We start from the raw sequence: 93350 nt of genomic DNA on the forward strand, positions 1-93350 counted from the left end.
CTCTTGCAAGCAATAAATTAAATCAAGCTTATTGCCCTTCATACCCTCTGCCCCAAAGCCAAGTTTTACAAATTCTTCCCTCACTTCCTCTCCCACTTCATAGCAACATGAACGAATAGAAGCCCCTATATAAAGCAGGCAATCTTTAGCTTGTGTGCCATAAAGCATGTGCATTTTTTCAAACACTTTTGCCACTATGCCATTAAATACCCCCCTGCGCCCGGCATGTATAAGTGCCATGGCAGCATTTTTAGAATCATAAAGCAAGATAGGATTACAATCTGCCACGACAACAAGGCAGATTCTATAGGGAAGATGAGTGATAATCACATCACCTTTACCCAAATATCCCGGATTTTGCGGCAGATTTGGCAGTTTGTGCTGAGATTCCAAAACCTCATCAAGAAGGAGACTTTGCGTGCTATGGGTTTGATGAAGATAATAAAGTGGTGTGTGCAATGCTTGTGTTATACCAAATGTATTATAGAATCTCTGCCTTACTTGCTTGTGATTATGCTCTACAGACTTTTTATCATCACCTATATGAAAGCTAAGATTCAATGTAGCAAACGCCTCTTGACTTACCCCACCAAAACGATGAGTAAGCCCAAAGCATATTTTATGCCCCCTAAATAGCGGACTTTCACAACTTGTATGTAAAAACATAATTTTCCTTTTTATAAGTATTTTTGATAGAAGTTAAATCATTTTCATAGTGATAATAGTAACATTCTAGGGAGTGTTTTTAGGAATTTCACTCGCCAAACACAAATGAAGGAGGGCTTATTGAGAAAGGGTATCAAGCAAAAGTCATTCTCTCTCATATCAAGCATTTTTCTCATTCTTCTACTGGTTATCATCATTCTAGCATGTTATACATTCTACAATGCAAAGGGGGTATCCTACCTCAGTAATAACCCAGAAGCATGTAATAATTGCCATATTATGAATGAGGTTTTTAATGACTACCTTAGTGCTCCGCACTCGCATAAAACCGCAGGAGAGCCAAGAGCTACTTGTAATGACTGCCATTTACCGCATGATTTTGTCTCTAAATGGATTGCCAAAGCCCAAACAGGCGTAGGACATGCCTATGCCTTTACTTTTAAGCTTGATAGCTTGCCTGTAAATCTCAGCGCGAATGAAACAAGCAAAAAATGGGTACAAAACAATTGTGTGCGTTGCCATGCTGAATATGCTCAAAATGCTATCAATCCCACAACCACACCCGGTCATAACAATGCTTTAAGCTGTGTCTCATGCCATGAAAGCGTAGGACATAAAAGAGGATTTTAATTACCAATTACTTTAAGGAGGAAAAGAAATGCAGAAAAAAAGAGGAATGCTGCCTATATTAATCGTTGTGGCTATTGTGGTAATTATTGGGCTTTTGTGGCTTAATAAAGATATTTCAGACAAACAAGCAGGCAATACAGGAGTGATTTCAAAACAACTTGTAGAGCTCACTGATGAAAATCCAACTTTTGACTTTTGGGGTAAAAACTTCCCAGAATACCTTGATATGTATCTTAAGGTAGAAACAGAGACACCAAGATATACAAATTTTGGGGGGAATCTCGCCTACTCAAAGCTTATCCGCTACCCGCAACTCACCATTCTCTGGGCTGGCTATCCATTTAGCCTTGATGCAAATGAAGAGAGGGGGCATTTTTGGATACAAGTAGATCAAATGGAAACCGCGCGCAATAACAAGGACTTCCTTAATGCACATGGATTTGCTAAATTTGGCGGGCAGCCCGCAGCGTGTATGAATTGCCATAGTGGCTGGACGCCTTGGCTTATCAAAAATGTAGCAAATGGGGATTTTGCAGTATTTAATAGCACAAAATATTGGACTATGATTAAAAATGTCCCCACACGCAATGGCATACAAGAAGGTTCAGAAGAACATGGCGGACCTCATGGGGGCAAAAGAATGGGCGTAACCTGTGCGGACTGCCATAATCCAGATGATATGAGTCTTAGAATAGTCCGTCCCGCACTTATTAATGCTCTTGTAGATAGAGGCTATCAAAAAGATGCAACACAAGGCATTAAAGCCGATAGAAAAGAAATGCGAACTCTTGTGTGCGCACAATGCCATGTGGAATACTACTTCAAGCCCACAGGGGAGAAAGTGAAAGTCATGGGGGAATCAATTGCCACTGATACAAGCAAAAAATGGTGGAATGGCACACAAAAAACTTATGATGAATATGAGCATTGGAGAGATGGCAATAAGGCTACTGAAATTGAAGTTGATGGCATTAATCTCACATTCCCATGGAGTGCGTGGGGAAAAGATGAGCCATTTAGAATTGAAATGTTTGATGCTCACTATGACGCAGTGCGCCCGATATTCAAAGAAGACTGGACTCATAAAGAAACCAAAGCCCCTATGATTAAGATTCAACACCCTGAATATGAAATGTTTAGCGGGGGCGTGCATGCAGCAAATGGTGTAAGCTGTGCGGACTGCCATATGCCTTATATCAAAGGCGCAGGTGGGAAGAAAATTACACAACACAATATCACTTCACCGCTTTTTGATATAAATGCGGCGTGTAAAACATGCCATACGCAATCAGAAGAATATCTCAAAAACCAAATTGCAGATATTCAAAAATCCGTAGCATTTGATTTAAGAAGTGCAGAATATGCGACTGTTAGCCTTATTTTTGACATTAAAAAGCTAAGAGAAGAGCTTGGCAAACTCCCAAAATATCAAAGCAATGGCAAGCCAGATGATGCAAAAATCTCACTTGCCCTAGAAGAGCCCTTAGAGCTTCATCGCCGCGGGCAAATGAGAGGGGATTTCGTAGGGGCGGAGAATTCAACAGGATTCCATAATCCACGCGAAGCAAGCCGTATGCTCCTACAAGCTGTAGAAATGGCAAGAATGGGGCAAACAAAGCTTGTAGAAATGGCAAGAATGGGGCAAACAAAGCTTGTAGAAATTGCCAATGCAAATGGCATAAAAAACTTTAAAACCTCTAATCTTGGATTTGAAGAAATTCAAAAGTTCAATCCGGGTGAAATTGTGTATAAAATTGATCTCAATGGACATACCGCTGGTGAGCGCTACTACAAAGATAGAAATGTAAATGGCGAAGCACCAAAAGAGCTTTTAGAGCTTGATAAACACACTAAACCTTATAATTTCAATGTCATTGATAAGGTTTCCACAAAGGCTACAAGTATAAAATAGCCCTCCACCCCTTTAAGGGGTGCCTCTTTACGATACTATGCTATAATCTCCCGCTTTTATCATATTTCAAAGGAACACTATGGGTAAAAAACTAGTCAGCATTATATTAGGGGTTGGGGCAATTATTGCTATAGCTTTAGCGATTATGTATGCTATTAAAATCTCAAAGGTCAAAATGCAAATGGAGCAAACGCTCAATCAAAAAATGGAACAATTTGCCAAAGATTTTACTTTTATCCAATCATTTGAGCCATTTACATGTAGCGGTTTAATGAGTGTAGGATGCTATAGCAAGAGTATGCTTATAGGCGATGAGCTAACGCAATTTAACTTGCATGATGTGGGCATAGATATTAACTCCATCACTCAACACTCACTTAAAATAGCCCTTAATGTTCATAAAATAGAGCCAGAGGTGAATGAGCAAACACAAGAAGAATTGGATAAAGTTACCCTCTCATTTCTCCCTAGCAAAGTTCAATGCAAAGTCGCACTCCACACGCAAGGAGAAAAGCTTGATGAAAACATCGCATGCAATATCCTAGCCCATAATGCCAAATATGAAATAAGTGGCGGGAGTGCTTTCTTGCATGAAAAGTTCAAAGAGCAAAATATTAAAGAAATTTTAGAAGATTTCTATCTCAAAATGCTTTTAGATGATGAGCTAGATAATGGCTATTTGGGCTACAAAGATGTGAAATATTCACTCAAGGACTTTAAGCTTACCACGCAAGATAAAGGCTTTAGCAAGGATATATATACATATTATAAATTACAAAACTACCCTGATGATATACCCGCTGCGACCATCAAAGAGGGCTTTGAACAATTTGCTACCAATACAAAGCAATTATTCCTTATCGGTGCGCAACTCACACTAGGAGATGTGTATAAAGATGAGCTTATGCAATTTGGGAATGCTTTAGAATCTTTTCTCTTAGGTAAAACTCATAATTTGGGCTTAAATATAAAACGCAAAAATGATAAAGAAATATTCATAGTCCTTGATGATTTTTTAACTAACCCCGAGCTTAAGACTTTTGCCCAAAATTATGACCTTGAAGTGCTCTCCCACTAAGACATACACTAGGAGATACTATGCAAAATAACAGAGCCTCACAACCAGAACGTAATGACAAAAAGGGTAAAAAAGGTTTTAAAAGGGTCTATAATGCGTTTTTCTTCTCTCTAAGTGGCATTAAGGCAGCATGGCAAGAGGAGGAAGCATTTAGGCAGATTCTGATTATTGGCACTCTGCTTAGTTTTCTTGCATTCTTTATCGCGCAAAGTTGGCAGGAGCTTGTCTTGCTTATTTTGCCTTGCGTGATATGCACTCTTGCAGAGCTTATTAACTCCGCGATTGAAAATGCCATTGATTTTACTAGCCTTGAAATCCACCCGCTTGCTAAAAAAGCAAAAGATATGGGAAGTGCAGTGCAGCTTATATCTTGTATTTTTGCAGTTTTTGTATGGGGAAGTTATCTTATTACACGTTTTGTTTTGAATGCTTAATGAAACTGCCATATATTTTTAGCATAGCAGATAATCTCTGGGCGGTATTCAAAGTGCATCGTATCATAATGCCACCACCGCCCACCCCATATAAAGCCCTCTTCTTCAAAAGCATGGACAATCTCTAGGGGGATTTGATTCTCATACTGATATTGGCTATGCTCCTTTTTATCCCATAACCAATATTTTGAAAATTGCGTATTAATATCAAGGGCTATGCCAAAGCTATGAGGGCTAAGATTTGGTGAATCTGCGATATTACGCCAATAAAAGGCATCTTGATTACTCAAAAATTGCGAATATAGCTCAGCAGAGGCAGAGAGCTTTTGCATAACGCGCTCAAATGCTTTATCTGCATTATTTGCACTTGTTACTACAATAAAACTCTCATCAAAAAATTGTTTAAACCATGGAATCTTCACCAAATGCTCTTTTACTGCATTTTCATCACTTCCATAAATTGCCTTATAAAACCCCAAATGTCGTATCCGTGATGTATCTTCATCGCGATTAAGGACTTTCCCACTTAAAGGATAAGGGTAGCTAAAGGCATCTTTCATATCTGGGTGAAGTAACATCTCATCATAATCTTTATTTAAACCATCATCCCAAATAAAACTATGCCCATCTTGGAGTATAACCTGATTATCAACTATTTTTTCCACTTGTGGATAGTAACGCTTGAGGCATTCTTGGGCTAGGGTGTCAAAAATCTCATGAGAGTAAAGATATATACACAGCACATATAAACATATTAATACTTTTTTCATTTCTCTGCCTCAAAGTTGTTTTGGGCAGCATTATAACGCGTTTTAATATATGTTTAATCACTCTTGTATTATCAAAATTTATCCCCAGCCTTAGGCTTATAGAACTTCTGCAACCAGTCATCAAGAGGGGAAAGCAAGCGATAAATAGCAGGCACGATCAAAAGACTTAAAAACATTGAAAAAAGCAATCCGCCAATAATACAAATCCCCATAGGAGACTTCATACCTGCTCCAGAGCCCACAGATATAGCCAAAGGTATCATTCCAAACACCATAGCAATAGTAGTCATAAGGATAGGTCGCAAACGCGATTCTCCAGCAAGTATTAATGCCTGCTCAATGCTATACCCCTCTTTACGTTTTTCATTTGCCACATCAATAAGCAAAGTAGCATTTTTCCCCACTAAGCCCATAAGTATCATAAGCCCCATGAGTGAAAACATACTAAAAGGCTGCTGGGCAATAAATAGAGCAATAAAAGCCCCAGAGAAGCTAAAAGGCAAGGTCATCATAATCACTATAGGTTGCAAAAAGCTCTCATAAAGCGCGGCTAAAATGAGATAAATTAACACAATGGCAGTAAGCACCGCCACAAGAAAAGCCATTTGCATCTCTTGGGCATACTCTGCCTCACCCTGCAAGCGATAGCTTGTGCCGGGCTCTAGCCATTTATCCTTTTCTTGTGCAGTTACAGCCATCATATCTCCTAATGAAATACCCGAATCTTTGAGTGGATACGCATAAATCGTAACACTTCTTTGCCTATCAAAGCGCGAGATAATCGAAGGGGCAGTAGTAGTTTCTATCTCCACAAGCCCTTCTACAAACATCAATTCCCCCTTGGCATTCTTCACTTGGAGTTTTTTAATATCATTAAGCGAGATTCTATCACTATCTGGGGCACGAATCGTAATATCATACTCTTTCCCCCTATCTTTAAAATACCCCACAATCGCCTCACCTGAAAATGCCCCACGAACGACATTCCCAATATCTTGCGCACTCACACCATATTTATCCGCATTGCGGCGGATAATCTTTAGTCGGTATTCTGGTAAATCATCAGAGGTATTGAGATGAATATTAGTAACCTTACCGGCTAAAAGCGGGTGGGTATTAAGCAAATTAATGAGATTATCCTTTGTCTTATGGAGTACTTCTGAATTAGGCGCGAGGATTGCTACCTGATAGGGCGAGTCATCTCCCCCTCCAAAATCTGAAACTTCAGAAGTAGAAATCACAAATTCCCTCCCTACTTCACTCTTTTTCAGCACTTCTCCCACATCTGCCATAATTTTAAATTGTGAATCCCCGCTTGTGCGGCTATTAATGGGCTTTAGCTTCACATAAATAGCAGCCTTAAAAATCGTTTTTTGCGCATCATAGCCAATCTGCAATGTCGTAAATTCCACATCTTTATGTGCTGCTACCATATCTTGGAGTTTATTTGTCTTCTCTTTCATCGCCTGCATACTTGTGCCCGGCGCAGTCTCCATAAATACCTGAAACTCGCTCTTATCATCGGGTATAATAAACTCCATACCGAGCTTAGCAATGAGTGTAATAGAGCCAAAAAATATCGCTACAATGGCAATAACAACCTTAAACTTATGGCGCAATACAACCGCCAAAGTCTTCACATAAGCCAAATCAAGCATTTTAAAAAATGGCTCACTCCAATAGTAAAAGCGCGAATGTTTAGGATTAACCACAATAGATGAAATCATAGGAATAATGCTTATCACAACAATATAAGAAATCCCAATAGCAGCTGCCACCGTAATACCAAAACTTTGAAAAAACCTCCCCACAATCCCGCTCATACTCCCCACAGGGATAAATACAGATAACAACATAGCAGAAATAGCAATAAGGGCAAAGCCAATTTCACGCACGCCCTCATAAGCCGCCTCTCTTTTAGCCATACCCGCTTCAAGCTTTTTGTGGATATTTTCAATCACCACAATAGCATCATCAATGATAATCCCAATAGCCAAAGCCACAGCAAGGAGTGTGAGCATATTAAGAGAAAAGCCAAAAAAGTTCATTAAAGCAAAAGTACCAAAAATAGAGATAGGGATACTCATAGCAGAGACAAGTGTAATCGTAAAACTACGCAAAAATACAAATACAACAAATACAGCTAAAAATACGCCTAAAAGCACATCAAACTCCACTGAAGCAATAGCAGAGCGGACATTTTGTGTCGTATCCTTAAAGGGGATAATCTCATAATCTTGGCTAATGGCTTGAATTTGTGGCAGCACTTTATTTACAGAATCTACGATAGAAATCTCATTTGCTCCCGCAATTTTCAATACTTCAAAAATCACGCCCGGGGTTTTATCAAAAGAAGCAAAAGTCTTATCCTCTTCAATTCCATCTTCGATGGTAGCAATGTCACTTAGCTTAATACCCTTAGCAATGCGAATATCTCCTATATCGCTTGCTTTGAGGCTTTGAGCGTCTGCGGTAAGCGCCCATTCTTTTAAAGAGCCAATTAACTTACCCCCGTCTATTTCAAGATTCTCTAATCCTATTTTGCTAGAAATATCTGCATAAGTGATACCATATTTATTTAATAAAGATGGCGGAGCGTAGATTCTAATTTGTCGCTCTCTATGCCCCCGCAATTCCACCCCACCAACACCTGAAATTTTTTGCAAAAGGGGTTTAACCTCATCTTTTGCATGCCTCATCATCTCACTGGGACTAACCTTATCACTTGTAAGAAAAAGTGAGATAATAGGTGATGAAGAGCTATCAAACTTATATACAGAAGGATTCTTCACACCAGAATCAAGCTGCACTGTGCCTACTTTATCGCGCACATCATTGACTGCCTCATTGAGTGGCTTCTCTAGCTCAAACTGCACAATCACAACGCTTGAATTACGTGCCGAACTTGAAGTAACCTTTTTTAGCCCATCAATGCCCATTACTACTTCTTCTATCTTGTCTGTTACCTTTGTCTCTACAATCTCCGCACTTGCACCCGGATAGCTTGTAATAACTGCAACTATAGGAAAGTCAATATCGGGGAAAAGCGAAGTAGGCATTTTCTTCACACCCAAAAAGCCAAAAAACAAAATGGCACAAGCAAACATAAGGGTAGTAACAGGGCGAGTGATGGCAAATTTATACATTATTTTGTCCTTATATAGCCATCACCAAAGGTGCCCACAATAACATTATCTACCATTGCCTCAGCTTTCATCTTACGTGTATTGGTATCAGCTGTGGGATAAATTTTGCTAATAGTGGTGCGAAATGTCTCCTTACGTCCGTCGATAGAAAACTCAAAGCTATCGCCTACATTGACTTTAAGGGCATGCTTAAAGTCAAACTCAAGTACTAATTTAACATCTTTGCTAATGATTCTAAAAAGGCTTGTGCTATTAGCACTCACACCATCGCCAAGCTCTATGTCCTTAGAAGCGATAATGCCATCAAAGGGGGCTTTGAGCTCTGTTTTATTAAGAATAGCTCTCTGGTAGGCATAATCTGCCTCAAGCTTTTTATATTCTGATAAATACCGATCAAGCGTATTTTTATCTACTGCCCCAGCCGATTTTAAATAACGTTCATATTGCTTTTTGGCAAATATATATTGCTGCTCGATAGAAGCCACTTGGGATTGTAAATCTTTATTATAGAGGGTAAGCAATAAATCACCCTTTTTCACCACAGAATCTACATCAACAAAAATATCTTGCACAATGCCACTTGCTGCGAGCTTAAGATTCGCATCTTTAATCGCTTCTGCATTAAAAATGGCATAGACATCTTCCCCATAAAGATTCATACACAACATCAACATACTAGAGATGAAAAACTTCTTCATAATGCCCTCCTCTTTATGGGTTTAGATTATTGGATATGCTCTTGCAAATCCTGCCCACTATAATAGATATAATATGCCTTTTGTATTTCATAATTATTTAAGGCTTGGTTATAGGTTGCTTCTGCTTCAAACTTTTTGGCAAGAGATTGCAAATAATCTGTGAAGTTGAGAATCTGCGCGTCATACTTCTTAGCTACATTTTCAAAGGCGATATTTGCTGAGCGCAAAGCTGCTTCAGAAGCCTTGATTTTCACTACAGCAATCTCCAAAGCTTTGCGATAAAGCTTTTCATCTTTTTTTTGCTCTTCTTTTTTATAAGCAAGCTCTTTTAGAGATTTTAAATACCCCAAACGCGCCGCCTCATATTGCCTATAGGTGCTAAGCGCATCAAGGTGAATAGTGGCATTTAGCATTACTTGATTTTGATGTGCTGGATATTGGCGGGAGATAATACTTTGATATTGCGCTGCATCAACCCCCATAAGTCCCTTAAAATTAAAATCAACCCCGCTATTTTTCACATATGTATCACTCACGCTTATTGTAGGGAGATATGTAAATTGCCTTGCCTGATATTTTGCACTATTTGCTTGAAAGCTCAGCATATTAAGATCATGACGATTTTCCTCAAGCTTAAAAAGTGGCGGCTTAATGCTTTTGCGCTCCAAACCATCTACTTCAGTATTTGCTAGAAGTGAAAGCATAAGTTTATTTCGCTCAATCTCCATTTTAATATTGGCAATCTCATGCTCTGTGGCAAGCACTTCTGCACGTAAAGATTCTACATCATCAATAGTCGTTAATCCCGCACCAAAAAGTCGCTCTATACGTTTGATATTAGACTGCAGCTGCAAACGCTTTTGATCTAAGCTTAAAAGCTGGGCTTGGTTGGTAAAATACCCATAATACTGCTCTATCACGCTTAAGAAAAGCTGGTCTTTTGTAGATTCTTTATCTTCAATACTTGCACGATACAGAGAGCTCTTTTCACGCACTTTGTTATAGGTCTTAAATCCGCTAAAGACTTCCCAATTCCCCTTCACACTCCCTGTGTGTGCCTGCAAACGCATATACGGACTATCTGTATCTTGATATTGATATGCCCCATCAATGGTAGGTAAAAACTCTCCAATTGCTGCCCTATTTGTGGCTTTAGCTTGTAAAATGGCTAAATCTTTCGCCTCAAGGTTATAATTTCGTTTTGCCCCCTCAAGCAATTCCGCTAGAGAAAATACCCTCCCGCTAGATTGAACGCCATCACCGCCATTTTGTTGGCTTTGAGCATAATCTGCTATTAATTCCTCTTGTGCTATGAGTAAAGAGCAAAGTCCTAGTAAAAGAATGATACCTCTCATACCTAACTCCTTATCACTATAAAAATCATTAAAAAGTTCGTTATTGTAACTTAGTTTTGTAAATAGTTGCCTATGCAACTATTTAATGGATAATACGAGCTGGATGTGTATAAATATTAAATGTATCTCCCCGTGCAAAGCCCACAAGGGTAATGCCCAAAAGCTGTGCGGATTGGATTCCCAAATGTGTTGTAGCAGAGCGAGAAATCACTATGGGTATATCACTCATAGCCGCTTTAATGACCATTTCCATAGAAAGTCGCCCACTTACAAGCAAAATCGCTTCGCTTAAATTCATAGCCTTAAGCCTTGCTTGCCCTATGACTTTATCAATCGCATTATGTCGCCCCACATCTTCACTGATAAAAATCTCATCGCACACAAGCATTGCTTTATGCACGCAACCTGTTTGCCTAAAAAGCTCACTTGGGGCTTCAAATGCACTCAAAAGAGTGAAAATATGACTAGAGCTAACGCGTATAGATGAAGTAATAAACTTTTGAGTAATCTCGCCATCAAAATTAGCACTTACCCCTACACAGCAGCCAGTTGTGAGGGTTTTTTCTTTATGGAGATTGGCAAGTTTATCTTCTTGTATATGAGCGTGCATATATACACTTAAGCCATCAGGTGCAACTTCAAGTGAGATAATATCATCAACTGAATTTAGCACCCCCTCATTCATCAAAAACCCAACCAAATGTGCATCTTGGGCATAAGGGAGGCTCATTACAGATAGGAGTTTTGCACCATTGAGATAGAAAGCTATGCGCTGCTCTTCGATGATATTATCTTGAAGTGATTCTAATGCACCATTTTTATGCACCTTTACCATGCGCATTTGATGAACAAAATCGCTCAAAAACCACTCCTTGTATAAAACGAATAAAACTAATGATGTTTTAAACGCATAGAATCTAACTTCCCTTGAGCTTTCAAATCTTTATAATACAAGCTATGCAGCATAGAAAGCTCTTCTTCTCCCATTTTGCCATTAAGGATTGATTCTAAAGCCCCCTCAATAGCAAAAACAGCCATATAAATATGCGTAATCAAAAGGGCGATGACTGCAAAGCCCATGACATTATGCACAATAGCCATAAGACGCAGGGTATTAATATCTGTATTTTGAAAATACATCACCCCACCAGTAAAAACCATTACACCACCTCCAAGTGTAGCGACCCAAAACCACATTTTTTGCCCGGCATTAAATTTATGTGCGGGTATCTCACGATTGATTTTATCAAGGTAGCCACCAAGGATTATCATCCACTTAATATCATAAGCCTTAAAAAGACAATCCTTTACCCACATGCAAAACATCAAAACACCAAAAATAGCAAAAAATATCGTAGCAAAGCCATGCACATCACGTACAAAACGGACAAGCCAGCCACCTCCAAGCTTATCACCAAAAACCATCATAAGCCCTGTAAGGCATAAAATCACAAAGGGCACTGCCGCACACCAATGCACGATAATGTTATATTTACTAAAAACAAGCAAAAAGCTATTGTGTGCATAATGCCGTTGCCCCACGATTTTATAATGCCCATAAAATGCCATAGGGACAAAGATAATAATCAGCAAAAAAATAAGGGCAAAATACTTTTCTTGTAAAATCGTAAAAAGCTCTCCTAAGCCATTCCAGCCCCTTATACCACTAATCTCCTCTCCATATGTGAGGGGATTAATACTTCCGCCCTTACCCATAAGCACACTTCCCTCTATAACGCCCGCACTCTTTGTCCCCATCCCCCAATTTTTAATGGCTTCAATTTGGGCTGTGCCATAAATATTGCTATTTGTCTTAAACTCGATTGCTCCTTTTGGCTCCTCTATGCCATAAAGAGACGCAAGACTTAAGAAAAGAAACAGAAATAACTTTTTCATACTTGCCCCTTTTTAGCTGCCATATGCTTTTTGCCATGTTCTAGGAATAGCTGGGCTTATGCCTTTAGTTAATGCCCTTTGGCGGATAATCGCACTCACATCATCACTGCCACCAGCTAGAAGTGCCTTTGTAGAGCACATCGCAGCACATGCGGGGACTTTCCCCTCCGCGATACGATTTTGCCCATAGAGGCGGTATTCCTCATCGCTATGTGTCTCTTCTGGTCCTCCCGCACAAAAGGTGCATTTATCCATAGAGCCCCTTGAGCCAAATACATCAGATTTAGGGAATTGTGGCGCACCAAAAGGACAAGCATAGAGACAATACCCACAACCTATGCAAGTTTTTTTATCATGGAGTACGATTCCATCTGCGCGGATATAGAAGCAATCCACAGGACACACCTTTGCACAAGGAGCATCAACACAATGCATACAGGCAATAGAGATAGACTTTTCAGCCCCCTCTATGCCCTCATTAAGCGTTACTACCCTCCTGCGATTTATCCCTACTGGGAGATGATGAGCCTCTTTGCATGCCACGTCACAACCATGACAATCAATACAGCGATTATCATCGCAATAAAACTTAATTCTCACATGCCCGGGGTCATTAAGCCCGGTTTTTAATATACTCTCACTCATTTCGTACTCCCTTATGCTTTTTCAATACGACATAAGCCACATTTTGTCTCCGGACAAGCGGTGTTGTAATCAAATCCATAGCTACTAATCATATTGGCTGATTCCCCTATAGCATATGCGGCTGTTCCTTCTGGGTATTTACTCAAAAGATTCTCCCCTTGGTCTAAGCCTGAGAAATTTTGAGGCACCCATACACTATTAACATCAACACGATAAGAAAGTTTGGCTTTAATCAATGCGCGTGTATCCATTGTCCCATATACCCATACCATATCACCATCTTTAATGCCTAGTTCAAAAGCCTTATCAGGGTGAATTTCCACAAACATCTCACTATGTACTTCAGCTAAGTATTTTGCACTGCGCGTTTCTGTGCCCGTCCCCATATGAGAAACTAAGCGTCCGCTAAGCATATTAATAGGAAAGTCTTTGACCCAATCTTTCTCTATTTGCCGCGAGCGGTATTTAATATTCGCCCGATAGTGATTAGGCTTATCTGGGAATTGAGGGTATTTATGAATCAAATCTTGTCGTATAGAATGGATAGGCTCTCTATGTAAGGGAATCTTGTCATACCAATTCCACACAAGCGCACGTGCCTTACCATTACCATATGGGCAAAGCCCCGCTTCAAGGGCTTTTTCAACCAAAATATTATTACCAAAGCCAAGAGCGTATGTACTGCCATCAACTATTTTCTTCTCCTCTTGAGTAAGCTTTAATCCCAAACTTTGAGCATTAGCAGCACTAATAGGCGGGTGCCCTTTAATTTGAGAATTGGGCAATTGGCGCAAGGAGAGCATACTTTGCCCATCAGGTGAAGTCTCTCCCCAATTCACTCTAAAGCCCATGCCTCCACGCATAACAGGAATGCTATCATTATAAAACACTGGCGTGCCCGGGTGCTTATCGCTCCAGCAGGGCCAAGGCAAGCCATAATATTCTCCCTTAAATGGACCCTTTCCTTCTAAAGTAACCTTATCAAACATATGCCAATTTTCTTGATGAGCCTTCAAACGTTTGGGGCTCATACCTTGCAAGCCTATGCTACGAATACTTTGCGTAAGCTCTGTGGTCGCATCTTCTGGCCATATAAATTCAGCTCTCCCATCTTTTTTAGCAATCTCATACAAACTTCTTTGATACTCTTCTAAGAATCCAAAACGTTTGGCAAAATCAAAAAGTATATCTTGGTCTTCACGACATTCAAAGAGAGGTTCCATAACTTTAGAGCGCCATTGATAGCTACGATTTGTAGCAGCCACTGAGCCAGAACTCTCCATTTGACTCGCAGCAGGAAGCAAGAAGAGATTATCTTCTCTGTTGCTATAAATGGCTAAATCATTCACATAAGGGTCGATAAACACTACAAGCTCTAGCTTATCCATAGCCTTTTTTTGCAAATCAAGCAACGATACAGAAGTCATACCTGTGCCAATCACAACCAACGCACGAAGCATTGTCCCACCATTGTTTGCAGCATTTTCCTCATCAAGCACGCCAAATTTCCAAGTAGAATGCGCATAGCCACTAGATTCCATCATTTTTTTGTCTTTAAAACGCGAGAGAAGCCAATCATACTCTACATACCAATGCTTTGCAAAATGCTTCCAAGAGGCTTCATTGAGGGGATAATACCCGGGGAGGACATCAGGATTAGCTGCCATATCTGAACTCCCTTGCACATTATCATGCCCTCTTAAGATATTCACACCACCGCCATTTTTACCCATATTGCCTAAAAACATTTGCAAAATGGGCATGATTCGGGTATTACTTGTGCCCACGGTGTGCTGCGTTAAGCCTTGATTCCATATAAGGCTAGCGGGTTTTGCTGCTGCCATTTCTTCAGCGATATGGATAATATCCTTTGCCGGTATGCCGGTAATATCACTTGCCTCTTCTGGCGTATATTTCATCGCCTCTTTAATGACTTCCTCATAGCCATATACACGCTCTTTGAGGAATTGTTTATCATATAAGTTATTTTTAATAATATGATGAAGCATACCATATACAAGGGCTATATCTGTCCCACTGCGGATTCTATGATATTCATCTGCTTTAGCTGCTGTTTTACTAAAATGCGGATCAACCACGACAATTTTTGCCCCCGCTTCCTTAGCGCGTAAAATATGCACCATAGATACAGGGTGATTTACCGCAGGGTTTGCGCCAATAATGAAAATGTATTTTGAAAACATCATATCAGCAATGTGATTTGACATTCCACCAAATCCAAATGTATTTGCCACACCGGCAACTGTTGGGGAGTGTCAAACGCGATTACAATGGTCTAAGTTATTTGTGCCAAAAAATGCAGAAAACTTGCGTAAATAATACGCCTGCTCATTTGATAACTTCGCACTTCCTATCCACATAACCGCATCTGGTCCGCTCTCTTCTCTAATTTTACTTAACTTTGAAGTAATTTTCTCCATAGCATCATCCCAGCTTGTGCGCTGCCATGAGCCATTCTTTTTTTCTAAGGGATAGCGCAAACGCGTTTCGCTTCTCGCCCTATCTATCAAGTCCGCTCCCTTGCAGCAATGCCCGCCTAATGAAATAGGATGATCTTGTGCTACTTCTTGACGCACCCATACGCCATCTTGCACTTCAGCGATAATCCCACAGCCCACAGAGCAATGCGTGCAAATGGTTTTAATACGTTTTGCGTGAGGGTAGCGCTCTTTTAGCTCCGCTTCACTTGCCTTTTTGATAATACGTTCTCCTTCATTCCCAAAAGCATTACCCACACCAGCCAAAGAAGCCAATGCAGAAAGCTTAAGGAATGACCGGCGAGCATTACGTCTAGTTTCAACTTCGCTCATTTTCACTCCTTTTTATTTACTTCGCAACCGAAAAATAAGTTTGCCAATATTGTGTATCACTGCGATATAAGACCTCTTGCTTTTTGCTCTTACCTTTAATGACTTCTTTTTGTGTGTGTTCTCCAGAACAGCTATTCAAACTAAGGGAGCCTATTGCAACCACAGCACCGCCAACCCCCGCCGTCTTTAAAAACTTGCGTCTAGATGGATTGTTTTCTTGCGTTTTTGACATGCAATCTCCTTTATGTGATTTGGGATAAACCCATTTCAACCCTAGCATAAGGGCTCAAATGGGCTTACTTCAAACTCTGCTCTAGATTCAAAAAATGTTGCAACAAGCTTGCTATATGTCCATAGCAAGGCAAATCCTCTCTTTGCATAAGGGCTTTTATAACAAAATCTCCAAGAGGCAAGACAAGCTCATGGGCAACTTCCACACTTAAGGCTCTATCACTTGCCTCTTCTGATAGCAACAAATAGCGCATAAGAAGCAGTAAAAAACCTAAATGCTCTTCGCTCTCTTTAAATTCTTTGGTATTTAGTCTAAAGGTACTTTGTTTTGTCAAAGTCCTTGCTTTTAACAAAGCCTTGCCATTCAGCCCTCCCTCAATATAATGCGAGAGATAAAGCATAATTTGCACACCTTTTTCACTCCTCCGCCCTTTCTTTTTAGGCAATGGGGCATTGCTTTTAGGGACATTAAATGGCAGGATAAACGCATGTGTGTATTCAGCTAATATCCCATCCACACCCCTCTCTTTTAGCTCATTTTCTAAATATTCAAAATGCAATATATCATCTTCGCACAGGGGATTTGACTTCAATATTTCTACTTGCTTTAACAATACACTCAAACGTTGCTTAAGTAATTCATATAAAAATAATCCAGCGAAAAAATCATAATACAATGCCCTTGCATTTGCTACACTTGTGAGATTCTCTCTCATGAGTATGCTCCCTCAAACATTACTTTTACCTTGCAATTTGCACAGCACTCTAGGGTTTTTAGCTTTAAATTATCATCTTTAAAAGCAGGGGATAGAATCGTTTTAATCTTTGCAATACTCTTAGAAGTAGCAAAAATTTCACCACATTCTATACATTTAAATGGCTCATCACTTGCCATTGGAGTATATTCAAAACTTTGTGGCTTAAGGTCTAAAGCATGTGAGTGCAAGCTTATGCAAGACTCTGGGCAGCTTGCAACACAATATCCACAATCTGTGCATAATGAGGGCTTATAGAGAAGCTCAAAACGAGCTTGATTATTCATAAGGGCTTTTGTATTACAGGCTTCTACGCATGAGAGGCATAAAGTGCATTGCTCTGGCTTGATATTTAAGATTCCAAAATGCTTGATTGAAAGCCTACCATAATCCTCTTGTTTGACCCAAAAGCGCATACGTTCAGCAAAAATATCTTTAGCACATTCAGAATCTTTTGGCGTGTAAATATAATGCGTATGAGGGAGCGACGCAAGCTGGCTAAGCTCTGTATAATGCAAGATAGCCTTTTTACCAAAAATACGCCTATAGGTTTCATTCAAAGATTCTATATCCGCTAAGATATGCTCCCCCAATGGTGTATAAAGCACCACCTGCGCGCCTGATTCTTGCAAAAGTGTAAGCAAATATGTAGCATTTAGCATATCAGGCACTTCTAAAATAAATGGCAAAAGAGCTGGATTTTGAGCCTTAAGCGATTTAAACATATCTTCCAATTCTTGCACTTGCCCTCTTGCCACGATAAGCGGGATATAGCCCTTATAAAGTCTCGCCCTATAAGTAAAAGATTCTAACCCATCGCCCTCTCGCTGCACACTTCCAGTAGGGCATACACTCACGCATTTACCACAAGCAATACAATCTATGCTTGATAGCTCTAAAAGCATTACACTATCATCTTTTGTAATACCTATAGTTGGGCATATATCAGCACAAGCATGGCATATCCCGCTTCCATTAGCTAATGGACGCCTGCCTTGATATTGACAATGCGTAGGGTCAAAAACAATATTACGCACACATTCAATCTCGCCACAAAAGGAAAGTATGCGACCAAGCATTTCATCTGCGCTGCAATACATATCTGCCCTATGCACACCCTTGCAAGTAGGGAGATTTTCAAGCGGGGCAAATGAGATAACTTGTGATACAACAATGCTTTGAATGCTTTTATCCCCATTGAGAAAAGAAAGTCTAAAATTCCCAAGACTCCCCTTAAGGCTTACAAAATCTTGCGGCAGAAGATGTGAGACCTGCAGCTTTTGCCCATGCTCTGTATGGATAAGCAAATTTAAAAATTCATCACATAATTGCCCATAACCTATCACTACGCAATCTGGAGCGACTGATAAGACAGAATCTCTACCAAAAGAAGTAAAATCAAGTGTGATTTCATCACACTCCAATAGAATATCTTTTTCCTGCTGGTTTAAAGAACTCCATGTGTCTATATTCATCTTGTTTTTGCCTTGAATGATTTGTTGTTATATATTGATTTTGAGAAAATCATACAACATATCACCAAAAATAAAAGGATTTTTTAACTATATGCACCATTATATAAATTTAAACATATCCTTTTTGGTAACACCACTTGAGGGCAGATTTGTCTAGTTCTTAAGGTTTAAAATCAAGTAAAACTGCGATTAGTGATTCCTTTAGAGATTCTTCACCCCCTTGCAGAGGGTTCAGAATAATAAACTAACGGAGTTGTTGGTAAATCGGGTAGAGATTCTTCAGTAGCTCTTCACGCTCACCCACACGAGGAAGCCAATTCCCATAAAAATAGAAATTCTAAAAATCCCAAACCCCTACTTGTTATCTCTTAGGCTTTGCAAAAGCCCAAATTTCTTTATTGAAATCACAAAGCAAGGAAGTTTTGCATAATTTTTTTACCTTGCTCTTGGAGGATTGATTCTGGGTGAAACTGCACGCCATAGGTATCATAACCCTTTGCCTTTAATACCATAAGCACACCCAAATCACTATAGCCTAATGCCTCGCACTCACCTAGCTTACTCACATGTAAGGAATGATACAAAGCCACTTGTATCCCCTGCCTTACACCTTTAAATAAAGGATTTGCCCGAAAGTGTAAAGCCGCACTTTTAGCATGGCAGGGTTGCTTAAGGGGCACAACCTCTCCTCCAAAAGCTTGGGCTATACATTGATGACCTAAGCATATACCTAAAATCTTCTTTGTGCGCACAAAATATCTAATCGCCTCTAAACACACGCCAGATTCTAAAGGGTGGCTAGGACCCGGAGAGATGATAAGATGAGAGAAGTAAAGAGTGCTTATATGAGCTAATGGTGTGTCATTTGGTATGATTGTGGGCTTTATATTTAATGCTTCAAGCAAATACACGATGTTGTAAGTAAAAGAATCATAATTATCGATAATTAATACTTTTTGGCTTTTCATCGATTCTCCCATTATTCTTTTTGTTAATACTCTTTGGGCTTATCTAGGGAGTAATGCACTTGCACAATCCCGCGCACAGAATTTATGCAAAAGATTCTTTGAGACGTTTGTAAATCTTTGATTCCTAAATGCTTTTCTTTAATAATTCCATTATGCAAAAGCCATGCACGCAATGTCCCATTCAGCAGCGCACTTTTGAGCTTAGGTGTATAGAATCGCCCATCTATCTCACAAATGATATTGCTTCTAGAGCCCTCTGTTATATGACCCTTTTGATTATAATAAATCACATCAAAGACTTCATTATGCCTAATCAATCTCTGCGCATGGGCAAAGTGAGAACGTTGCGATGTTTTATGATAAGCTAGGGGATTATGGCGGGGGAGTGGCTTGGGTGAGAGAATCACTAAAGATGATTGCTGAGGCTTGAAATCTACAATACTTAGCCTTAAATCACCACTATGTGATAAGCTAAGCTTGATAATGCAAGTCTCTAATGGCTTAGGGATTTGAGAGAGCATAAATATATCATCAGCACGTTGCCATAGTGGATCACCCTCTTTAAAGGCAAGGGAACTATAGTGCATTAATGCCTCTTCAAAGTGACTAATATGAGTATCCATAACGTGAGTGCAAGTATGATATTGCTCAAGCCAACCTTTAGCAAAGCCCAAATCACAGGCACTTTTATACATACGTTCTAAATGCTGGGCAAGAAGAAATATATGCCCTTTATCATAAAGCATAGTTTCAAAAATCTCATAATCCCTAGCTTTGGCATGCAAAAATTGCGTTTTTAACTCTAACTCTTTAAATTCATCTTCACACACAGAATCCCACACTACGCCACTCCCTACTCCATAGCGATAAAAGGGTTCATTGGCATATCTAAAAAGTGTTCGTATAGGCACACACAAAGAAATATGACTGCTAGAAATGACCCCCAATGCCCCGCAATATACGCCTCTTAAGCGAGATTCTAAAGTGTAAATAAGCTCCATTGTTTTAAGCTTAGGTGCCCCAGTGATAGAACCACAAGGGAAGAGGGCTTGCAAAATTTCTTTTAAGGCGATATGTTTTAACTTGCCTTGTATGGTGGAGATCATTTGATGTAAGGTAGGGTAAGAGTGTATCGCGCAAAGCTCTTTTATCCGCAGGGATTTGGCTTTGATAATCTTGCTTAAATCATTACGCAAAAGATCTACTATCATAATATTTTCACTTCTATTTTTAGAATCATTTTGCAGCATTAATTTGAGTTTTTTATCGCTCTTTGTATTGGGTGTTTTGGCTCTTTTGATAGTGCCTTTCATGGGTTGGACTCTAATGCTGCGGTGCTTTAGCTCAAAAAATAGCTCGGGAGAAAAACACATAATCTCCATAAAAGGATTTTTCATATAAGCACGATAGCTTGTATTCTGCCTTGAGGAGAGATATTTAAAAAAGGCTTTTGGTTTTGGCGGTATAAGAAGCTGCATTTCTTGCGTGAAATTAATCTGATAACTCTCGCCATGAGCGATATAATGCTTTATGGCTTGGAATCCTTTTTGGTAGCTTTGAAAGTCTAAACCCTTAAGTATGTATGAATGAAACTCATCTTTAGGCTTTTTTAGTGTGTCTTTTATTTTGTAGCGTTTGGTGAAGAGTGTAAAATAAGCAAGTGGAGTGTGAGAATTGCTAGAAGCGGTAGCTAGGGCTTTATGTAAATCTTTATAGGCATTTAGCTTATAAGTGCTAAGCAGAACCCCCGCCTCATAAGTCATATAGCCGACAAAATAACCCCTACTTTTAGAGGAACGAAAGTTATCAATCTCTTCTAATAAACTTAAAAGCCCTTTTATATCAAAGGCTATGAGCTTTCTTAATGGATTTTTATATATAAATGAACCATAAATAACCATGCAGGCAAAAGAGGAAAGCTCCTCTTGCTATACAAATTCAATAATAGCCATTTGCGAGGCATCACCTCTTCGAAGACGTGTACGCTGAATCCTTGTATATCCGCCATTACGACCATTATATCTTAAAGCTATTTCTGTTACCAATTTCTTTGTCGCTGCTTTATCCTGCAAGTACATAAACACATAACGATGTGCATTTAAATCAGCATTACGTGCAGTGCTAACAAGCTTTTCAATATAGCTTTGGAGTTCTTTTGCCTTAAATACACTTGTTTCAATCTTATTATGCTCAATGAGGGCAATAGCTAAGTTTTTAAGCAATGCCTTACGATGAGCTGAGGTGCGCCCCAATTTTCTATAACCATGTCTGTGTCTCATTTCACTCTCTCCGTCTAATTATTTTTAATCTTGCTTAGCTTGCGATTAAGAAGTTGCTTAATATCATCTGCAAGCTCTTCGCCTACAGGGTAACCGAGTTCTTCTAATTTTTCTGCAATCTCATCATAAGATTTTTTACCCATATTTTTGATATTTTTGAGATCATTTTCGGTCATTAACGCAAGCTCACCTACATATTTCAAACCTGACCTATCAAGGCAATTAAAACAACGCGCACTAAGATTCAAAGTGTCAATTTTAATCATTAATGTTTTGAGCTCTCCAGAATCTTCTGCGATATTCTTGGCACCATTAGTATCCATACTCAAATCAACGCCAAAAATACTCATTTGTTTATGCATAATCGCAATAGCCTCATTAAATGCCACGAGAGGCTCAACCTGCCCATCTGTCTCTATGTCAAACACAATCTTCTCATAATTTGGATTATCTTCAACAAGCACATTTTCAATCTCATACACAACCCTCTTTACAGGTGTGAAATACGCATCAAGCGGAATATAATCTTCTGCAATTTTCCCACGAATACTCTCACTTGGCACATATCCTATCCCTTTTTGTACGATAAGTGAAAAGCTTATAGAAGCATTCTCATTAATCGTAGCTAAATACGCATCGGGATTAACAACATCTACCATATCATTAATAAGCTCACTGGCATTTAACACCATAGGACCCTTAAAATCATAATGCAACTGCACATTATCACAAGCCTTATCCTTGATAAAAAAACGAATATTTTTGAGGTTACCAATAAAGTGCGATACATCTTCTACAATGCCCCGAATGGAATCAAACTCGTGCGAAACACCTTGAATTTTCAACGCAGTAGGCGCATAACCTACAGAGCTTGAAAGCAATAGACGACGAATGGGATGAGCTAATGTGATAGCATAACCATTCTCAAATGGATATGCACTAATTTTAATTCTATGAGTTGAAATTTCTTCGACTTTTATATCTGTAGGAATATAAGGTTCAATTTTAATCATATTCATTTGCAACCATCCTTGTCTTACTTAGAGTAAAGCTCAACTATGAGTCTTTCCTCAACAGGTATAACCACCTCTTCTCTTTCTGGGAAACGTGTAAAAATACCAAATTTCTTATCTTTATCTACATCTACCCAAGGAACAATACCTGTCTGTGCTGTTAAATCAATAGCACGTAACACTTGAGGATTATTTTTGCTCTTTTCTTTGATTTCAATTTTTTGACCAGGTTTGACTACATATGAGGGAATATCTACACGTTTGCCATTTACAAGAATATGTCCATGTGTAACAAGCTGTCTAGCAAATCTCCTCGTTGTCGCAAACCCCATACGATATACCACATTATCTAAACGTTGCTCAATAATACGCACAAGATTTTCACCTGTATTCCCTTCTTGGCGACTTGCTTCTTTAAAAAGTGCGCGAAATTGCTTTTCGCTCACACCATACATAATTTTAGCTTTTTGTTTCTCACGGAGCTGCAATCCATACTCGGAAATCTTACCGCGCTTTTGCCCATGCTGCCCCGGTCCATATGGTCGCTTATCAAGCGCACTTTTACCCGCTAGTCTTCTCTCTCCCTTCAGCGCAAGAGATACGCCAAATCGTCTTTCTAACTTTTCAACTGGTCCTCTATATCGTGCCATACATCAACTCCCTTACACTCTTCTTCTTTTTGGTGGTCTACATCCATTATGTGGCAATGGTGTAATATCCTTTAACCATAAAACTTTAATACCATCAATAGCACCTACACTTTTTACGGCTGTTTCTCGACCACTGCCAGGTCCTTGCACTTTAATACCAACCTCTTTTATGCCATGTTCTTTAGCTTTTTCCATTGCAGATTCTACAGCTTGTTGTGCTGCATAAGGAGTGGATTTTTTACTTCCTTTAAAGCCTAATCCACCAGCAGTAGCCCAGCAAAGCACATTGCCCATTTCATCAGTAACAGTTACATTTGTATTGTTAAATGATGCAGAAATGCATACTATGCCTCGTGCTATATTTTTTTTAATATTTTTCTTTTTAGCGACGCTTTTTTTTGCCATTGCTCACTCCTTATTTGCTACCAACGGTTTTTTTCTTGCCCTTACGTGTGCGAGCATTATTTTTCGTGGTCTGTCCTCTAACGGGCAGTCCTTTTCTATGTCGCAAGCCTCGATAACTCCCCAAATCCATTAACGCCTTAATATCCATTGTTACTTTTTTTCGAAGATCACCTTCGACCATATAGCTTTCTTGAATCTTTTTTGCAATAGATGAGACTTCATCTTCGCTGAGATCAAAAACTCGCTTATCAAAAGAAATATTTACAGCTTTAAGAATATCTCTTGAGCTTTTAAGCCCTATACCATAGATGTAAGTTAGAGCATATTCTACTCTTTTCTTTTTTGGCAAATCTACACCAGCAATTCTAGCCATCTTTTATCCTTGTCTTTGTTTATGTTTAGGAGTTGAGCAAATCACCCGAACTACACCCTTACGCTTAATAACCTTGCATTTGTCGCACATTTTTTTGACCGAAGGTCGAACTTTCATACTTAACTCCTTTGAATTGTCTAACTTCTACAAGTTAAAACCGCTAATTATACAAGAAAAAAATTAAAAACTACTTACAGAGTAAGGTTTCTTACCATATACTCACTTATTTGTGTCTATATGTAATCCTTCCTTTATCAAGGCTATAAGGTGTAAGTTCAATCTTTACCATATCACCCGGTAGTATTTTAATATAATGCATACGCATTTTGCCCGCAATATGGCAAAGCACTATATGCCCATTTTCAAGTTGTACGCGAAAAGTTGCATTTGGCAAAGCCTCTATGACCTTACCATCAACTTCAATCACATCATCTTTTGCCATTGTTATACCTCCGTTAAAATCTCTGCCTTGCCATTAACAATAGCAATTGTGTGCTCATAATGACTGCCATTTAAAGAATCTTGAGCAACAACCGACCACTTATCACTCAATATAACAGGCTCTCCATTATTTTGAGCAATCATTGGCTCCAAACAAAAAACCATACCCTCTTTAATTTTTGGTCCTTGCTTGGGATTTGAAGTTTCTAAGTAATTGGGAATCTCTGGCTCTTCATGTGGTGCCCTCCCTATCCCATGACCACAAAATCCACGTAATGGGACAAATCCACGTCTCAAAATTGCATTTTCTAAAATCGAGCTTAATTCCTTAAAACGCATACCAACTGATATTTGAGAAATTGCCTCATACAAAGTACTTTTAGCACAATCAATCAAATCTTCATCTTTTTTATCTATTTGCCCAATACCAATTGTAACTGCGGCATCGCCGTACCAACCACCATACTCAACACCAATATCAATACCCAAAATATCACCATTTTTAAGGGTGTATTCTGTTGGAATACCATGTATGATAACCTCATTGACGGAAGTACAAATAGATTTTGGAAAGCCATAAAGCTGATAAAAAGCTGCTCTTCCACCTTGTGAAACAATAAAATCTTTAGCTATTTTATCAAGCTCAAGGAGAGAAACCCCCTCTTTTGCGTGTGAAGACAAAAGCTGCAGAGTTTGGGCAACTATTTTATTGGGTATGCGCAGAGATTCTATATCCTTTTTGCTTTTAATGCTAATGCCCATTAAAGACCTACTGCACTCAAAGTTTGGTATTTACCCATATAAATTTGGGCTTCAATGCGCCTCATGGTATCAATAGCCACCTGCACCACAATCAACACTGCTGTTCCACCAAAATAAAAAGGCACACCTGTAAATTTTACAAGCACCCATGGTAATGTAGAAACAAGCGCCAAATAAAGCGCACCCCAAAATGTCAAATTACTCGCAACATTATTAAGAAAATTTGACGTGCCTTCTCCGGGGCGCAAGCCGGGTATAAAACCACCCTGCCTTTTGAGATTATCAGCAATATCTTTAGCATTAAAAACAATAGAGGCATAAAAATAAGCAAAAAAGACCACCAAAACAAACATAAGAGCATTATAGGTATAACCATCAGGTCTTAAAATGTCGGCAACAGCTTGAATGATACTATTAGATGAAGCCTGCAAAATAGTTGATGGAAATACAAGAAGTGCAGAAGCAAAAATAGGCGGAATTACACCACTTAAATTAAGTTTTACGGGAATATAGTTCATTATACGTTTATTCTGATTTTGCATAACAACTTTTCTTGCATAAGATACGGGTATGCGCCTTTCAGCAAGCTCAACATATATAATAACCCCAACGGTTAGAATAATCACCGCAAGGAGGATAAGAAGCATAAATACATTAATCTGCCCTGTATTAACAAGATTGAATGTTTTGCCTATGCTTGATGGAATGCCTGAAACAATACCTGCAAAAATAATAAGACTAATGCCATTGCCTACACCACGTTGTGTAATTTGCTCACCAATCCACATAAGCAACATTGTGCCCGTAAGCATTGAAAACACCGATACCGCAATAAAAAGATTCAAGTCTATCTTAATAGCTCCTGTGCTCATTGTATTAAGTCCAATGCTGACACTTACAGCTTGAATAATAGTAATCGCAATGGTGGCGTAACGTACAATCTGCATATATTTTTGCATACCATCGCGCTCTTTTTTCATTTTAGCCAAAGTAGGAAAAGTGGCTGCAAGAAGTTCCATAATAATGGACGCTGTGATATATGGCATAATACCTAATGAAATAATGCTGAAACGCTCAACGGCATTGCCACTAAACATATTAAATAACCCCAAAGCATTATTTGCATTATCGTCAATAAATGTTTTAATCAAGCTTACATCCACACCCGGAACAGGCACATACGCCAAAATCCTATATGCGAATAAAAAAGCAAGAGTAATAAGAATCTTATTGATGATACTTCTAGTCATTCTTTGCTTCCACTTGTTGTAACGCGATCATCTTTAATCTTAGATCTCAATCCTTTTGCACCACTCCCAATGAGTTTCACCTGATTTGCATTCTTAGGAATACTAAAATGAACACGCAATATATCCATATTGATTTCAGTAAATGTTTCAAAAATTTTTGCTTTATCTACATTGATTACAATAGGCTTAAGAACGCGTGAAGTAAAACCTACTTTAGGCAAACGTCTTTGAAGTGGTTGCTGCCCACCTTCAAAACCTCTTTTTGCCTTGTAGCCACTACGAGCAGTTTGCCCTTTACCACCGCGAGTAGAAGTTTTACCCATACCACTACCTTGCCCTCTTCCTACACGTTTAATATCTTTTATGCTCCCATTTGCTGGCTTGATTTTTTCTAGCATAAATTCTCCTTAAGCTTTAATTCGTGCAAGAGCATTAATCGTTGCACGTACGACATTATATGGATTATTGGAACCGAGTGATTTTGTCAAAATATCCTTAATACCTGCTAATTCTATAACAGGGCGGGTAGAACCGCCGGCAATTACACCTGTCCCCTCACTTGCAGGTTTAAGTAAGATTCTACTTGCATTATATTTATGCTCAATATCATGGGCAATCGTTGTGCCCTTAATATTCACCTCAATGATATTTTTAAATGCATCATCAATGGCTTTTTTAATCGCATCTGGAACTTCTTTTGCCTTGCCCAATCCAAAGCCAACAAGTCCATTTTTATTCCCCACAACCACAAGTGCATTAAAACGAAATCTACGCCCGCCTTTAACGACCTTTGTAACTCTACCAATATTGACAACCACTTCACTAAATTCTTCTCGATTAATTTCCATACCAATGTCCTTTAATTATAACTTTATGCCATTTTCACGCAAGGTATCAACAAACGCTGCCACAACACCATGATAGAGGTATCCATTTCTGTCAAAAACAACCTCTACAAGATTGGCTTTCTTTAATACTGCAGCAAACTCCTGGGCAATCTTTTTTGCATCTTCTTTATTATTGCCCAAACCAAGCTTTTTACCATCAATGCTTGCAAGCGTTACGCCTAATTCATCATTAATAGCCTGTGCATAAAAATATTTATTAGACTTAAACACACTAATACGAGGCTTATTTGCCACACCATGAATTCTACCTCTTGAGATTTTACCTCTTGTGCGCAACTTTCTTTTATTTCTAAGAAGTTGCTTACGCTTTAATACTTTCTCTGTCATAGTTTGCACCTCATGTTATTTTTTAGAAGTCTTACCTGCTTTACGCACAATCACTTCATCAGCATATTTAATGCCCTTACCCTTATAAGGTTCTGGGGGTCTAAATTCGCGAATCTCAGCTGCAATCTGCCCAACTTGTTGTTTATCCGTACCCTTAATGGTAATAGTATTTTTATCCACACTCATTTCAATACCAGCAGGAATGGGATATATCACTGGGTGAGAAAAGCCCAATGCCATTTCAAGATTCTTACCACTAATACTCGCTTTATAACCAACGCCATTAATCTCTAATGTTTTACTAAATCCTTGAGACAAGCCTATCACTATATTATTTGCTAATGCACGATAAGTCCCCCAATACGCACGAGACTGAGCTTGGGAATCTATGCACGCAAAACTCAAAACACTATCTTTTAGCTCAATTTGGACACGTCCATGAGTTTCAAGCTCTTTTTGCTCTTTTGCACCTTTGAAGAGAATCTTGCTCCCTTGCACAGATACTTCCACACCCTTTGGAACACTAATAGGTTTTTTACCAACTCTTGACATATTCTTCTCCTACCATATACTACAAAGTGCTTCGCCACCGACATTTGCTCGATAAGCCTCATCATTGGCAATAACACCCTTGCTTGTGCTTACCACTATTGTGCCATACCCATTTTTAAAACGTTTGAGCTCATTGCGTGCTTTATATACACGTCTTCCAGGCTTGCTAATACGTTTAATTTCATTAATGACACTCTTGCCACGTTCATCATATGCAAGCTGAACCATAATAGACTGCTTGCCATCTTTGTCATTGATCTTATAATCTTTAATAAAGCCCTTCATCTTAAAGACTTCCAAAACTGATACAACAATTTTTGCATAATACAAAGTAGTAACCTCTAATCTTCTCATAGAAGCATTACGAATTCTTGTCAAAGAATCTGCAATAATATCATTCACCATTTTCTCTCCTTACCAACTTGCCTTGCGAAGTCCGGGTATCAATCCCTCATTACCCATTTTCCGTAAGCACACTCTACACAAACCAAAATCACGATACACAGAATGAGGTCTGCCACAAACCTGACATCTCGTATATGCCCGTGAAGTAAATTTCGCTTTTCTTTTTGACTTTGCAATAATTGATTTTTTTGCCATTTTATCGTCCTTTCGCAAAAGGTATGCCAAGAAGCTCAAGTAGTCTAAACGCCTCTTTATCGCTATTGGTAGAAGTTACAAGTGTAATATTCATACCATGAGTTACCATAATATCATCATATACAACCTCAGGGAACATAAGCTGTTCATTCAAGCCAAAGCTGTAATTTCCTCTGCCATCAAAGCCATTACGTTTTACACCTCTAAAATCTTTCACACGAGGTAATGCAATAACAATAAGTTTTTCCAAAAAGTTATACATCATCTTGCCGCGAAGAGTAACTTTTACGCCCATAGGCATACCTTCACGCATCTTAAAGCCTGCAACAGACTTTTTAGCTAAAGTTATCACCGCTTTTTGCCCGGCAATTAAGGAAATAGTATCTGCGATATTTTGCATAATCTTAGAATCTTTTGCATAATCTCCCGCACCAACGCTAATAACAATTTTTTCTAATTTAGGTAGCAACATGGGATTTTTGATACCTAAGTCATTTTTGAGTTGAGGAATAATTTCACTTTTATACTTTTCTCTTAAAGCAAACATCAGTTATCTCCTTCAACTTTTTTTACATTTGAAATATCTATTGGCATTTCCTTAGATAAAAATCCTCCTTTTGGATTCTTATCACTCACCTTAATTGCTTTCTTCACAAGCTTACAACCTTCGACAATAACCTGTTGCTTTTTGGGCAATACTTGCAATATTTTGGCTTTTTTACCTTTATCATCACCTGCAATCACTTGCACCAAATCACCTTTTTTAATTTTAAACTTTGCCACTATAACACCTCCGGAGCTAACGATACTATTTTCATAAAATTTGCATATCGCACTTCTCTACTTACTGGTCCAAAAATTCTCGTGCCGATGGGTTCTCTTTTAGCATCAAGAATAACTGCTGCATTATCATCAAAACGTACCAAAGAACCATTCTCGCGATGAATTTCTTTCTTTGTTCTCACGACTACTGCCTTGACAACCTGCCCTTTTTTAACCTTTCCATTAGGAATGGCTTTCTTTACTGATGCGACAATCACATCACCTACATGTGCGTATCTCCTATGACTACCGCCTAAAATTTTGATACACATAATTTCTTTAGCACCACTATTATCTGCAACATTTAGTCTTGTAAAACTCTGTATCATAGCTCTACTCCTGCGGTAATAATTTCTTTAAGCGTGAAAGCCTTTGTTTTAGAAATTGGTCTGCATTCAATTGCGCTCACCACATCACCAATCTTAGCACTATGATTTTCATCATGAATGGTGTATTTTTTAAAACGTTTAACAATCTTGCGATACTTTGCATGAACGACTTTACGTTCTACTAATATCACCACACTTTTATCGCCTGCTTTACTGACGACCTTACCCTGAATTACTCTCTTATGTGCTTGTTTCTCACTCATTCTCTAATCCTTCTTTGCACTTAAGGCTGTGTTAATTCGTGCAATATCCTTACGAATACTTTTAATTTCACTTGGATTGGTAAGTTGCATCGTTTTGAGTTGCAGCTTTTTTTCAAATAGCAACGACTTTTTTTCCTTCAACATTTTTTGCAATTCTGCAATATCCTTATCTTTTAATTCAATAAATTTCATTTTCACTCTCACTGGTTATGATTTTAGTCTTAAAAGGAAGCTTGCTTTGAGCTAAAGCCAACGCTTCTCTTGCTAAAGCTTCATCAATGCCTGCCATTTCATAAATCATACGACCGGGTTTAATGTTCATCACCCATTTTTCTACGCCTCCCTTACCTTTACCCATTCTAGTTTCAAGAGGTTTTGCAGTTAATGGCTTATCAGGGAATACGCGAATCCACACTTTCCCTGCTCTTTTAATATGTCTTGTCATGGCAATACGAGCAGATTCTATTTGACGAGAATCAATTCGACCATGTTCAACTGCCTTGATTCCAATCTCCCCGAAAGCCAAAGCCGCACCACGAAAAGATTTTCCCCTATTGCGACCTTTCATTTGCTTTCTATATTTTGTTCTTTTTGGCATCAACATAATTATTGCCTCCCTCTTCTTAGTTTTGAACGCTCTTTATCATTGGCTTTACCCTCTTCTTTTTTCTCAGGTAAAATACCTTTATGTAATACCTCACCTCTAAAAATCCAAACTTTGACACCGATGATTCCATATGTGGTCATTGCTTCTGCAAAACCATAATCGATTTTCGCACGAAGTGTATGAAGCGGTACACGACCTTCCATATACCATTCTGTCCTTGCCATTTCAGCACCAGCCAAACGACCAGAAACCTTTACCTTAATGCCTTTTGCTCCAGCTTTCATTGCCCCTTGCATAATTTTCTTCATCGCACGTCTAAAGGCTACACGTTTTTCAAGCTGAGTTGCAACATTTTCTGCCGCAAGCTGTGCATTCGCTTGAGGACGTTTGGCTTCTTTAATGTTAATAAAGACCTCTTTATGAAGTATTTTTCTTAAAGCATCTTTATGTTTATCAATATCCACACCTTTTTTGCCAATGATAAGACCTGGGCGAGATGCAACAACGGTTACACGAATCTTATTAGCTGCACGTTCGATGATAATTTCACTCACTCCAGCATAATACATCTCATGCTTTAAAAATTTACGAATCTTATGATCTTCTAAAATATTTGAGGGAGTCGCTTGTGATACTGAAAACCATCGAGAAGACCAATTGCGATTAATGCCTAATCTCAAACCTATTGGATTAACTTTTTGACCCATTGTTATTTTTCCTCACCTTCAGTTTTTTTCTTTGATTGTGCTTGCTTTGCAGGAGCAGCCTTAGTTGTTTTTGTCGTTTTTGGCTTGCTTGGCTTCTCTGTAGGAGTAGCTACACTTTTAGCAGTTTGAGCAGCTGTTTGTTTCTTTTGAGTATTTTTGTTTTGTTCATTAAGCTCTTTACTACTCTCTTTGTCTTTAGATACTTTTTTCACTTTCTTTTGCGTATCTACCTCTACCAAAATATGTGCTGTTGGCTTACGAATAGGAGTAGCTCTTCCTTTAGCGCGAGGCATAAAACGTCTCAAAACAGGTCCAGCATCAACACGACATGAAGTAATGAACACATTTTGTGCATCATAACCGCCATTTGCGACCGCTGAAGCAATGACTTTTGAAATGATACGTGCAGCCTTATTGGGGGTAAATTCCAAGCTTGCTATGGCGATTTCTGCATTCATACCCTGCACTTCCCTAGCAATAAGCCTCGCTTTAGTTGGAGATAATCGAATATATTTTAATAATGCTTTACTCATTGCCCTACCCCTTACTTACCAATTTTCTTTTGGACACTTCCCTTATGTCCTTTAAAGGTACGTGTAGGAGCAAACTCACCAAGTTTATACCCCACATGATTTTCAGTGATATAAACAGGAATAAAAGCCCTACCATTATGTACATTAAACGTAAGTCCTATCATATCTGGTAAAACCGTGCTTCGTCTAGACCATGTTTTAATGGGCTTATTATCTTTACCCTCCCTTGCTTTTTCAACTTTTTTGATAAGATATTTATCAACAAATGGACCCTTTTTAATTGACCTTGCCATAGTTCCCTACCTTATTTTTTCTTTCTTGAAATAATTAATCTATCACTCGATTTTTTCTTACGAGTTTTAAAACCTTTTGCCGGTGTTCCCCATGGAGAAACAGGATGTCCGCTTGAACCTGTTTTACCTTCACCACCACCATGTGGGTGATCAACAGGATTCATTGCACTTCCTCGTGTTTGCGGACGTATGCCACGATGACGATTGCGTCCTGCTTTACCAATAGAGATATTGATAAAATCTTCATTGCCCACAACACCAATGGTCGCCATACACTCCTCAAGAATATATCTCATTTCTCCACTTGGCATTCTAAGAATAATATACTTACCTTCGCGTCCCATAATTTGGGCACTCGCTCCTGCACTTCTAGCGAGCTGCCCACCAGCACCTGGATGCATTTCGATATTATGCACAATTGTCCCAATGGGGATACTTTTAAGCTTCATAGCAAAACCTATCTTTATATCTAGTCCAGATTCTGCTGCAAATATACTATCGCCTACTTTTAAGCCACTGGGCTGAATGATATAACGTTTTTCGCCATCAACATAGTGGATTAAAGCGATACGACAATTTCTGTATGGGTCATATTCTATTGCCGCTACTTTACCCTGCACATTAAATTTATTACGTTTGAAGTCAATAATTCTATAAAGTCTCTTAGCACCACCTTCTTTATGACGGCTTGTAATACGACCATTATTGTTCCGCCCTGCACTTACAGGTAGCTTCATAAGCAAGCTTCTCACACTCGCCTTGCCCGTAATGTCATTTGAGCTTAAATTGCTCATAAATCTACGGCTTGGGGTATAAGGTTTATAAGTCTTGATTGCCATATTCACTCCTTACACTGATAGCGCATCAAGCTTTGCGCCCTCTGGTATCTTTACATAAAATTTTTTAAATGATGCCCTTTGACCAATCTTCCCCCTAAAACGTTTTACCTTTCCTTCTTGACGTAAAGAATTTACTTTCAAGGGTGTAATGCCAAAATACTCTTTGAAAATCTCTTTAAGCTGATTTTTGCTCACATGTGTCGCTGTTTGCACAACCAATACACCACTTTCTTGAAGTGAAAGAGACTTTTCAGTGTAGAGAATTGACTTAATATCTGTAATATCTGCCATTTTACTCCCCTTTCTTCTCAGCTATGATTTCATCAAATACAGCTTTTTCAATCACAACAGAACGAAACGTTGCTACAAGATAAGCATTAAGTTCATTTGCATCAGCCAAATAGCAATGCTGTAAATTTCTAAAAGCTAAGAAAGTTTGCTCATCACTCAATTGTGTAACAAACAAAGTATTACGCTGTTTTAGGGCATTAAACATCGCATAGGCATCTTTTGTCTTACCACTAGGAATAGCTAGAGAATCTACCACAAAGAGAGCTTTCTCTTGTGCCTTTTGATACAAAGCACACTCTAGGGCTAAACGTTTTTGTTTCTTATTTACCTTAAGCTGATAGTTCCTATTATTGCTTGGTCCATGAGAGATACCCCCACCTACAAACACAGGCGATGTGATACTTCCTGCACGCGCACGACCGCCACCTTTTTGATTCCATGGCTTTTTACCACCACCGCTTACTTCGCCTCGCTTTTTTACCTTAGCATTATTTGCCCTTAGTGATGCGTGATAAGACTTCACATATAAATATAAATTATGCTCTTTTATTTGCGAATATCTATCAGGCAATGTAAGCTCACCGCTCTGTGCAAACTTCTCATTTAATACAATTGCTTTACTCATGCCACCTTACCTTACTTTATAATTTGTATTCTGCCAAATGCACCATTATGCCCAGCGACTGAACCCTTAAGCACTAAAATAGCACTTTCTTTATCAAAAGATAGGACATCATTTTTCACGCTAACCATTTCATGTCCATAATGTCCAGCCATTTTCTTACCGGGTTGGACACGTCCAGGCCATTCACGATTTCCAATAGAACCCACCCGTCTATGGAATCTACTTCCATGAGCGGCAGGACCACCTTGAAAGTTCCAACGTTTCATTACCCCACTAAAACCACGTCCCTTTGTTTTTAGCCTTACTTGCACACGTTTGACATCATTTAAGATAGCCATATCAATATCACCCGCTTCTTTATTACCTACCTTGAGAGTAGCAAAGCGATTAAATTCTTTACTTAAATTGTATTTTTTTTGCTGTCCGGCAATGGCTTTATTGAATGTTTTTCCCTGTGGGTAAGCTACTAAGGCTTTGCCATTAGCATATACTTCGCACACTTTCATTCCAAGAATGCGAAGAAGTGTTACTGCCTCACTCTTGGTGCCTATTGTGCGGCTCATACCAATTTTTTCAACTATAAATTCCATATCCCAAATCCTCAATCTCTAAATATTTCCTACTTGCTCATAGACATTACTTCAACATCTACTTCTGGTGCTAAGTCAAGCTTCATGAGGCTATCTACAGTATCCGGAGTAGCAGATATAATGTCAATAATACGATGATGCACTCTGATTTCAAATTGCTCCCGAGAATCCTTATTTATATGAGGGGAACGAAGAACAGTGTATCGCTTTTTCTTTGTAGGAAGCGGCACTGGACCCCTTATCTCTGAACCTGTCCTTTTTACTGCCTCTATGATAGACGCAACTGACCTATCAAGAACTCTGTGGTCATAAGCTTTAAGCCTAAGTCGTATTCTTTCCATAATTTTTCCTTACTTTAAAGAACTCACCATTTGATGTTTTTGGTGCAAGATTATAATCATTTTTCACAAAATAAGTCAAGCTATTTGCCTATTTTTGGACATTTTTTACTATTTTACTTTCCTTTATATAAGGATAAATATGAGCTTAAAGTCATTCATAATACTTCTTGCATTTTCTCTCACAAATATAAAACCTTAAATGCAATATCATTCTTTTTTATCACTCTCTTACACAAACCCATTCAAACACAATAGCATATACCCTTTGCCATTCCATTACAAATATGCTTTAGGGCAAATATAAAAAGAAGCAAAAGTAAAATAAAAAGAAGAAGTAGAAACACCGCTTACAAACAAACTGACCTATTATAAAACTTTGTATAAATCTTGCATAAATCTTAAAATATGTTGAAATAATTTTACGTCCCACATTGCATTCATTGCATTTATGTGTCAGAAAGAGAGGGCAGGAGCTGAAATTTCTATAATGTATGATGCGAAGCTCTTCTCTATCTCTCGCTTAGAATCTTCATTTTGCCATTTTCTAACACAACATACATATCTTTCCTACCCACAGAGCTAAAGCTAGGTTTGCCATTGAGTGTAGCCTTATAATCTTGAGTAAAGCTTATGCGATACATATTGCGGTGTGCCTCATTAGGATATATAGATACATTGATATTTGAAACCCGTATATTTTTACTCTCATTTTTGGCAAAAACACTTTTTTTATGTGCTTTGAATGATTCAAAACTCATACCATCTGGACGATAGAAATCTTTCTCATCATAAAAACTCAAATAACTTGCTAAATCACTCTTTTGCCATACATGCTTCCATTGATAAAAGCTAGAGAGAATAAGTGCTAGCTCATCTACGCTTGCCGGCTTAAATACCCCCTCATAAGTAATGAGCATAGTTTTTTTCCAGTCAATCAAACTATCATACTTTTTAAGCAAATCATTATCAATGGCAATACAACCGCGCGTATTAAGCTCTTCTCTATTCCCATTAAGGGGCAGTCCATGTATCCAAATACCTCCGCCTGTTTTTTTCAAAGACCTATCATACACATTAGGATAGCTTGTTGAAAATGCAAGTGGTCCATAATACTGATCTAAACCCGTTAATCGCGCATTTAAATCATAACTCCCTATAGGCGTTGTAAGATCACCCTCCTTATATTTATTACCCTTACCCTTTGCGACAAGCGCACTTGATGTGCCAAGCTCTTTAAGCGAAGAGCCTACCAGCTCATAAAGCGTGAGAGTGGGAGCAGATTTATCTGAAACAAACAAAAATTGTAAATCTTCAAAATAGCCATATTCTGTAGCATTATCCTTTAAATACTCAATCCAATATTCTTTATCTAGCAAATAACCTTCAAGTTTAGTCTCTATGGCTCCTATACCATTTTTCTTATATTCACTTACAAGATTCATAAGCTGCACATCAAAGGCGTAAAGATGCCCCATAAATCCTGTAATCACCACATATATAAGGTATTTTTTGAGGCGATTGCTCATCTTTGCTCCTTTTGTAATCTTTTAGACAAAATCATATCCTATTTTTTTCAACATATCTTTTTGCTTACTCCAGCCTCTATGCACTTCAACATCAAGTCTTAAAAAAACCTGCTTTGTGCTAAAAAGAGCTATTTTTTGCCGTGCGAGTTTGCCTATACGTTTAATGCTACTCCCTCCCTTGCCGACCACCATAGCTTTCTGACTTTCTTTCTCCACAATCACACGTGCATAGATTCTATCCATTTTGACATCTTCTTTGCATGTATCCACAATCACATCTGCCTCGTATGGAATCTCATCGCTAAGATTCTCAAACAAACTCTCACGTATCATTTCTTTATAGATTTCTTTTAGCGCCGTTGGTGAGAGTATATTATCCTCATAAAAAAATGGAGCATAAGGCAAATGCGTAGCAATATTTTTAAGTATCAATTCTCTATCAAATCCCTTTTTCACACTTATGGGCAAAAGTGCTAAAAAATCTTTAGCATACGCTTGATATTGTGCTATCTTTGCCAAAAGCTGCTCTTTGGAGCAAGTATCAATTTTGCTTAAAACTAAAAGATGAGGCAAACCCCCGCTTAAAGATAAAAAATGCTCATAATAGCTTAGCTCATCACTAATAGGTGCGAGATAAAGTGCTAAATCACAATCACTTATAGCCTTAAGCGATTGAGCAAGCATATATTGATTAAGCAACCTTTCTTTATGGTGAATGCCCGGCGTATCCACAAACACAATTTGAGCCTTCATAGGAGCATAAGGCACAATCACTTGCAATTGTTTGCGCGTGGCATTTGCCTTATGTGAGACTAAAGCTATCCTTTCACCCAAGAGATGATTAAGCAAGGTAGATTTACCTGCATTTGGTCTGCCAAGTATAGCTACAAAGCCTGAGCGAGTGCTAAGGGCATTATCTTGTGTTGTATTATCCATACAGAGGCTTTAGAGAATATAACGTGCTAAATCAACATTTTCTACCAAATCCACCAACGCCTCTCTCACCATTTCTGCGGTTATTTCAACCACTTTACCCTTATAAGTATCTACATCAAAGCTAATATCCTCTAGCACATGCTCAATAGTCGTATGCAAACGTCTTGCTCCAATATCTTCGGTGCGCAAATTGGCATTGTGAGAGAGTCGCGCTAATTCCCTAATAGCCTCATCGCTAAACTCAAGCCTAATATCCTCTGTATCAAGCAAGAGCTGGTATTGCCTTAAAAGAGAACTTTTAGTTTGAGTGAGAATCTGGTACAAACTCTCCTCATTGAGATTATTTAACTCTACACGTAAAGGGAATCTCCCCTGTAATTCAGGGATCAAATCGCTTGGTTTGCTCACATGAAATGCCCCCGCAGCTATAAATAAAATATAATCTGTTTTAATCTGCCCATATTTTGTATTGACCACACTCCCCTCTACAATGGGTAACAAATCCCTTTGCACACCCTCCTTGCTTGGATCTTGCCTTGAGCTATCTTTACCCCCTATGGCTACTTTATCAATCTCATCAATAAAAATCACCCCATTTTGTTCTGCCCTTCTTAAGCCCTCTGCTTTAATGCTCTCTGTATCAAGCACAGATTCTGTCGCTTCACTCATTAGCACTTCTTTGGCTTCTTTTACACTAATTTCCTTTTTTACTTTATCTTGCGTTACATTTAATACCTTGAAAAGCGATTCTTGCATTTTTACCATATCGGGCGGGAGATTCTCATCGCTAAGTTGGACTTTTTTACTGATTTCTACCTCAATCATCAAATCATCAACTTCCCCCTTTATCACACGTTGCTTCATTTTAGCAAAGCTCATCTCATATTCACTCTTTTTTGCCTCACTCGCACCGCCCGGCAATGGCGGGAGCAACTTTTTAGTGATTTTTTCAATAATATAATCATTAATTTGGGCTTGAGCCTTTTGTCTATGCTCATGCTCGACTAAATTCACACTTGCTAGCACCAAATCTCTTACCATAGATTCTACATCTCTCCCCACAAAGCCCACTTCAGTATATTTGCTTGCCTCAACTTTCACAAAAGGTAAGCCCATCATTTTTGCCATACGTCTTGCGATTTCTGTTTTCCCCACACCTGTTGAGCCAATCATTAAGATATTTTTAGGGGTAATTTCCTCTTGCACCTCTTTATCAAGCTTCATGCGTCTGTAACGATTCCTTAAAGCAATGGCAACTGCCTTTTTCGCTTCATGCTGCCCAATGATATAACCATCAAGATATTGCACAATTTCCTTGGGTGTCATATTTTCTTTCATCTTTGCTCCATTTATAGTTCTAGAATCTTTATCTGCGTATTGGTATAAATGCACAATTCTCCAGCAATATGTAAGGAATGCTCCACAATGTCCCTAGGTGATAAAGCACTATATGCTGCAAGCGCACGCGCCGCACTCAAAGCATAATTACCCCCGCTCCCAATAGCAGCTATTTTGCCATCTTCTGGCTCTACTACATCACCACTCCCGCTTAAAATATAAATATGGCTAGCATTTAAGACAATCATCATCGCCTCTAACTTGCGCAAATATTTATCCTTTCTCCATTCTTTGCTAAACTCAAGCACACTGCGTACTAAATCACCCTTTCGCCCCTCTAAAATGCGCTCAAAAATATCAAAAAGACTAAAGGCATCAGCTGTACTCCCAGCAAATCCACTTAGAATCTGCCCATTATAGAGTGTGCGAATTTTTGTCGCATTGCTCTTTAGCACACAATTACCAAAGGTAACCTGCCCATCTCCACCAATAATCGCACACTGCTTTCCATTATATTCGCCACGATAGCCAAGTATAGTTGTTGCCTCAAACATCATTCACCCTTTAGGGCTTCTACAATAATTTTAAAATTCGCATTTATGCCATGCCCTAATTTTGCCAATATATCAAACTCTCCTGTGTGTTTAATAGCTTGAGGGATTTCAATATGCTTTTTGTCAATATGTATCTTATGCTCATCTAATGCAAGCACAATCTCATCTTTGGTAATAGAGCCAAAAAGCGTATTATTTGCCCCTACTTTTTTATGAAGTGTCAGTTTAAGTCCCTCTAAAGTTTGCTTTATCTGCTGCATTTGTGCTATCTCTAAAGCTTCTAATTCTTGCTGTTTTCTAAGCTGGGCTTTGTATTTGTTTATCACTTCATTTGTGGCGTGCTGGGCTTTGCCTTTAGCGATAAGAAAATTTTGTCCATATCCGTCTTTGACTTCAACAACCTCACCCTTTTTGCCAAGCCCCTGTATGTTTTCTAAAAGTAGAACTTTCATCTTGTCTCCATTTTTAGGTTATAATTGCGAAAAATTATAGCTAAAAGTGGCAATTTTATGTTAAAAGCAATGCAAAATCTTTACCCCCACGCTTCTAAGATATATATTGAGCGTAAAAGGATTACTTACCCACGTATTGTAATTAAGGCTGATACATCACTTTTCATACGCGTTCCCCTGCATTTCTCAAACTCGCAAATACAGGACTTTATCACCCAATATCACACATGGATAGAATCCACCCTGCAAAAATCTAGTGCATCTTATATGGCATTGCAAGCTACACTCAATGCCCACCCTAATGAAATCCTCCTTTTTGGTTCTTGGCAGGATATAAGCCATTTCTCAAACCCACTTAAACCCCAACTCCTCTCCATGCTTCAAGACTATATTTATCCGCGTGTGAATGAGTATGCCACACTCATGGGGCTTACATACCAATCAATCAAAATCACCAATGCCCTCTCACGCTTTGGAAGCTGCACCCATGACAATCGCCTCTTCTTTTCTTTTATGCTAATTTTTGCAAAAAAGCATTTCATAGACTATGTGATTATCCATGAGCTTGCTCATATTTGCTATAAAAATCACTCGCACGAGTTTTGGAATCTTGTCATCAAATATTGCCCAAATGCAAAGGCTTTACGTCTTGCCTTAAGGCAAGAAGCAAGGCTTTACCCCGCACTTTTGCAAAGAATCAACCAATGCAAGGAATAGTATGAAAACAACTTTAGGTATTATATGCTTATGTGTAAGCCTATGGGCTGGAGAGTGGGTTATGTTCTCTGATGGCAAAGATACTTATATTTATTCCACCCAAACAGGTGAAATTTATATCCGCCACCACTTAGGGAAGAAAAATTATGAAGATATTTTTGTCAAAATGCCTCGTGGTATGCAGCCAAAAGAATTACAAAATACATCACAAGCTCAATCCTTTGCACCGCTAAGCCCCAATAATGAGCAGCTCAAAAAAATGCAGCTTGATGCACTCAAAAAATCACAAGAAATACTTAATGCTACCCTTGATTGAGTATCTCTTTTAGCTTATCATAAAGGGCTAGGATAAACTCCTTTTTTTCATAAAAGCTATTTCTATTGGCGATAAGATAAGCACTTGATTCCATAATGACTTCATCAATTTTAAGATTATTTTGCGCCATAGTATTGCCCGTCTCTACAATATCTACAATCCCATCGCTTAAGCCCACAAGCGGGGCTAGCTCAATAGAACCATAAAGCTTTAGAGATTCAATAGAGACGGCTTTATTGGCAAAATATTTGCGTGTAATATGTGGCATTTTTGTGGCTATTTTGAGTTGGGGCTTTTGATAATCAAGAATCTTGCCCTTAGGAGAGCCTACTACTACCTTGCACTTGCCAATGCCAAGATTCAAAAGTCGCACCACATTTACCTGCTGCTCTTCTATCACATCTAACCCCACAATCCCCACATCTGCAGCCTGATGCACCACATAAGTGGGCACATCTTGGCTACGTACAAGCATAAAAGTAAAGTCCTTATGCTCTAAAATTAATTTCCTATCATCAAAGACAAAATTCCCCTCATAAAGTCGCTCAAATAACGCTAGGCTTTCTTGGGCTATGCGCCCCTTGGGTAAAGCTATCTTAATCATCATATCTCCTTATAACAACCTCACAAATGCCCTATATATGCTTTTGTAAGGCTTTTTGCATACCCTTAAATACAAGCGTATTGTCATAAATGGCATTTTCAAAAAAACGTGCAAAAAACTTGCCATCGCCCCCTGTGAAGTAAAGCTTTTTTGTCTGGGAGGTATGTTTAATCATCAATATAATGCTTTTTATCGCTCCAAAGCTCAACGCATCAGTGGTATTATGCGGGAGGGCAGATAAATTTACCCCCGTTTCTATGTTTTTATCAAGTGTGGGGGAAATCTCTGCACACATTTTCTTATAGGCATTTAAGCCGGGCATAATATACCCGCCTAAATGAATCCCCTCTTGCATAACATCTATAGTAATGGCACTTCCTGCATCAATAATCACCCCCTCATCAATGGCATTACACGCCGCCTTCCTATCTACACCCAAGCCCTTATACTCGCTCTTAATTTCAATATATTCACCCACATTTACACAATATGTATGAGAGGCTAGCAAACAACGTTCGCTCCTCTCATTCACGCTAATATAATATATGGGCACATTTTCCTTTTTCTTACTCAAAATCGATGGCTTTTCTTTCCATATTTTTCCATCATGATAAAAATGCAAAAAGGTATTACCCACATCACACAAAAGCATTACTCAAACCTTTTATAAACCTTGTCGTAAAAAAATGTATCACGATTATAAAAAAGACTTTTCTTCTTGCTGAGATGATTTTTATACACCATGGGAGCAAACTCCCCTAAATCAAGCGCAATCAAATATCCGCCCTTCTCAAGTGTATAGAGTGTGTTATTGGCAATCACCATCCCGCTTAAGACCGCAAAGGGCAATCTCACTTTACGTAAAAGCTTCAAGGTATGATCAAGCTCTAAAATCTCCCCCTCAATGCTTAGCACATACACTTTATTATTAAAAAAGAGCACATCACGCAAATCTACATCATATTTAAAACTTTTATCATCAATAATCGCACTTATACGTTTTGCAGTCGCCGCAAGCAAGTAATGCTCTTGTGAATACATATAAATCACATTATTAAAAAATTTATCACTGCTAATGAGTATGTCTTTAATGATTTTATTTTGTGCTATATCATAGATGAGTATCTTCCCCTCAAGGTCTGGGAAAATAATATATTTATCAGTGATATGCGGTGAGGCAAGATAAGCATTAATCGCTAATGCCGCAGGATATTTCTGTGAAAAAATCTCTGCTCTAGCCTTTAGGTCATAATACACAAGCGTATTATCATTTAATATCATCGCTAGCTTGCTATCTTTAGCACTTGCAGAGAGAATGCAAGTATCAAAGGGGATAGTTTGCAATGTATCAGATTTCATAATCACAATATCCTTACATGCTTTTTGAAAAATATACTTTGCTTTATCTTGTGTTAAAAACTTGTATTGAGATTCTAAAACAATAGGTGTGCGCCCTTGCTCAAAGGTAAGAAGTGTATTATCTTTAAGCACAGCGCCTAAGCGATTAGCGTTCTTTATGGGTGATGGGAGCTTGTTTTCAAACGTCACTTCCCCATTGATGACTTTTGGTTCAAAATGCTTTTTAGAGCTACAACCTACTAAAGCACATACACAAATGCAAAAAACAACTCTATGTATCATTTATGATTTATCCTTTTTTGGTGTTTGAAGCTCTAAACCAAAATGCCTAAGATTCAGTGCTGCCTCATAAAATACACTATTTTCAGGGATAAGCATAAGCTTTTGATATGCCTCATCATTCTTCTTTGCCTTAAAAAGCAAATATGCCTCTTGCAAAAGGGCAAATTCCTTCAAACTCCCCGCCCTTGTGCGCTCCAAAAATGCAAGACTCTCATCTAAAGATAAGCCACTATCTTGTAAGGATTCACTTGCACGTATGGAGGCAATCTCATATTGGGCTAAAGATCGCACAAGGGCATTTTTAGAATCTGCCAACCCCTCATAGAGATGAATATCCCCATCATGGGCATTAAAATACACATACATATCATAAAGCTCCGGACTTGCCTTTTGTAATGCTTGCAGGGCTTGTGTATCTGTAGCATTTTCAAAGAGTTTTGCATACGCTGTGCTTGCCTCTTTGGCACGTTGAGAGTGAATATAGGCATTCACAGACCACCAAACCCCCACTATCGCAACGCACACAATCCCCGCAATAATATATTTGCGATAACGTTTGTATAAAATCTCTAATGTGAAGGCACTCTCTAAAATCTTTTTATCACTATCAAATGAAGCTTTCACGTCATGTAAATTAGATTGCAAACTCATAAAACCTCCTATCTCAAAATTGCATATTTTATGGTGCTACACCAGAAGAGCCAAAGCCCTTTTCACCACGCACACTCTCTTGGAGCTCCTCTACCTCACTAAATTGTGCATGAGTGATTTCATTCACTACTGCTTGGGCGATTCTATCCCCTTTATGGATATGAAAATCAAGTGAAGAATGATTGATTAAAAGCACTTTAATCTCCCCACGATAATCGCTATCAATAGTCCCCGGGGTATTGAGCACGCTAATGCCATGTTTAAGTGCTAAGCCACTTCTTGGTCTTATTTGAATCTCAAAATGAGATTCTATCTCAAAGGCTAAGCCTGTGCCTATGAGAGCACTTTTGTGTGCCTCTAATACATAATCACTAATAGCATGCAAGTCAAAGCCTGCTGCCTGCGGAGTTTGATACATAGGTATAATGGCACTGGGATCTAGCTTTTTTACCCGAATTTGAATATGCTTCACACTCACTCCTCAAAGACAATTGCTTTATAAAACACATCAAGGATTTCAAATTCATTCTCTCCGCTAGGGAGTGTAATACTCACCTCATCGCCCTTTTTCTTACCTAAAAGTGCCTTAGCAATAGGCGAAGACACAGAAATAAGCCCCTTAGAGGGATTACTCTCCATAGAGCCAACAAATGTATAGACAAATTCCTTGTCAGTATCAAGGTTGAGTATCTTCACACTCGAGCCAAAGCTTACTTTATCATGCGGCAAACTCGCAGGGTCAATGATTTGCGCAGCACTTAGCATAAGCCCTAACTCATTAATGCGTGCCTCTATAAAGGCTTGTTTCTCCCTTGCGGCATGATATTCTGCATTCTCTTTCAAATCCCCATGTGAGCGTGCTATATCAATTTCCACCACAATAGCAGGACGTTGTACTTCTTTGAGATTCTTTAATTCCGCACAAAGTTTTTCATAACCATAATTTGTCATCGGTTCTACTGCCATTTCTCTCCCCATAATTTTTAGATATTGAATAAATCTATAATGATAGCCAAAGTAAAACAAACAAGCTTAAATGCTATGCTTTTGGGCGATATAATCCACCGCTTGCAATATATTATCACACAATGGAATCTCTACATGCACATCATGCAAGCCAAATCCACACAGCACTCCCACAGAGCAAATCCCTGCATTTTGTGCTGCCTCTATATCAAGCATAGTATCACCTATCATATAAATATGCTTTTTGCCTATAGCCTTTTGACTTGCCCTTAATAGCTCTAAAGCCTTTAGAATAGGCTCTGCATGCGGCTTTGGATAAGTAGTAGATTCTATCCCTACAATGCAGTCAAAATACCCACCCACACCAAGCCTCTCCAATAAAATCTTTGAGAAATCCCCTCGTTTCGTGGTTACCACACCCAAATATGCAAATGCACTTGCCCTATGCAAGGCTTCTTTCACATAAGGTAGCAAATGTGTGCCCTCTTCCATAAGATAATGATATGCCTCTCTATAATGCCCCACATATATGGGCGCTTCCTTAGGGGGAATCCCTTGAGTAATAAACATATCCTCCAAAGTGTAGCCAATAGTGCGCTTGATTTCATCAAATAATGGAGGAGTGCGCCCCATAAGCCTATATGCTTGGCAAAAACTCGCATAAATAGCTTGTGTAGAATCTATCAAAGTGCCATCTAAATCAAAAAGCACAATATATTTTTTACCCATATTACTCCTCCCTTATTGCTTGTTATTGTCTCTTTGCCCCGATAAACTAAGAGGCATTATGCCCAAGATATGCAAAACGTATAAAGACTACCCCCATACACTAAGCAAAGTAAATATTTAGCATACACAAAGCGATAGATATTTTTATATACAAAGACAAATTAACAAAAAATAATTTTTTCTTAACCATAATTGATTTTTATCAATGTTTAAAAATGAGAATCATAGATAGAATCCGCTTTCAGTATTTGGTATCAAATGCGAAGTGAGATTGACAAAGGAGGTTTTATGACACAACAAATACAAGAAAATAAACCCAAGCTTTCACGAAGAAATTTTTTAAAAAGCGCAGCGGCAGCTTCAGCAGCGGCAAGCGTGGGTTTAAGCGTCCCAAGTATTATGCAAGCAGAATCAGATAATGCCCAAAAGCTTTGGAAATGGGATAAATCTGTATGTAGATTCTGCGGGACAGGCTGTGGCATTATGGTAGCTACGCAACAAGATAGTAATGGGGAGCGCAAAATCGTAGCTATCAAAGGCGACCCCCAAGCCCCTGTAAATCGAGGATTAAACTGCATTAAGGGGTATTTTTGCGCCAAAATTATGTACGGAGCAGATAGACTTACAAAGCCACTTTTGCGTATGAATGAAAAGGGAGAATTTGACAAAAAGGGCAAATTTGCCCCCATCAGTTGGGAGAGGGCTTTTGATGAAATGGCAAAACATTTCAAAAAAGCTTATAATGAATTAGGACCTACAGGTATAGCCGTATTTGGCTCTGGGCAATATACCATTCAAGAGGGCTATGCAGCAGTAAAATTAGTCAAAGGTGGTTTTAGAAGTAATAATATTGACCCCAATGCGCGGCATTGTATGGCAAGTGCTGTCGTGGGATTTATCGAAACTTTTGGCATTGATGAGCCTGCTGGCTGCTATGATGATATTGAACTTACAGATACGATTGTTACTTGGGGAGCGAATATGGCAGAAATGCACCCTGTGCTTTGGAGCCGCGTAACAGATAGAAAGCTAAGTAATGATAATGTCAAGGTGATTAATCTCTCAACATACACAAACCGCACTTCAGATTTAGCAGATATTGAAATTATTTTTAAACCCCATACAGATTTAGCAATTTGGAACTTCCTTGCAAGGGAGATTCTCAATCGTAATGCTATGGATAAAACTTTTGTCCAAGAAAACTGCGTCTTTAGCACAGGTTTTGTCAATATCGGTTATGGTATGAGAAATAACCCCAATCACCCAAAATTCTCCGATAAAGAAAAAGACATTGTGGCTAAAGAAGTCTCAAAAGTCGTAAGCGAAGATGAGGGCGTTACTTTGCAATATCTTGGCATTAAAGCAGGAGATGTTATGCAAATGGACAAAGCAGGCGCTGCTGGGAATCATTGGGGGATTAGCTTTGAAGATTTCAAAAAGGGCTTAGAGCCCTATAATTTAGATTTTGTAGCCCAGCTTGCTAAAGGCAATCCCGATGAAAGCATAGAATCTTTCAAGCAAAAACTTCAAGCCTTAGCGGATTATTACATAGATAAAAATCGTAAAGTCGTTAGCTTTTGGACTATGGGAATGAATCAACATCAAAGAGGCACATGGGTAAATGAGCAAAGCTACATGGTGCATATGCTTCTTGGCAAACAAGCTAAACCCGGTAGCGGGGCATTCTCACTCACAGGGCAGCCAAGTGCTTGCGGCACTGCTCGCGAGGTAGGGACATTCTCTCATAGATTACCCGCAGATATGCTCGTAGCTAACCCCAAACATCGCGAAATGACAGAAAAAATATGGAATCTCCCCGCAGGCACACTCAATGGCAAAATCGGTGCTCCATATCTTAAAATTATGCGTGATTTAGAAGATGGGCTGATTAAATGGGCGTGGGTGCAGGTTAATAATCCTTGGCAAAATACCGCCAATGCAAACCACTGGATCGCCGCAGCAAGAGAGCAGGATAATTTCATCGTAGTGAGTGAATGCTACCCCGGAGTGAGTGCCAAAGTCGCAGATTTAATCTTACCTACAGCAATGATTTATGAAAAATGGGGCGCTTATGGTAATGCAGAGCGCCGCACTCAACACTGGAAACAACAAGTAATAGCCCCCGGGGAAGCGATGAGTGATATTTGGCAAATGGCAGAATTTGCTAAACGTTTCACAATCAATGAAGTATGGGGCAAAGCTTATGATAAGCTTGACTTAAAGCCCGTGCTAGAATCTGCTCTTGCTATGGGATATAAGGAAAGTGATACACTTTTTGATGTACTCTATGCAAACAAAAATGCAAAAGCCTTTAGCACGCAAGATTCTATGCTTAAAGATGAGCTTAATAGCGAAGTCTTTGGGGATTCTCGTGAGGTAAAAGATGGACAGAATCAAATATTTAAAGGCTATGGATTCTTTATCCAAAAATACCTTTGGGAAGAGTATCGCCAATTTGGCTTAGGGCATGCACATGATTTAGCAGACTTTGATACTTATCATCGTGTGAGGGGCTTGCGCTGGCCCGTTGTGAATGGGAAAGAAACACAATGGCGCTTTAATGCAAAATATGACTTTTATGCCCAAAAGTTTGGTAATGGCAAAGCCTTTGCATTCTATGGACATCAGGGCAAAAGCTTGCAAACAGGCTCATTGCACGCACCAAATGATGGGCAAATGAGTATTGATAATAAAGCAAAAATTTTCCTCCGCCCCTATATGGACCCATGTGAGATGCCCGATAAACAATACCCCATGTGGCTTTGCACAGGACGTGTATTAGAGCATTGGCATAGTGGGACTATGACTATGCGTGTGCCTGAACTCTATCGTGCCGTGCCTGAAGCACTCTGCTATATGCACCCCGAAGATGCACAAGCGCAAAACTTAGCACAAAATGAAGTGGTATGGGTAGAATCACGAAGAGGCAAGGTAAAAGCAAGGCTTGATTTACGCGGTAGAAATCGCCCGCCAAAAGGGCTTGTGTATGTGCCTTGGTTTGATGAAAATGTTTTTATTAACAAAGTCTGCCTTGATGCGACCTGCCCCATTTCAAAGCAAACAGACTTTAAAAAATGTGCTGTTAAAGTCTATAAGGCATAAGGATAAAAAGTGAAAATACAAAAGCCACCAAATCCACAGAGACGGCAAGCCTTGCTAAAAATAGGGCAAAATACAGGCTTTGCTCTCTTTGGCGCGCTTCTTTGGGGAGCATATATTAATGTAGCTAAAGCCGGAAGTACTCATATCTTGCGTCCGCCCGGGGCAAGTGAGGAAGATTCTAAATTTATTGCAAGCTGCATTAAATGCGGGCTTTGTGTAGAATCTTGCCCATTTTACACACTCAAACTTGCTACACCAAATGACAACACAACACTTGGCACGCCATTTTTTGAGCCACGCAAAGTCCCTTGCTATATGTGCGAGGATATTCCATGTGCTAGTGCATGCCCTACTGATGCCCTTGATTTAAAGCGACTTTATCAACCTAAAAAAATGGAAGAAAATGCACAATACACACAGCCAAGCATTAATAATGCAACTATGGGCGTAGCGGTGGTGGATGCTAAACATTGTGTTGCATATGCGGGGATTCAATGCGATGCGTGCTATCGCGCATGTCCCTTGATTGATAAGGCAATAGTCTTAGAATACAAGCGTAATGAACGCACAGGCAAGCATGGCTTTTTGCTGCCCGTTGTTGATAGTGATTATTGCACAGGTTGTGGAATGTGTGAGAGGGCATGTGTAACCGAACTCCCCACGATTATTGTATTTCCTCGTAATGTCGCATTGGGCAAAATGGGCACAAACTACATTAAAGGTTGGGATAAACTCGATGAAAACCGCCTTTTTGAACAAAAAGAACCAAAGCCTAAGGCACAAAAGCCCGATAAAAAACTCGATGAGAGTTTAGAATATCTCAATAATTCACTAGGAGAGCTATGATGAAGACTTCAAAAGTGCGATTCTTGCTTCTTAGGCGATGCGTTCAATTGCTTATTATTGTGTGTTTTGTATTGGGTAATTGCTCTATAGCTACGTTTAAAAATATTCAAAACAAAGAGGAAAAGCTTATCTTAGGTGGTGATATTTCATCGCTTATGGGAGATTCTAGCTCGGTTATTGCCAAGCAAAATAGCGGCTTTAGCTTCATCGCACAGGGGAATTTAAGCTATGCAGAATGGTTTGGCGGGGCGATTAAACTCGCCGACCCTTTAAGTGCTTTGCAAATCTTCCTTGCTGGTGGGGGCTTAGCCCTTGATGTTTGGCTTGGCGTTATGCTTGTGGTGGTGCTTTATGGTGTATTTTTAGGGAGAGCCTTTTGTAGCTTTGTATGCCCTATCAATCTCATTACTGATTTTGCAAGCTTTTTACGTACGAAGCTAAAGCTAAATAACTCTCCATATAAGCTTACCCTCCCGCGTTCAACGCGCTTTGTGATACTCTCTCTCACACTTGTACTCAGCGCACTTTTTGGCGTAGCAGCTTTTGAGCTTATTAGCCCCATTGCGATGTTTCATCGTGGCATTGTCTTTGGGATGGGCTTTGGAGTGTTTGCCATTATGGCTGTATTTTTATTTGACCTTTTTATCTTAAAACATGGCTTTTGCGGACATATTTGCCCACTTGGGGCACTTTATAGTCTCATTGGGAGATTCTCACTTTTGCGCGTATCACATAAAGTGGCACATTGCACAAAATGTATGCAATGTGTGCGGATCTGCCCCGAGCCGGAAGTCCTTAAGGGCATTGGTAAAGAAGATGGTGCATTCAAAACAATGACTTGCTTGCGTTGTGGAAGATGTATCGAGGCGTGCGATGATAATGCACTCACATTTAGTCTTATAAACTTCACACATAAGGAAAGAAAATGAAAAAATACATACTACTCATTGGATTACTTGGCTTTTTTGGCTGTAATGATAATACACAAAGTCAAGCCCTCAAGGATACTGACATTGGTATTAGGAAAGTAGATTTACAAGATGAAAAAGATGTAAAACTCCTTGAATATACATATTCTGATGCCATAGCAGGGGAAAGCACAAGGATTGAGCGATCCTTTGAAAATGCCCCGCCTATGATTCCACATAGCACTGAAGATATGCTCCCTATCACGCAAGATAATAACCAATGTCTTGCGTGCCACGACCCCGCCATTGCTGCAGACCTAGGAGCGATACCTATCCCCGCTTCGCACACTTATGACTTACGTGCCAATAAAGAATTAGGCGAAGTGGCTCATGCACGATTTAACTGCGTGCTTTGCCATACACCACAAGCAAATATAACCCCAAGTATCGCCAACACCTTTACTCCCACTTTCCGCACACAAGAAGCAAAAAGCCAATCAAATCTGCTTGAAGTGCTAAATGAGGGCGTGAAATAACTGCCAATGAATGCGTTTTTTAAGCTTATATGCGCCCTTTGTGCCACGTGCTCTCTTGTGATTGCAAAAGATGGCATTCTCTTAGAGAGTAAAAATGCTCAAAATATACAAGTAGAGGGCATTATTACGCATATTAGCACTTTTGCTAACCAAATCTTTGTGGGCAATGCTGGTGGGGGAATTGATATTTTCACCATCGATACAAACAAGATGGCACATAAAACCTCTAGCCTCACTCTAGCCCCCATTGAAGATTACTTTGGCAATACCTTTGCCCCTCGCGTATTTGATATAACCACCTTTGATGGCAAAACATTATTTGTCTTAAGCGAAGCCTCTCACGGGGGCAAGCAGATTCTCAAACTCTCACCCAAGCAAAAGCCCGAAGTGATTTTTCACACCCCTAGCTCGCCTAAACGTATTATCGCTTTGAATGAGGATAAGCTTGTCGTTGGATTTTTGAGCAATGAAGTAGGCATTTTTGACATCACACATGGAAAGTTTGAGTTTATCACACACCCAAGCCAAGCTGGATTCTCTGATTTATGCTTAAATGCTCCTTTTATATTTAGCACTGATGAATCAGGCATTGTACATGTCATTAGTCTAGCAAATGGGGAGATTCTAAAGAGACTTGATAAAATCAACAAAGACAATAACTACCAAATTGTCTCTCAAAAGAGCACGATTCTTACCGCAAGTGTAGATAGGCAAATGGGCATTTACACCTTTGAAGTAAGCCAAGATTCTAACTTTGAGCTTAAAAGTGCTACAAGCATTAAAAGTGAGTTTCTTATCTATGCGGTAGGTATATCCCCCCAAACCAAACTCGCCGCATTTAGCAAAAATGAGCAAAATGATATAAGTATTATCGATCTGCAGACATTACAAGAAAAATACACACTTCAAGGCTCAACATCACTCATTAATAGTATTATTTTCTATGATGAAACAACGCTTATTTCAGGAAGCGATGATAAAAATTTCATTATCTGGCAACTTAAGGAGTAAATATGAATATCTCAAGCATTGTCGTAAAAACCACACAAGAAGACTACCTATCTGTAAGAGCGCAGATCGAGCAAATAGAGGGCTGTGAAATCTATATTGAAGATAACCAAAGCCAACAAATCATCGTAGTGCTTGAAGCCCCTAGCACACAAGAAGAGATAGCTATTAATAAACATTTGGAATCCCTTAAAGGAGTAGTAAGTGCGAATATGCACTACACCTACCAAGAAGATGAGCTCAATGCAGAGCTTAAAACAAATGAGCAAGGTATATGTGAGTTTCTTAATGATACCTCTATCCCCGCAGAGCAAATGAACTATGCTGGCTCTGTGGCATATCTTATGGGGAAAAAGCGGGCAAAATAGGCAATATGTGGCTCTTTAAATAAGGGGTGGTGTATGTTTATAGCAGCGAGAGTATGCTTCACTACGACTAGATAGGGAATTATTGTGTGGAGTTAGTAATTTTGTCATACCTTTACCCCTAAAGGGAGTGGAGAATTGCTTTTAGATTCACTAAAGAATCCTTACCTTATCATGTCTTGTGGGAGCACGAGGTACGACCAAAGAATCTCTTTTGTCGTCTAGTGATTCCTTTAGCGATTCTTCAGTCGTTTCACTCCTAAAGACATGACAAATTAACGGAGTTGTTAGCAAATCTAATAGAGATTCTTCGCTCAAGCTCTGTCCGTCCACAAGAGGCTGCAAAGAGACAGGGTCGCTAGTGATTCTAAGAAAGCTTCTTTAGACTTGCAAGCCACCCCCAACATATAACAAACATCAAATCTAAGCACTACTCTTCATTCATAAAATGCTCCAACCCCAACATCATTGCCAAAGGCAAGGAACTGCCATGTGTTTGGTTTGCAAACTCTTTAAATATCACATTTGGACTTTTGGCATTAAAAAATGTAACAAGCTCTTCGAGTTTAGGATATTCCCTATTTTGCTTACTTTGTAAGAGACTTTTAGAGAGATGATTTTGCTGCCCTTGGACCTCTAAATCTCCACGCGTGAAGATAATATGAGCCTTGCTCAAATCTTCCTTTAAGGCTTGCTGCTTATACGCCTCTACAAAACTGCCAAACCCCCACCATAGTGATGGCGAAGCACACACATAATGGCTAAAGCTCCCTCCACTATAACTCAAAGCATAGAGCACAAAAAGCCCGCCAAAAGAATGCCCAAAAAGCATTTCTCGCTTAGGGCTACCAAATCGCTCTTTTATCAAAGGCTTTAACGTAGTGAGAATAAAGTCTAAAAATTCACTCTGCCCTCCTCCACCGCCAAACTCATCTTGCAAATCTTTAGCCAATAAAGGCGTATAGTCATACGTCCTTAATGCCCTATCAAAGGCTAAAGGACTATCATGCCCTATCCCCACAATTATGGGCAATCTATCCACGTGAGTATTCGCAATCTCATTAAGCAAAATAGGAAAAAAGGCATTACCATCGAGCAAATAAAAGATACTTTTCTCATCTTTAGTATCTTTTGGCAAGGCAATATGAATCTTATAGGATTTCCCCTGCTTGTTTTGCAAAGAGAGGAATTCTATATCAAATAAGGCTTTTGCAGCCTCTGTGATAGGGGCTATCTCTTGTGTAGGTGCACCAACAACATAAGCCCAAAAACTTAAAATAATGACAATAGCCCTATACATACGCTTCCTCCATAGGATATTGGGAATAAATCGCTTCATTATAATATAAAATCCCACTCTTGGCTTTAATGGTGCTTCGTGCGATTGATTTTTATCCTAGACGAAGCGTGACTCACAGGTGGGAGACATTTAGGACTTTTTGTCATGTCTAGAGCAAAGCCGAAGAATCTCTCTTAGACACTACTAAAGAATCGCTAGAGACTCCAGCAGCAATTCTTCACCCTAAAGGGTAAAAAGGCAAATTTAGTGCCCCCAGCACAGGCACTTTAAGCGGACAACTTAAGCCCTTAGAAAACGACTTGATAGAGCCCAAAGTGCGCTTACTAGTCAAACTTTAACCAACCACCCAAAAGGGTAAAAAAGTCAAAACTAGCGCCCCCCCCCCCGCAGGGCTTTAGGCGGTTTGTGTAATTTACTTACACAAACCAAGATTTTAAATCAATGATACAAGTCTGATTCAATGCACCATACCACTTTCATATATAATATATTGGAATCTTTGGGCTATCATCTGGGCACGGGATAAAATATGTGTAATATCCTCTTCTCTCACATACACCGCCCTTAAACTCTCCTCAAAAAGTGCTAGCCACACATTAAAAAGCTCTCGTGGAAATGGAGGCAAGTCTAAATGTGCCTTTAATGGCTGCCCGTGATAATCCCCAACTCCTAGCAACATACCCTGCCAAAAGCTGCCAATCTTTGCTTTATGCGCTTGCCACTGCTCATCACTTGTGCCAATTTTGGCATTAAAAATCTTGCCTAAACCATTGCCATCAACGCGAATCTTCCCATAAAATATATCCATAAGCTTCATAATGGAATCTGCATTTATTGCTTCATATTTCATTTTTACTCCTTTTATATGATAAACGCCACTTTTGCAAGGACTACAATCATAAAGCCAAGTATTAACACAATGGGGTGTATCACATTGGCAAGAGGGTTTTTAAAACCTAAAAACTTACAACTAAGCGAGATAACCACCATAAGCAAGATACATAGAGCCAAACACATTTTCACTATAAGTAATATTTGCAAAGGTGTATCAAAATAGCCATGTCCGCCTCCGATATAACGGCTTATCATCGCCCCACCGCTTAAGATAAGCAAAAGTAAGCAAAAAGGCATTATCTTCACACCCCTTTGGGTGATTATTGAAAACACGCGATTAGCTATTTCATTCCCTAGTATCTTTCTTAGTGGGCTTAAAAGCACGACATCGGTAAAAATATAGCCTAAAAATATAATTGCACAGCATATATGCACGATAAGCAAATACGGATAAAGCGCTTCCATATATTCTCCTTTTTGAAATAAAAGGGAATGCTATAGCAAAACTCATAGAAAAAAATTAATTTGTGTTAAGATTTCTCAAATTTTACCCTTAAGGAGAAGCGATGGAAGAACTTATCCGAGCGCTACGTAGCATTAGTCGCACTCATCAATATACAAAAGACGAGATTATATTTTTTGAAGGGCAAAAGGCAGAGCATTTACTCTTACTCATAAGCGGCAAGGTGCGGCTCTATAAGGCAAGCTCCAATATAAACCACACTTTAGAGCATACATTGCACACTTTATGCGCCCCACAATTTATCGCTGAAATGCCCTTTTTTATGAATCTTGCCTATCCTGCCAATGCCGAGTGTGTGGAGGATTGTGAGATTATGAGCATAAGTGCTAGAGCATTTTATAAAGACTGCTTAGCAGATAAGCAGATATGCCTTTTGTTTATCACTTCACTTTGCCAAAAAGTGCAGATTCTAGAAACTCATATTGCTACATATAATCAAAGCATACAAGAGCGCCTTCTCTCCTACCTCAAGGCACATCATAACCAACTCCCCTCCTTAAGTCAAAAGCATATCGCCCAAAGTCTCAATATCAGCCCTCAATCTCTCTCACGCACATTAAAAATACTCAAAAAGCAAGGGATTCTCAACACCTCTAAGGGCAAAATTACCCTTTTATAAAAACCCTATCCCTTATGGGCAAGCACGCCATAGCGCCACTCCCACACTACCACACCCAATGCGACAAAGCTAGAGCATATCATAGCAAGGGGATAAGAAAGCCACACACCAAAAACTCCATAATAATGAGAGAGGACAAATAATAAAAGCAGCACAAAAATGAGATTATAAGAGAGCGTGATAATAAAAGAACTTTTAGGAGCTCTAATAGCTTGAAAGAAAATCGCGCTTACGATATTAAAGCCCAAAAAGATATAAGCCACAAAATACACCCGCGCAGCTATGAGGGTAGATTCTAAAATATTCTCTTGCTTGAGAAATAAACCTACCATAAAAGTATCTATAAACAAGAATAGCCCATACATCGCTATGCCTAGCAAAGTAGCAAAAAGCGCACCAAAGATATAAATACCCCTTACGCGTTGCATATTCCCTGCACCATAGTTATAGCTCGCTATGGGCTGCACACCTTGCGCACAGGAGAGGAGTATCGTCCAATACACCACCCCTATATACATCACAATGCTATAAATAGCCAGATATTCCACTCTCGTAGATTCTGTATCTGCTAGAGATTTAAGCGTGTGATTAAACATAATCATCACAAATGCCACGCTAAGCTCGGCGATACTTTGAGGGATACCATTTTTTGCTGAAGCAAGCACGGCGTTAAAGGAAAATCGTTTGATAAAATAGATTTTGCCCCTTTTGCTTATAAAATGGCTTAAAAGTATGCCTAGCCCTAAGGCATGCCCTAATATCGTAGCCAAAGCAGAGCCAAATATACCCCACTCTAAAATAAAAAGGAAAAGATAGTTAAGCACAATATTTGAGGCGGAGCCTATAATCATCGCCACCATAGCCAAAATGGGACGTTTGTCATTAATAGCAAATACATCAAGCAAAGGCTGTAGTACAATAATCACAGACCCTAGAAAAATCACCCTTAAATATTCTACCACATAGCCTAGCACACTCTGGCTTGCACCTAAGGCAAGAGCAATCTCTTCCACATATACAAAAAGCAGCACACTTAAAAACGTTGAGGAAAAAAACGCAAAATAAAACACAGAGCTAAACATTAATCTCGCACGCTCTTCTTCTCCCTTGCCTAAAAAATAAGAGGCAATAGAAGCCGCCCCCAAACCAAAAAGCAGCTCAAAAGCGATGATTACAGGAAACACGGGCCAGCAGAGCCCAATAGCGGCTAATGCCTCCTCGCCTAATTTCTTACCCACAAAAATGCCATCAAAAGTCGAGTATGTAGAGAGAGCGAGCATAGCGCATAAATTGGGGATAAAAAAGTAAAAAAAGAGGCGAGGGAGTGAATCTGTATGTAAATTCACTTTCTCATTATCTGCAGCTACACTCATTGCAAGCGCTCTAAGGCTAGCTGATAATCTTCTTTGGTATCAATACCCATACTTTGAGTTTGCACAATCTCTAAAGCTATAGACTTCCCATAATAAAGTGCCCTTAGCTGCTCTAGCTTCTCTATATCTTCAAGCGGGCTTTGAGGCAGGGCACAAAATGCCCTAAGATGCTTTGCATAATATCCATAAACCCCCAAATGCCCTAAATATGGGGTAGATTCTAAAGACTTACAGGCTTTATCACGGCAAAAGGGAATAGGAGCGCGTGAAAAATAAAGTGCCTCATTCTTAGCATTAAGCACCACTTTCACAAGATTAGAATCTATAATATCTGCTTGAGAAATCACTTTTGCTAAAGTCCCCATAAATGGGGCTTTCTCTCTCATAAGATTCCCTAAAGTTTGTATCACTTCATGCTCTAAAAATGGCTCATCAGCTTGGATATTTAGCACAATCTCATCATCGCCTAAGCCCAAAATTTCGCTTGCTTGAGCACATCTATCTGTGCCGCTATTATGGCTTGTATCTGTCATCACGCAATCAATCTTATATGCCTTGCAGACAGATTCTATCCTTATATCATCACAAGCCACCACGACATCATCGACTTCTTTTGCATTAAGAGCCGTACGCACAACCATAGGCATACCGCCCAAATCGCAAAGTACTTTCTGTGGAAATCGTGTAGAAGCCAAGCGCGCAGGGATAATAATCATATTTCACTCCTTTAGATATATTTCTCTTTTATGACCTAAAAGCATAATATCTGCTCATCACAAACCCAATGCACACATACACCGCTCCACCAACAATCTGCGCGATATAGGCGTTTAAGCCAAAGATTCTATATGAGCAGCTCATAGTGATAAATTGCGCGATATATGCCACACCCATAGCAAGCAAAAATCGAGGCAAATCGCGTTTATGTGATGAAGGAGAGGCAAAAGTGAAAGTTTTGTTTAATATATAAGAGATGATAAAACCCACGCCATAGCCTATGATATTTGCCACTTCAGGCATAAAACCACACCATAAAGCGAGGAAAATCACGCCATAGCCTACGCATGTATTAATAATACCAATGCCAAGATACATAAGCCCTGATTTTGCCACTGAATGCTTGCTCATACACGCTCCAAGCTATGATTTAAGCTATTGTACTATAAAGGACTTAACTCCAAAATAATGGGCATAAGAGGTATTGGGCCACTCATTGGGGTTAGCTCCCGGATTCCCCCAGTCGCCATATTGATGATAAAATGACTTAAAAGTAGAGGCTTTCACTATCACTTCTTGCTTGCCTGCAAGCTTTTGCTCCTCAATACTATCAAGCATTGCATTCCATTTTATTCGCCCATGTATATAGCTACTTAGCACAAAGATTCCATAAGCTATGCAAAGAGCAAGGATAATATTTTGAACCCTTCTTGCTTTTTGCCCCCCTAGCATAACACACCATTGCCTATATACAAATATCACCATCACAGCACCAATTAATACATACACAAGCCTTGCACGTGAGGGGATACCCACTTGTATTGTGCTGCCCACAAAGAGGCAAAAAAGCAAAAATGCTATTAAAAGTTTTGCAAAGAGTTTAGCTAAATCTTCCCTTTTTTGCCTATGATAAAAGCGCATCATAAAAGCAAAAAATCCAATAGCTAAGACAAAATGCAAAAGAGGCACTACATACACGAGATAAGAGTGAATCTTCCCACAATGACGGACAAAAACAAACCACAACACCAATGCGATAATACAAGGAAAGAGATATATTGGTTTCATACCTGCTTTTATGCGCTCATAACACACAAATAAAATAGGAATAACAATCATAAAAGCACTTAAAGGGACAAATTTTTGATATACAATATTTAAATGCTTGATTTGCGCTAAAAGGCTCATATGCCAAATATCTGAAAGCAAATAAAAAGATTCCCTCCCCATAAGCTCCCACCATACAGCCGCTCTCTCCATATGACCGGGGCTAAAATACAAGGCAAGCCAACCAAGCAATAAACCAACAATGCCACTATAATACCACAGAGGCAGCCTTAGATGAGCCCTAAGGGCATATATCAAAAAGCCTATATGCACAAGAAGTGCGACAATCCCTATCATCTCGCTACTCATACCACCAATAAAGCATAGCACAAATAAACCTATCGCCTGAAGCAATGCTAAGCCTATGCTACAAGATGCTACAAGGCTTTGTGAGTGGCTGCTTTTATCAAACACCCTCCCCCAATATAAGCGATAAGGGATAAAGCAATAAATTAAAGCACAATACGCCCATAGATAATTTAAGCTTCCCGCTGCCCAAAGGAAAATCGCTCCAAAAGCAGAGCGAAACATAATAATTAGCATTAAAATGCTTAGAATCATCATATCATCAAAGCCCCGTGGCAAGCGACCAAAGATAAACACAAAAAAGCCTAAAATAAAGGCAAGGGCTATAAGGGTATTAAGCAGGGCAAAATAAATACTTGGGGCAATGCTTGCTACATAGGCAACCCGTAGCATTTCAAAGATTCTGCCATTCCAGTGCATATAACTTCTCCATGCGCCCTTTAATCCCTCAGCACTAGCACCCAAATCATCACTCTGTGTGGGAAGAAGACAATTTAAAAGCAATAAAAATACTCCTAAGACACAAAAAAAGTAAATTATACTTTTACTATTGCCCCCCCCCCCGCTAACATACTTTTCATAACACTCCTTTATGCCAATGTAAATGCGTATTGTAAAGCAAAATTCCTTAATAGGTTTATTTAAGATTTTAAAACAATGCTTTTTAAAGTGGCAATACTATAGAGATGTCTTTGCTGATAGATTTGCAAAGGGCAGGGGTTTTCATCGCTAATATATTCTATTTCTCCATATAAAGCCACAAGCGCGCTTAAATCCTTACAATCATTGATAAAGATTACTTTATTTTGAGGGGGAAGATAGGGCAGTATGAGTGAGGCATAATATACATAATCTTGGACAAAAACAACCGATGGCAAAGACATAGCTTGATATGTTGGGCTAATAAGAAAATTGCTATTGTTGATTGAGGCGATATTATGCTTTTGCGTGGGTATAACGCTCCATGTGCAGCATAAAGCGATGATACAAGCCCCTACTTTAAGGAATCTTGCATAAGTTCTTCCATAAAGGGATATAAGCACCAATACACTCTCAAAAGTACCAGCACACATAAGCATTATAAGCCCAAAGGCTGACATCACATAACGTAAATCTTTAAAAGGAGCAATGTAAATAACCATATAAGCCCAGAGTAATGCACAGATTCCCAAAATAAATGCCACAATAGGCAAGGGAAAAAATGAAAAATCTCTAAAATATGCCTTTAGGGTAGAAAAATGCCTTATGCTATATATCACACAAAGGCATATACCACAAATACTTACAATAATCACACTCCAAGAAGTAGCATTTAATACTATATCAAAAAAAGACCTTGTATTTTCCCCAAAATGTGAAAGGAGGTATTCTATGCTTAGCTTATCGCCTGCTTCTTGTGCTCTATAGCCACTAAAGGCAAAGAGATATTTAGGATATAAAAGCGTGCATAAAAGCAAGGAATACACAAGGCTTGTTAGGAAAAACAATCGATTGTGCGGGAGTTTCCACCTCCATAAAGTCGCTAAAGCAAACACTCCTATAACAAAAATAGCAGCAAAATAGCCACTTAAAAGCAATATAGAGCTAGAGAGAGCTAAAAGGGCTACTTGAGTTGAGATTAAAGGTATGCAAAGTATCAACACACAGCCCAATACATAGCATATAGCAAGCAGCACAAAGAAGGAGGGTTGCACATAAATCTTATAGGGCATAACCCCAAGGCTTTCACCTTGAGAAAGCATCTGCCTAGTATGTATCTCCAAATAACGAGCCCTCTCTTTTGTAGAAAAGCTCATAGGGGCAAACGTTTTAGCAAATATCATCGAATCTACCAAAGGTTCTAAAGTAATATAAGGCTTATGCTCCCTAAAAATAGGATTTGTAAAAATCATCTTCCCCTCATAGCCTTCTTGTGTAACTTCGCTCACTACGACTTCAGCATACCTCACTTCATGGCTTAAATGCACAAATATCGCACACACCCCTAGAAATAAAGCAAAACCCACACTCCATAACTTGATATATCTTTTTGATTTATTTACACATTTCAAATACCTATCCAAGGCAGCTTGCGTTGGATTCTTTAAATATGCTAGGTACTTAAATAGCACAAAGCAAAAGCCAAAAAACGCAGCCTCTTGCAAGGCGTATGGTCGCAAGAATAAAGTATTGCTGATACCTGCGGGATTCAAAAAGCCTAAAGCCAAAAAGCAGAGCACAACATACCCATGCCTAAAAAGTTGCAGAGCAAGCATAAAGGCAAAGCTAAAAGCGCAGAGCAAAAACACAAAATTCAAACCCAAGGCTCGGTAAAAGATATGCTTTAAATGCGTATCACTAAAGCCAATATGCCATAAACGCAATAGAGAATAATATAAATTGGTATGCGGACTATCGCGATTATCAAGCCATAAACGTCCTACATCAGCCAATGCCCCACTCAATGTAGAATCATTCCATAATATCGCCTCTTGCATTTGCCCAGCCTCATAGAGCTTATTGCCCTCAAATGGCTTTATCCAACCATATTCATTATATTCAGCAAGGGTGATGGAGAGAATCTCATCCATATGGAAGACGTCTTTAAACTGCGCATAATGCAATCTCAACACACACGCAAAAGCCAAAATCAACAATGCGGCATAGAGGATAATTTTTGATTGGCTACTTTGACGAGTTAGGTTCATTTTGCTTTTTCTCTATATAGAGAGGTCTATGCTTTACTTGCTCATAAATCCTTGCTATATACTCCCCAATAACTCCTAGTATAATCAACTGCACACCGCCCAAAAAGGCTATCCACGCCACGAGCGAAGTCCAACCCATAACAGCATTATTAAAAATAAGTGTGCTGATAATGGCATAGCAACCATAGCCAACACTTAGCACGCTCATCATAAGCCCCAGCACAAATGCCACACGCAAAGGCAAAATGCTAAAGCTAATAAATCCCTCTATGGCATATTTAAAGAGTTTCCAAAAACTCCAGCCACTCGTGCCTTGCACACGAGGAATATACTCATACTCTAAACCTAATCTTTTAAATCCCACCCATTCAAACATCGCTTTTGAAAAACGATGATATTCACTCATACTTAAAAGTGCATCAACTACTTGCCTATCCATAAGGCGGAAGTCTCTCACGCCTGATTCTAAATGCACTTGAGAGATGAGATTACTTAAGAGATAAAAACCTTGAGAAAGCTTGGCTCTGAAAAAACTCTCTCCTTTGCGAGAAATACGTTTAGCATAAATAACATCTGCAGCTTTAGCCTGCCATTTAGCAAACATCTCAAGGAGCATTGATGGCGGGTCTTGCAAATCTGCGTCAATAATAGCAACGCAATCTCCGGTGCTTGCTTGCAAGCCGGCATACATCGCACTTTCTTTTCCAAAATTACGAGAAAAGTCAATAACCTTTATTTGGCTTTTAGCTGGGGGGGGGGATAGATTAAATGAAGATGGGGTAGATTGCATGTTTTTTAAAGAATGAAGCATTTGTAATGTGCAATCACTGCTTCCGTCATTGACAAAAATTAATTCAAACTCACTATTTGGATATGCTTTAGCAATATCCTCAAGCACTCCAAAAGTTGTTTTTGTAAAAATAGACAAATTGGCTGATTCATTATAGCAAGGAACCACAAGAGAAAGTTTAGCCATAAGTTTCCTTTATGCCCATAGTGTTCAATTTCTACAAAGAATCAATATAGCTTGCTAATGCCTCAATATCCTCATCACTTAAATTTTTAGTCTGCATATACATAATCACAGAATTACCGCCCTTGCTTAGCGTTCTGGCACGAAAACCTTTGAGAGATTCTATAACTTGGGCTTTATGAAGTGAAGCGAGAAGCACATTACCCACACTACCGGGAGCAACGCTTTTGCCATCTTTGCCATGGCAAGGTGCGCATTTAGCATAAAGGGCTAAAGCATCAGACTTAGTCTTTTTAGCCTGAGGCTGCGTAGAAGTAGATTGCGATGTGCTAGATTCTGTAGAAATGGTGCTAGGAGATGAAGTTTGTGGGTTTTTCTCTATTGATTGGCTATTGTCTTTACTCTCTAAGGGGTCAGTAGCACGGGGAGTATCGATTTTATTTGTATTTTGCTTTACATTTGACTTCTCTATGCCTTGCTGGCTTTGGCTCTCCTTTTCATCTGTAGAACAAGCAACAATAAACAACGCCAACACACAAGGCAAAAGATATTTCCACATAATAACCCCTTATTCTAAGCTCAACCTTTGCGTTTTTCTACAATTTCTTTCGCTACATTACTTGGGACTTCACCATAATGGTCAAATTCCATTGTATATGTCCCTCGCCCTTGCGTAGCAGAACGTAAATCAGTGGAATATCCAAACATTTCAGCCAAAGGCACAAAGGCATTAACAATTTTTAAGCCCATACGATCATCCATAGCATTGATTTGCCCTCTCCGTCTATTCAAATCTCCTATCACATCGCCCATATACTCTTCTGGCACTTCTACTTCAACTTTCATCAAAGGCTCTAGTAATACCGCATTTGCCTTACGACAAGCATCTTTAAACGCCATAGAACCAGCAATTTTAAACGCCATTTCAGAAGAATCCACGTCATGATAGCTTCCATCATAAAGCGTTACCTTAAAATCAACAACAGGATAGCCAGCAAGCACACCATTTTGCATTGCTTCTTGGATACCTTTATCAACTGCGGGGATATATTCTTTTGGAATCACCCCACCGCTAATATTATTTACAAACTCATATCCCTCACCGGGCTCTTTTGGCTCAAGTCTAATATGTACATGACCATATTGACCGCGCCCGCCTGATTGCTTGGCATACTTGCACTCCTGCTCTACAGCCATGCGGATAGTCTCTCTAAAGGCAACTTGTGGCTCACCTACTTCAGCTTCAACCTTAAATTCGCGCTTCAATCTATCAACGATAATCTCTAAGTGTAGCTCACCCATACCACCAATAAGTGTCTGCCCTGTCTCTTCATGTGTGCTTACTCTAAAGCTTGGATCTTCTTCAGCAAGCTTGCCAAGAGCTATAGACATTTTCTCTTGGTCTGCCTTTGTCTTTGGCTCTACAGCGATTTGTATCACAGGCTCTGGGAAATCCATACGTTCTAAAATAACAGGTTGCTTCTCATCACAAAGTGTATCACCCGTAACAGTGTCCTTCAAGCCCACAAATGCACAAATTTCTCCCGCATAAATTTCTTTAATATCCTCACGTTTATTGGAGTGCATTTTTAAGAGGCGCCCTACACGTTCCTTTTTCCCTTTAGTGGAGTTTAAAACATAGCTACCAGATTCTAATCTACCACGATAAGCACGGACGAAAGTTAATTGCCCAACAAATGGGTCTGTCATAATTTTAAATGCTAATCCAGCAAATGCTCCATTATCACTTGACTCTACGCTAAGCTCACTCTCATCTTTTGGGTCAATACCTTTAATCTCAGCCACTTCTGTAGGAGCAGGGAGAAAATCTACTACCGCATCTAAGAGTGTTTGCACACCTTTATTTTTAAAGCTTGAGCCACAAAGCATAGGGATAAGGCTCATATTTAAACAGCCAATTTTCACACCCTTTTTAATATCTTCAATACTTAAATCTTCGCCACCAAGATATTTTTCCATTAATGCTTCATCTTGCTCTGCAGCAGCCTCTACAAGCTTTTCACGATATTCATTTGCTTTATCCACAAGCTCTGCGGGAATATCCTCAATATCATACTTTGCGCCCATAGACTCATCATTCCACACTATGGCTTTCATTTGCACAAGGTCAATCACACCCTTAAAGCCTTCTTCTGCGCCAATGGGGATATTAATAGGCACAGGATTAGCCTTAAGACGTTGCTTGATTTGGCTCTCTACATTGTAGAAATTCGCCCCTATTCTATCCATTTTATTAACAAACACCATACGAGGAACGCCATATTTATTGGCTTGTCTCCAAACCGTTTCACTTTGTGGTTGCACACCACCTACAGAGCAAAACACAGCCACAGCACCATCAAGCACACGCATTGAACGTTCAACCTCAATGGTAAAATCAACGTGTCCGGGCGTATCAATAAGATTAATTTGATAGTCTTTCCAAAAGCAAGTTGTTGTCGCAGAAGTAATGGTGATACCCCTTTCCTTTTCTTGCTCCATCCAGTCCATAGTCGCAGCACCATCATGGACTTCACCAATCTTATGACTTACACCTGTGTAGAATAAAATTCGCTCTGAAGTGGTAGTCTTACCCGCATCAATATGTGCAGCAATTCCAATATTTCTAATTCTTGCTAAAGGGGTTTTTCTTGCCATTACCAATCCTTCTTTTACCAACGATAATGTGCAAAAGCTTTATTTGCTTCAGCCATTTTATGAACATCTTCTTTTTTCTTAAAAGCCGCTCCCCTATCATTAGCCGCATCAACAAGCTCACTTGCCAAACGTTCCACCATTGTGCGTTCATTTCTCTTACGCGTTGCCTCAAGTAACCAACGAATAGAAAGAGATTGCTGGCGAGCTGGTCGTACTTCCACAGGCACTTGATAAGTAGCCCCACCTACGCGACGACTTCTTACTTCCACAAGAGGTTTTACACGTTCAAGGGCTTTTTCAAACACTTCTATACCCTTTTCACCACTTTTTTCTTCAATCCTATCAAATGCCGCATAAATAATTTTTTCACTCACACTTTTTTTACCATCAAACATCATTTTATTAATAAATTTTGTAACTACCTTGCTTCCATAGATTGGGTCTCCTAGAATCTCTCGCACGGGAGCTTTTCGTCTTCTCATTCTCTCCTCCTTATTTATTTTTTATCGCCGCTGGCTTTTGCCTTTTTGGCACCATACTTACTACGTGATACACTTCGTTTAGCTACACCAGCAGTATCTAGCGCACCGCGTATAATATGATACTTCACACCGGGCAAGTCTTTCACACGACCACCGCGGACAAGCACAATGGAGTGCTCTTGAAGATTATGACCTTCTCCGGGGATATAGCTAATCACCTCTACTTTTGAAGTTAATTTCACTTTCGCTACTTTTCTCAAAGCCGAGTTTGGTTTTTTTGGTGTTGTGGTATAAACACGTGTGCAAACGCCCCTTCTTTGTGGGCATTCCAATAACGCAGGAGACTTTGTTTTGCGGATAACCTTTTTTCGTTCTTTCCTAATTAACTGATTTATGGTTGGCACTGATGTTTCCTTTATGTGAAATTACAATAAAAAATGCAGGATTTTACCTGATAAAAACTTTTATTTCTCTTAGAAAAATAGGCACTTGCCTATTTTTCCTCCTCGTCTGTGGAGCATTTCTGCTTGCCATATTTATAAGCAAATTTCTTATTCTTATATAAACCTGTCCCAACAGGTATCATACGTCCAAGCACGACATTTTCTTTCAAGTCATCAAGCGTATCTCTCTTAGCTGCAATGCTAGCCTCTGTAAGTACTTTTGTGGTTTCTTGGAATGAAGCTGCAGAGATAATAGAATCACTCCCAATGGCTGCACGAGTAATACCAAGTAACACAGGTTCAGCTATGGCTGGCTCGCCTCCAATTTTGAGTATCCTCTCATTCTCTTCCTTGAAATGTCGCTTACTTACTAAATCACCCTCAATAAACTTTGTATTCCCACTATCAACGATTTTCACTTGTCGAAGCATTTGTGAGACAATAATCTCAATATGCTTATCGGCGATACTCACGCCTTGTCGTCGATATACCTGCTGCACTTCACTCACAATATACTTATGGAGCTCTTTTTCTCCGCTAATGCGTAAAATATCATGGCTTGATACCACTCCATCTGTCATTGCTTCACCAGCGTGGATAAACTCCTGCTCATGGACAAGAATCTTCTTATTTTTATCTACAGCATATTCTGCCACTCTTCCATCTGCTGATGTAATAATAATACGTTCTTTACCGCGTATGGGCTTCCCAAAGCTCACCGTCCCATCAAGCTCAGAGAGTATAGCTGTATCTTTTGGCTTTCTTGCTTCAAAAAGCTCTGTTACACGTGGAAGACCACCTGTAATATCCTTTGATTTTGCTAATGCCTTAGGAATCTTAGCGATAATATCAGCCACTTCTACCTTATCTCCGTCATTTACGGCAATGGAAGTGCGAGATTCTAAACGATATGCTATTTCTTTGCCATCTTTTGTAGTAAGCACAATCATAGGCTTATAGCCCGCAGGCACATACTCATTGATGACAAAATTCTTTTGATGTGTATTTTCATCTTCTTGCTCACTCACTGTTAGCCCTGCTATCACATCTCTAAATGACACTACCCCAGCTTGGTCTGCAATAATTGGCTCACTATACGCATCCCATTCTGCAACCACAATTTGCTCATTTGATGTAGGTTCAGAAATAATAGTGTTCATATCTACTTCGCTATTATCATCAACAAGAATCTTAGAAGTGCGCGCAATATAATGACGAATAGCCTCTCTGTCATTTTTATCAGCGATTACGGCAAACATACCTTTCTCATTAACAATCATTCCAGCCTTAACATCATGATTACGTTCTAAAGTATCCGAACGAAGGGTATAAAACTTCACTACACCTTTTTCTTTAGCGATGATTCTTTGAGAAATAGGTGCATTATCTTCCACCTTTAATTCACTTCCGTATGGAATCCGTGCAGGCACATTCCAGCTATCCATAATCGTATCCACAACGCTACCGCCAGCTTTTACCTTATATCCGCTCTCATGAGGCACAAGTAATTTACCCTCAATCTTCCCAGATACACCAGCAAGCTCATTTTGCTTGGCTACATCATCTTTTCTTAAGCGATATGTTGCAGAACGTCTCTTATCCCCTATGATAGTAATATGCACCTCATCATGGACATTCTCTACGCGAATCTCTCCATCAAACTCCGCTTTAATACGTGGCTCAACAACCAAAATCGCTGCATTCCTACGATTAGCCACAATCTTTTGCCCTTTGCTATTATTGTAGGTGCGAATATTGTGATAGCGTATAAAGCCCTCTTTCTTAGCCACAATCTGCTTCTCTTCTGTGCTTCTACTCGCAGTTCCACCTACGTGGAATGTTCTCAATGTAAGCTGAGTGCCCGGCTCTCCAATACTTTGCGCAGCAAGTACCCCAACAGCCTCTCCGGGTTTGACCATTTTAGATTCACCAAGATTGAGACCATAGCATTTTGAGCAAACACCCTTACTTGCCTTACAGGTTACAGGAGTGCGTATCATTACAGACTTCACATTTGCTTCTTTAATACGTTTTGCCATCGCGCTATCAACCAACACTCCCTCGCTTAAGAGAATCTCATTTGCAATAGGATCGATAATATCACGTGCCAACACACGTCCAACAACGCGCTCTTCAAGTGGCTCAATCATATCACTTCCAATGGTAATATCAGTAATCTCAACCCCTTCATGCGTGCCACAATCCTCTATTGTGACTTTCATATTCTGGCTTACATCAATAAGTTTTCTTGTAAGATACCCGGCATTAGCGGTTTTAAGGGCAGTATCTGCCAAGCCCTTTCTCGCACCATGCGTAGAGTTAAAATACTCTAATACATTTAAGCCCTCTTTAAAGTTTGATGTAATAGGTGTCTCAATAATCGTGCCATCGGGCTTTGCCATAAGCCCTCTCATAGCTGAAAGCTGACGTATTTGCGCCTCACTTCCTCTCGCACCAGAATCTGCCATCATATAGATAGAATTAAAGCCTTCTTTGTCATTTTTGACTTTTTCCATCATGAGTTTGCCCATTCTTTCACTTGTTTCTGTCCAAATGTCAATACTCTTATTATATCGCTCTTGGGCGGTAAGTAGCCCTTGCTCAAACTCACCCTGGATTCTCTTAATTTCCTTTTTTGCCTCATCAATCATTTTCACTTTATCATGAGGGATAATAATATCTGCCGCAGAAATAGAAATACCTGCTTTTGTAGCATATTTGAAGCCAAGATTTTTGAGATTATCCAAGAAAGTTGCTGTAATGCCTAAACCACCCTCCTTATAAACATAATCAATCAATGTCCCTATATCTTTTTTCTTCATCGTTTGATTCCACAAATTCATAGGAACAAAGTTAGGCAAAATTGAGCTTAAAATCATACGTCCTGCGGTTGTATCTATAACGCGATTGGCATATACCGTTTTAATGCGCGCATTAATATCGAGTTCGCCCATTTCAACTGCCATTACAATCTCATCAATACTTGCAAAAATTTTATGCTCTCCTTTAACTCCCTTTTTCTCAAGTGAAAGATAATACAAGCCTAAAACCATATCTTGGCTTGGCACAGCTACTGCCTTTCCACTTGCGGGAAGTAATATATTCATAGAGCTAAGCATAAGCACTTTACATTCTGCAATCGCTTCTTGTGAAAGCGGCACATGAACTGCCATTTGGTCGCCATCAAAATCCGCATTAAATGCAGAACATACAAGCGGGTGCAATTGAATCGCCTTGCCATCAATGAGTTTGGGGTGGAATGCCTGAATAGACTGCTTATGCAAGGTTGGCGCACGATTGAGTAAAACAGGATAACCATCAACAATTTCCTGCAAGCATTCCCATACTTCATTGGTTTTTTGACTTACCATTTTCACAGCTTGTTTTAATGTAGTCGCATAACCCTTTTCTTCAAGCTTGGCAAACAAATGCGGTTTGAATAATTCGAGTGCCATATTTTTGGGCAATCCACATTGATCCATTTTAAGATTCGGACCAACAACGATCACACTTCGTCCAGAGAAATCCACACGTTTGCCAAGCAAGTTTTGTCTAAAGCGTCCCTGCTTGCCCTTAATAATTTCAGAAAGAGATTTGAGTGGACGTTTGTTTGCGCCTTTAACGGCATTAGCATTTCTCCCATTATCAAAAAGCGCATCAACCGCCTCTTGGAGCATTCGCTTTTCATTACGTACAATGATCTCTGGAGAATCAAGCTCAATAAGGCGCTTTAAGCGTTGATTACGATTAATCACTCGTCTATACAAGTCATTCACATCACTTACAGCAAACTTCCCGCCATCAAGTGCTACCAAAGGACGCAGGTCTGGTGGAAGCACGGGCAAGATAGTAAGCATCATCCATTCTGGGCGATTCCCTGAATTAATAAAGCTTTCAACCACCTTAAGACGTTTTACAATAGTCTTTTTCTTCGCTTCAGAATTGGTTAGCCCAATTTCTTCACGCAATGTGTTTAAAAGCACCATTAAATCAAGCTCTTCAAGGAGCTCCTTAATGGCTTCCCCACCCATTTGCGCTATAAACCCGGTGTGTTCAAAACGTTGATTAATGCTCTGAAACTGCTCTTCGTTTAAAACATCATATTTCAAAATAGGCTTTGTGCCCTCATTGTCATAAAATGCCTCACCCGGTGATTTTACAATATATGCCTCATAATAAAGCACGCGCTCTAAATCTTTCATTTTCACGCCAAGTAACGTACCAATACGGCTTGGCAATGAGCTTACATACCAAATATGCGCCACAGGTGCGACAAGCTCAATATGCCCCATTCTTGAGCGGCGCACTTTGGCTTTGGTAACTTCCACACCGCATTTTTCACACACAATGCCCTTATAGCGCATTTTTTTATACTTACCGCATAAACATTCATAATCGCGCACAGGACCAAAGATTTTGGTACAAAATAAGCCATCTCTTTCAGGCTTTAATGTGCGGTAATTGATTGTTTCTGGTTTTTTAACTTCGCCATGACTCCAAGAGAGAATCTTCTCCGGACTTGCTAACACAAGCTGGAATGAACTAAAATCTTTAGGACGTTCATCTTCTTTAATCACAATAGGCACATTGGCGTCATTTTCATCTTTTTCTTCACCATAGATATTCACATCAAGGGCAAGGGATTGCAGCTCTTTTGTTAAAACATAAAATGTCTCTGGGATTTCAGATTCACCAACATATTCGCCTTTGGTAATAGCTTTATACGCTCCTCTTCTGCCCTCTGTATCATCAGATTTAATGGTAAGCATTTCTTTAAGCGTATGTGCTGCACCATAAGCCTCTAACGCCCATACTTCCATTTCTCCAAATCGTTGCCCCCCAAAGAGTGCTTTCCCACCAACAGGCTGCTGTGTAACCAAAGAATAAGGTCCGGTACTTCTGGCATGCACTTTTTCATCAACTAAATGATGAAGTTTAAGCATATACATATAGCCTACATTCACACGTTCGCGCATTTTTTCACCTGTTTTGCCATCATAAAGCTCTGTTTTGCCATCGGTATCAATTTTAGCTAACGCAAAAAGTTTATCAAACTGCTTTTGTTCGATGCCCTCAAATACAGGAATGGCAAATTTCACACCCTTACTCCAATCTCGCGCATAGGTAATCAACGCCTCATCACTCATGGATTCTAAAAATTTAATCATTGATTTATCATCAGCATTAACCACTTGAGCGATTTCAATCATTTTAGCTCGCAAGTTGCTTAGCCATTGCTTTGTTTGTGAGGCAAATATATCTCCAATTTGTGCCCCAAGATTCTTGCCTACAAGCCCTAAATGCACTTCTAGAATCTGCCCAATATTCATACGACTTGGCACACCAAGAGGATTAAGCACAATATCTACTGGCTCTCCATCGGCAGTATAGGGCATATCCACAATGGGGACGATATTGGAGACAATACCTTTATTTCCATGTCTTCCTGCCATTTTATCGCCCACTTTAAGTTTGCGCTTAGTAGCGATATAAATCTTCACGAGTTTCACAACTCCACTTGGCAAAATATCATCTTTTTCTAAGATAGAAAGCTTTTCTTCATGCTCTTCACCTAAGGTTTTCTTCTGCTCCAAGAAGTTTGTTTTAATCTGCTCATAGCATGCCTGCACTTCTTTAGAGTAGCTTTTAAGCAAAATGCTTAAGGTAAAGGGATTAAAAGTACCAAGCTCTTCTTTAGAAATCTGGGTGCCTTTTTTGAAAACCTTATCAGCCACTTTCGCATCACTTGCAAGTTTCTCTTTGGAGAGCATAAGTGAAATACGCAATGCCTCTTCTTGCTGAATCATCGTTAGTCTATCATGGTGTTCAATATCAAGCACACGTTTTTCTTCATCATGGGCACTCATTGCACGTGCGTCTTTTTCATAACCTTTTTTTGTAAAGATTTTCACATCTACCACAGTTCCCTCAAGAGAAGGTGGGCAGTAAAGTGATTTATTGACCACATGCCCCGCTTTTTCCCCAAAAATAGCGCGCAAGAGACGTTCTTCAGGCGTTGGCTTCACTTCACCTTTTGGAGAAACTTTCCCCACTAAAATCATACCCGCACTTACATATGTACCAATGCGGACAATCCCGCTCTCATCAAGATGTGCGGTTTCTGCTTCTTTTGTGCCCGGAATATCTGCTGTAATCTCTTCAAGTCCATGCTTCAACTCACGTGCTTCAATTTCTTTCTCATAAATATGAATAGATGTAAAAGCATCTTCTTTAATAAGCTTCTCGCTTACAACAATCGCATCTTCAAAGTTATAACCATTCCATGGCATAAAGGCTACGCGGACATTTTTACCTAATGCCAATTCTCCATTATCCATACTTGGACCATCAGCAATAATCTGCCCTTGCTCTACTTTATCACCTACACGTACAATGGGTTGTTGAGAAAAGCATGTATTTTGATTGGTGCGGAGATTCTTGCAAAGATGGTAGTGGTCAATATATGCCCCATTATCATCTTCACCAAGTATATAAATATTTTTAGAATCCACCCTTTCCACAATACCACCACGATTTGCTTTGATAGCCTCCCACGAATCACGAGCAATAATTTGCTCTATGCCCGTCCCCACAACTGGAGCATCAGGCTTTAATAAAGGCACGGCTTGACGTTGCATATTTGAACCCATAAGCGCGCGATTGGCATCATCATGTTCAAGGAAAGGGATCAGTGAGGCTGCCACACCTACAAGCATACGAGGGCTTAAATCTATAAGCTGAACACGCGATCTTTCACTTAAGATAATTTCACCATCCTTGCGCGTTTCGATTAAATCTTCAACAATATGCCCATTTTTATCTACTATTGTACTCGCTGGGGCTATTACTATGCCCTCTTCTTGGGCAGCAGTGAGATAAATAATTTCATCAGATACAACGCCATTTTCTACCTTTTTATATGGAGCTTCAATAAAGCCTAAGTCATTCACGCGTGTGTATGTAGAGAGCGTATTAATAAGCCCGATATTTTGACCTTCTGGCGTTTCAATAGGACAAATTCTCCCATAATGTGTAGGATGCACATCTCTTGCCTCAAAGCCTACTCTATCTTTCACAAGTCCGCCTTCACCAAGGGCAGAGAGCCTACGTTTATGCGTTACTTCTGAGAGGGGATTAGTTTGATCCATAAATTGAGAGAGTTGCCCACCGGTAAAAAACTCCATAATCGTACTTGTAATCATCTTGCCATTGACTAAATCATGCGGCATAATAGTATCAAATGCCCCGCTTAATGAAGTAAGCTTATCTCGAATGGCTTTTTGCATTTTCACAAGCCCTGCGTGCAATTCATTGGCAAGCAATTCTCCAATAGAGCGGATTCTACGATTACCCAAGTGATCTCTATCGTCGATTTTTCCTAAACCATTTTTCACTTTTAAAAGATATTGAATCGTCTTAATAATATCCTCATGTGTAAGCACGGTTACATAATCAGGGACATTAATTTGGAGTTTATGATTCATCTTCATACGACCCACACGTGTTAAATCATAACGTTCTGAATCAAAGAAAAGTTGTCTTACAAAACTCTTAGCCACTTCTTTTGTTACAGGCTCACCCGGTCGCATAACCTTATAGATTCTAATAGCAGCAAGCTCATTTTCATCATCAATTTTTTCGCTTTGTCGAAGCATTTTGAGCGATTCTGCATCAGCAAGAAATGAATTAATAATAGAGCTATCTACACCCATAGCACTATCATTGGCTATCACAAACTCATTAATTTTAAGCTCAAGGAGTTTTTTGAGTTTGCCCTCATCAAGTTGTGTAAGCGTATCAAATAACAATTCGCCTTGTGCATTATAAATAGGCTGGACAAGAAATTTATTCACAAGCCCCTCAATTGGGTATTCAATCAAATCAATCTTTGCCTCTTTAAGTTCTTTGATTTTTTTGGTAGAGAGACGCTTGCCTGAAGCAACTAAAAGGTTACCCTTTGAATCTTTAATATCAAAATCAGCTCGATTACCAATACTATCAATATCAAAAGGAATCAGATATTTGCCTTTTTGGTATTTCACCTTTTGTAATGGGTAAAAAATCTTAAGAATATCTTGCTTGCTATATCCCATAGCGCGCAAGATAATCGTTACTGGCACCTTGCGTCGCTTATTAATACGCGCATACAACACATCTTTAGAATCGTATTCAAAATATAGCCAAGAACCCCTATCAGGAATAATTTGTCCTGTATAAATAAGTTTATTTGATGAAGTGCTAGACTCCTCTTCCTTAAAAATAACGCCGGGACTGCGATGAAGCTGATTAACCACAACGCGTTCAACACCATTGATAATAAAGCTTGTCCTATCTGTCATAAGAGGAATATCACGGATAAAAATATTTTGCTCCTTGACATCTTTTACGCCTAGTCGCTCACCTGTTTTTTCATCTTTCTCCCAAAGCACAAGACGAATTTTAATCTGCAATGATATTGCATAAGTTACGCCACGCACCATCGCTTCATTAATTGTATATTTAGGCTTACCAAATTTACACCCTGCATATTCAAGTGTAATGCGATTTTGGTTATCTTGAATAGGAAAAACAGACTTAAATACGCGCTCAATACCAGATTCCTTATCGCCCTCAACACAAAGAAAATCATTATAGCTATTTCTTTGAAGGAGTAAAAGATTAGGAACATCGATACTTTGAGGATTTTTAGTAAAATCAGCACGGAGTCTATTTTTAAGTTTTTTGAAGTTTGTCATGTGCGTATCCTTACTTTTCATAAATTAAAAAGAGTGAAATACTCTAAAAAAACCTAAATTTCAGTTTTAAAGTATTTTTACAATATTTTATAAGTGCAAAAAGCCAAATCTTAAAAAGCTAAGATTTGGCGGTAAAAGAATTGAGAAAGAATGTCAAAAATTACTTGATTTCAACTTTTGCCCCTGCTTCTTCTAATTTCTTCTTAAAGTTTTGAGCATCTTCTTTATTAACGCCCTCTTTAAGGGTGCTTGGTGTTTGCTCTGTGGCATCTTTAGCTTCTTTCAAGCCTAAGCCTGTAATTTCACGCACAGCCTTAATAACATTAATCTTATTTGCACCTGCATCAACAAGAATGATGTCAAACTCTGTTTTTTCTTCTGCTGCCGCCCCTGCCGCTGCACCAGCTGCTGCACCAGCAACAACCGTTGGAGCAGCACTTACTCCAAATTTTTCTTCAAAAGCCTTCACAAGCTCTGAAAGCTCCAAAACAGAAAGATTACCTATATACTCTAATACTTCTTCTTTAGAAATTGCCATTTTACACTCCTTGATTTTAGTTTTCTTCTTTTTGTTTTCTTAAATTATCAAGCCCCGTAACAAAGTAACGAGTAGGCGCTGTCCATACGGATAGCAACATACCAATCAACTCTTCTTTGCTTGGTAGCTTCGATACAGATATGATATGCTTAGCATCAACTACCTGACCATCAAATACACCAACTTTAAGACTAAAATGTTCGCTATGAGCATCTGCGAATTTGCAGATAATTTTAGACAAAACAATTTGGTCATCTGCCCAAAGAAAAATATTTGTATCTTTAAGCTCTAAGGCTGGATATTCTGCATTTTTAACCGCAATGCTTGCTAAAGTATTTTTAATTACGTGAACTTTAACATTTGCTGCTTTTGCGGCACGTCTTAGCTCTTCAAGGTAACTTACTTTCAAGCCTTTATAATCACATACAACAAACGCAGAAGCTTCCTTAAACTCAGAGCTCAAATATTCCACAACTTGCTTCTTTTCTTGTCTAGTCATTTTAACCTCCTTCCAGCCCAAAACCTCACATAGGGTATTTTAAGCCTTAAGCCCCTATGCTCTTTGGTCTAAGATAAATATAATATGCTTATTTTACATCCATAAGCTCTTGTGAATCAAGCCTAATAGCGGGGCTCATAGTCAATGACAATGTACTACTACGAATGTATTTGCCTTTTGCCGAAACGGGTTTTAGCTTATTAATAGCACGAATAAGTTCAAGCATATTGTCGCGTATTTTATCTTCATGGAACGAAACTTTGCCAATAGGGGCGTGAATAATACCCTTTTTATCCACTCTAAAATTTACTTGCCCACTTTTAGCATTAGAAACAGCTTTTGCAACATCCATTGTTACCGTGCCTGTTTTGGGATTAGGCATTAAACCCTTTGGACCAAGAATACGACCTACCTTACCTACAAGAGCCATCATATCTGGAGTAGCTATCACAATATCAAAATTAATATTGCCATTTTTAATCTCATCTGCTAAATCATCAGCACCAACAATATCAGCACCTGCACTTTTTGCTTCATCTGCCTTTATGCCTTTTGCAAAAACAGCCACACGTACTTTCTTGCCTGTACCATGAGGTAAGACAACAGCCCCACGTATCATTTGATCAGCATGTCTAGGATCCACACCCAAACGTAATGCTACTTCAACGGTTTCATCAAATTTTGCTGACGCTAGTGTTTTCAGCACACTTACACCACTTTGGACATCATAGACCTTTTGTGTGTCTATTTTTGCTTGCAATACTTGCAATCTCTTTGCTATTTTTTTACCCATCACAAACTCCATTTATATCTAATCTTGAATTTCAACGCCCATACTTCTTGCGCTTCCTGCTACAATCAACTTTGCAGCTTCAATATCTGAAGCATTAAGGTCTTCCATTTTGGTTTGGGCTATTTCTTCAAGTTGTTTGCTTGTTAATTTCCCAACTTTATTTTTGAGGGGATTATCTGAACCTTTTGTGATTTTAGCAGCCTTCTTAATAAGATCTGTCACTGGAGGCTTTTTGGTAATAAAGGTAAAACTTTTATCCTGATAAATAGTAATCACTACAGGAATATTAAAATCACCCATATCCTTTGTTTTTTCATTAAATGCCTTACAAAACTCCATAATATTCACACCTCTTTGCCCCAATGCTGGACCTACAGGAGGAGATGGATTAGCCTTCCCTGCTGGAATCTGCAATTTTAATTCACCAACAACTTTTTTACCCATTTTGTATATTCCTTCCTTTTAGCAAATTTAAATGATTTTCTCTACCTGTGAATACAGAATCTCAACAGGTGTATTGCGCCCAAAAATAGAAACATTTAACTTGAGTTTCTTATGTTCTAAATCATACTCTTCTACCGTCCCTGTAAAATTGACAAAAGGACCATCAACAATCCGCACAACTTCACCATGTTCAAAAGAAATTTTCGGTTTAGGAGCACTAGGATTTCTCACTTTTTCTAAAATCTTAACAATATCAGATTCGCTCAAAGGAGTAGGCTTTTTGCTCTCGCCTATAAAACGCCCAACCTTAGGCAAGGATTGAATCATATGCCAAAGCTTTGTATCTAAATCCACTTGGATAAATACATAGCCGGGATATAAACTTCTATCTACGATTTTCTTCTTTGTTTCAATGATAGATTCTGTAGGAACCACAACTTCACCGAATCTATCTTGCATCTGATTCTGAATGATAAGATTGCGGATTGCTTCGCCCACAGATTTTTCACTGCCAGAATACGTCTGTATTGCATACCACTCCACACTTCACCTCTTTAGCAATGTTTTACATTATTACAAAATACTTGATATAGAATGAAATAAAATCCAATCAACTAATGCCAAAAACAAAGTAATTACACTTACCACGATAAGCACAGATACAGAAGCATTACGAATCTGCTCTTTTGTAGGAAATATAACCTTCAAGCGCTCTTCATTTGCGTTTCGAAAATAGGCTTTTACTCTTCTAATCATATTTATTATCTCTTTATACTTTTCATTTCAATTTGCACTATAGCAACTTCATGGCAGGTCAGGAGGGACTCGAACCCCCAACACTCGGTTTTGGAGACCGACGCTCTACCATTGGAGCTACTGACCTATAAGCTAGGCAACGCCTAGCTTTTGAGTTTTACTTCCTTATGAATAGTATGTTTATTCAAACGAGGAGAAAACTTTCTGAGCTCCAGTTTTTCTGTTTTCGTCTTAGTATTTTTAGTAGTGCTATAGTTAATATCACCACATTCTGAACATTTAAGTCCTATTTTAATGGTGCTACCCTTTGCCATATCAAACCTTTTATTCAATAATCTTTGTCACAACACCTGAACCAACAGTTCTACCACCCTCACGAATAGCAAAACGGGTACCTTCTTCAAGTGCTACAGGTGCGATAAGCTCAACTGTAATCTTTACATTGTCTCCGGGCATAACCATTTCTACACCATCTGGAAGTTCAATAGAACCTGTAACGTCTGTTGTTCGCACATAAAATTGAGGTCTATACCCTTTAAAGAATGGAGTATGTCGCCCACCTTCTTCTTTTGATAGCACATAAATTTCGCCTTCAAATTTCTTATGTGGTGTGATTGAACCGGGCTTACAAAGCACCATTCCTCTCTCTACTTCTTCTTTTTTTGTTCCTCTTAGGAGAATACCTACATTGTCTCCGGCTTCACCTTTGTCAAGCTCTTTTCTAAACATTTCAACACCAGTAACTGTTGTCTTTTGTGTATCACGGAGACCAACTATTTCCACTTCATCTCCCACTGATACCACGCCTCTTTCTACACGTCCTGTTACAACGGTTCCACGACCAGCAATTGAAAACACATCTTCAACGGGCATAAGGAATGTTTTTTCTGTATCACGTTGTGGAGTCGGAATATATCTATCAACTTCTTCCATTAGCTTCAATACTTTTTCTCCCCATTCACCTACATTTCCAGCCTTTGCTTCTTCAAGAGCCTTAAGAGCAGAACCAGCAACAATAGGTGTATCATCACCCGGGAAATCATATTGATTAAGCAATTCACGCACTTCCATTTCCACAAGTTCAAGCAACTCTGCATCATCTACCATATCTTGTTTATTCAAAAACACAACAATGTAGTGAACGCCCACTTGGCGAGAAAGAAGAATGTGCTCACGAGTTTGAGGCATAGGTCCATCTGCAGCAGAAACAACAAGAATCGCACCATCCATTTGAGCTGCACCTGTAATCATATTTTTAACATAGTCAGCATGCCCGGGGCAATCCACGTGCGCATAATGGCGATTTTCTGTTTCATACTCAATATGAGAGGTAGCGATCGTAATCCCTCTTTCTTTTTCTTCTGGAGCATTATCGATATTATCATAATCCCTCAACTCTGCAAGACCTTTGGTTGCCAACACAGCAGAAATAGCTGCACTCAAAGTTGTTTTACCATGATCCACGTGCCCGATTGTTCCCACATTTACATGGGGTTTGTTTTTCACAAACTTTTCTTTTGCCATTTTATTCTCCTAACTCAAAATAAATTTTAATTTTCAGAATCCTATTCAACAATGAAGATTCCATGCCTAGAAAACTGGAGCCCATAAGCGGGATTGAACCGCCGACCTCTTCCTTACCAAGGAAGTGCTCTGCCACTGAGCTATATGGGCATTACAAAGTATGGTATAAAAATTGCGGAGAAATCTTAACTCAAGATATTGTAAGTGAAGATTCAGCTCCCAGATGGAGCGGGAAACGGGGCTCGAACCCGCGACCCTCAGCTTGGAAGGCTGATGCTCTAGCCAACTGAGCTATTCCCGCAAACTTAAATAAAATTATTCGCCTACCACCTAGAAAATCCTTTAAGTACCAAACAAGGAAAGGTGGTGGTGAGTCGTGGATTCGAACCACGGAAGTCATAGACAGCAGATTTACAGTCTGCCCTCGTTGGCCACTTGAGTAACTCACCAAAATAAAACAAAACTGGTCAAACACTGAAAGCAACATGCTAGAGTGCAAATGGAGCTGGTTAAGGGACTTGAACCCCCGACCCTCTGCTTACAAGGCAGATGCTCTACCAACTGAGCTAAACCAGCAAATCTCTATGAATACTAAAACTTATAGGGGCAAAATTCTATAAAAATCCTTTTTGAATGTCAAGGGCAACTCTTATGGCTAAGCACTTTCATACATTTCATACAATAGGATTACCAAACGCGTCTTAATGAACGAGAACCATAAAGCAACATTAATCAAAAACAATATTTCTTTATAGCATTTCTTCAAAAGATTTAGCACAAATACCCAAAATAATCAAAAGTGGCCGGGAGAGAGGGATTCGAACCCCCGGAGGTGTTACCCTCAACGGTTTTCAAGACCGCCGCTTTCAACCACTCAGCCATCTCCCGATACACAACAATCCTACTTTGGTAAATTTAAGCTCTTATCACGATTTGGAGGCGACACCCAGATTCGAACTGGGGAATCAAGGCTTTGCAGGCCCATGCCTTACCACTTGGCTATGTCGCCCTATCCATAAAGCAGCTATATACTTAAAAGTGGTGCCCGAGACCGGACTTGAACCGGTACAGACGCAATGTCCGAGGGATTTTAAGTCCCTTGTGTCTACCAATTTCACCACCCGGGCTAATCAAATAACATATAACTCAAAATACGTAAAAATACTTAAGGTATCGCAAAATATCCACAAAATATCCATGTATATTTATGGCTTTATGTTTATGGCTAGATTGCTTAAACTGATTAAAGTTTGAGAGATGAAAATACCTAAGTATGGAGCGGGAGACGGGGATCGAACCCGCGGCCCCAACCTTGGCAAGGTTGTGCTCTACCACTGAGCTACTCCCGCACTATTTTTAAGGGTGTCATTGTATCAATGCTTCATAAAAAAATCAAGGGTAAAATGTGAAATGTAACAAAAAATTATCATTTTATTATATAATCCCTTGAATCAGCCAAAAAGCATAAACATAAAAATTTAAGAGCATAACTAAAAGAATATTTTAAGGGGCGTTCATTCAGAGTTTCGCTCTCTAGTGTCGCACTCTAGACGTTTCTAGATGCTAAACTCTAAACGCTGGAATTATTACTCTAAATTTATCTGTAACTTTAATCACCTATTCGGAGTGAATCACATTGCTATGTAATAGCTCCTTAAACCGTATAAATCACTTGAGAGGAGTTTTTGTGCTACATCAATTTCAAAGCTATCCTTTTGAAAAACTTAAAACACTCATTGCAGACATTACACCCCCACAAAATACTGAAATCTTCACACTCACCATTGGCGAGCCACAATTTCCCACACCGCAAAACATCATAGAATCTTGGCAAAATAGTGCTTCTTTGCTTAACAAATACCCCAAATCAAGCGGTGAAGATAAACTCAAAAATGCACAATTACATTTCATTAAAAATCGTTATGGCTTGCAGCTTACTCATCAGCAAATCATTCCTACCTTTGGGACGCGAGAGGTTTTGTTTAACTTCCCGCAATTCTATCTTTTTGGCAAGAGGAGCCCTACCATTGCTTATCCTAATCCTTTCTATCAAATTTATGAAGGTGCAGCTATCGCCTCAAAGGCAAATATAATCCTTATGAATCTTAGCAATGAAAATCATTTCACTCCCTCACTCACTCCAACACAACTTGAAAAAGTAGATTTAGTTATTCTCAATTCGCCAAATAATCCAACCGGCAGGGCATTAGATTTAGAATCCTTAACTCAATGGGTTTATATGGCACTCGAGTATGACTTTGTTCTTATGAATGATGAATGCTATAGTGAAATATATGAGCGTACTCCTCCGCCAAGTATCCTCGAAGCCTCAATTAAGGCAAATAATCCAAATTTTAAAAATATTCTTATGCTTAATTCTATCTCTAAACGTTCTTCTGCACCCGGCTTGCGGAGTGGATTTATCGCTGGTGATGAGAGCATTTTAAAGGCTTATAGTCTTTATCGCACCTATTTAGGCTGTGCGCTACCATTACCCCTGCAATATGCAGCCACAACCGCATGGAATGATATGCAAACACCAGAATCTATTCGCCATATTTATGCTAAAAATCTTGCTTTAGCACGGGAGATTCTAAATCTCCAAGATATTGCCCCCTATACATTCTATGTATGGCTTCAAGTCGATGATGATGAGGCATTTTGCAAATTTGCGTATGAAAAAATGGGTGTGCTTACTCTGCCGGGAAGTTATTTGGGGCGAGAAGGTCAGGGCAAAGGCTATGTGAGAATAGCCCTTGTGCATGATAATCAAACAACCACAAAGGCTCTCTATGCCCTGAAAGAAGCTATTGAACGCTATAAAGAGGAGCATATATGAAGATACATTTTATAGGCATAGGTGGTATTGGCATTTCAGGTTTGGCAAAATACCTCCATGCACAAGGTGCAAGCATTAGCGGCTCTGACATAGCCCAAGGGAATGCGACAAAGTATCTTCAAGCACAAGGCGTACCCATTAACATTCCCCACAGCCCCACAGCCATTACCGATCAAGACTTAGTGATACATTCTGCCATTATTAAGCCAGATAATGTCGAGATTCAAGAAGCTTTAAAAAAGGGTATAAAAGTCTTATCGCGCAAGAGCGCTATTGAGTTCATACTTAAAGACAAATATGTGCTTAGTGTATGCGGTGCGCATGGTAAATCCACAACAAGTGCTATGCTAAGCAGTATCTTCCCTCATTTTGGTGCTATTATTGGCGCAGATTCTAAAGAATTTCACTCAAATGTAAGGGAGAGCAAAAGTGAATATATTGTTTTTGAAGCAGATGAATCTGATAAAAGCTTTTTAAACTCCAACCCATATTATGCCATTATCCCCAATGCAGAGCCAGAACATATGGAAAGCTATAACCACGATCTTAAGGAATTTTATGGGGCATATACAGATTTCATACACAAGGCACAAAAATGCGTCCTAAACCTAAGCGATCCATTTCTTAAAAGCCTAACACATCTTAATGCCATTAGCCTAGACCCACAAAAAGATATTAAGAATGTGGAGTTTAAGCTTTGCGATGATGAGCCTCAAACAACCTTTGAGCTGAAAAATTATGGGACATTTTGTGTATGGGGATTTGGCTATCATACAGCACAAAATGCTGCTTTAGCCATTTTATGCGCTATTGATATGCAGGGCATGGGAGCATTAGAGGACATAAGGGCGAATCTTGCGCATTTTAGGGGCATTAAGAAACGTTTTGATATTATCACTAAAGGGAGTACGACTATTATTGATGACTACGCACATCACCCCACAGAAATCCAAGCCACACTTAAAAGTACAGCTATTTATAATGCGCTTAAACCCCATAGTAAAATCATAGCTATTTGGCAACCACATAAATATTCGCGCGTACTTGATAATTTAGAGGCTTTTGTTGAATGCTTTAAGGGGGCTTGTGATGAATTAGTCATACTCCCGGTGTGGAGAGCTGGAGAAGAGCATATTGATATTGATTTTGCCTCACTTTTTGCCCACTATCAGCCTACTTTTGCCACACATCTTAAGCGCAAAGGCGATAGCCTCATACTCTTTAATGACCAAACCCCTATCAAAACCCTTGAAAATGCACTTATCATCGGGCTTGGTGCGGGAGATATTACTTATCAACTACGAGGAGAAAAATAGTGGCTTATCTGATTTTTATATTGACGCTTCTACTTTTGGTTGCCCTCATTTTGCTTTTTAGCAAATATAAACAGTATCTCTCAACCAAAAATAAAACCATTTTAGGCATTTCTTTCTTACTCCTTGCTGGACTTATAGGATTGTACAACATTCTGCAAGAGCAAGAAAGCGAATATCTCAATGCCCTAAAAAGCGCTTTTATGCGAGATGAAAGTATTGAATGCACATATCAAGGAAAGTCCATTACTATAAATCAGCAAAATTTTAATTTCAGTAATGGGACAATGAGCTTTCAAGGTAAAAGTAACGCCTCTCATATTATTATCCCGCTGCAAGATTGCACTATTGCAGATAAAAATAGCTCACAATAATGCCTGCACACCAGCACTCTCAAAATCGCTATGACGCACTTATTAAACAGCTTGATTTATCTGATTTTTTAAAAACATTTAGCACATATTTTGCAAGAGAAAAAGACTTTATTTTTGAAGGTGATAGAGCATTTTATGTGCAGATTCTAAAAGAGCTTGATAACTCCCAATTCTCCCCTCCTCCCAATCTCGCACCACTTGGTAACTCACTTTTGCATTTACAAAAATATGGGGTGTTGAATCTAGAAAATATCTTTTTGTTTATGCAAATTATGCGCTATTTTCTCTACCTTAAGTCATACATTACAGAATCCACCCCCCACACCAAAGCATGGCTTGATAAGATTCTCTTCCCTCAAGCCATCATAGAGTTAGAAAAGACTTTTGATAGTAAAGGGGATTTAAAAGAGGGCATATACCCTGATATTGATATGCTTAAATCCCATATCACACAGAACAAAACGCATATACAAACCCAACTTAAAAATATTTTACACTCATCTGCCATTGCGCCCTATCTTGTGGATAAGAGCATACATTATATCAATGAGCATGAATGCCTTTTGCTTAAAGCAGGATATACTCAAGTGATTAAAGGTATGGTGCTTGAGCGCTCTCATAATGGCTTTTTCTACCTTTTACCAGAGAGTATAATCACACTCAAAGAGCGACAAAATGCACTGCAAGAAAGCTTGCAAGCAAGCATTCATAAACTCTGCATTGCATTTTGTGAAATCCTGCAGAAACACCTCCCATTTTTAACCTTTCTTAATCACGCATTTGATAAATTTGACCATATTCATGCAAGACTTTGCTTTGCAAGACACCACAATCTCTCTTTTATCTATCAAATGTCTAAGCAAAAACACATCATCTTGCATGAATTCTCCCACCCTACACTACATGACCCAAAGCCCCTAAGTATCGCATTTAATGGTGAAATACTCATCATCACAGGTGTGAATGCTGGGGGTAAAACAATCCTTTTAAAATCACTCCTTAGTGCCTGCTTTTTGGCAAAATACCTTATACCGATGAAAATTAATCCCTACCACTCGGAGATTCCGCATTTTAAGCATATCGTAGCCATTATCTCCGACCCACAAAATAGCAAAAATGATATTTCTACATTTGCAGGAAGAATGCTTGAGTTTAAAAAGATTCTTAATACTCCCAATCTCCTGCTTGGCATAGATGAAATTGAGCTAGGTACAGATGCAGATGAAGCAGCAAGCCTTTATAAAGTCCTGTTAGAACATTTACTCCATAATCATGCAAAGGTCGTTCTTACCACACATCACAAGCATTTAAGCGCCCTTATGGCAAACAACCCTAGAGTGCAATTATGCGCAGCAATGTATAATGTAGAAGCTCAAAGACCACTTTTTAGTTTCCTTGATGGGAGCATTGGTAAAAGCTATGCTTTTGAGAGTGCTCAAAGATATGGAATCCCTCCTAGCATTATCAAGCAAGCTAAAGCCGTCTATGGCACAGATAAAGAACGTTTAAATGAGCTTATTGAACGCTCAAGCGAGTTAGAAATCACACTGAAGCAAAAACAATTACAGCTCCAATCTCAAATCGCAGAATATGAGGCTAAAATACGCTCTCTCAAAGCCCAAGAAGAAGAACAAAAAGAGGCATTTGCCAAACTCAAATATGATTTAGAATCTACCTATCAACAAGCCACCCAAACACTCAAAGCAGCCCTCAAATCTAAAGAAAGTAAAGACATACATAAAGCATTTAATCAATCTCACAAGATTCTCAAACAAAGCAACCCTGAAGCACCATCAAACCCAAATACCCATACATTTAAAGTCGGTGATTATGTAAAATACAAAAATACAAGAGGGAAAATCCTTAATATCAAAGATTCAATATGTGTTGTAGAGCTTGAAAGTGGATTCAAACTTAAAGAATCTATAGCAAATCTCAAGCCCTCATATAGCACATATCAGCCGCCTAAACCCAAACATAACTTTCAACATAGCAAAAGCATGAATGTCAATCTTGATTTGCATGGTATGCGAGGCGATGAGGCATTAGAGAGGCTTGATGAGTTTTTATCTGATGCACTCATTGCCGGCTATGATGAAGTGTTCATATACCATGGCATTGGCGGTGGGATTCTAAGCAAACTTGTATATGACTATCTCAAGCAACACCCCAAAGTCCTCTCCTTTGAAGATGCCCCCGCACAAATGGGAGGCTATGGTGCCAAAATAGTGAAGTTGTGAGCATTGCTCTCTTTGTGTTATAATCTACTCCACCTCCATAGCAAAGGATTTTTATGACGTTTTTTGAAGTAAATATCCCCCCTATCCCTAATGATGTACATATCCACCATATAGCACACACTCCCATACTCAAGCGTGCCAAAATACTCATTATTGTTGTTTGTTTATTAAACTTCTCCCTTGTTGGCTTAAGTGTGCTTGAAGAGCTTCATCAAAGCCATAATCTCAGCCATAATCTCTCATGGCTGCTTTCATACGCAGATATTATTACCTCTCTCTCATTTATCGCCCTAGCTATCGCTTGCTTTTATCTCTCAAAATTAAGCCTAAGAAAGCGCTTATTTCATCTATGTATCATATCTTTTATACTGATTGTGCTTACTTATTGTATGCTTTGGCTATTTGGAGAGCAAAATACCCTCATTATAAGCATTGGCTCGCTGATTTATTCGCTTTTCAATCTCTATATTTCATGGCAGGGTGCAAAAGAATTAAGCTTTATTACACATGATCATTTCTTCTTTAAAGGTGCAAAAATTTCTATCGCTTCTCTTATTCCTTTATTTGTCGCATTATTTACCATTTTACTTGGATTAAATGTCGAAAACTCAGCCATTGCCGTATTAGGTGCTATCATAGGCGTAGTTGGCATAGTTTGTATGTTTGCAGGCGTTATAATGCTTATTATCGCTATTTGTCGTATGCGGCAGATTATTGCCTATGGTGAGGGCATATCTAACCCTCTTTAAGAAAGATTAAGGATATATTTATGGAACAGCTAAGTGTTGATATTTATTTTAAAGCCACACTTAAAGATGCGATTGTAGATATGCTTTTAGAAGATGGCTATAATGACTTTTTTTATATTCGATGTGCGAAATATGCCTCTATCTCACTTCTCAAAAGTGCTACAGAGCAAGTGAGTGGTCGGCAAGAGTATGGGCTTTTTAGATTGTTTTTAGATGAGCAGGATACGCAATTTGTGGTAAATAAGCTCCTCCAAGCTTTTGGCAAAACAGATTTAAGAATCTTCACCCATTATGTGAAACCCATATCCTAAGATTTCCCCATAATGAAACAATTACCAGAAATAAGACCAGAATTTGTTAAAAACAATCCCCCTAGCTATTTCATAACTTTAGGTAACGTAATGCCCCTTTGCCCTTGATATTTACCCCGCTTGTCTTTATAACTTACCGCACATGTCTCATCTCCCTCTAAAAACAGCACCTGCGCGATACCCTCATTAGCATATATCTTTGCAGGTAGGGGAGTGGTATTTGAAATCTCAATAGTAATATGTCCCTCAAACTCTGGCTCAAAAGGTGTAACATTAACGATGATTCCACATCTTGCATACGTACTTTTACCCAAGCAAATTGCCAACACATTACGTGGGATTCTAAAATATTCCACCGTGCGCGCAAGGGCAAAGGAATTGGGAGGCACAAGGCAAAAGCCCTCTTCTTGCGCATTAACCTCCACCACATTCCGTTCATCAAAAGATTTAGGATCAACAAGTGTCGCCCCGATATTAGTAAAAATCATAAATTCACTTCCCACACGAATATCATAGCCATAGCTTGAAAGCCCATAACTGACAATATTTTTACCTATTTGCTTTTCACAAAATGGCTCAATCATACCCTTTTGGCTCATCTCCTTAATCCATAAATCTGACTTCAAGCCCATAGCTGACCTCACTTTTATTAAGATTTTTGTTATTTCTTTAGAAAATCGTGTTATTATAACAGATTAAATCTACCCAATAAAGGAAAGGCGCGAAATGAATCTACAAGAAATTAAAAAGATTATGGAGCTATTTGATAATAGCGACATCGCAAAGTTTGAGCTCAAACAAGAAGGTTTTGAGCTTAAACTCCAAAAAACTGGATGTAATATTACCCAGCCCATACCCCAGCAACCCGCACCACAAACGCTCACCGCTCCAGCCCCAGCTGCACTTGAGGCACCCATTCCAACACCCCAAGCAAATAATGACACAAGCGGGCATTTTATCACCTCTCCAATGGTAGGAACATTCTATCGTTCCCCTAGCCCGGGTGCGGCACCTTATATAAATGTAGGAGACACCATTAAAAAGGGGCAAACCGTGGCTATTATTGAAGCGATGAAAATTATGAATGAAATTGAGGCAGAATTTGACTGCAAAGTTATATCTATCGAAGTAAATGATGGACAACCCGTAGAATTTAACACTAATCTCATCAAAGTCCAAAAACTTTAAGGCTAACTCAATGGATATAAAACAACGAAACATACAGAAGATTCTCATTGCAAATCGCGGTGAAATTGCTCTCCGTGCCATTAGAACCATTCAAGAAATGGGAAAAGAAGCTATCGCTATTTATTCTACCGCTGATAAAGACACATATTATCTTGATGTCGCAGATTCAAAAATTTGTGTAGGTGGAGACAAATCAAGTGAAAGCTATCTCAATATCCCAGCCATTATGAGTGCAGCTGAGCTTTTAAAGGTTGATGCCATTTTTCCGGGGTATGGGTTTTTAAGTGAGAATCAAAACTTTGTTGAAATTTGCTCTCATCATGGCATAGAATTTATTGGTCCAACCGCTGATGTAATGGTGCTTATGAGCGATAAATCAAAAGCCAAAGATGTAATGAAAGAAGCGGGTGTACCCGTGATACTGGGAAGCGATGGGGCACTTAAAGATTATAAAGAAGCACAAAAAATAGCCCAAGAAATTGGTTATCCCGTGATTTTAAAAGCTGCAGCCGGTGGAGGTGGCAGAGGTATGCGCGTGGTTGAAAAGCCAGAAATGCTTAAAAACCTCTATCTCGCAGCAGAATCTGAGGCTGTAAGTGCCTTTGGTGATGGCACCATTTATATGGAAAAGTTCATACGTAACCCCAAACATATTGAAGTGCAAATCCTTGCAGACAAACATGGCAATGTAGTACATATTGGCGAACGCGATTGCTCCGCACAAAGACGGCAGCAAAAACTTATTGAGGAATCTCCAGCTGTAGTGCTTAAACCTGAAGTGCGCCAAAAGCTTCTCCAAACCGCTGTAAGGGCGGCTCAATACATTAAGTATGTAGGGGCAGGAACATTTGAATTCTTGCTTGATGCGAATTATGAAGACTTCTATTTTATGGAAATGAATACGCGTTTGCAAGTAGAGCATACCGTGAGTGAAATGGTCAGCGGACTTGATTTAATTGAATGGATGATTCGTATCGCAGAAGGCGAAAAGCTACCCCCACAAGAAAGCATTACATTTAATGGGCACTCTATTGAATGTCGTATCACAGCTGAAGACCCAGAAAAATTCTATCCATGTCCGGGCAAAATTACAAAATGGGTATCGCCCGGAGGTGCAAATGTGCGTCTTGATACCCATGCTTATGGTGGATACATCGTGCCTATGCACTATGATTCTATGATTGGCAAGCTTATTGTCTGGGGTGAAAATAGACAAGAAGCCATTAATCGTATGCACAGGGCATTAAAGGAATTTTGCATTCAGGGAATTAAAACAACGATTCCTTTCCATATAAAGATGATGAAAAATCAAGATTTTCTTGCATCAAATATTCATACCAAATATTTGGAACAAAATATGCTTGATTCTGAGCAATAAAGGCAAGGAGTGCGCATGAAGATTACCAACCATACACAGCAAGTCGCTCAAGAGGAATTTAAAAACAAAGCCCTCAACGGGGCAAGTTTGCAGAAAACAAAAGATACTTCAAATGCAAAAATCAAACATAATGCAATGGATACAAATGATATACACAATAATCCATCGGCACAACAAATTAAACAAATCAATCTTGATATTGGCAAATTACAAGTAACACAAAAATCACTTAAAACTATGGAATCAGATGCGAAAAAATATGCCCAACTCTCAGAAGAATATAAAGAAAATTCTGACAAAACAGAGCAAATGAGTATGAAAAAAGAAATGTCCATACTGAAAAAGAATATTGAATCTATCTATAAAAAAGCAACCTTTGAAGGACAAAACGTCTTTAGTAAAAATATCAAAGATAGCAATGAGCAAGTAATCTTCCATGCGCAAAAACTCAATATGAATTTGCTTAATGCCAACCCAGATGAATTTTATGGCACATTAAAAGAGCAGCAAACGCAAATTAAAGACGCACTCCAAACGCTCCAAACACAAGCACAAAACAGCACTGCCAAACTTACCTTAGATAACACAAACAATAAAGATGTGCAACATACCGATAGCTCATTTTTGAAAAAATTTAGCTCGCTTTTCCGTGTCTCACACGATACGCAAAAACTTAATAGCCATCGCGTACAAGAGCTTTTGATATAAACCATTAATGATACCCTATAGCACTCAATTTATCGAGCAAGATGATATAGATGCTATATGCGCTGCCCTCCATTCCACTCACCTTACACAAGGTGAGCTTACACAAAGATTTGAATCTGCCCTATCTCATACTTTTAACGCCCAGTATGCCATAAGTTTTAACTCCGCGACTTCAGCCCTTTATGCCCTCTATGGAGCATTTATACACAAGTATTTTCCCCAAAGCCTTACTCAAAAGCAAGATATATATTTTATTACAAGCCCTATTAGTTTTGTAGCCACGACAAATATGATGCTACAATGGGGGATTAAACCTATCTTTTGTGATGTCAAAGATGATGGCAATATCGATGAGCAAGCCCTTGCCACACTCCTTGCCACACACCCCAAGCAACCTCAAATCAAAGCCATAGTAAGTGTAGATTATGGAGGTAAGAGTGTAGAGATTGAAGCATTGCGCACTCTAGCCACAAAGTATAATCTCTTGCTTTTTTCAGATAGCTCTCACTCACTTGGTGGAAGTTACAATGCCCAACCCATCGGCTCACTTGCTGATGCAACTATTTTTAGCTTCCATGCGCTTAAACCCATCACCACAGCAGAGGGCGGGGCACTCCTTACTAATGATGAGCAATTAGCCCACTATGCACGGCTTTTATGCTCACATGGTGTAGAAAAAAAGTCCTTATGGAATTATGATTGCACCTTAGTGGGTATGAATTTACGTTTAAGCGAATTAGGTGCAGCCCTTGGTCTTAGCCAGCTTAAAAAACTAAACGCCTTTATCGCTCATCGCCATAAAATTGCTTTATTATATGATGAGGCATTCAAAAACAACCATAACTTTAGCACTATCCCTATAGAATCGCATATTCTAAGCTCTCATCATCTCTATCCTATTCTCCTCTATCCACATCTATGGTGTCAAAAGGAAAGTATTTTTCAAACCCTGCAGGCTCAAGGCTTAGGCGTACAAGTGCATTACAAACCTATCCATCAATTTAGCCTCTACAAAAAGCTTTTAGGTGAGATAGACCTCCCTTGTGCGCAAAGATTCTATCTCTCTACGCTCTCCATACCTTGCCATCAAGCTCTAAGTATGCAACAAGCCCAAAATATTATTGAAATAATCCGCCAATACGTAAAATAAGAACTCTTTTTATTAACTTTCTTTAGATAGATACCTAATCAATAATTTTTCTTAATCAGGGGATAATAATGTTTAAAAATCTTTCACTCAAAAATAAAATCATACTGCTTGTTCTAGGCGCAACCTTAAGTTTTGCCGTGCTCATGGTGCTTGTCTTTATTGATGAAAAAAGATTAGCCAAAGCAAGTGCCACACTTGTGCATGAGATTATTCAAACAGAAATAGAGCAAAAGCTAAAACTCTCTACAGATTCTCTAGCCCAAGCCCTTGGCACATTAGTAGAAGGAAAGGCAGAGGTAGAACAAATCGCTATCATTGCCCAAACCATCGAAGACTTTCGCTTTGAAAGTGATAAATCAGGATATTTCTTTGCTTATAAAGAATATACCCCTGTAGCTCACCCCACGCGCAAAGATCTCATAGGTACATCTCTTGCCCAAACAAAAGATGCAAATGGTGTATTTTATGTCAAAGAGCTCTATCAAAGTGCCCAAAACCAAACACCAGAAGGAAAGTTTGTGCATTTTCACTTTTCAAAACCCAAGCCCGATGGCTCTTTAAGCAATGCTCCTAAAATTGCATATGCCACACTCATACCCCATACTGAAAATATCTGGCTCTCTACAGGCGTGTATGTCGATACCCTAGAGAATTATGCCAGTGAGCATTCACTCTCTTTTATCGGGCTAGTAAATAGCACATTAAGCGAAGCGCTTATCGGTGGTTTGGCTGTGTTTATCATTATTTTTCTCCCTTTAAGTGTGCTTTTTTACCGCCATTTAATCCAAAGCGTCAAAGTCCTTAGTCGCAACATGTATGTGTTTTTCCAATACCTTAACCATAAGATAGAGCATATAGAGCTTATACCCCTAGCGGGCAAAGATGAGCTAGCCCAAATTGCAAATGATATACAAGAAAATGTAGCACAAATTGCAAAAGGACTAGAAAAAGACAAAGAGCTTGTGGCACATTCCCTTGGGGTAATTGGGCGGGCAAAAGAAGGCTATGCTGATAGGCTTATTGAACTTAAAGCAAACAACCCACAGCTAAATGATTTACGAAATATTGTAAATGAGCTCTTAAATCTTCTTATGTCTGGTGTGGGCAAAGATTTGCATGAGATTAATAGAGTCTTTGACTCCTACACTAAGCTTGACTTCACTACAGAAGTAAAAGATGCCAATGGTAGAGTAGAAGTTGTTACTAACACTCTAGGACAAGAAATACGTAAAATGCTCCAAACCAATTCTGACTTTGCCCATACACTCTCACATGAATCTCAAAGCCTCCAAGAAGCCGTAAAT

At 39.1% G+C, this 93350-nt stretch carries 103 protein-coding genes and 9 tRNA genes (1 of these 112 only partly in view); 24 read left to right on the plus strand and 88 right to left on the minus strand.

Translation table 11 applies throughout. From position 1 onward, the window contains the following. Positions 1-666 carry the 5' portion of a purine nucleoside phosphorylase YfiH/LACC1 family protein gene (locus tag CQA63_RS02650; protein WP_104699378.1) on the minus strand. 129 nt of this gene lie to the left of the window's left edge, so only the first 666 of its 795 coding nucleotides appear in the window; it begins with the start codon at positions 664-666; its stop codon lies off the left edge, out of view. Positions 667-771: 105 nt separating this feature from the next. Between CQA63_RS02650 and nrfH the strand changes: the two genes are divergently transcribed. The 4 genes from nrfH (at position 772) to CQA63_RS02670 (ending at position 4720) form a co-directional block, all read left to right on the plus strand. Further along, positions 772-1296, plus strand: a complete 525-nt coding sequence (gene nrfH, locus CQA63_RS02655; RefSeq protein ID WP_199770677.1) for a cytochrome c nitrite reductase small subunit — start codon at positions 772-774, stop codon at positions 1294-1296. A gap of 28 nt (positions 1297-1324) precedes the next feature. Next, complete coding sequence (locus tag CQA63_RS02660; protein ID WP_104699376.1) at positions 1325-3208, plus strand: ammonia-forming cytochrome c nitrite reductase subunit c552; 1884 nt, start codon at positions 1325-1327, stop codon at positions 3206-3208. A 79-nt stretch (positions 3209-3287) separates the two neighbouring features. Continuing rightward, positions 3288-4286, plus strand: coding sequence for a hypothetical protein (locus tag CQA63_RS02665; RefSeq protein ID WP_104699375.1), 999 nt, complete (start codon positions 3288-3290; stop codon positions 4284-4286). A gap of 20 nt (positions 4287-4306) precedes the next feature. Then, positions 4307-4720 (plus strand): diacylglycerol kinase, encoded by a 414-nt coding sequence (locus CQA63_RS02670; protein ID WP_104699374.1) that lies wholly within the window; start codon positions 4307-4309, stop codon positions 4718-4720. Here the strand turns inward: CQA63_RS02670 and CQA63_RS02675 are convergent. From CQA63_RS02675 to rplI, 47 genes are all read right to left on the minus strand, one after another. After that, complete coding sequence (locus CQA63_RS02675; protein WP_199770676.1) at positions 4717-5490, minus strand: M15 family metallopeptidase; 774 nt, start codon at positions 5488-5490, stop codon at positions 4717-4719. The genes CQA63_RS02670 and CQA63_RS02675 overlap by 4 nt on opposite strands. Before the next feature lie 71 nt (positions 5491-5561). Beyond that, positions 5562-8636, minus strand: coding sequence for an efflux RND transporter permease subunit (locus tag CQA63_RS02680; RefSeq protein ID WP_104699373.1), 3075 nt, complete (start codon positions 8634-8636; stop codon positions 5562-5564). After that, entirely contained in the window at positions 8636-9337 is a 702-nt protein-coding gene (locus CQA63_RS02685; protein ID WP_411710114.1) for an efflux RND transporter periplasmic adaptor subunit, read from the minus strand. The genes CQA63_RS02680 and CQA63_RS02685 overlap by 1 nt, the downstream gene beginning before the upstream one ends. A gap of 23 nt (positions 9338-9360) precedes the next feature. After that, positions 9361-10689, minus strand: coding sequence for a TolC family protein (locus CQA63_RS02690; protein WP_104699371.1), 1329 nt, complete (start codon positions 10687-10689; stop codon positions 9361-9363). 82 nt (positions 10690-10771) lie between these two features. Then, positions 10772-11551: a formate dehydrogenase accessory sulfurtransferase FdhD gene (gene fdhD, locus CQA63_RS02695; RefSeq protein WP_104699370.1), complete on the minus strand. Its 780-nt coding sequence runs from the start codon at positions 11549-11551 to the stop codon at positions 10772-10774. A gap of 29 nt (positions 11552-11580) precedes the next feature. Further along, a complete protein-coding gene (locus tag CQA63_RS02700) occupies positions 11581-12585 on the minus strand; it encodes a formate dehydrogenase subunit gamma (RefSeq protein WP_104699369.1) in 1005 nt (334 codons plus the stop codon). A 12-nt stretch (positions 12586-12597) separates the two neighbouring features. Further along, positions 12598-13230: a formate dehydrogenase FDH3 subunit beta gene (gene fdh3B / locus CQA63_RS02705; RefSeq protein WP_104699368.1), complete on the minus strand. Its 633-nt coding sequence runs from the start codon at positions 13228-13230 to the stop codon at positions 12598-12600. An 11-nt stretch (positions 13231-13241) separates the two neighbouring features. Continuing rightward, positions 13242-16061 (minus strand): molybdopterin-dependent oxidoreductase, encoded by a 2820-nt coding sequence (locus CQA63_RS02710; protein WP_115511821.1) that lies wholly within the window; start codon positions 16059-16061, stop codon positions 13242-13244. Positions 16062-16077: 16 nt separating this feature from the next. Further along, a complete protein-coding gene (locus CQA63_RS02715; protein ID WP_104699365.1) occupies positions 16078-16293 on the minus strand; it encodes a twin-arginine translocation signal domain-containing protein in 216 nt (71 codons plus the stop codon). 64 nt (positions 16294-16357) lie between these two features. Beyond that, positions 16358-17008, minus strand: coding sequence for a molecular chaperone TorD family protein (locus tag CQA63_RS02720; protein WP_104699364.1), 651 nt, complete (start codon positions 17006-17008; stop codon positions 16358-16360). After that, positions 17005-18522 (minus strand): 4Fe-4S dicluster domain-containing protein, encoded by a 1518-nt coding sequence (locus CQA63_RS02725; protein WP_104699363.1) that lies wholly within the window; start codon positions 18520-18522, stop codon positions 17005-17007. The genes CQA63_RS02720 and CQA63_RS02725 overlap by 4 nt, the downstream gene beginning before the upstream one ends. 404 nt (positions 18523-18926) lie before the next feature. Continuing rightward, entirely contained in the window at positions 18927-19490 is a 564-nt protein-coding gene (locus CQA63_RS02730) for an anthranilate synthase component II (protein WP_104699362.1), read from the minus strand. Positions 19491-19513: 23 nt separating this feature from the next. Further along, positions 19514-21391, minus strand: coding sequence for a chorismate-binding protein (locus CQA63_RS02735; RefSeq protein WP_104699361.1), 1878 nt, complete (start codon positions 21389-21391; stop codon positions 19514-19516). A 27-nt stretch (positions 21392-21418) separates the two neighbouring features. Further along, positions 21419-21769 (minus strand): 50S ribosomal protein L17, encoded by a 351-nt coding sequence (gene rplQ / locus CQA63_RS02740; RefSeq protein ID WP_104699360.1) that lies wholly within the window; start codon positions 21767-21769, stop codon positions 21419-21421. A gap of 14 nt (positions 21770-21783) precedes the next feature. Next, on the minus strand, positions 21784-22788 hold the full coding sequence (locus CQA63_RS02745) for a DNA-directed RNA polymerase subunit alpha (RefSeq protein ID WP_104699359.1): 1005 nt from the start codon (positions 22786-22788) through the stop codon (positions 21784-21786). A 17-nt stretch (positions 22789-22805) separates the two neighbouring features. After that, a complete protein-coding gene (gene rpsD, locus CQA63_RS02750) occupies positions 22806-23432 on the minus strand; it encodes a 30S ribosomal protein S4 (RefSeq protein WP_104699358.1) in 627 nt (208 codons plus the stop codon). A gap of 12 nt (positions 23433-23444) precedes the next feature. Further along, positions 23445-23837: a 30S ribosomal protein S11 gene (gene rpsK, locus CQA63_RS02755; protein ID WP_104699357.1), complete on the minus strand. Its 393-nt coding sequence runs from the start codon at positions 23835-23837 to the stop codon at positions 23445-23447. A gap of 10 nt (positions 23838-23847) precedes the next feature. Then, on the minus strand, positions 23848-24210 hold the full coding sequence (gene rpsM, locus CQA63_RS02760; RefSeq protein WP_002956267.1) for a 30S ribosomal protein S13: 363 nt from the start codon (positions 24208-24210) through the stop codon (positions 23848-23850). Between the two features lie 3 nt (positions 24211-24213). After that, complete coding sequence (gene rpmJ / locus CQA63_RS02765; protein ID WP_002956266.1) at positions 24214-24327, minus strand: 50S ribosomal protein L36; 114 nt, start codon at positions 24325-24327, stop codon at positions 24214-24216. 106 nt (positions 24328-24433) lie between these two features. Beyond that, positions 24434-24652 carry a translation initiation factor IF-1 gene (gene infA / locus CQA63_RS02770; protein WP_011116239.1) on the minus strand — a complete coding sequence of 73 codons (219 nt, stop codon included), beginning with the start codon at positions 24650-24652 and terminating at the stop codon, positions 24434-24436. A gap of 2 nt (positions 24653-24654) precedes the next feature. Further along, a complete protein-coding gene (gene map, locus CQA63_RS02775) occupies positions 24655-25413 on the minus strand; it encodes a type I methionyl aminopeptidase (protein WP_104699356.1) in 759 nt (252 codons plus the stop codon). Then, positions 25413-26663: a preprotein translocase subunit SecY gene (gene secY / locus CQA63_RS02780; RefSeq protein WP_104699355.1), complete on the minus strand. Its 1251-nt coding sequence runs from the start codon at positions 26661-26663 to the stop codon at positions 25413-25415. Before secY ends, map begins: the two co-directional genes overlap by 1 nt. Next, a complete protein-coding gene (gene rplO / locus CQA63_RS02785; RefSeq protein WP_104699354.1) occupies positions 26660-27061 on the minus strand; it encodes a 50S ribosomal protein L15 in 402 nt (133 codons plus the stop codon). Before rplO ends, secY begins: the two co-directional genes overlap by 4 nt. A 9-nt stretch (positions 27062-27070) precedes the next feature. Continuing rightward, positions 27071-27511: a 30S ribosomal protein S5 gene (gene rpsE / locus CQA63_RS02790; protein ID WP_104699353.1), complete on the minus strand. Its 441-nt coding sequence runs from the start codon at positions 27509-27511 to the stop codon at positions 27071-27073. A gap of 15 nt (positions 27512-27526) precedes the next feature. Further along, positions 27527-27898, minus strand: a complete 372-nt coding sequence (gene rplR, locus CQA63_RS02795; RefSeq protein ID WP_104699352.1) for a 50S ribosomal protein L18 — start codon at positions 27896-27898, stop codon at positions 27527-27529. 15 nt (positions 27899-27913) lie between these two features. Further along, positions 27914-28450: a 50S ribosomal protein L6 gene (gene rplF / locus CQA63_RS02800; protein WP_104699351.1), complete on the minus strand. Its 537-nt coding sequence runs from the start codon at positions 28448-28450 to the stop codon at positions 27914-27916. A gap of 9 nt (positions 28451-28459) precedes the next feature. Next, complete coding sequence (gene rpsH / locus CQA63_RS02805; protein WP_104699350.1) at positions 28460-28855, minus strand: 30S ribosomal protein S8; 396 nt, start codon at positions 28853-28855, stop codon at positions 28460-28462. 9 nt (positions 28856-28864) lie between these two features. Continuing rightward, on the minus strand, positions 28865-29050 hold the full coding sequence (locus CQA63_RS02810; RefSeq protein ID WP_104699349.1) for a type Z 30S ribosomal protein S14: 186 nt from the start codon (positions 29048-29050) through the stop codon (positions 28865-28867). 1 nt (position 29051) lies between these two features. Next, the gene (rplE, locus tag CQA63_RS02815) at positions 29052-29597 is read right to left on the minus strand and encodes a 50S ribosomal protein L5 (protein ID WP_104699348.1); all 546 of its coding nucleotides are present in this window, start codon (positions 29595-29597) and stop codon (positions 29052-29054) included. Next, the gene (rplX, locus tag CQA63_RS02820; protein WP_104699347.1) at positions 29597-29833 is read right to left on the minus strand and encodes a 50S ribosomal protein L24; all 237 of its coding nucleotides are present in this window, start codon (positions 29831-29833) and stop codon (positions 29597-29599) included. Before rplX ends, rplE begins: the two co-directional genes overlap by 1 nt. Then, on the minus strand, positions 29833-30201 hold the full coding sequence (gene rplN, locus CQA63_RS02825) for a 50S ribosomal protein L14 (RefSeq protein ID WP_104699346.1): 369 nt from the start codon (positions 30199-30201) through the stop codon (positions 29833-29835). Before rplN ends, rplX begins: the two co-directional genes overlap by 1 nt. Continuing rightward, complete coding sequence (gene rpsQ, locus CQA63_RS02830; protein ID WP_104699345.1) at positions 30198-30464, minus strand: 30S ribosomal protein S17; 267 nt, start codon at positions 30462-30464, stop codon at positions 30198-30200. Before rpsQ ends, rplN begins: the two co-directional genes overlap by 4 nt. A gap of 3 nt (positions 30465-30467) precedes the next feature. Continuing rightward, positions 30468-30656, minus strand: a complete 189-nt coding sequence (gene rpmC, locus CQA63_RS02835; protein WP_199770675.1) for a 50S ribosomal protein L29 — start codon at positions 30654-30656, stop codon at positions 30468-30470. After that, positions 30643-31068: a 50S ribosomal protein L16 gene (rplP, locus tag CQA63_RS02840; protein ID WP_104699343.1), complete on the minus strand. Its 426-nt coding sequence runs from the start codon at positions 31066-31068 to the stop codon at positions 30643-30645. The genes rpmC and rplP overlap by 14 nt, the downstream gene beginning before the upstream one ends. 2 nt (positions 31069-31070) lie before the next feature. Then, positions 31071-31778, minus strand: a complete 708-nt coding sequence (gene rpsC, locus CQA63_RS02845) for a 30S ribosomal protein S3 (RefSeq protein ID WP_104699342.1) — start codon at positions 31776-31778, stop codon at positions 31071-31073. A gap of 2 nt (positions 31779-31780) precedes the next feature. Next, a complete protein-coding gene (gene rplV / locus CQA63_RS02850; RefSeq protein ID WP_104699341.1) occupies positions 31781-32311 on the minus strand; it encodes a 50S ribosomal protein L22 in 531 nt (176 codons plus the stop codon). 11 nt (positions 32312-32322) lie between these two features. Further along, on the minus strand, positions 32323-32604 hold the full coding sequence (gene rpsS, locus CQA63_RS02855; RefSeq protein WP_104699340.1) for a 30S ribosomal protein S19: 282 nt from the start codon (positions 32602-32604) through the stop codon (positions 32323-32325). 11 nt (positions 32605-32615) lie between these two features. Continuing rightward, entirely contained in the window at positions 32616-33443 is an 828-nt protein-coding gene (rplB, locus tag CQA63_RS02860; protein WP_104699339.1) for a 50S ribosomal protein L2, read from the minus strand. Between the two features lie 9 nt (positions 33444-33452). Then, positions 33453-33734 carry a 50S ribosomal protein L23 gene (locus tag CQA63_RS02865; RefSeq protein ID WP_104699338.1) on the minus strand — a complete coding sequence of 94 codons (282 nt, stop codon included), beginning with the start codon at positions 33732-33734 and terminating at the stop codon, positions 33453-33455. A gap of 1 nt (position 33735) precedes the next feature. Continuing rightward, positions 33736-34359 carry a 50S ribosomal protein L4 gene (rplD, locus tag CQA63_RS02870; protein WP_104699337.1) on the minus strand — a complete coding sequence of 208 codons (624 nt, stop codon included), beginning with the start codon at positions 34357-34359 and terminating at the stop codon, positions 33736-33738. Positions 34360-34370: 11 nt separating this feature from the next. Further along, entirely contained in the window at positions 34371-34949 is a 579-nt protein-coding gene (rplC, locus tag CQA63_RS02875) for a 50S ribosomal protein L3 (RefSeq protein WP_104699336.1), read from the minus strand. A 29-nt stretch (positions 34950-34978) separates the two neighbouring features. Beyond that, complete coding sequence (rpsJ, locus tag CQA63_RS02880) at positions 34979-35290, minus strand: 30S ribosomal protein S10 (RefSeq protein ID WP_034361487.1); 312 nt, start codon at positions 35288-35290, stop codon at positions 34979-34981. A gap of 509 nt (positions 35291-35799) precedes the next feature. Further along, a complete protein-coding gene (locus tag CQA63_RS02890; protein WP_104699334.1) occupies positions 35800-36816 on the minus strand; it encodes a L,D-transpeptidase family protein in 1017 nt (338 codons plus the stop codon). Positions 36817-36837: 21 nt separating this feature from the next. Further along, positions 36838-37752 carry a GTPase Era gene (gene era / locus CQA63_RS02895; protein ID WP_104699333.1) on the minus strand — a complete coding sequence of 305 codons (915 nt, stop codon included), beginning with the start codon at positions 37750-37752 and terminating at the stop codon, positions 36838-36840. 9 nt (positions 37753-37761) lie between these two features. Then, on the minus strand, positions 37762-39078 hold the full coding sequence (gene hslU, locus CQA63_RS02900; RefSeq protein WP_411710113.1) for an ATP-dependent protease ATPase subunit HslU: 1317 nt from the start codon (positions 39076-39078) through the stop codon (positions 37762-37764). A 23-nt stretch (positions 39079-39101) separates the two neighbouring features. Then, positions 39102-39644 carry an ATP-dependent protease subunit HslV gene (gene hslV, locus CQA63_RS02905; RefSeq protein ID WP_104699331.1) on the minus strand — a complete coding sequence of 181 codons (543 nt, stop codon included), beginning with the start codon at positions 39642-39644 and terminating at the stop codon, positions 39102-39104. Further along, positions 39644-40096, minus strand: coding sequence for a 50S ribosomal protein L9 (gene rplI / locus CQA63_RS02910; RefSeq protein WP_104699330.1), 453 nt, complete (start codon positions 40094-40096; stop codon positions 39644-39646). The genes hslV and rplI overlap by 1 nt, the downstream gene beginning before the upstream one ends. Positions 40097-40165: 69 nt before the next feature. Between rplI and CQA63_RS02915 the strand changes: the two genes are divergently transcribed. Both CQA63_RS02915 and CQA63_RS02920 read left to right on the plus strand, forming a co-directional pair. Continuing rightward, positions 40166-40813, plus strand: coding sequence for a M48 family metallopeptidase (locus tag CQA63_RS02915; RefSeq protein WP_244916265.1), 648 nt, complete (start codon positions 40166-40168; stop codon positions 40811-40813). A 1-nt stretch (position 40814) separates the two neighbouring features. Beyond that, positions 40815-41129, plus strand: a complete 315-nt coding sequence (locus tag CQA63_RS02920) for a hypothetical protein (protein ID WP_104699329.1) — start codon at positions 40815-40817, stop codon at positions 41127-41129. On the opposite strand, the gene hisG is transcribed toward CQA63_RS02920, so the two are convergent. From hisG to CQA63_RS02955, 7 genes are all read right to left on the minus strand, one after another. Then, positions 41116-41733 (minus strand): ATP phosphoribosyltransferase, encoded by a 618-nt coding sequence (gene hisG, locus CQA63_RS02925; protein WP_104699328.1) that lies wholly within the window; start codon positions 41731-41733, stop codon positions 41116-41118. The genes CQA63_RS02920 and hisG overlap by 14 nt on opposite strands. Positions 41734-41764: 31 nt before the next feature. Continuing rightward, complete coding sequence (locus tag CQA63_RS02930) at positions 41765-42385, minus strand: type III pantothenate kinase (RefSeq protein ID WP_104699327.1); 621 nt, start codon at positions 42383-42385, stop codon at positions 41765-41767. After that, positions 42385-43374, minus strand: a complete 990-nt coding sequence (locus tag CQA63_RS02935; RefSeq protein ID WP_104699326.1) for a plasminogen-binding protein — start codon at positions 43372-43374, stop codon at positions 42385-42387. The genes CQA63_RS02930 and CQA63_RS02935 overlap by 1 nt, the downstream gene beginning before the upstream one ends. After that, positions 43375-44025: a hypothetical protein gene (locus tag CQA63_RS02940; RefSeq protein WP_104699325.1), complete on the minus strand. Its 651-nt coding sequence runs from the start codon at positions 44023-44025 to the stop codon at positions 43375-43377. A gap of 28 nt (positions 44026-44053) precedes the next feature. Beyond that, entirely contained in the window at positions 44054-44488 is a 435-nt protein-coding gene (gene dut, locus CQA63_RS02945; RefSeq protein WP_199770680.1) for a dUTP diphosphatase, read from the minus strand. 11 nt (positions 44489-44499) lie between these two features. Further along, positions 44500-44991: a transcription elongation factor GreA gene (greA, locus tag CQA63_RS02950; protein WP_199770674.1), complete on the minus strand. Its 492-nt coding sequence runs from the start codon at positions 44989-44991 to the stop codon at positions 44500-44502. Positions 44992-45057: 66 nt separating this feature from the next. Then, complete coding sequence (locus CQA63_RS02955) at positions 45058-45720, minus strand: HAD family hydrolase (RefSeq protein WP_104699323.1); 663 nt, start codon at positions 45718-45720, stop codon at positions 45058-45060. A 288-nt stretch (positions 45721-46008) separates the two neighbouring features. Between CQA63_RS02955 and napA the strand changes: the two genes are divergently transcribed. The 6 genes from napA to CQA63_RS02985 are packed head-to-tail and all read left to right on the plus strand — an operon-like array spanning position 46009 to position 52488. Next, complete coding sequence (napA, locus tag CQA63_RS02960) at positions 46009-48822, plus strand: nitrate reductase catalytic subunit NapA (RefSeq protein ID WP_104699322.1); 2814 nt, start codon at positions 46009-46011, stop codon at positions 48820-48822. Between the two features lie 9 nt (positions 48823-48831). Next, a complete protein-coding gene (napG, locus tag CQA63_RS02965; RefSeq protein WP_104699321.1) occupies positions 48832-49668 on the plus strand; it encodes a ferredoxin-type protein NapG in 837 nt (278 codons plus the stop codon). After that, positions 49665-50597: a quinol dehydrogenase ferredoxin subunit NapH gene (napH, locus tag CQA63_RS02970; RefSeq protein ID WP_233706546.1), complete on the plus strand. Its 933-nt coding sequence runs from the start codon at positions 49665-49667 to the stop codon at positions 50595-50597. The genes napG and napH overlap by 4 nt, the downstream gene beginning before the upstream one ends. Continuing rightward, positions 50594-51112, plus strand: a complete 519-nt coding sequence (locus CQA63_RS02975; protein ID WP_104699320.1) for a nitrate reductase cytochrome c-type subunit — start codon at positions 50594-50596, stop codon at positions 51110-51112. The genes napH and CQA63_RS02975 overlap by 4 nt, the downstream gene beginning before the upstream one ends. Positions 51113-51118: 6 nt before the next feature. Continuing rightward, positions 51119-52123, plus strand: a complete 1005-nt coding sequence (locus tag CQA63_RS02980) for a WD40 repeat domain-containing protein (protein WP_104699319.1) — start codon at positions 51119-51121, stop codon at positions 52121-52123. A 2-nt stretch (positions 52124-52125) separates the two neighbouring features. Then, positions 52126-52488 (plus strand): chaperone NapD, encoded by a 363-nt coding sequence (locus CQA63_RS02985; protein ID WP_104699318.1) that lies wholly within the window; start codon positions 52126-52128, stop codon positions 52486-52488. A 150-nt stretch (positions 52489-52638) separates the two neighbouring features. On the opposite strand, the gene CQA63_RS09400 is transcribed toward CQA63_RS02985, so the two are convergent. From CQA63_RS09400 to CQA63_RS03000, 4 genes are all read right to left on the minus strand, one after another. Then, positions 52639-52830: a hypothetical protein gene (locus tag CQA63_RS09400; protein ID WP_147288716.1), complete on the minus strand. Its 192-nt coding sequence runs from the start codon at positions 52828-52830 to the stop codon at positions 52639-52641. Between the two features lie 85 nt (positions 52831-52915). Next, on the minus strand, positions 52916-53785 hold the full coding sequence (locus tag CQA63_RS02990) for an alpha/beta hydrolase (RefSeq protein WP_158655426.1): 870 nt from the start codon (positions 53783-53785) through the stop codon (positions 52916-52918). 457 nt (positions 53786-54242) lie between these two features. Beyond that, the gene (locus tag CQA63_RS02995) at positions 54243-54635 is read right to left on the minus strand and encodes a group III truncated hemoglobin (RefSeq protein ID WP_104699316.1); all 393 of its coding nucleotides are present in this window, start codon (positions 54633-54635) and stop codon (positions 54243-54245) included. 11 nt (positions 54636-54646) lie between these two features. Further along, positions 54647-55084 carry a copper resistance protein CopD gene (locus CQA63_RS03000; protein ID WP_104699315.1) on the minus strand — a complete coding sequence of 146 codons (438 nt, stop codon included), beginning with the start codon at positions 55082-55084 and terminating at the stop codon, positions 54647-54649. 101 nt (positions 55085-55185) lie between these two features. Between CQA63_RS03000 and CQA63_RS03005 the strand changes: the two genes are divergently transcribed. Next, entirely contained in the window at positions 55186-55761 is a 576-nt protein-coding gene (locus CQA63_RS03005) for a Crp/Fnr family transcriptional regulator (protein ID WP_104699314.1), read from the plus strand. A gap of 5 nt (positions 55762-55766) precedes the next feature. On the opposite strand, the gene CQA63_RS03010 is transcribed toward CQA63_RS03005, so the two are convergent. The 28 genes from CQA63_RS03010 to CQA63_RS03145 all read right to left on the minus strand — a co-directional run bounded on the left by CQA63_RS03010 (position 55767) and on the right by CQA63_RS03145 (position 81145). After that, complete coding sequence (locus tag CQA63_RS03010; RefSeq protein ID WP_104699313.1) at positions 55767-57134, minus strand: MATE family efflux transporter; 1368 nt, start codon at positions 57132-57134, stop codon at positions 55767-55769. Next, on the minus strand, positions 57131-57850 hold the full coding sequence (gene kdsB / locus CQA63_RS03015) for a 3-deoxy-manno-octulosonate cytidylyltransferase (RefSeq protein WP_104699312.1): 720 nt from the start codon (positions 57848-57850) through the stop codon (positions 57131-57133). Before kdsB ends, CQA63_RS03010 begins: the two co-directional genes overlap by 4 nt. Positions 57851-57878: 28 nt before the next feature. Next, positions 57879-58262 carry a GtrA family protein gene (locus tag CQA63_RS03020; protein ID WP_104699311.1) on the minus strand — a complete coding sequence of 128 codons (384 nt, stop codon included), beginning with the start codon at positions 58260-58262 and terminating at the stop codon, positions 57879-57881. A 24-nt stretch (positions 58263-58286) separates the two neighbouring features. Then, the gene (locus tag CQA63_RS03025; RefSeq protein WP_342352869.1) at positions 58287-59912 is read right to left on the minus strand and encodes a DUF6056 family protein; all 1626 of its coding nucleotides are present in this window, start codon (positions 59910-59912) and stop codon (positions 58287-58289) included. Then, positions 59906-61951, minus strand: coding sequence for a hypothetical protein (locus CQA63_RS03030; protein WP_104699309.1), 2046 nt, complete (start codon positions 61949-61951; stop codon positions 59906-59908). Before CQA63_RS03030 ends, CQA63_RS03025 begins: the two co-directional genes overlap by 7 nt. Beyond that, positions 61929-62927 carry a glycosyltransferase family 2 protein gene (locus CQA63_RS03035; RefSeq protein ID WP_104699308.1) on the minus strand — a complete coding sequence of 333 codons (999 nt, stop codon included), beginning with the start codon at positions 62925-62927 and terminating at the stop codon, positions 61929-61931. The genes CQA63_RS03030 and CQA63_RS03035 overlap by 23 nt, the downstream gene beginning before the upstream one ends. Positions 62928-62958: 31 nt before the next feature. Next, positions 62959-63483 carry a c-type cytochrome gene (locus CQA63_RS03040; RefSeq protein WP_233706545.1) on the minus strand — a complete coding sequence of 175 codons (525 nt, stop codon included), beginning with the start codon at positions 63481-63483 and terminating at the stop codon, positions 62959-62961. Positions 63484-63503: 20 nt separating this feature from the next. Beyond that, a complete protein-coding gene (gene fusA / locus CQA63_RS03045; RefSeq protein ID WP_104699307.1) occupies positions 63504-65582 on the minus strand; it encodes an elongation factor G in 2079 nt (692 codons plus the stop codon). 14 nt (positions 65583-65596) lie between these two features. Then, positions 65597-66064, minus strand: a complete 468-nt coding sequence (rpsG, locus tag CQA63_RS03050) for a 30S ribosomal protein S7 (protein ID WP_104699306.1) — start codon at positions 66062-66064, stop codon at positions 65597-65599. A 14-nt stretch (positions 66065-66078) separates the two neighbouring features. Next, positions 66079-66468, minus strand: coding sequence for a 30S ribosomal protein S12 (gene rpsL / locus CQA63_RS03055; protein ID WP_034326268.1), 390 nt, complete (start codon positions 66466-66468; stop codon positions 66079-66081). An 89-nt stretch (positions 66469-66557) separates the two neighbouring features. Further along, positions 66558-75242: a DNA-directed RNA polymerase subunit beta/beta' gene (locus tag CQA63_RS03060; protein WP_104699305.1), complete on the minus strand. Its 8685-nt coding sequence runs from the start codon at positions 75240-75242 to the stop codon at positions 66558-66560. Positions 75243-75402: 160 nt separating this feature from the next. Beyond that, entirely contained in the window at positions 75403-75780 is a 378-nt protein-coding gene (gene rplL, locus CQA63_RS03065) for a 50S ribosomal protein L7/L12 (protein WP_104699304.1), read from the minus strand. Positions 75781-75796: 16 nt separating this feature from the next. Continuing rightward, entirely contained in the window at positions 75797-76279 is a 483-nt protein-coding gene (rplJ, locus tag CQA63_RS03070) for a 50S ribosomal protein L10 (protein ID WP_104699303.1), read from the minus strand. 88 nt (positions 76280-76367) lie between these two features. Then, entirely contained in the window at positions 76368-77072 is a 705-nt protein-coding gene (rplA, locus tag CQA63_RS03075) for a 50S ribosomal protein L1 (protein WP_104699302.1), read from the minus strand. Positions 77073-77090: 18 nt separating this feature from the next. Beyond that, entirely contained in the window at positions 77091-77516 is a 426-nt protein-coding gene (gene rplK, locus CQA63_RS03080; RefSeq protein ID WP_104699301.1) for a 50S ribosomal protein L11, read from the minus strand. A 27-nt stretch (positions 77517-77543) separates the two neighbouring features. After that, complete coding sequence (gene nusG / locus CQA63_RS03085) at positions 77544-78059, minus strand: transcription termination/antitermination protein NusG (RefSeq protein ID WP_104699300.1); 516 nt, start codon at positions 78057-78059, stop codon at positions 77544-77546. 30 nt (positions 78060-78089) lie between these two features. Further along, on the minus strand, positions 78090-78272 hold the full coding sequence (gene secE, locus CQA63_RS03090; protein ID WP_104699299.1) for a preprotein translocase subunit SecE: 183 nt from the start codon (positions 78270-78272) through the stop codon (positions 78090-78092). 51 nt (positions 78273-78323) lie between these two features. Then, positions 78324-78399: transfer RNA gene (locus CQA63_RS03095), tRNA-Trp, on the minus strand. Positions 78400-78415: 16 nt separating this feature from the next. Then, positions 78416-78586, minus strand: a complete 171-nt coding sequence (gene rpmG / locus CQA63_RS03100) for a 50S ribosomal protein L33 (RefSeq protein ID WP_104699298.1) — start codon at positions 78584-78586, stop codon at positions 78416-78418. Positions 78587-78596: 10 nt separating this feature from the next. Continuing rightward, entirely contained in the window at positions 78597-79796 is a 1200-nt protein-coding gene (tuf, locus tag CQA63_RS03105; protein WP_104699297.1) for an elongation factor Tu, read from the minus strand. 75 nt (positions 79797-79871) lie between these two features. Beyond that, a tRNA-Thr gene (locus CQA63_RS03110) sits at positions 79872-79946 on the minus strand. Positions 79947-80020: 74 nt separating this feature from the next. Further along, a tRNA-Gly gene (locus tag CQA63_RS03115) sits at positions 80021-80097 on the minus strand. Between the two features lie 63 nt (positions 80098-80160). Further along, positions 80161-80245 (minus strand) — tRNA-Tyr (locus tag CQA63_RS03120). Between the two features lie 51 nt (positions 80246-80296). Then, positions 80297-80372: transfer RNA gene (locus tag CQA63_RS03125), tRNA-Thr, on the minus strand. A gap of 224 nt (positions 80373-80596) precedes the next feature. Beyond that, positions 80597-80684 (minus strand) — tRNA-Ser (locus CQA63_RS03130). Between the two features lie 46 nt (positions 80685-80730). Next, a tRNA-Cys gene (locus CQA63_RS03135) sits at positions 80731-80805 on the minus strand. A gap of 30 nt (positions 80806-80835) precedes the next feature. Beyond that, positions 80836-80923 (minus strand) — tRNA-Leu (locus tag CQA63_RS03140). 147 nt (positions 80924-81070) lie between these two features. Then, a tRNA-Gly gene (locus CQA63_RS03145) sits at positions 81071-81145 on the minus strand. 338 nt (positions 81146-81483) lie between these two features. Between CQA63_RS03145 and CQA63_RS03150 the strand changes: the two genes are divergently transcribed. Genes CQA63_RS03150 through CQA63_RS03175 form a run of 6 tightly spaced genes read left to right on the plus strand, consistent with a single transcriptional unit; the run spans position 81484 to position 87622 of the window. Next, on the plus strand, positions 81484-82635 hold the full coding sequence (locus tag CQA63_RS03150) for a succinyldiaminopimelate transaminase (RefSeq protein WP_104699296.1): 1152 nt from the start codon (positions 81484-81486) through the stop codon (positions 82633-82635). After that, on the plus strand, positions 82632-83951 hold the full coding sequence (murC, locus tag CQA63_RS03155; protein ID WP_104699295.1) for a UDP-N-acetylmuramate--L-alanine ligase: 1320 nt from the start codon (positions 82632-82634) through the stop codon (positions 83949-83951). The genes CQA63_RS03150 and murC overlap by 4 nt, the downstream gene beginning before the upstream one ends. Then, positions 83951-84322 carry a hypothetical protein gene (locus CQA63_RS03160; RefSeq protein ID WP_104699294.1) on the plus strand — a complete coding sequence of 124 codons (372 nt, stop codon included), beginning with the start codon at positions 83951-83953 and terminating at the stop codon, positions 84320-84322. Before murC ends, CQA63_RS03160 begins: the two co-directional genes overlap by 1 nt. Beyond that, a complete protein-coding gene (locus CQA63_RS03165) occupies positions 84322-86562 on the plus strand; it encodes an endonuclease MutS2 (RefSeq protein WP_104699293.1) in 2241 nt (746 codons plus the stop codon). The genes CQA63_RS03160 and CQA63_RS03165 overlap by 1 nt, the downstream gene beginning before the upstream one ends. 53 nt (positions 86563-86615) lie before the next feature. After that, positions 86616-87311 (plus strand): hypothetical protein, encoded by a 696-nt coding sequence (locus CQA63_RS03170; protein WP_104699292.1) that lies wholly within the window; start codon positions 86616-86618, stop codon positions 87309-87311. A 20-nt stretch (positions 87312-87331) separates the two neighbouring features. Beyond that, positions 87332-87622, plus strand: coding sequence for a DUF3240 family protein (locus tag CQA63_RS03175; protein ID WP_104699291.1), 291 nt, complete (start codon positions 87332-87334; stop codon positions 87620-87622). A 65-nt stretch (positions 87623-87687) separates the two neighbouring features. Here CQA63_RS03175 and dcd read toward each other — a convergent pair whose 3' ends face one another. Continuing rightward, positions 87688-88254, minus strand: coding sequence for a dCTP deaminase (gene dcd / locus CQA63_RS03180; protein WP_104699290.1), 567 nt, complete (start codon positions 88252-88254; stop codon positions 87688-87690). A 94-nt stretch (positions 88255-88348) separates the two neighbouring features. Between dcd and accB the strand changes: the two genes are divergently transcribed. From accB to CQA63_RS03205, 5 genes are all read left to right on the plus strand, one after another. Beyond that, positions 88349-88810: an acetyl-CoA carboxylase biotin carboxyl carrier protein gene (accB, locus tag CQA63_RS03185; RefSeq protein ID WP_104699289.1), complete on the plus strand. Its 462-nt coding sequence runs from the start codon at positions 88349-88351 to the stop codon at positions 88808-88810. Positions 88811-88820: 10 nt separating this feature from the next. Beyond that, a complete protein-coding gene (locus CQA63_RS03190) occupies positions 88821-90188 on the plus strand; it encodes an acetyl-CoA carboxylase biotin carboxylase subunit (RefSeq protein WP_104699288.1) in 1368 nt (455 codons plus the stop codon). Between the two features lie 15 nt (positions 90189-90203). After that, positions 90204-90896: a hypothetical protein gene (locus CQA63_RS03195; protein ID WP_104699287.1), complete on the plus strand. Its 693-nt coding sequence runs from the start codon at positions 90204-90206 to the stop codon at positions 90894-90896. Between the two features lie 7 nt (positions 90897-90903). Continuing rightward, positions 90904-92046, plus strand: coding sequence for a UDP-4-amino-4,6-dideoxy-N-acetyl-beta-L-altrosamine transaminase (pseC, locus tag CQA63_RS03200; protein WP_104699286.1), 1143 nt, complete (start codon positions 90904-90906; stop codon positions 92044-92046). A 68-nt stretch (positions 92047-92114) separates the two neighbouring features. After that, positions 92115-93350, plus strand: a 1236-nt coding sequence (locus CQA63_RS03205) for a cache domain-containing protein (protein ID WP_115511824.1), incomplete at its 3' end; no start/stop codon positions are given.

Origin of the sequence: Helicobacter marmotae (genome assembly GCF_003364255.1) — a bacterium.
Classification (GTDB): domain Bacteria; phylum Campylobacterota; class Campylobacteria; order Campylobacterales; family Helicobacteraceae; genus Helicobacter_C; species Helicobacter_C marmotae.

Coding starts and splice junctions, on each gene's coding strand:
- rplC (WP_104699336.1), bottom strand. CDS start 34,949: ATGGAATTTATAGTTGAAAAAATTGGTATGAGCCGCACAATAGGCACC.
- CQA63_RS02680 (WP_104699373.1), bottom strand. CDS start 8,636: ATGTATAAATTTGCCATCACTCGCCCTGTTACTACCCTTATGTTTGCT.
- CQA63_RS02935 (WP_104699326.1), bottom strand. CDS start 43,374: ATGATACATAGAGTTGTTTTTTGCATTTGTGTATGTGCTTTAGTAGGT.
- rpsD (WP_104699358.1), bottom strand. CDS start 23,432: ATGGCACGATATAGAGGACCAGTTGAAAAGTTAGAAAGACGATTTGGC.
- CQA63_RS03030 (WP_104699309.1), bottom strand. CDS start 61,951: ATGAACCTAACTCGTCAAAGTAGCCAATCAAAAATTATCCTCTATGCC.
- CQA63_RS03170 (WP_104699292.1), top strand. CDS start 86,616: ATGACGTTTTTTGAAGTAAATATCCCCCCTATCCCTAATGATGTACAT.
- rpmJ (WP_002956266.1), bottom strand. CDS start 24,327: ATGAAAGTTCGACCTTCGGTCAAAAAAATGTGCGACAAATGCAAGGTT.
- rpmG (WP_104699298.1), bottom strand. CDS start 78,586: ATGGCAAAGGGTAGCACCATTAAAATAGGACTTAAATGTTCAGAATGT.
- CQA63_RS03195 (WP_104699287.1), top strand. CDS start 90,204: ATGAAGATTACCAACCATACACAGCAAGTCGCTCAAGAGGAATTTAAA.
- rplD (WP_104699337.1), bottom strand. CDS start 34,359: ATGAGTAAAGCAATTGTATTAAATGAGAAGTTTGCACAGAGCGGTGAG.
- rplN (WP_104699346.1), bottom strand. CDS start 30,201: ATGATACAGAGTTTTACAAGACTAAATGTTGCAGATAATAGTGGTGCT.
- CQA63_RS02700 (WP_104699369.1), bottom strand. CDS start 12,585: ATGAAAAAGTTATTTCTGTTTCTTTTCTTAAGTCTTGCGTCTCTTTAT.
- rpsK (WP_104699357.1), bottom strand. CDS start 23,837: ATGGCAAAAAAAAGCGTCGCTAAAAAGAAAAATATTAAAAAAAATATA.
- rpsC (WP_104699342.1), bottom strand. CDS start 31,778: ATGGGTCAAAAAGTTAATCCAATAGGTTTGAGATTAGGCATTAATCGC.
- hslV (WP_104699331.1), bottom strand. CDS start 39,644: ATGTTTGAGGCAACAACTATACTTGGCTATCGTGGCGAATATAATGGA.
- CQA63_RS02690 (WP_104699371.1), bottom strand. CDS start 10,689: ATGAGAGGTATCATTCTTTTACTAGGACTTTGCTCTTTACTCATAGCA.
- kdsB (WP_104699312.1), bottom strand. CDS start 57,850: ATGATTATTATCCCTGCGCGCTTGGCTTCTACACGATTTCCACAGAAA.
- rplV (WP_104699341.1), bottom strand. CDS start 32,311: ATGAGTAAAGCATTATTAAAATATATTCGATTATCTCCAACTAAAGCG.
- CQA63_RS02720 (WP_104699364.1), bottom strand. CDS start 17,008: ATGAGAGAGAATCTCACAAGTGTAGCAAATGCAAGGGCATTGTATTAT.
- era (WP_104699333.1), bottom strand. CDS start 37,752: ATGGATAATACAACACAAGATAATGCCCTTAGCACTCGCTCAGGCTTT.
- map (WP_104699356.1), bottom strand. CDS start 25,413: ATGGGCATTAGCATTAAAAGCAAAAAGGATATAGAATCTCTGCGCATA.
- CQA63_RS03060 (WP_104699305.1), bottom strand. CDS start 75,242: ATGACAAACTTCAAAAAACTTAAAAATAGACTCCGTGCTGATTTTACT.
- CQA63_RS03035 (WP_104699308.1), bottom strand. CDS start 62,927: ATGGCTAAACTTTCTCTTGTGGTTCCTTGCTATAATGAATCAGCCAAT.
- rpsG (WP_104699306.1), bottom strand. CDS start 66,064: ATGAGAAGACGAAAAGCTCCCGTGCGAGAGATTCTAGGAGACCCAATC.
- rpsE (WP_104699353.1), bottom strand. CDS start 27,511: ATGGAAATTAATCGAGAAGAATTTAGTGAAGTGGTTGTCAATATTGGT.
- rpsJ (WP_034361487.1), bottom strand. CDS start 35,290: ATGGAAAGAATACGACTTAGGCTTAAAGCTTATGACCACAGAGTTCTT.
- rplO (WP_104699354.1), bottom strand. CDS start 27,061: ATGCTAGAAAAAATCAAGCCAGCAAATGGGAGCATAAAAGATATTAAA.
- CQA63_RS03005 (WP_104699314.1), top strand. CDS start 55,186: ATGGAAGAACTTATCCGAGCGCTACGTAGCATTAGTCGCACTCATCAA.
- rplP (WP_104699343.1), bottom strand. CDS start 31,068: ATGTTGATGCCAAAAAGAACAAAATATAGAAAGCAAATGAAAGGTCGC.
- napH (WP_233706546.1), top strand. CDS start 49,665: ATGATGAAGACTTCAAAAGTGCGATTCTTGCTTCTTAGGCGATGCGTT.
- secE (WP_104699299.1), bottom strand. CDS start 78,272: ATGATTAGAAGAGTAAAAGCCTATTTTCGAAACGCAAATGAAGAGCGC.
- CQA63_RS03165 (WP_104699293.1), top strand. CDS start 84,322: ATGCCTGCACACCAGCACTCTCAAAATCGCTATGACGCACTTATTAAA.
- hisG (WP_104699328.1), bottom strand. CDS start 41,733: ATGATTAAGATAGCTTTACCCAAGGGGCGCATAGCCCAAGAAAGCCTA.
- CQA63_RS03040 (WP_233706545.1), bottom strand. CDS start 63,483: ATGTGGAAATATCTTTTGCCTTGTGTGTTGGCGTTGTTTATTGTTGCT.
- fdh3B (WP_104699368.1), bottom strand. CDS start 13,230: ATGAGTGAGAGTATATTAAAAACCGGGCTTAATGACCCCGGGCATGTG.
- CQA63_RS02980 (WP_104699319.1), top strand. CDS start 51,119: ATGAATGCGTTTTTTAAGCTTATATGCGCCCTTTGTGCCACGTGCTCT.
- CQA63_RS02730 (WP_104699362.1), bottom strand. CDS start 19,490: ATGAAAAGCCAAAAAGTATTAATTATCGATAATTATGATTCTTTTACT.
- CQA63_RS02715 (WP_104699365.1), bottom strand. CDS start 16,293: ATGTCAAAAACGCAAGAAAACAATCCATCTAGACGCAAGTTTTTAAAG.
- CQA63_RS02660 (WP_104699376.1), top strand. CDS start 1,325: ATGCAGAAAAAAAGAGGAATGCTGCCTATATTAATCGTTGTGGCTATT.
- rpsQ (WP_104699345.1), bottom strand. CDS start 30,464: ATGAGTGAGAAACAAGCACATAAGAGAGTAATTCAGGGTAAGGTCGTC.
- rplR (WP_104699352.1), bottom strand. CDS start 27,898: ATGACAGAGAAAGTATTAAAGCGTAAGCAACTTCTTAGAAATAAAAGA.
- CQA63_RS02745 (WP_104699359.1), bottom strand. CDS start 22,788: ATGAATATGATTAAAATTGAACCTTATATTCCTACAGATATAAAAGTC.
- CQA63_RS03190 (WP_104699288.1), top strand. CDS start 88,821: ATGGATATAAAACAACGAAACATACAGAAGATTCTCATTGCAAATCGC.
- rplB (WP_104699339.1), bottom strand. CDS start 33,443: ATGGCAATCAAGACTTATAAACCTTATACCCCAAGCCGTAGATTTATG.
- CQA63_RS03020 (WP_104699311.1), bottom strand. CDS start 58,262: ATGAGCAAGCATTCAGTGGCAAAATCAGGGCTTATGTATCTTGGCATT.
- CQA63_RS02890 (WP_104699334.1), bottom strand. CDS start 36,816: ATGAGCAATCGCCTCAAAAAATACCTTATATATGTGGTGATTACAGGA.
- rpsM (WP_002956267.1), bottom strand. CDS start 24,210: ATGGCTAGAATTGCTGGTGTAGATTTGCCAAAAAAGAAAAGAGTAGAA.
- nrfH (WP_199770677.1), top strand. CDS start 772: ATGAAGGAGGGCTTATTGAGAAAGGGTATCAAGCAAAAGTCATTCTCT.
- rpsH (WP_104699350.1), bottom strand. CDS start 28,855: ATGGTGAATGATATTATTGCAGATTCTTTGACAAGAATTCGTAATGCT.
- rpsS (WP_104699340.1), bottom strand. CDS start 32,604: ATGGCAAGGTCAATTAAAAAGGGTCCATTTGTTGATAAATATCTTATC.
- rplE (WP_104699348.1), bottom strand. CDS start 29,597: ATGTTTGCTTTAAGAGAAAAGTATAAAAGTGAAATTATTCCTCAACTC.
- CQA63_RS02990 (WP_158655426.1), bottom strand. CDS start 53,785: ATGTATAGGGCTATTGTCATTATTTTAAGTTTTTGGGCTTATGTTGTT.
- tuf (WP_104699297.1), bottom strand. CDS start 79,796: ATGGCAAAAGAAAAGTTTGTGAAAAACAAACCCCATGTAAATGTGGGA.
- CQA63_RS02920 (WP_104699329.1), top strand. CDS start 40,815: ATGAAAACAACTTTAGGTATTATATGCTTATGTGTAAGCCTATGGGCT.
- secY (WP_104699355.1), bottom strand. CDS start 26,663: ATGACTAGAAGTATCATCAATAAGATTCTTATTACTCTTGCTTTTTTA.
- rplJ (WP_104699303.1), bottom strand. CDS start 76,279: ATGACTAGACAAGAAAAGAAGCAAGTTGTGGAATATTTGAGCTCTGAG.
- CQA63_RS02985 (WP_104699318.1), top strand. CDS start 52,126: ATGAATATCTCAAGCATTGTCGTAAAAACCACACAAGAAGACTACCTA.
- fusA (WP_104699307.1), bottom strand. CDS start 65,582: ATGGCAAGAAAAACCCCTTTAGCAAGAATTAGAAATATTGGAATTGCT.
- rplK (WP_104699301.1), bottom strand. CDS start 77,516: ATGGGTAAAAAAGTTGTTGGTGAATTAAAATTGCAGATTCCAGCAGGG.
- greA (WP_199770674.1), bottom strand. CDS start 44,991: ATGGCAGTAGAACCGATGACAAATTATGGTTATGAAAAACTTTGTGCG.
- CQA63_RS02675 (WP_199770676.1), bottom strand. CDS start 5,490: ATGAAAAAAGTATTAATATGTTTATATGTGCTGTGTATATATCTTTAC.
- pseC (WP_104699286.1), top strand. CDS start 90,904: ATGATACCCTATAGCACTCAATTTATCGAGCAAGATGATATAGATGCT.
- dcd (WP_104699290.1), bottom strand. CDS start 88,254: ATGGGCTTGAAGTCAGATTTATGGATTAAGGAGATGAGCCAAAAGGGT.
- rplF (WP_104699351.1), bottom strand. CDS start 28,450: ATGTCAAGAGTTGGTAAAAAACCTATTAGTGTTCCAAAGGGTGTGGAA.
- CQA63_RS02665 (WP_104699375.1), top strand. CDS start 3,288: ATGGGTAAAAAACTAGTCAGCATTATATTAGGGGTTGGGGCAATTATT.
- CQA63_RS03175 (WP_104699291.1), top strand. CDS start 87,332: ATGGAACAGCTAAGTGTTGATATTTATTTTAAAGCCACACTTAAAGAT.
- CQA63_RS02725 (WP_104699363.1), bottom strand. CDS start 18,522: ATGAATATAGACACATGGAGTTCTTTAAACCAGCAGGAAAAAGATATT.
- CQA63_RS02975 (WP_104699320.1), top strand. CDS start 50,594: ATGAAAAAATACATACTACTCATTGGATTACTTGGCTTTTTTGGCTGT.
- accB (WP_104699289.1), top strand. CDS start 88,349: ATGAATCTACAAGAAATTAAAAAGATTATGGAGCTATTTGATAATAGC.
- rplQ (WP_104699360.1), bottom strand. CDS start 21,769: ATGAGACACAGACATGGTTATAGAAAATTGGGGCGCACCTCAGCTCAT.
- rplI (WP_104699330.1), bottom strand. CDS start 40,096: ATGAAAGTTCTACTTTTAGAAAACATACAGGGGCTTGGCAAAAAGGGT.
- CQA63_RS02865 (WP_104699338.1), bottom strand. CDS start 33,734: ATGGCAGATATTACAGATATTAAGTCAATTCTCTACACTGAAAAGTCT.
- CQA63_RS02940 (WP_104699325.1), bottom strand. CDS start 44,025: ATGAGTTTGCAATCTAATTTACATGACGTGAAAGCTTCATTTGATAGT.
- rplL (WP_104699304.1), bottom strand. CDS start 75,780: ATGGCAATTTCTAAAGAAGAAGTATTAGAGTATATAGGTAATCTTTCT.
- CQA63_RS02735 (WP_104699361.1), bottom strand. CDS start 21,391: ATGGTTATTTATGGTTCATTTATATATAAAAATCCATTAAGAAAGCTC.
- CQA63_RS02810 (WP_104699349.1), bottom strand. CDS start 29,050: ATGGCAAAAAAATCAATTATTGCAAAGTCAAAAAGAAAAGCGAAATTT.
- rplA (WP_104699302.1), bottom strand. CDS start 77,072: ATGGGTAAAAAAATAGCAAAGAGATTGCAAGTATTGCAAGCAAAAATA.
- CQA63_RS03010 (WP_104699313.1), bottom strand. CDS start 57,134: ATGAGTGTAGCTGCAGATAATGAGAAAGTGAATTTACATACAGATTCA.
- CQA63_RS02915 (WP_244916265.1), top strand. CDS start 40,166: ATGCAAAATCTTTACCCCCACGCTTCTAAGATATATATTGAGCGTAAA.
- CQA63_RS03000 (WP_104699315.1), bottom strand. CDS start 55,084: ATGGAAGCGCTTTATCCGTATTTGCTTATCGTGCATATATGCTGTGCA.
- rpmC (WP_199770675.1), bottom strand. CDS start 30,656: ATGAAATTTATTGAATTAAAAGATAAGGATATTGCAGAATTGCAAAAA.
- infA (WP_011116239.1), bottom strand. CDS start 24,652: ATGGCAAAAGATGATGTGATTGAAGTTGATGGTAAGGTCATAGAGGCT.
- hslU (WP_411710113.1), bottom strand. CDS start 39,078: ATGACACCCAAGGAAATTGTGCAATATCTTGATGGTTATATCATTGGG.
- murC (WP_104699295.1), top strand. CDS start 82,632: ATGAAGATACATTTTATAGGCATAGGTGGTATTGGCATTTCAGGTTTG.
- CQA63_RS02995 (WP_104699316.1), bottom strand. CDS start 54,635: ATGAAATATGAAGCAATAAATGCAGATTCCATTATGAAGCTTATGGAT.
- CQA63_RS02955 (WP_104699323.1), bottom strand. CDS start 45,720: ATGGGTAAAAAATATATTGTGCTTTTTGATTTAGATGGCACTTTGATA.
- CQA63_RS02930 (WP_104699327.1), bottom strand. CDS start 42,385: ATGCTTTTGTGTGATGTGGGTAATACCTTTTTGCATTTTTATCATGAT.
- CQA63_RS02670 (WP_104699374.1), top strand. CDS start 4,307: ATGCAAAATAACAGAGCCTCACAACCAGAACGTAATGACAAAAAGGGT.
- napA (WP_104699322.1), top strand. CDS start 46,009: ATGACACAACAAATACAAGAAAATAAACCCAAGCTTTCACGAAGAAAT.